The organism is Selenomonas dianae, assembly GCF_030644225.1.
In the GTDB taxonomy this organism is placed as follows: domain Bacteria; phylum Bacillota; class Negativicutes; order Selenomonadales; family Selenomonadaceae; genus Centipeda; species Centipeda dianae.
The window spans coordinates 492,549-607,891 of record NZ_CP128650.1 but is presented as its reverse complement, the minus strand read 5'-3'; the positions used below and the strand labels follow the sequence as shown (position 1 = coordinate 607,891).

102 protein-coding genes (2 of these 102 cut by a window edge) are annotated in these 115,343 nt (G+C 55.3%); 23 read left to right on the top strand and 79 right to left on the bottom strand.

From position 1 onward, the window contains the following. Both QU667_RS02950 and QU667_RS02945 read left to right on the top strand, forming a co-directional pair. Positions 1-349, top strand: partial view of a flavodoxin gene (locus QU667_RS02950; RefSeq protein WP_304987846.1) — the 3' portion only. 332 nt of this gene lie to the left of the window's left edge; only the last 349 of its 681 coding nucleotides appear in the window; the start codon falls outside the window, past its left edge; its stop codon occupies positions 347-349. Further along, positions 349-987 (top strand): hypothetical protein, encoded by a 639-nt coding sequence (locus QU667_RS02945; RefSeq protein WP_304987845.1) that lies wholly within the window; start codon positions 349-351, stop codon positions 985-987. The genes QU667_RS02950 and QU667_RS02945 overlap by 1 nt, the downstream gene beginning before the upstream one ends. A gap of 39 nt (positions 988-1,026) precedes the next feature. On the opposite strand, the gene QU667_RS02940 is transcribed toward QU667_RS02945, so the two are convergent. From QU667_RS02940 to QU667_RS02920, 5 genes are read right to left on the bottom strand one after another with little or no spacing between them, the layout of a single operon-like run. Next, positions 1,027-2,241, bottom strand: coding sequence for a type II secretion system F family protein (locus QU667_RS02940; protein ID WP_304987844.1), 1,215 nt, complete (start codon positions 2,239-2,241; stop codon positions 1,027-1,029). Next, positions 2,238-3,233, bottom strand: a complete 996-nt coding sequence (locus QU667_RS02935; protein ID WP_304987843.1) for a type IV pilus twitching motility protein PilT — start codon at positions 3,231-3,233, stop codon at positions 2,238-2,240. Before QU667_RS02935 ends, QU667_RS02940 begins: the two co-directional genes overlap by 4 nt. Beyond that, positions 3,226-4,470: a GspE/PulE family protein gene (locus QU667_RS02930; RefSeq protein ID WP_304987842.1), complete on the bottom strand. Its 1,245-nt coding sequence runs from the start codon at positions 4,468-4,470 to the stop codon at positions 3,226-3,228. Before QU667_RS02930 ends, QU667_RS02935 begins: the two co-directional genes overlap by 8 nt. Positions 4,471-4,492: 22 nt before the next feature. After that, complete coding sequence (gene truA / locus QU667_RS02925) at positions 4,493-5,260, bottom strand: tRNA pseudouridine(38-40) synthase TruA (protein ID WP_304988391.1); 768 nt, start codon at positions 5,258-5,260, stop codon at positions 4,493-4,495. Positions 5,261-5,273: 13 nt separating this feature from the next. Further along, the gene (locus QU667_RS02920; RefSeq protein WP_304987841.1) at positions 5,274-6,089 is read right to left on the bottom strand and encodes an energy-coupling factor transporter transmembrane component T family protein; all 816 of its coding nucleotides are present in this window, start codon (positions 6,087-6,089) and stop codon (positions 5,274-5,276) included. A gap of 154 nt (positions 6,090-6,243) precedes the next feature. Here QU667_RS02920 and QU667_RS02915 point away from each other — a divergent pair, with 154 nt between their 5' ends. Further along, on the top strand, positions 6,244-7,467 hold the full coding sequence (locus QU667_RS02915; RefSeq protein ID WP_304987840.1) for an EAL and HDOD domain-containing protein: 1,224 nt from the start codon (positions 6,244-6,246) through the stop codon (positions 7,465-7,467). 68 nt (positions 7,468-7,535) lie between these two features. Here QU667_RS02915 and QU667_RS02910 read toward each other — a convergent pair whose 3' ends face one another. Beyond that, positions 7,536-8,555, bottom strand: a complete 1,020-nt coding sequence (locus QU667_RS02910; protein ID WP_304988390.1) for an HD-GYP domain-containing protein — start codon at positions 8,553-8,555, stop codon at positions 7,536-7,538. A gap of 225 nt (positions 8,556-8,780) precedes the next feature. Between QU667_RS02910 and QU667_RS02905 the strand changes: the two genes are divergently transcribed. The 7 genes from QU667_RS02905 (at position 8,781) to QU667_RS02875 (ending at position 12,143) form a co-directional block, all read left to right on the top strand. Then, the gene (locus QU667_RS02905) at positions 8,781-9,590 is read left to right on the top strand and encodes an amino acid ABC transporter substrate-binding protein (RefSeq protein ID WP_304987839.1); all 810 of its coding nucleotides are present in this window, start codon (positions 8,781-8,783) and stop codon (positions 9,588-9,590) included. A 61-nt stretch (positions 9,591-9,651) separates the two neighbouring features. Next, positions 9,652-10,296: an amino acid ABC transporter permease gene (locus QU667_RS02900; RefSeq protein WP_304987838.1), complete on the top strand. Its 645-nt coding sequence runs from the start codon at positions 9,652-9,654 to the stop codon at positions 10,294-10,296. After that, positions 10,277-11,059 carry an amino acid ABC transporter ATP-binding protein gene (locus QU667_RS02895; protein ID WP_304987837.1) on the top strand — a complete coding sequence of 261 codons (783 nt, stop codon included), beginning with the start codon at positions 10,277-10,279 and terminating at the stop codon, positions 11,057-11,059. Before QU667_RS02900 ends, QU667_RS02895 begins: the two co-directional genes overlap by 20 nt. Before the next feature lie 69 nt (positions 11,060-11,128). Beyond that, positions 11,129-11,371 carry a DUF2442 domain-containing protein gene (locus QU667_RS02890; protein WP_304987836.1) on the top strand — a complete coding sequence of 81 codons (243 nt, stop codon included), beginning with the start codon at positions 11,129-11,131 and terminating at the stop codon, positions 11,369-11,371. 18 nt (positions 11,372-11,389) lie between these two features. Further along, entirely contained in the window at positions 11,390-11,566 is a 177-nt protein-coding gene (locus QU667_RS02885; protein WP_304987835.1) for a hypothetical protein, read from the top strand. A 53-nt stretch (positions 11,567-11,619) separates the two neighbouring features. Further along, positions 11,620-11,964, top strand: coding sequence for a type II toxin-antitoxin system RelE/ParE family toxin (locus QU667_RS02880; protein WP_304987834.1), 345 nt, complete (start codon positions 11,620-11,622; stop codon positions 11,962-11,964). After that, positions 11,961-12,143: an XRE family transcriptional regulator gene (locus QU667_RS02875; RefSeq protein WP_304987833.1), complete on the top strand. Its 183-nt coding sequence runs from the start codon at positions 11,961-11,963 to the stop codon at positions 12,141-12,143. The genes QU667_RS02880 and QU667_RS02875 overlap by 4 nt, the downstream gene beginning before the upstream one ends. Before the next feature lie 74 nt (positions 12,144-12,217). Here QU667_RS02875 and QU667_RS02870 read toward each other — a convergent pair whose 3' ends face one another. The 7 genes from QU667_RS02870 to QU667_RS02840 all read right to left on the bottom strand — a co-directional run bounded on the left by QU667_RS02870 (position 12,218) and on the right by QU667_RS02840 (position 20,858). Continuing rightward, on the bottom strand, positions 12,218-13,375 hold the full coding sequence (locus QU667_RS02870; protein ID WP_304987832.1) for a hypothetical protein: 1,158 nt from the start codon (positions 13,373-13,375) through the stop codon (positions 12,218-12,220). Between the two features lie 36 nt (positions 13,376-13,411). Continuing rightward, on the bottom strand, positions 13,412-15,613 hold the full coding sequence (locus QU667_RS02865) for an SEL1-like repeat protein (RefSeq protein WP_304987831.1): 2,202 nt from the start codon (positions 15,611-15,613) through the stop codon (positions 13,412-13,414). 167 nt (positions 15,614-15,780) lie between these two features. After that, on the bottom strand, positions 15,781-16,896 hold the full coding sequence (locus QU667_RS02860; protein ID WP_304987830.1) for a hypothetical protein: 1,116 nt from the start codon (positions 16,894-16,896) through the stop codon (positions 15,781-15,783). 2 nt (positions 16,897-16,898) lie between these two features. Then, entirely contained in the window at positions 16,899-18,410 is a 1,512-nt protein-coding gene (locus QU667_RS02855) for an AAA family ATPase (protein ID WP_304987829.1), read from the bottom strand. A gap of 25 nt (positions 18,411-18,435) precedes the next feature. After that, positions 18,436-18,585: a hypothetical protein gene (locus QU667_RS02850; protein ID WP_304987828.1), complete on the bottom strand. Its 150-nt coding sequence runs from the start codon at positions 18,583-18,585 to the stop codon at positions 18,436-18,438. A 171-nt stretch (positions 18,586-18,756) separates the two neighbouring features. After that, positions 18,757-20,103: an MATE family efflux transporter gene (locus QU667_RS02845; RefSeq protein ID WP_304987827.1), complete on the bottom strand. Its 1,347-nt coding sequence runs from the start codon at positions 20,101-20,103 to the stop codon at positions 18,757-18,759. Further along, positions 20,100-20,858, bottom strand: coding sequence for a YdcF family protein (locus QU667_RS02840; RefSeq protein ID WP_304987826.1), 759 nt, complete (start codon positions 20,856-20,858; stop codon positions 20,100-20,102). The genes QU667_RS02845 and QU667_RS02840 overlap by 4 nt, the downstream gene beginning before the upstream one ends. A gap of 119 nt (positions 20,859-20,977) precedes the next feature. Here QU667_RS02840 and QU667_RS02835 point away from each other — a divergent pair, with 119 nt between their 5' ends. Continuing rightward, on the top strand, positions 20,978-21,322 hold the full coding sequence (locus tag QU667_RS02835; RefSeq protein WP_304987825.1) for a cupin domain-containing protein: 345 nt from the start codon (positions 20,978-20,980) through the stop codon (positions 21,320-21,322). A 64-nt stretch (positions 21,323-21,386) separates the two neighbouring features. Here QU667_RS02835 and QU667_RS02830 read toward each other — a convergent pair whose 3' ends face one another. The 8 genes from QU667_RS02830 to ftsE all read right to left on the bottom strand — a co-directional run bounded on the left by QU667_RS02830 (position 21,387) and on the right by ftsE (position 30,124). Then, complete coding sequence (locus QU667_RS02830; RefSeq protein ID WP_304987824.1) at positions 21,387-22,601, bottom strand: ABC transporter permease; 1,215 nt, start codon at positions 22,599-22,601, stop codon at positions 21,387-21,389. Beyond that, positions 22,591-23,310 carry an ABC transporter ATP-binding protein gene (locus QU667_RS02825; RefSeq protein WP_304987823.1) on the bottom strand — a complete coding sequence of 240 codons (720 nt, stop codon included), beginning with the start codon at positions 23,308-23,310 and terminating at the stop codon, positions 22,591-22,593. Before QU667_RS02825 ends, QU667_RS02830 begins: the two co-directional genes overlap by 11 nt. Positions 23,311-23,325: 15 nt before the next feature. Then, positions 23,326-24,432, bottom strand: coding sequence for an efflux RND transporter periplasmic adaptor subunit (locus QU667_RS02820; protein ID WP_304987822.1), 1,107 nt, complete (start codon positions 24,430-24,432; stop codon positions 23,326-23,328). Further along, entirely contained in the window at positions 24,429-25,826 is a 1,398-nt protein-coding gene (locus QU667_RS02815) for a TolC family protein (RefSeq protein WP_304987821.1), read from the bottom strand. The genes QU667_RS02820 and QU667_RS02815 overlap by 4 nt, the downstream gene beginning before the upstream one ends. A 256-nt stretch (positions 25,827-26,082) precedes the next feature. Beyond that, complete coding sequence (locus QU667_RS02805) at positions 26,083-27,228, bottom strand: S41 family peptidase (RefSeq protein WP_304987820.1); 1,146 nt, start codon at positions 27,226-27,228, stop codon at positions 26,083-26,085. A 211-nt stretch (positions 27,229-27,439) separates the two neighbouring features. Further along, positions 27,440-28,558 (bottom strand): murein hydrolase activator EnvC family protein, encoded by a 1,119-nt coding sequence (locus tag QU667_RS02800; RefSeq protein ID WP_304987819.1) that lies wholly within the window; start codon positions 28,556-28,558, stop codon positions 27,440-27,442. Between the two features lie 2 nt (positions 28,559-28,560). Further along, on the bottom strand, positions 28,561-29,448 hold the full coding sequence (gene ftsX / locus QU667_RS02795) for a permease-like cell division protein FtsX (RefSeq protein WP_304987818.1): 888 nt from the start codon (positions 29,446-29,448) through the stop codon (positions 28,561-28,563). Beyond that, positions 29,438-30,124, bottom strand: a complete 687-nt coding sequence (gene ftsE, locus QU667_RS02790; RefSeq protein ID WP_304987817.1) for a cell division ATP-binding protein FtsE — start codon at positions 30,122-30,124, stop codon at positions 29,438-29,440. Before ftsE ends, ftsX begins: the two co-directional genes overlap by 11 nt. Positions 30,125-30,296: 172 nt before the next feature. On the opposite strand from ftsE, the gene QU667_RS02785 reads away from it, so the two are divergent. Next, on the top strand, positions 30,297-30,677 hold the full coding sequence (locus QU667_RS02785) for a YbaN family protein (RefSeq protein ID WP_304987816.1): 381 nt from the start codon (positions 30,297-30,299) through the stop codon (positions 30,675-30,677). A gap of 84 nt (positions 30,678-30,761) precedes the next feature. Then, the gene (locus QU667_RS02780; protein ID WP_304987815.1) at positions 30,762-31,955 is read left to right on the top strand and encodes an ATP-grasp domain-containing protein; all 1,194 of its coding nucleotides are present in this window, start codon (positions 30,762-30,764) and stop codon (positions 31,953-31,955) included. Positions 31,956-32,013: 58 nt separating this feature from the next. Here QU667_RS02780 and QU667_RS02775 read toward each other — a convergent pair whose 3' ends face one another. The 16 genes from QU667_RS02775 to QU667_RS02700 all read right to left on the bottom strand — a co-directional run bounded on the left by QU667_RS02775 (position 32,014) and on the right by QU667_RS02700 (position 55,053). After that, on the bottom strand, positions 32,014-32,379 hold the full coding sequence (locus QU667_RS02775; RefSeq protein WP_304987814.1) for a type II toxin-antitoxin system VapC family toxin: 366 nt from the start codon (positions 32,377-32,379) through the stop codon (positions 32,014-32,016). Continuing rightward, positions 32,366-32,620 (bottom strand): hypothetical protein, encoded by a 255-nt coding sequence (locus QU667_RS02770; protein ID WP_304987813.1) that lies wholly within the window; start codon positions 32,618-32,620, stop codon positions 32,366-32,368. Before QU667_RS02770 ends, QU667_RS02775 begins: the two co-directional genes overlap by 14 nt. Before the next feature lie 97 nt (positions 32,621-32,717). After that, complete coding sequence (locus tag QU667_RS02765) at positions 32,718-33,368, bottom strand: class I SAM-dependent methyltransferase (protein WP_304987812.1); 651 nt, start codon at positions 33,366-33,368, stop codon at positions 32,718-32,720. Between the two features lie 369 nt (positions 33,369-33,737). Further along, positions 33,738-34,370 carry a hypothetical protein gene (locus QU667_RS02760; RefSeq protein ID WP_304987811.1) on the bottom strand — a complete coding sequence of 211 codons (633 nt, stop codon included), beginning with the start codon at positions 34,368-34,370 and terminating at the stop codon, positions 33,738-33,740. Then, positions 34,367-37,168 (bottom strand): class I SAM-dependent DNA methyltransferase, encoded by a 2,802-nt coding sequence (locus QU667_RS02755; RefSeq protein ID WP_304987810.1) that lies wholly within the window; start codon positions 37,166-37,168, stop codon positions 34,367-34,369. Before QU667_RS02755 ends, QU667_RS02760 begins: the two co-directional genes overlap by 4 nt. A 628-nt stretch (positions 37,169-37,796) precedes the next feature. Beyond that, positions 37,797-38,285: a flavodoxin gene (locus QU667_RS02750; protein ID WP_304987809.1), complete on the bottom strand. Its 489-nt coding sequence runs from the start codon at positions 38,283-38,285 to the stop codon at positions 37,797-37,799. Position 38,286: 1 nt separating this feature from the next. Then, positions 38,287-39,915 (bottom strand): DUF4127 family protein, encoded by a 1,629-nt coding sequence (locus QU667_RS02745; RefSeq protein ID WP_304988389.1) that lies wholly within the window; start codon positions 39,913-39,915, stop codon positions 38,287-38,289. A gap of 11 nt (positions 39,916-39,926) precedes the next feature. Beyond that, a complete protein-coding gene (locus QU667_RS02740; protein ID WP_304987808.1) occupies positions 39,927-40,658 on the bottom strand; it encodes a hypothetical protein in 732 nt (243 codons plus the stop codon). Further along, entirely contained in the window at positions 40,658-41,356 is a 699-nt protein-coding gene (locus QU667_RS02735; protein WP_304987807.1) for a DUF2225 domain-containing protein, read from the bottom strand. The genes QU667_RS02740 and QU667_RS02735 overlap by 1 nt, the downstream gene beginning before the upstream one ends. 182 nt (positions 41,357-41,538) lie before the next feature. Then, complete coding sequence (gene malQ, locus QU667_RS02730) at positions 41,539-44,988, bottom strand: 4-alpha-glucanotransferase (protein WP_304987806.1); 3,450 nt, start codon at positions 44,986-44,988, stop codon at positions 41,539-41,541. A gap of 219 nt (positions 44,989-45,207) precedes the next feature. Further along, complete coding sequence (gene glgA / locus QU667_RS02725; protein ID WP_304987805.1) at positions 45,208-46,653, bottom strand: glycogen synthase GlgA; 1,446 nt, start codon at positions 46,651-46,653, stop codon at positions 45,208-45,210. A 107-nt stretch (positions 46,654-46,760) separates the two neighbouring features. Continuing rightward, on the bottom strand, positions 46,761-49,109 hold the full coding sequence (gene glgB / locus QU667_RS02720; RefSeq protein ID WP_304987804.1) for a 1,4-alpha-glucan branching protein GlgB: 2,349 nt from the start codon (positions 49,107-49,109) through the stop codon (positions 46,761-46,763). Between the two features lie 60 nt (positions 49,110-49,169). Further along, complete coding sequence (locus tag QU667_RS02715; protein WP_304987803.1) at positions 49,170-51,635, bottom strand: glycogen/starch/alpha-glucan phosphorylase; 2,466 nt, start codon at positions 51,633-51,635, stop codon at positions 49,170-49,172. Positions 51,636-51,799: 164 nt separating this feature from the next. After that, on the bottom strand, positions 51,800-52,906 hold the full coding sequence (gene glgD / locus QU667_RS02710) for a glucose-1-phosphate adenylyltransferase subunit GlgD (RefSeq protein WP_304987801.1): 1,107 nt from the start codon (positions 52,904-52,906) through the stop codon (positions 51,800-51,802). Between the two features lie 30 nt (positions 52,907-52,936). Beyond that, entirely contained in the window at positions 52,937-54,091 is a 1,155-nt protein-coding gene (locus tag QU667_RS02705) for a glucose-1-phosphate adenylyltransferase (protein WP_304987800.1), read from the bottom strand. A 383-nt stretch (positions 54,092-54,474) separates the two neighbouring features. Further along, positions 54,475-55,053, bottom strand: a complete 579-nt coding sequence (locus QU667_RS02700; protein WP_304987799.1) for a TetR/AcrR family transcriptional regulator — start codon at positions 55,051-55,053, stop codon at positions 54,475-54,477. A gap of 204 nt (positions 55,054-55,257) precedes the next feature. Here QU667_RS02700 and QU667_RS02695 point away from each other — a divergent pair, with 204 nt between their 5' ends. Together QU667_RS02695 and rpsT are read left to right on the top strand one after the other, a co-directional pair. Then, positions 55,258-56,055 (top strand): hypothetical protein, encoded by a 798-nt coding sequence (locus tag QU667_RS02695; protein WP_304987798.1) that lies wholly within the window; start codon positions 55,258-55,260, stop codon positions 56,053-56,055. Positions 56,056-56,108: 53 nt separating this feature from the next. Beyond that, positions 56,109-56,375 (top strand): 30S ribosomal protein S20, encoded by a 267-nt coding sequence (gene rpsT, locus QU667_RS02690; protein ID WP_009657256.1) that lies wholly within the window; start codon positions 56,109-56,111, stop codon positions 56,373-56,375. A gap of 49 nt (positions 56,376-56,424) precedes the next feature. Here the strand turns inward: rpsT and QU667_RS02685 are convergent, their stop codons facing one another. Both QU667_RS02685 and QU667_RS02680 read right to left on the bottom strand, forming a co-directional pair. After that, on the bottom strand, positions 56,425-57,582 hold the full coding sequence (locus QU667_RS02685; protein WP_425541866.1) for an MFS transporter: 1,158 nt from the start codon (positions 57,580-57,582) through the stop codon (positions 56,425-56,427). Positions 57,583-57,612: 30 nt separating this feature from the next. Continuing rightward, positions 57,613-59,436 carry a M48 family metalloprotease gene (locus QU667_RS02680; RefSeq protein ID WP_304987797.1) on the bottom strand — a complete coding sequence of 608 codons (1,824 nt, stop codon included), beginning with the start codon at positions 59,434-59,436 and terminating at the stop codon, positions 57,613-57,615. 132 nt (positions 59,437-59,568) lie between these two features. Between QU667_RS02680 and QU667_RS02675 the strand changes: the two genes are divergently transcribed. Further along, positions 59,569-60,081 carry a nitroreductase family protein gene (locus tag QU667_RS02675; RefSeq protein ID WP_304987796.1) on the top strand — a complete coding sequence of 171 codons (513 nt, stop codon included), beginning with the start codon at positions 59,569-59,571 and terminating at the stop codon, positions 60,079-60,081. 111 nt (positions 60,082-60,192) lie between these two features. On the opposite strand, the gene eno is transcribed toward QU667_RS02675, so the two are convergent. The 9 genes from eno to QU667_RS02630 all read right to left on the bottom strand — a co-directional run bounded on the left by eno (position 60,193) and on the right by QU667_RS02630 (position 69,248). After that, positions 60,193-61,497 (bottom strand): phosphopyruvate hydratase, encoded by a 1,305-nt coding sequence (gene eno, locus QU667_RS02670; RefSeq protein WP_304987795.1) that lies wholly within the window; start codon positions 61,495-61,497, stop codon positions 60,193-60,195. A 468-nt stretch (positions 61,498-61,965) separates the two neighbouring features. Continuing rightward, complete coding sequence (locus QU667_RS02665) at positions 61,966-62,745, bottom strand: ZIP family metal transporter (RefSeq protein WP_304987794.1); 780 nt, start codon at positions 62,743-62,745, stop codon at positions 61,966-61,968. A 111-nt stretch (positions 62,746-62,856) separates the two neighbouring features. After that, positions 62,857-63,237, bottom strand: a complete 381-nt coding sequence (locus QU667_RS02660; protein WP_304988387.1) for a hypothetical protein — start codon at positions 63,235-63,237, stop codon at positions 62,857-62,859. A gap of 2 nt (positions 63,238-63,239) precedes the next feature. Further along, entirely contained in the window at positions 63,240-63,485 is a 246-nt protein-coding gene (locus QU667_RS02655; RefSeq protein ID WP_304987793.1) for a hypothetical protein, read from the bottom strand. A 199-nt stretch (positions 63,486-63,684) separates the two neighbouring features. After that, positions 63,685-64,356, bottom strand: a complete 672-nt coding sequence (locus QU667_RS02650) for a response regulator (protein WP_304987792.1) — start codon at positions 64,354-64,356, stop codon at positions 63,685-63,687. 74 nt (positions 64,357-64,430) lie between these two features. After that, entirely contained in the window at positions 64,431-65,708 is a 1,278-nt protein-coding gene (locus tag QU667_RS02645; RefSeq protein ID WP_304987791.1) for a type II secretion system protein GspD, read from the bottom strand. Between the two features lie 4 nt (positions 65,709-65,712). Further along, positions 65,713-66,186, bottom strand: coding sequence for a hypothetical protein (locus QU667_RS02640; RefSeq protein WP_304987790.1), 474 nt, complete (start codon positions 66,184-66,186; stop codon positions 65,713-65,715). A gap of 151 nt (positions 66,187-66,337) precedes the next feature. Continuing rightward, positions 66,338-67,786: a phosphoglucose isomerase-related protein gene (locus tag QU667_RS02635; protein ID WP_304987789.1), complete on the bottom strand. Its 1,449-nt coding sequence runs from the start codon at positions 67,784-67,786 to the stop codon at positions 66,338-66,340. 106 nt (positions 67,787-67,892) lie between these two features. Next, positions 67,893-69,248, bottom strand: coding sequence for a phosphohexomutase domain-containing protein (locus tag QU667_RS02630; protein WP_304987788.1), 1,356 nt, complete (start codon positions 69,246-69,248; stop codon positions 67,893-67,895). 391 nt (positions 69,249-69,639) lie between these two features. Between QU667_RS02630 and QU667_RS02625 the strand changes: the two genes are divergently transcribed. After that, a complete protein-coding gene (locus QU667_RS02625) occupies positions 69,640-70,593 on the top strand; it encodes an AEC family transporter (protein ID WP_304987787.1) in 954 nt (317 codons plus the stop codon). Positions 70,594-70,668: 75 nt separating this feature from the next. Here QU667_RS02625 and QU667_RS02620 read toward each other — a convergent pair whose 3' ends face one another. Beyond that, positions 70,669-72,801: a methyl-accepting chemotaxis protein gene (locus tag QU667_RS02620; protein ID WP_439653978.1), complete on the bottom strand. Its 2,133-nt coding sequence runs from the start codon at positions 72,799-72,801 to the stop codon at positions 70,669-70,671. Between the two features lie 258 nt (positions 72,802-73,059). Further along, positions 73,060-73,680, bottom strand: coding sequence for a peptidase (locus tag QU667_RS02615; RefSeq protein ID WP_304987786.1), 621 nt, complete (start codon positions 73,678-73,680; stop codon positions 73,060-73,062). 192 nt (positions 73,681-73,872) lie between these two features. Between QU667_RS02615 and QU667_RS02610 the strand changes: the two genes are divergently transcribed. The 3 genes from QU667_RS02610 to QU667_RS02600 all read left to right on the top strand — a co-directional run bounded on the left by QU667_RS02610 (position 73,873) and on the right by QU667_RS02600 (position 77,671). Further along, entirely contained in the window at positions 73,873-75,363 is a 1,491-nt protein-coding gene (locus tag QU667_RS02610) for a sensor histidine kinase (protein WP_304988385.1), read from the top strand. Then, the gene (locus QU667_RS02605; protein ID WP_304987785.1) at positions 75,360-76,067 is read left to right on the top strand and encodes a response regulator transcription factor; all 708 of its coding nucleotides are present in this window, start codon (positions 75,360-75,362) and stop codon (positions 76,065-76,067) included. The genes QU667_RS02610 and QU667_RS02605 overlap by 4 nt, the downstream gene beginning before the upstream one ends. A 92-nt stretch (positions 76,068-76,159) precedes the next feature. After that, entirely contained in the window at positions 76,160-77,671 is a 1,512-nt protein-coding gene (locus QU667_RS02600) for a Na+/H+ antiporter NhaC family protein (RefSeq protein ID WP_304987784.1), read from the top strand. A gap of 49 nt (positions 77,672-77,720) precedes the next feature. Here QU667_RS02600 and QU667_RS02595 read toward each other — a convergent pair whose 3' ends face one another. The 14 genes from QU667_RS02595 to gap form a co-directional block, all read right to left on the bottom strand. Then, positions 77,721-78,392: a zinc ribbon domain-containing protein gene (locus tag QU667_RS02595; RefSeq protein ID WP_304987783.1), complete on the bottom strand. Its 672-nt coding sequence runs from the start codon at positions 78,390-78,392 to the stop codon at positions 77,721-77,723. Positions 78,393-78,518: 126 nt separating this feature from the next. Beyond that, a complete protein-coding gene (locus QU667_RS02590; RefSeq protein ID WP_304987781.1) occupies positions 78,519-79,868 on the bottom strand; it encodes an amino acid permease in 1,350 nt (449 codons plus the stop codon). Positions 79,869-79,883: 15 nt separating this feature from the next. Next, a complete protein-coding gene (gene smpB / locus QU667_RS02585; RefSeq protein ID WP_304987780.1) occupies positions 79,884-80,357 on the bottom strand; it encodes an SsrA-binding protein SmpB in 474 nt (157 codons plus the stop codon). Positions 80,358-80,366: 9 nt separating this feature from the next. After that, on the bottom strand, positions 80,367-83,081 hold the full coding sequence (rnr, locus tag QU667_RS02580; protein WP_304987779.1) for a ribonuclease R: 2,715 nt from the start codon (positions 83,079-83,081) through the stop codon (positions 80,367-80,369). A 20-nt stretch (positions 83,082-83,101) separates the two neighbouring features. Next, positions 83,102-83,860, bottom strand: coding sequence for an alpha/beta hydrolase (locus QU667_RS02575; RefSeq protein WP_304987778.1), 759 nt, complete (start codon positions 83,858-83,860; stop codon positions 83,102-83,104). 108 nt (positions 83,861-83,968) lie between these two features. After that, positions 83,969-84,181 carry a preprotein translocase subunit SecG gene (gene secG / locus QU667_RS02570; RefSeq protein WP_006693319.1) on the bottom strand — a complete coding sequence of 71 codons (213 nt, stop codon included), beginning with the start codon at positions 84,179-84,181 and terminating at the stop codon, positions 83,969-83,971. Positions 84,182-84,340: 159 nt separating this feature from the next. After that, on the bottom strand, positions 84,341-85,684 hold the full coding sequence (locus QU667_RS02565; RefSeq protein ID WP_304987777.1) for a hemolysin family protein: 1,344 nt from the start codon (positions 85,682-85,684) through the stop codon (positions 84,341-84,343). 42 nt (positions 85,685-85,726) lie between these two features. Further along, on the bottom strand, positions 85,727-86,827 hold the full coding sequence (locus QU667_RS02560; protein ID WP_304987776.1) for a DEAD/DEAH box helicase: 1,101 nt from the start codon (positions 86,825-86,827) through the stop codon (positions 85,727-85,729). A gap of 240 nt (positions 86,828-87,067) precedes the next feature. Beyond that, on the bottom strand, positions 87,068-89,212 hold the full coding sequence (locus tag QU667_RS02555) for a DNA topoisomerase III (RefSeq protein WP_304987775.1): 2,145 nt from the start codon (positions 89,210-89,212) through the stop codon (positions 87,068-87,070). Beyond that, the gene (locus tag QU667_RS02550) at positions 89,209-89,568 is read right to left on the bottom strand and encodes a YkvA family protein (protein ID WP_304987774.1); all 360 of its coding nucleotides are present in this window, start codon (positions 89,566-89,568) and stop codon (positions 89,209-89,211) included. Before QU667_RS02550 ends, QU667_RS02555 begins: the two co-directional genes overlap by 4 nt. A 117-nt stretch (positions 89,569-89,685) precedes the next feature. Beyond that, positions 89,686-91,242, bottom strand: a complete 1,557-nt coding sequence (gpmI, locus tag QU667_RS02545) for a 2,3-bisphosphoglycerate-independent phosphoglycerate mutase (RefSeq protein WP_304987773.1) — start codon at positions 91,240-91,242, stop codon at positions 89,686-89,688. A 109-nt stretch (positions 91,243-91,351) separates the two neighbouring features. Then, positions 91,352-92,101 carry a triose-phosphate isomerase gene (gene tpiA, locus QU667_RS02540; RefSeq protein WP_304987772.1) on the bottom strand — a complete coding sequence of 250 codons (750 nt, stop codon included), beginning with the start codon at positions 92,099-92,101 and terminating at the stop codon, positions 91,352-91,354. Between the two features lie 28 nt (positions 92,102-92,129). Then, entirely contained in the window at positions 92,130-93,323 is a 1,194-nt protein-coding gene (locus QU667_RS02535) for a phosphoglycerate kinase (protein WP_304987771.1), read from the bottom strand. Between the two features lie 134 nt (positions 93,324-93,457). Then, positions 93,458-94,471 carry a type I glyceraldehyde-3-phosphate dehydrogenase gene (gap, locus tag QU667_RS02530; RefSeq protein WP_304987770.1) on the bottom strand — a complete coding sequence of 338 codons (1,014 nt, stop codon included), beginning with the start codon at positions 94,469-94,471 and terminating at the stop codon, positions 93,458-93,460. A gap of 215 nt (positions 94,472-94,686) precedes the next feature. Here gap and QU667_RS02525 point away from each other — a divergent pair, with 215 nt between their 5' ends. Both QU667_RS02525 and mtnA read left to right on the top strand, forming a co-directional pair. Continuing rightward, the gene (locus QU667_RS02525) at positions 94,687-95,331 is read left to right on the top strand and encodes a class II aldolase/adducin family protein (RefSeq protein ID WP_304987769.1); all 645 of its coding nucleotides are present in this window, start codon (positions 94,687-94,689) and stop codon (positions 95,329-95,331) included. Between the two features lie 10 nt (positions 95,332-95,341). After that, on the top strand, positions 95,342-96,397 hold the full coding sequence (gene mtnA / locus QU667_RS02520; RefSeq protein ID WP_304987768.1) for an S-methyl-5-thioribose-1-phosphate isomerase: 1,056 nt from the start codon (positions 95,342-95,344) through the stop codon (positions 96,395-96,397). 109 nt (positions 96,398-96,506) lie between these two features. Here mtnA and QU667_RS02515 read toward each other — a convergent pair whose 3' ends face one another. Both QU667_RS02515 and QU667_RS02510 read right to left on the bottom strand, forming a co-directional pair. Continuing rightward, a complete protein-coding gene (locus QU667_RS02515) occupies positions 96,507-97,481 on the bottom strand; it encodes an SDR family oxidoreductase (RefSeq protein WP_304987767.1) in 975 nt (324 codons plus the stop codon). 119 nt (positions 97,482-97,600) lie between these two features. Further along, positions 97,601-97,852 (bottom strand): hypothetical protein, encoded by a 252-nt coding sequence (locus tag QU667_RS02510; protein ID WP_304987766.1) that lies wholly within the window; start codon positions 97,850-97,852, stop codon positions 97,601-97,603. Between the two features lie 357 nt (positions 97,853-98,209). Here QU667_RS02510 and QU667_RS11595 point away from each other — a divergent pair, with 357 nt between their 5' ends. Continuing rightward, complete coding sequence (locus QU667_RS11595; protein ID WP_369427609.1) at positions 98,210-98,530, top strand: IS30 family transposase; 321 nt, start codon at positions 98,210-98,212, stop codon at positions 98,528-98,530. A gap of 21 nt (positions 98,531-98,551) precedes the next feature. Here the strand turns inward: QU667_RS11595 and glf are convergent, their stop codons facing one another. The 13 genes from glf to wecC all read right to left on the bottom strand — a co-directional run. Then, the gene (gene glf, locus QU667_RS02505; protein ID WP_304987765.1) at positions 98,552-99,661 is read right to left on the bottom strand and encodes a UDP-galactopyranose mutase; all 1,110 of its coding nucleotides are present in this window, start codon (positions 99,659-99,661) and stop codon (positions 98,552-98,554) included. Between the two features lie 30 nt (positions 99,662-99,691). Next, on the bottom strand, positions 99,692-100,228 hold the full coding sequence (locus tag QU667_RS02500) for an MBOAT family O-acyltransferase (RefSeq protein WP_304987764.1): 537 nt from the start codon (positions 100,226-100,228) through the stop codon (positions 99,692-99,694). 199 nt (positions 100,229-100,427) lie between these two features. Next, entirely contained in the window at positions 100,428-102,599 is a 2,172-nt protein-coding gene (locus tag QU667_RS02495; RefSeq protein ID WP_304987763.1) for a heparinase II/III family protein, read from the bottom strand. Positions 102,600-102,670: 71 nt separating this feature from the next. Next, positions 102,671-103,525, bottom strand: coding sequence for a class I SAM-dependent methyltransferase (locus QU667_RS02490; RefSeq protein WP_304988384.1), 855 nt, complete (start codon positions 103,523-103,525; stop codon positions 102,671-102,673). Between the two features lie 56 nt (positions 103,526-103,581). Next, entirely contained in the window at positions 103,582-104,754 is a 1,173-nt protein-coding gene (locus QU667_RS02485; protein ID WP_304987762.1) for a hypothetical protein, read from the bottom strand. A 24-nt stretch (positions 104,755-104,778) separates the two neighbouring features. Next, positions 104,779-105,762, bottom strand: a complete 984-nt coding sequence (locus QU667_RS02480; RefSeq protein WP_304987761.1) for a glycosyltransferase — start codon at positions 105,760-105,762, stop codon at positions 104,779-104,781. A 24-nt stretch (positions 105,763-105,786) separates the two neighbouring features. Further along, positions 105,787-106,905, bottom strand: a complete 1,119-nt coding sequence (locus QU667_RS02475) for a GNAT family N-acetyltransferase (protein ID WP_304987760.1) — start codon at positions 106,903-106,905, stop codon at positions 105,787-105,789. Positions 106,906-106,932: 27 nt separating this feature from the next. Continuing rightward, positions 106,933-108,351, bottom strand: coding sequence for a lipopolysaccharide biosynthesis protein (locus QU667_RS02470; RefSeq protein WP_304987759.1), 1,419 nt, complete (start codon positions 108,349-108,351; stop codon positions 106,933-106,935). 302 nt (positions 108,352-108,653) lie between these two features. Then, the gene (locus QU667_RS02465; protein ID WP_304987758.1) at positions 108,654-110,009 is read right to left on the bottom strand and encodes a phenylacetate--CoA ligase family protein; all 1,356 of its coding nucleotides are present in this window, start codon (positions 110,007-110,009) and stop codon (positions 108,654-108,656) included. A gap of 119 nt (positions 110,010-110,128) precedes the next feature. Next, positions 110,129-110,656: a hypothetical protein gene (locus QU667_RS02460; protein WP_304987757.1), complete on the bottom strand. Its 528-nt coding sequence runs from the start codon at positions 110,654-110,656 to the stop codon at positions 110,129-110,131. After that, a complete protein-coding gene (locus QU667_RS02455) occupies positions 110,643-111,992 on the bottom strand; it encodes an AAA family ATPase (RefSeq protein ID WP_304987756.1) in 1,350 nt (449 codons plus the stop codon). The genes QU667_RS02460 and QU667_RS02455 overlap by 14 nt, the downstream gene beginning before the upstream one ends. A 45-nt stretch (positions 111,993-112,037) precedes the next feature. Continuing rightward, positions 112,038-114,161, bottom strand: coding sequence for a bi-domain-containing oxidoreductase (locus QU667_RS02450; RefSeq protein WP_304987755.1), 2,124 nt, complete (start codon positions 114,159-114,161; stop codon positions 112,038-112,040). Next, positions 114,158-115,343: the 3' portion of a UDP-N-acetyl-D-mannosamine dehydrogenase gene (gene wecC / locus QU667_RS02445; RefSeq protein ID WP_304987754.1), read on the bottom strand. 32 nt of this gene lie beyond the right edge of the window; only the last 1,186 of its 1,218 coding nucleotides appear in the window; its start codon lies beyond the right edge, outside the window; its stop codon occupies positions 114,158-114,160. Before wecC ends, QU667_RS02450 begins: the two co-directional genes overlap by 4 nt.

Genomic DNA, 115,343 nt, shown 5'->3' with positions numbered 1-115,343 from the left:
GGCAAAGGAGGAGCAGGAAACGACGGCACGTCCTGCCCTCGCGTCACAGTTGGAGGATATGGCGCAGTACGACATCATCTACCTTGGCTATCCGATCTGGTTTCACGATCTGCCGATGCCCGTCTATACCTTCCTTGAGAGTTATGATTTCACAGGCAAGACCATCATCCCGTTCTGCACGGGGATGGGCAACTCCATGAGCGGAATGGAGGAGGACATTCCCCACTTTGCGAGGGGAGCACAACTGTGCAAAGGCTTCGGCATTCAGGGAAAATTGGTGCATAACAGCCCGGAACAGGCAAAAATTCACGTCGCCAACTGGCTCGCCTCGCTGGGGTATACGAACTGATGCGCATTCTTCTCTATATCCTCATCTGGACATCGCTGCTGTTTCTGCCGAATCGCCTTCTGACCACCGAATATTATCACGAGTATCTGGGACTGGTCTTTCTCCTGCTCGGCGGCACACATCTGTTTCTCGTCCGCCGCTATCTGCGGGCGCTCGTGACGCTGCGGCTGAGGATCACGCCGCTCAACATCGTCAACAGCATCATGTTGGGGCTTCTCGTGATCGTCATTGTGACAGGCATCCTCATCTCGCTCTATGCCGTGCCCGTCGTCCGTCTGCGCGGAGCCGTCTCCATCTATGTACACGGCACGCATCTCGCAGCGGCGGTGCTGTTCTATCTCATCGTCGGCATCCACGCAGGGTTCCACTGGCGGAGCATCTGGAACGGCATACTGCGCCGCCTCCCGCTGCAAATACCCGCCGGCGCAGCACATATCTACGATGTGCTCGGGATCTGCCTCATCCTCGCGGGCGTGCATTCCTTTGTCACAACACATATCTACGAAAAAATTCTCTTTGAACATATGTCCTTCGGCGGCATCGTGGGCACATGGGAGTATCAGCTCGATCTGGTACTCATCTTTGCCGGCTGCATGAGCTGTTCCCTCTTCTTCGAACGACTGCGCAGACGAAAATAGGCACAAAAAAGTCCCCGTTTCGGGGACTTTTTATTTTCCTTACATCATGGCATCCATCGCGTCGAAAATGGGCAGGAGCACAGAGAGGACAACAAAGAAAATAATGCAGCCGACAAGAGAAATCATCAGCGGCTCGGCAAGCGCCTCCATCCGTGCGGCATATACATCCGCCCTGCGTCGGCAATAATCCGCCGCATGAACCAAAAGGCGCTCGGGATCCCCCGCCGCCTCCCCTGCCGAAAGCATTCCGCGCAGGAGTTCCGGCAAAGACGATTCGCGTGCGACCACCTGCGAGAACGTGCGCCCCTCAACGAGACGCTGCTCCATCCGTTCCAGCCGAAGAGAGAGCGCACGGTTGCCCGTCACGGAGGATGCAAGCCCGACGGCGCTGTCCAGTCGAATGCCGCTGCGAAGCAGAATCGTGAGCGTACGCAGGATTGTCTGCCATGCGACAAGACGCACGAACGTCCCGAGCACGGGCACGCGCAAGAGGAATGCATCCGCATAGAGGCACAGGCGCGGCACGCGACGGCAAAGCACGCCGCTCATCAAAACTGCCGCAGCAGCAACGGGAAGCGCATACGGATGTGCGGCGACGGCATCCGACAGCCCGAGCAGGATCCGTGTCGGCAGCGGCAGCTCCGCCCCGAGATCACGCAGGAGCACAGCAAAGACGGGCAGCACAAAAATAATCATGAGCAGCACCGAAACAGCCGTTGCCGCAAGCAAAAAGAAGGGATAGGCAAGTGCGCTGCGCAGCGACTCACGCAAGATATGTGCCTCAGCCGCCACCTCTGCCGCCTCATGGAGGATCGTGTCAAGCCGCCCACTCTCCTCCCCCGCACGCACCATGCCGACAAGGCTCGGTGCGAAGGCTCTCGCATCACGCAGTTCCATCGCCTGCGAGAGCGACAGTCCACGCAGGACATCCGCGTGAAGCGCACAAACAAGCCGCCCATAGACAGAATCCGATGCCACCCCCGTACGGATATGTCCCAGTGCCTCATGCACAGGCATCCCCGCACCGAGAAGGGCGGCAAGTTCATGCAAAAAGGCAATCCGATCCTCAGGGGTAATGCCCCCGTGCAAAATCGGCACAGACGGCATACGTACGGTGCGCCGCTCACGGATGTCAAGCGCAGTATTCCCCTCTGCCGCCAGCGCACGCACGGCGGCAGGAGCGGACTCCGCCGCAACCACGCCGCACCGGATCTGTCCGTCCGCCGCACACGCGCGATAGGAGAACATCTTCATGCAATCATGCCCTTCGCCCGGAGAGCGTTCTCTGCCATCTTCGCCGTCTGCATCCCCTGCGCCGCCCCGCTCATCATCACGGAGGTAAGCTGGCTGTAGTTCCCCTGCCGCAGGATGTTGCGCACAGTAGGCGTCGCGGCAAGCGTTTCGAACACCGCCGCACGCCCGCCGCCGACACGCGGCAGAAGGTACTGGGCAGCGATGACGGTCACGGCATCGGCGAACTGCGCCCGCACGGCATCGCGCACATCCTGTGAAAACATACTCTCCACGCGCATCGGAGTCTCGGCGGCGCTGCGCGTATGCAGCGTCCCGAGGACAAGTACGCCCGTCGCCGCCGCCATCAGCGCCGCCTCCACCGTCGCGCGGTCGCGCATCTCCCCCACGAGCAGGATGTCCGGATCCTCACGCAGCGCACTCCGCACCGCGTCCGAAAACGACACAAAGTCGCGCCCCGCCTCGCGTTGACTGAAAAAAGCACGCGCGGGGGGAAAGATGTACTCGATCGGATCTTCCAGTGTAACGATATGCACACTGCGCGTCCGATTGATCTCCTCGATCAGAGAGGCGAGCGTCGTCGTCTTGCCCGCCCCCGTCGCCCCACAGACGAGCCCCAGACCATGCCGCCGCTCGGCGAGAGCACGCACCACACGCGGCATACCGATCTCCTCGGGGGTCGGTATCCGCTCGGGCAGAAGGCGCAGTGCAAGACCGATGCCCTCCTGCATACGGTAGGCATTGACGCGAAAACGCCGTCCTCCATAGTTCCACGCCAAATCCACATCCTGCGCACCGAGCGCAGCACGCTGCGCCTCTCCTGCCATATTTTCCCAAATCTGCTCGACAGATGCCGCACACGGTACGAACTCCTCCGGTCGGAGCACACCGTCACACCGCATCTGTACCCGCTGCTGCGGCGCAATATGCAGATCCGATGCCTCCGCCGCGATCATACGGTGCAAGACATCCGCAAACAGCCCGCTGTCAACCATAGAGCGCCCGCCCCACTTCCGCGATGGTCGTCTCCCCCGCCAACGCCTTTGCCGCACCATCCCGCCACAGCGATTCCATCCCATCCTCCTCCGCCGCACGGCAGAGTGCCGCCCGATCCCGCGCCGCAAGAATTGCCGTGCGGATACGCTCGGTAACAGGCAGCACCTCATGAATCGCCATACGCCCGCGGTATCCGCTCCCGTGGCAATGTTCGCAGCCGCGCCCACGCACGAGTGTCAGACCGTCATGATAGCGGTCGCCGAGCTGTGCCCGCTCACGCGAATCCGCAGCGACACGGTACTCCTCACGGCAGTGCGGACAGACACGCCGCACGAGCCGCTGCGCAATCACCCCCGAGAGCGTTGCCGCGAGCAGATAGGGCGGCGTCCCCATCTCCAGCATACGAAAAATGGCGGAGACTGTATCCTCCGTATGCAGCGTCGAAAAAAGAGCGTGTCCCGTAAGAGCGATCCGCACCGCCATCTCTGCCGTTTCCAGATCGCGGATCTCACCAAGCAGGATCTTTTGCGCATCCTGCCTGAGCACTGCACGCAGCCCCGCGACAAAGGTCAGACCCGCCTCCGGATTCACCTGGAACTGACTGATGCCTGCGATCCTGCGCTCCACGGGATCCTCCAGTGTCATAATGTGACAGCTCGGATCGTTGAGCTCCGCGAGTGCCGCATAGAGCGTCGTCGTCTTGCCCGAGTTCATCGGTCCGCAAAGCAGGAGCAGCCCCGTCGGGCGGTGAATCAGCTGCTCGAACAGCTCCTGATTGCGCGGGGTAAAGCCAAGCTCCGCACAGCTGAGAAAACGCTCCGACGCATCCATGATGCGTACGACCATACGCTCACCGTCCACCACCGGCACAACGGCGACGCGCATATGAATCGTACGCCCGCCGCTGACATAGCGAATCTGCCCATCCTGCGGCCGGTTTCGTTTCGCCGTATCAATGCCCGCCATCACCTTCAGCCGTGCAATGACGACAGGAGCAAGCTCCTGCGGAAACTGGACGGGACGCTCCCGCAAAAGCCCGTCCACGCGCATACGAATGCGCAGTCTGCCGCCCATCGGCTCAAGGTGAATGTCCGTTGCCTCTGCCGCAAGCGCCGCCTCCAAAATGGCATTGACAAGCGTGACGACGTGACTGCCGCCCGTCCCCTCGTGTGAGATGCCGCGCCGAACCTCGCGCGCCGCCTCGGTCACAAGCCGCCGTGCCGCCTCCCGTTCCATGCGGATCCCTCCTTTCAACGTGTCACTGCGGCACCTCCGCATAATCCACCGAAAGCAGATAGAGCCCGCAGGCAGGTGCGGTCGGAGGCACAAGCCGCCGATCACGCGCGGCAAAGATCTCGGCGAAACGATCCGTCGAGATACGCCCGAGCCCCACACTCACCACCGCACTCATGATATTGCGTACCATGTGATAGAGAAAGCCGTTTCCATGCAGACAGCACGAGAGCCGTCCGCCTCCATCCTCATCCATCCGTATCTCATCGAGCGTGCGCACGGGCGACATCGGCGCGCCGCCCGCCGCACGAAACGAGGAGTAGTCATGCGTTCCCACGAGCAGAGCAAGCACCGCACGCATCGCATCGTGATCGAGCGGCTGAAAGATCTGCCACGCATAGCTGCGTGTAAAGGGATTCGGAACAGTACACTGCTCGATGCGGTAGACATACGCCTTCCCCGTCGCCGAGTGACGTGCGCTGAAATCACGCGCCGCCTCCCACGCCTCTGTCACCACAATATCGGGCGGCAGAAGACCGTTCACCGCACGCGGCAGACGTTTGGTTGGAATACGTCCGTCCGTAAAGAAATTGACCACCTGCCCATACGCGTGCACGCCCGCATCCGTCCGCCCTGCGGCGGCAAGCTCCACCTGCTCCCCGCAGACCTTTGCCAGAGCACGTTCAAGCACATTCTGCACCGCGATAACCGGCGCTGTCTGCCGCTGAAAGCCGTGATAGTTCGTCCCGTCATAGGCGACTTTCAACGCAATATTTCGCGCACGCGCCTTCATCGTTTCCACGTGTTCAGGGCGCAATGGGCAGACCTCCGAGGCTCACGGCGCAGATCCCCGCCGCACCGAGCACAAACACGGCAATCGCCGCATAATCGATCCGCCCCGCACGCAGCTCCTTCATCTGCGTGCGCCCCTCGCCGCCGCGATAGCAGCGCGCCTCCATCGCAAGCGCGAGCTCGTCCGCACGGCGGAACGCCGAGAGAAAGAGCGGCACGAGGATCGGCACAATCGCACGCAATCGCTGCATGATGTTCCCGCGCTCAAAATCCGCCCCGCGCGCCTTCTGCGCCTTCATGATGCGATCCAGCTCATCGAGCAGCGTCGGCACAAAGCGCAGGGCAATCGTCATCATCATCGAAAGTTCGTGCACGGGCACGCGAAAACGGCGCAGCGGTGAGAGCAACGACTCAAGGCCGTCCGTCAGGCGCAGGGGGCTCGTCGTCAGCGTCAGGAGCGTGCTCAGGAGAATGAGCAGAATAAGGCGCAGACTGATGTAGCTCCCGCGTGCCACCCCCTCCCACGTTGCGGCAAACGGTCCGACGTGAAACACCTCCGTCCCCGGTGTCATAAAGAGATGCACCCCGAAGGTGAAAATCACAATCCAGAGAATCGGCCGGATCGAGCGCAGCTGCATCCCCAGCGGCACCTCCGAGAACACCATCAGCAATGCAACGGCAAGAGAGAGTGCAAGGAATCCCGCCACGTTCTGCACAAAAAAAATGAGCAGCAGGAAAAAGAAGAGCAGCACCATCTTCACACGCGGATCCATGCGGTGCAGAAACGAATCTCCGGGCAGATAACGCCCAATCTGTATGTCATTGAGCACGAACAATCACTTCCATTTCAATTTTTTTCATTATAACATTAAATACGGGACTTTTCATTTCTTTTTCCCGAAATATATGCTATAATTTCTTCGTATATATAAAGGATAGGACATGGTATTAAAAATAAACGAGAACATATAGAAAGGCTTTGTTATGGAAGAAGCATTTATCGGACGACAGGCCATTTTGGATCAACAAAAGAACGTATACGCATACGAAATTCTCTTCCGCAGTGGCCTCAAGAACGCCTTTGACCCCAACTTGGACGGCAACGTCGCGACGCAGAGCGTCATGGTCAACGCCATGCTCGACTTCGGCATGAACAAACTCGTTTCGGACAAGCGTGCATTCATCAACTTTACGGAGCAGAACCTCCTCACGCGTGCGCCGAAACTCCTGCCATCGGAAACCGTTGTTGTCGAGATTCTGGAAAATGTGCAGCCAACGCCGGAGATTCTGGAGGCCGTAAAGGAGCTCAAGGAGGCGGGCTACAAGATCGCCCTCGACGACTTCGTCCTCCTGCCGGGCTACGAGCCGCTCATTGAGATGGCAGACATCATCAAGGTGGATTTCCGCATCACGGAGAGCCCCGAGGAGCGCAAAAAGATGCGCGAGATCCTGCCAAAGCACGTTCGTCTGCTGGCTGAAAAGATCGAAACCGAGGAGGAATTTCAACAGGCGCTCGCATACGGCTACGTCCTCTTTCAGGGATATTTCTTCTGCAAGCCCACCATTCTGCAGCAGAAACGGCTCACGAGCAACGCGCTCTCGAAAATGCGCCTTCTCCGCGAGATCAACCGACAGAATGTCGATTTCTCCGCTATTACCGGCGTCATCTCCTCGGATACGAACCTCGTTCACAAGCTGCTCACCTACATCAACTCCGCAGGAGTCGGACTCGCCAACCACGTTTCCAATCTGAAACAGGCGACTGTTCTCCTCGGAGCAAGCGGCGTGCGCCGTTGGGTGACCCTTGTCAGCCTCCAGACCTTCTCCGAGGACAAACCGCCCGAGCTCTTTACCCTGTCGCTCATGCGTGCAAAGTTCTGCGAACTCATCGCCGCCAAGCTCAAGCGTTCGGGGCTCACCGCCGACACGGGCTTCCTGCTCGGTATGTTCTCGCTGCTCGATGTCCTGCTCAACCTCCCGATGGAGGAGGTACTCAAAGAGGTCAATCTGTCTGACGAGCTCACCGATGCTCTGCTTGGCAAGGACAACGACCTGCGCCGTCTCCTCGACCTCGTCATCGCCTATGAAAAGGGTGATTGGGATACCGTTATCGCCTACTGCGAGCGGGAAAACCTCTCCCCCGAATTTCTACAGCCGACCTACGACAATGTATTGGAGTGGTACAACGCACTCCAAAGTATCAGCTGATACCGTCAACCTCCACACAAAAAGCCCATCGGATTTACTCCGATGGGCTTTTATCGTGCGTACAGCACTTATTTCGGATTGTACTCTACAATCGTAACCTTCTTGTTCACGTTGAGATCGATCACCTCGTCCTCCGAGATCGTGACAATCGGCAGCGGCACAATGCCGTGCGGATATGCCGTGATCGTTCCCTCACGATGGTTGCTGAGCAGCACGCGCGAGCCGAGGAACGCGTTCTTGATATTCGCCAACACGGGGATGCAGACCTGTGGATCGAGCTTCGTATACATCTGACGCGCGATCTCCGTCACCGCATCAAACGGTGTGCGGCGCGGGTATCCCTCGCGCTCAATCGTAATATTGTCATAGAGATCCGCCACCGCGACAATACGCGCATAGAGGTGAATATCCTCGCCCCCGATGTTGAACGGGAAGCCGCTCCCATCCATCCGCTCGTGATGCTGGAGTGCCGTCAGGCGCACGCCCTCCGTCAGCCCCGCAACATTGCGCAGGATCTGCGCCCCGTCCACCGTATGTTGGATATAGCGCTCGTAGTCCTCCCCCTTGAGCGAATCAATGTTCTTTTCGAGGAGACGCTGATCGAACTTCGACTTGCCGACATCGTGCAGGAAACCCGCCATAACAATATCCTTCGATGTCTCGCGGTCGAGCTTCATCCACTTCGCAAAAACTCCCGAAAGAATCGAAACGCGAAGCGAGTGATTGTAGATGTCGCTCGCCAGATGATTGATCTCATTCAGATAGTCGATCGTCCCGCTGCGGCGCGAGAGCGGCAGGAGATCCGTCTGCACCATCTCATTCGTCTCGGCGACGGGCACAGCGCCCGTTTTCTTGGTCTCCTCGAAGATCGACTTCGCCGTTCCGACCACATTCTCATACTGCTTGATAAAGAGATTGCTGCGCGAGAAAATCGGGGATCGCTCTTCCCTCAGCTCATTTTCGTCCTTGATGTAGACAACGGAAACCTTTAGAAACTTGAGACGCGTGATATGCGCCGCCGTCAGCTCCGTGTTCTCCGAAACAACAACCACACGTTTGGCATTGACAATCGTCCGCGCAAGTATCATTCCATTTTCAAGATCGTCCACGGATATTGCACGCAAGGTAAGCCCTCCCTCGATTTATCTTCCTGATCACATACGAAACTATTGCACCTATAAATATTTCGCCCTTTATGAAAAAAACCCTCCCGAGAAAATAAAACTTGACATTAATTTGTCCTATGACGTATAATAACCGTACGTTAACGCTTTATCTTGTTAAAGAAACGGATTTAAAAGGAGCGATGTGGGATGAATTGGAAAAATATCTTTACGGGTGCAGCGGTCATGGCACTCTCGGCGGCACTCCTCACGGGCTGCGGCGGCAGTGAAAAGAAGGTCGTTTCGACGGACAATGCGGCAGAAATGGGGAAAATCATCGTCGGGCTTGACGACAACTTCCCGCCGATGGGCTGTAAGGACGAGAAAAACGAAATCGTCGGCTTTGATGTGGATCTCGCAAAGGAGGCTTCCAAGCGTCTCGGGCGTGAGGTGGAGTTCAAGGCGATCGACTGGTCGAGCAAGGAGGCAGAACTCAAGAGCGGCCGCGTCCAGATCCTCTGGAACGGGCTCGACATCACCGAGAAACGCAAGGAGAATATGCTCTTCTCCAAGCCCTATATGGACAACCGTCAGATCATCTTCGTGAAGAAGGGCAATACCTCCGTCACGGACGAGAAGAGCCTTGCGGGCAAGACAGTCGGCACGCAGAGCGCGGGTACGGCGGAGGAGTACATCGACGCGACCCCGTTCTACAAGAACGATGTCAAGGAGGTCAAGAAGTACCCCGACTATGTCGCGGCGTTCATGGATCTTGAGAACGGCAGACTGGATGCGGTCATCGGCGATGAGATCGTCGGTCGCTACTACATGAGCAAACACCCCGAGGAAATCGAGGCACTTGATGTGGTCGTCGGACCCACGAGCGAGTTCGGCATTGCATTCGCGAAGGACAACACGGCACTGCGCGACGAGGTGCAAAAGGTGCTCGACGAGATGAAGGCGGACGGCACGATGGCGAAGATCTCAACCAAGTGGTTTGCCAAGGACATCACAAAATAAATAACGGAAGAAAGGCTGCCGTTTCGCGCGGCAGCCTTTTTTGCCTGCTAGGATGAAATCAATGGATAAAACACTGGATACGATACTGCTCATGCTCGACGGCTCGACCATCACCCTTGAGATTTTCTGTATCACACTTGCGCTCTCCCTCCCGCTCGGACTCTTTGCCGCGCTCGGGAGGCTCTCGCATTTCCGACCGCTCAGCCGTCTGCTCGAAATCTATATATGGATCATGCGCGGCACGCCGCTGATGCTGCAATTACTCTTCGTTTACTTCGCCCTGCCCATGGTCGGCATCCTGCTGCCCGACATCGCGGCGGCACTGCTTGCCTTTATCCTCAACTACGCCGCCTACTTCGCCGAGATCTTCCGCTCCGGCATACAGGCAGTTCCGCGCGGACAGTTCGAGGCGGCGCGTGCGCTCGGCATGAGTGCGCCGCTCACCATGCGGCGGATCGTCCTGCCGCAGGTGCTGCGCATCACCCTGCCCCCCGTCAGCAACGAAACCATCAACCTCGTCAAGGACACCTCCCTCGTCTACATCCTCGCCATGAACGACCTCCTGCGCGTTGCACGCACCATCGTTCAGCGCGAGTTCGACATGACCCCCTTCCTCATCGCCGGCATCTTCTACCTCGCGATGACCGCTGTACTCACCTATGGATTCAAGAAACTGGAGGCATACTATGGCAGATACGGCAGCTAACGAAATCATGCTCTCCATGCGCGGCATTCATAAATCCTTCGGCAACCTCAGCGTCCTTCGCGGCATTGACCTCAGCCTCACACGCGGCGAGGTACTCGCCATCATCGGCTCCTCCGGATCGGGCAAATCGACCCTCCTGCGCTGCATCAACAAACTCGAAACCATCGACCGTGGGGATATTACCATCCGCGGAGAAAAACTCTGCCGGACAGCGGACGGTGAAACCTCTGCAACATACGCAAACAGTGCCGACGTGCGGCGCATCCTCATGGCGACGGGCATGGTCTTTCAACAGTTCAACCTCTTTCCGCACATGACCGTCATCGAAAACCTCATCGAGGCACCCATCCACGTCAAAGGACAGTCAAAGGACGAAATTCTCCCCTACGCACGCGAACTCCTCGCCAAGGTCGGACTTTCCGACCGCGAGAACTACTACCCGAGCCAACTCTCCGGCGGGCAGCAGCAGCGCGTCGCCATCGCACGCGCACTCGCCATGAAGCCTGACATCATGCTCTTTGACGAGCCGACCTCCGCACTCGATCCCGAGCTCACGGGCGAGGTGCTGCGCACCATGCGGGCGCTTGCCGCCGAGCGCATGACCATGATCGTCGTCACGCACGAAATGGCATTCGCCCGCGAGGCGGCAACCAATGTCATCTTTATGGACAGCGGTGTCATCGTCGAGCAGGGCGAGCCGCAGACATTTTTCTCTGCGCCGAAGGAGGAACGAACACGGGAGTTCCTGCGGAATATGCTATGATATTTCTCCAATGGTATGGTATAATAGAACTATTCAAAATTCCTCCTCTGCAATAAAGGAGCACATATCATGCTACAGCCAAAAGTACTCGATGTACAGCCCCTTCCTGATTATAAATTACTGCTGCTCTTTGAGACAGGCGAGAAGAAAATTTTTGATGTAATGCCGTACATCAAAGGGTCATGGTACGAAAAGCTAAAAGTTCCCGCTGTTTTTCAAACAGTTCATGTATCAGGTGCTACAGTTACATGGGCAGATGGGCAGGACATTGCCCCACACGAACTCTATGACGATTCTGTACCTGCTGTTTGACTGAAGGGGGAAATCACCATGTCCGCACAGATTATTGACCTGAACCGCATCAAAGAGCTTGAGGTTGACGAACTCATCGACATCTTCAACGAGATGATCGAGGAGGCACCCGCACAGGGAATGCCCGAAGTTGCCGCAATGGCGCAGGAAGTCAAAAAAGATATTCTAAAGACCGTCATTAAAGGGGAATCGTAGAACAACGTTGTAGATTTGTGATAATTAAATATACTCCATATGGAGGAATACTGATGAATGTTATCTTCTATCAGAAAGAAGATGGAACAGAGCCAGCAAAAGAGTTCTTAAAAGGGCTTGATCCTAAAATGAGAGCAAAAGTTGCTCGTACTGTCAATCAGCTGATTGCAGCGGGACACAGCCTACGCCCCCCGATTTCAAAAAATCTTGGTGATGGCATAATGGAACTCAGAACAATATTCGGCAACAATATTTCTCGTGTTTTATACTTCTTTATGGTTGGTGATACTGCTGTTCTCACAAATGGGTTCATTAAGAAAACACAAAAGACACCTCCGGAAGAAATAGACCGTGCAAAAAGATACCGAGATGACTATAAAAGGAGGAATCCATCATGACTACATGGTCAGAGTTCTTGGAAGAACAGCTAAAAGATCCTGAGTTTAAGCGGGAGTATGATGAGCTTGAGGATTGGTATCAGGAAGAACTTGCGCAGCAGCGTGCATTGAATCACGATAATAAAGATTCTGCTTCCCCTTCTTCAGATCACAATGCGCCACATATAGCCTATGCCTAAAAGAAAAAATCTATTGAAATACAAAACAGGGCGGATGCAGCCGCATCTGCCCTGTTTTGTTGTGTTTCAACGAGTTATAAAAATTCTGTGATGTACTGATCATTCAGCGAATCCAGACGAACTTGACTGAGCATATACAGCTCACTCTCCGTAAACTCATATTTGGAACTTCCAAAAATACGTGCCATGACGAGGAGAAAGAGGCGCACGCCAAAGAAGCCGATACATTCATCCCACCGCCTTGCATCCTTGATTTGGTACGTTCCCCCCCATGTATCAATTTGAAAAACACTGTCCATCGAATTGGAAGCAAACAGCACACGCGTAATATCCGCATAACGTGCATGAATTAGCGGCTCATTGTAATCTGCAACATATAAGGATTGATCTGTAAAGACAAGGATCCTCGTACTGAGAAGCGAATTTCCGGCTTTCCCGTATCCTATGATGATCTCCTGTCCCTTGGCGATTCCCTCTCGAATCCCTGTATCAGGGATGGACACATAGGGATGCACCTGATAGGTAAAACCATCCTTCCAAAAAGGATTGCAATGCTCAAGGACACGCCGCCCATCTTTCAGATTTCCAAGGATCAGGACACTGCACAGCTCCGCCAAGACCTCAGGCGTCATGCGTTTTGGGATGTCGATTACTTTCGTCCGCACCTGCTCATACGTTTCATCAAAGTCCACATCGACAAAGCGAATCCCCAGTTTTTCAAAATCCACAGGTTTCCCGCTGTCAATCACGGCAACGGCTTTCCCAATCCCGTAGTAGGTACGCTGTTTTGCCACGAGAGGAATATGAAACTCGCCATCACACAAAAGAATCTCTGTCGGATTATTTTTTAGCACATCGTTCAAATCTTTTTGATCGAATGCAGCATACTCCACCATATTCAGATAACGCTCATTGCTTGTGCATTGTCGAAGTTTTTGCAGCTTTCGCTCACGCTCACGAATGGCATAACTATCAACCGTATCCGTCGCAACGCCCTCGACACCGAGGATGGTGCAAAGCTGCGTGGCGAGATCGAGGGCATCGCCGTCAAGCGCTGCGACCTGCTCCGCCATCTCCGACAAGTAGTGATCCTCAAGCCAGATTTTCAGTCTGCCGTTATGGAACTGGGCGATGATTTTTTCGAGATCAAAATGCGCACGTACCTCCTCGATATTGCTGCGTGCCAGATAGCCGTCCCTCAGTTCCAGCGGAAATTTCACCTTTCGTGCCATGTAGATACCTCCATGTTGCTTTGTTGTGTATCAGACTTACAGATAAGCAGTGATAGGGCGATTCTCCAAGGATTCGAGGGTAACGAGGCTGAGTTTCGCCATCTCCTCATCGGTGAATTCGTATTCGCAGTCACCGATAAGACGTGCCATCAACAACAAAAACAATCTGACACCGCTTAACCCGGTCTTTTCATCCCAATCATAAACAGCGCTCAACTCTGTCGTATTTCCATTTGTGAGAGTGGCTTGGAAAAACCACCTTCCCTCATTGAGGAATATCACATCCTCTATAATTTGGTATGGTGTCCATTTTGCGTTTCCGCTATCATCACGAATATAAAAACCTTTATCGGTAAAAATCATCTCCTCATCAGCGGAGAAAAGATTCACGCTTTTTGCTCCACCTATAACAGTTTCTTCTCTCTCGATAATCCCATTTTGTATCCATTCATCACTTGATACAAGGTCTGGTTCTATGCCATAAGTATATCCACCTTGTAAATATCCTCTGGCAGCCCACAGAATCTTCCCCGACTTCAAACGCCCCAGAATCATGACGGAACACAGTTCTGCCATAACATGAGCGTTGATGATATGTCCATTCATCCATTTAATTGCGGGTCTTATCCCCTCACCTGCTGCCTTGGCATACCATTTCCACGCCAAATCAAAGTTTTCCTGAACGCCGTCACCATTATCATAACAATTTGCTAAATTGGACATTCCCCATCCAAAGCCTGCTTCTGCTGACCTTTGAAACCATACAAAGGCTTTCTTTGCATCCTGTCGCACTCCTTTTCCGTTGGAATACAAAAGAGCAATCCGATTCATGGATACGCCGTCCCCCTGCTCGGCAGCCTTTTCATACCAACGCATTGCATCTTTATATTTTCCTTCGTCAGCATAATAACGCCCTATGCGCCGCTGTGCAGGAGCATAGCCTTCATCGGCAGCTTTGCGATACCATTTCTTTGCCTCCGCATCATCCTGCTCTACACCAGTACCATACTCATAATCAAGGGCTAAATAGTACATTCCTTGTACATTTCCTGCCTCGGCAGATTTACGATACCACTCTGCACCTAGAACAGGATTCTCCGGAACGCCATTCCCCGCATCGTAAAGCATCCCGAGTCTCCACATGGCATAAGAATTTTCTAATGCAGCAGATTTCTCATACCAATGAATCGCTTCCTCTATATTGTGCCCCGTTCCCTTACCGTCACGATAGCAGTCTCCTAAAAGGCACATTCCATTGGCATCTTCTGCCTTTGCCGATTTCTGAAACCATTCAAACGCTTTTTCTAAATCTCTCTCAACCCACTCACCGTCCCGATAACGAATCCCCATCCACCACATAGCATTAGCATCACCGAGTTTTGCTTTCTTTTCTGTCCACCATATCGCACTTCTATAGTCTTCAACCTCCTCAAAATGTGTTTCTAAGCGCTCCATCGCCGCAACATTGCCCTGATTCCCCGCCTTCACCAAAAGGCGAATCATATCCTCTTCGTTGCCCTGCTTTTCATAAAGCTCCGCAAGGGCAAAAATGGCATCGTCACAGCCGAGGTCGATTGCCTTTTGATAGCACTCGACGGCTTTCTTATCCTTTCCCTTTTCCTCGTACTGCTGTCCTTGCTCGAAGTATCTGCGCGGCTCGTCCGCGACGGCTTCCCGATACTTTTCATCAAAGGGCAGATCGACAAAACGAATCCCGAGCGTCTCAAAATCGACTGCCGTCTTGCTGTCGATCACAGCGACGGCATTCCCGACACCGAGATAGGTCTTGTTCTTCACGTTCAATGGGATGCGAAAATTCTCTTTACACAGAATTATCTCCTGTGCCCCCTCCTTGATGAGCCTGTCCAAATCACTCTGCTCAAACGCAGCAAACTCCGCCATGTCGCAGAGAATGGGATTCGTGGTGTACTGACTGAGCCGTTGACGTTTCTCCTCGCGTCTTTGGATAAGGTTGCTGTCCACATTCTCCGTGGCAACGCCCTCGACACCGAGGATGGCGCAGAGCTGCGCGGCAAGATCGGAGGCATCGCCGTCAATCGCTGCGACCTGCTCCGCCATCTCCGGCAAGTAGTGATCTTCGAGCCAGATTTTCAGTCTGCCGTTGTGGAACTGTGCGATGATTTTTTCGAGATCAAAATGCGCACGTACCTCCTCGATATTGCTGCGTGCAAGATAGCCGTCCCTCAGCTCCAGCGGGAATTTCACCTTTCGTGCCATGATGCTTCCTCCACATATTACAAGAAGCGCCCCTTCCACCATGCTGCGCATGATCTCCCTTCCCCGCTGCGGCGGGGCAGGCTTTTCGACTACGGCATATCAGCTTCTCCGCCGAAGCGTGGGAAGTGGCACGCGCAGCGTGACGTTAGGGGCATCCCGATTTTGTCTTAAAATCCAAGAAAGTTTGCGATAGCTTTCAGTCCGCTCTTCACGGTCTCCACGGTCTTCGTCGCGACCTTGTGCAGTCCCTCGGCGACGGTGGTTACGGCAGGTTGGATGATCTTGAAGCCGGCATGAACGGCAGCGGCGATTTTCTTGCCCGACTGACTGCTGATCGCAGAGCCGACCGCCATGCCAAGAACGGGACCGACAACGGGAATTGCAGACAGCATACGCGCACCGATGCCCTTTGAGCAGAGATCGCCGATGGCGGCGGAGGCGATGCGTCCCACACGGTCGACTGCCGCCGCAACACTGAGTTTCCCGCTGAACACCTGCGCGGCGGTGCGTACGCCCTCAACACCCCAACAGGCGATGTTCGTGAGCACGGGCAGCGGCGTCGCCTTCTTGAGGAACGGAACGATGCCGCGCTCGACAGCAACGTAGAGCGCACCCGTCGCGACCGCCTTGATGCTGCGATCGGTCTCCGATCCGGTCGGCTCCTCTCCGAGATCAATCCCCGTATTGAGCGACTCACCGTCCTGTGTCTCAGCATAGGTCAGTCCCGTATCGAGTGCCGCGCCGCCGACACCTGCAAGAACGGCTTGTTCGGCAACGCCCTGTGCAACGACCTGCGTGGGGATGGGCTGCCACGATGCGCCGCCCGCTCCATCGGGGACACGCTCCTCGACGGCGGCGGGAAGCCTTAGGTCTGCGCTTTGCTCCGCGCTGTGCAGTGCGGCATATACCTCGTTGTTGCCTGCCGCAAGTGCCACCTGCGCCTCGGCAAGATAACGCGCACGCTCCTCCTCGGTCGCGCCCGGCACAGAGAGCAATTTTTGCTGCAACCACGTTTCCTTTGTCCCACCGCTCCGATAGGTCTCCTCGATGGCGTTCATGTTCTCCGTGAACTGATCGACACCGTCCATGATGGAGGAGCTGAGTTCCTGCGCCGCCTCTGCGGTCATGCCGCCGACGCGCTGAATGAACTCCTCACCGAGCCAGACCGCTGTGCTCTTTTCCTGCGGTTTTTCCATCCACGAGGAGATCATGTCCTTTGCAAGGGAGAAAAGCCCCTTGGATTCCTCCGTCCGAAGTCCTTCCAGATGTATGTCGCGTGCCATCCCTACTCCTCCCGTGATGCGTTCGTGAATTTCTTGGACTTGTAGGTCTTGTCCATCTCCTCGATGGCATCCTTCATCGTCTCGGAGATGGGATGCGTGCGTCCGATTGCCGCCTGCAGATCCTCGGTGGTGACGTGCGACTTGCCCGCGACGAACGCCGCCTCGATGCCGTCGCGCACGACACTCTCGATGTCCGCGCCACAGTATCCCTCCATCTTGCGTGCGAGTGCAGGAACGTCGATCTTCGCGAGATCGGAATTTCGCCGTTTTCCAATATGAAGGCTGATGATCTTTTCGCGCTCGCTCTGATTTGGGAAGTCCACATAGAAGATCTCATCGAAACGCCCCTTGCGCATGAGCTCGGGCGGCAGATGCGAGATGTTATTCGCTGTGGCGACAACGAAGGCGAGGCTGTCCTTTTCCTGCATCCATGTGAGGAAGCTGCCGAAGAGGCGCGTCGTCACCTCGGAGCTGCCGCCCTGCGCTCCCGCCCCCGCAAACGCCTTTTCGAGTTCGTCGATCCAGAGGACGCACGGCGAGCTTGCCTCCGTCAGTTGGAGAGCGCGGCGCATATTCGCCTCGGACTCACCGACGTATTTGCCCATGAGCCGCCCCATGTCCATGCGCAGGAGCGGAACGGCGAACATACTCGCCGCCGCCTTTGCCGTGAGGGACTTGCCGCAGCCCGGCATCCCCGCAATGAGCACGCCCTTTGGAATGTCCACACCGAACTCCTTCGCGCGGCGCACGTCGCGGAAGATCTGTGCCTTTGTCCGCAGCCAGTCCTTCAGATTCTGAAGCCCGCCGATGTCCTCGACGGTCTCCTTCACCGTCACCATCTCAAGGATGCCCGATTTCTTGATCATCTGCTGTTTCTGACGGAGTACCATCGGCAGATCGCTCGCATCGAGCTGTCCGTCGTCGCTTACGGCGAGTGAGAGGATGTTGTCGATCTCCGTTTCACTCAGCCCGCGCAGGTGCATCGCAAAGGTGTCAAGCAGCTCCTCCACGGGGGCAGGCATATCGTTGCTCGCAAGAAAATGAAGAATGTGCTCCCGTATCTTCTCGGGGCTCAGGAAGTCCATGCTCATCAGGGTAATATACGGCTCAAGTGCACGTGGAATCGTGCCGAGCGGTGAGATAAGCACGACGGTACAATCGTCCATCGTACCGTCCGCGATGCGCTCGGCAATACAGCGCAGACGCGAAACAATCGCAGGAGATTCGAGTTCGCCCGCAACATCTTCGAGCACGAGAATCTTACGTGCGAAGTTTTTATCCAACAGAACGGTGTCAAGTGCTCCGCTCAGAGGCGACGAATAGCGAAGCCCCGCGCCCGCGTCCTCATATCCGCTGTGCAAACTCCATTTGATAATGCCGCGCCCCTTCTGCGCCGCAAGCTCAGCGAGAATATCCTGCACTTTCCCGTTCTCCAGCGTATCGACATAGAGAATGGGCAAATATGCATCCATATACTGTTCCAGTTCCCTGCGAAATATCGGCTGATCGTTCATGATGCTCCCTCATTTCTCATGCGCCTTACATCGTACGGTTGACCACCCATGAATGTGGCTGATTGCCCGGCTTGCGCGGACATTTCCCCGGCTGCGGGCGTCCCATCGTATTGTTCCGACGTTCCTTCTTCCCGCAGTGCGTACACATGAACTCAATTGTTTTCAGCGTTGCCATGATGTCCATCCTTTCTCTGATCCTTGCGCATCGACAAGTTATCCACAGATTCCTCTCGTCTTATATAATAGCACTTGTGCCCCCCCCGTAAAGACACATGATATACAAAAAATCGCCCTGCAAATGCAAGGCGATTTTTTTGATGAAATATATGTGGCAAAAAGAAAACAATTAGGACGAAGCGCATCGCAACGTCTTCTCCGTCCAAAAATAGGCAAATACGACGGGGATGCCTGCGCCGATCCACGCGAGCGGATTCGCCATGCACGCGCCGAGAAAGCCCAAAGGAGCACAGAGGAAAATCGCCGCCGCAGCACGCATGAGGAGCTCCAACGCGCCCGCGATGGTTGGAATGACGCTCTGTCCGAGCCCCTGCAGTACATTGCGATAGACGAGCAATGTCGCGAGAAATGCGTACATGGAACCGTTGACGATGAGATAGGTCTGCCCGTAGGCGATGACCTCCTCCGCCCCCGCTGCATCCGTCCCGACAAAGAGCGCGAGGACGTGCGTCCCAAACGCAATGAGGAGAATGCCGATGCCGATGGCGAATGCAATCGACATCCGAAGGCACGCACGCACGCCCATGCGGATGCGCTCATACTTCTGTGCGCCATAGTTCTGTGCCGTGTACGCCGCCATCGCATAGCCGAACGAGAGCATCGGCATGACGGCGACCGCGTCGATCTTCTGCGTCGCTGCATATGCCGCAACGGGAAGTGCGCCGAGATTGTTCAGCGCGACTTGAAGGATGATCGCACCGATGGCGATGACGGAGGACTGGAACGCCATCGGCAGCCCCATCCGCAGGTGCGCCATAAGGACGGAGGTGTTCGGCTTCCAATCCGCCCGGCGCGTATGGAGTGCGGGCACGCGTCGGCGAATATAGGCGTAAAAAATGAGTGCTCCAATCCCCTGTGATACGACCGTCGCGATTGCTGCTCCCGGAATGCCCCAATCGAGGACGAGAATAGCGACCGGTTCGAGTGTGATGTTGATCCCGAGCGTGACGGCGAGCAAAATCGTCGGCATCTTGCTGTCACCAAGCGCACGAATCAGACAGTTTTGCAGATAGAGCAGGAGAAAGATCACAAGCCCTGCAAAGACAATCGAGATGAAGTCATACGCCCCCTCCATGATCTCGGGCGGCGTTTCCATCAGCGTGAGGAGTGTCCGCGTCAGCGGCAGGACAATCGCCGTCAGCGTGAGCACCACCACCACGCCGAGCAGGATGCACGCCGCCGCACTCTGCCGTACCCCCGCCATATCCCCTGCGCCGAACCGCTGCCCCGTATAGATCGTCACACCTGTGCAAAATCCCATGATAAAACCGAGCGTCAGGAACATCAGACTGCCCGTACAACCGACCGCAGCAAGTGCCTCCACGCCGAGGAACCGCCCGACAATGAGCGTATCGACAAAGGCATAGAGCTGCTGCATCATATTGCCCGCAACGAGCGGCAGGGCGAAAAAGAAGATGAGCCGTGCCGGCTCACCCTCCGTCATATTCTTTGTCATTCGAGATACCTCGTCACGAAGATCCGCAGCTTCTCTTGGAGGAAATAGGTATTCGTAGAGAGAGCATTCACATTCGGCGCGAATTTGATAAGGTAGAGCTGCGGATTTCCGCTCACCATGAAGTCGGCGGGATACGGTGTCACCGCAATCCCTTCCTTTTCAAAATAGAGCACGGCACGCGGCAGGTGGAACGCCGAGGTCACGAGAATCGGATGTGTAAATCCCTCACGCCGCAGGATGTCCGCCGTGTAGCGTGCATTTTGCCCCGTGGTAAGACTGCGCCCCTCGACATAGATCATCTCATCGGACACGCCGAGCGAGCGCAGGACGCGCCGCCCAATCTCCGCCTCCGAGCCCGTATCGCTGAACACCTGCCCACCCGAGAGCAGAATCGGCAAATGATAGAGGCGATGCAGCCGCAGCGTCGTGAGAAGCCGCGAGGACGGGCTCTGTGCGAGCATCCCTATACCGTCCACATCCTGCACATCCGCAATCGCTCCGCCGCCGAGCATGACGATCACATCTCCTTCGGGATGCGTCGGCACTTCATACGTCTGCTCAAGGCTTCCCATCAGACGATCGGCAGCCGCTCCGATGGAGAGCAGATACAGCGCAAGCGAAAGGGCGGCGAGCAGCCCCGCCGCACGGTGTTGATGCCGTTTTTTCCAAAGATAGACGGCAATCCCGAGCATTGCGAGAATAAAAATCCCCGGCGGCAAAATCCACGCCGCACCGAATTTCAAAATATAGATCATAAAAAAGGAAAATACGCCTCCATCGCGAATATTTAGAATATAGCAAGACACGTCTTACTGCGTGCTTCGCATCCCCATTCTATCAGAATCTGTGTCGAATTACAAAGGAGAGTTCATTTATGGCAATCATCGAATCCGAGCACATCGACGCCGAGAAGCGCTTCGGCGGCAACGGTACGATCCACATTCAGAAGCTGCTCAGCCCGACCGAGCTCGATGGCAAATGTGCGATGTATGCACGCGTGACGATTCCGCCCCACGCATCGATGGGCGTACACAAGCACGAGGGCAACACGGAGACCTATCACATTCTCTCGGGGCGTGCACGTTACAACGACAACGGCACGGAGATCGAGATTGGTTCCGGCACGACGACGTTCTGCGGAGACGGCGAGGTACACGCCATCGCCAACGCCTCCGAGATCGAGGATCTCGTCTTTATGGCGCTGATTATCAATAAGTAAACCCGAACAAAAAAGTCCACAGCGGAGTATTTCCGTTGTGGGCTTTTGCATTTTTTGAGGAATCTCACTCATACCGCAGCGCGTCGATTGGATCGAGCCGCGCCGCCTTGCGGGCGGGGTAGATGCCGAAGAAAAGTCCGATGCCGACGGCAAAGGAGAACGAGACGAGGATCGGCAGGAGTTCGATGGTGGTGGTAAGCCCGCCAAACGAACCGATTGCTTTGGAGAGGGAAACGCCGAGCGTGATGCCGATCACGCCGCCGACAATGCCGATGACCATAGACTCGATCATGAACTGCATGAGCACGTTCGAGGAGGTCGCGCCGAGCGCCTTGCGGATGCCGATCTCGCGCGTGCGCTCCGTGACGGAAACCATCATGATGTTCATGATGCCGATGCCGCCGACGAGCAGCGAGATGCCCGCGATGGAGCCAAGGAGCAGCGTAATCATATTCGTGTTCTCCGTAAAGCTCTCCATGATGCTCGTCATGTTGCGAACGGTGAAATCATCCTCCGCCCCTGCGCGGATGTGATGGCGCTGACGCAGCAGATTCTCAACGTCTGCCTGCACCTGATTCATCCGCTCGGGACTCGATACCTGTATGCTGATGGCTTGGACGTATGTAATGGCAAGCATACGCTCCTGTGCCGTCGTGATTGGGATATAGATCACGTCGTCCTGATCCTGCCCGATGGACTGTCCCTTCTCCGCCGTCAGTCCGATGACCTTGAACGGCTGATTGTGGATGCGGATGTTCTTGCCGATGGGGTTCTCCGTGCCAAAGAGATTCGAGGCGACGGTCGGACCGATCACGGCGACACGGCTGCGCTTTGCCATATCGTTTGCGGTGATGAACGACCCGTTCTCGACCTTGAGTGAGCGGATCTGCATCAGCTCCGGCGTAACGCCCTCCACCGTCGTATTCCAGTTGAGATTCCCATTCACAACCTGATAGGCACCGGAGACCGAGGGGGACACGTAGTCAATCCCTTTGATCTTGCTCTCAATCGCCTTGGCATCGTCGTATTTCAGCGACTTGCGCGAGCCCGCCTTACCGCGCACACCGCCCGTGTTCGCAGAGCCGGGCATGACGATGAGCATGTTCGAACCGAGGCTCGCAAAGGAGTCCGCGACGCTCGTACGCACGCCCATGCCGATGGAGACCATGGCAATGACCGCGCCCACGCCGATGATGATGCCGAGCATGGTAAGGAGAGAGCGAAGTTTGTTCGCGAGCAGGGCGTTCACCGCCATGCCGAAACATTCCTTAAACAACATCCATCGCCACCCCCTTCCCCTCATCGCGCGTGATTCTGCCGTCGCGCACGAGGAGCTGACGGCTCGCACGCAGGGCGATCTCCGGCTCGTGCGTGACGAGGATAATCGTGTGCCCCTTCTCGTGCATCCGCTCAAAGATGTCCATGATCTCCTGCGTGGACTTCGTGTCGAGGTTGCCTGTCGGCTCGTCCGCCATGATGATGTGCGGATCGTTCACGAGGGCGCGGGCAATCGCAACGCGCTGCCGCTGTCCGCCCGAAAGCTCATTCGGCAGATGCGCCCCACGGTCAGAGAGCCCCACGGCAGCGAGCATTTCCTGCGCCCGCTCTGTGCGCTCGCGCCGCCCCACCCCCGCATAGACGAGCGGCAGGGCGACGTTGTCGAGCGCAGAGATGCGCGGGAGCAGGTTGAAATTCTGAAAGACAAAGCCGATCTTCTTGTTGCGCGTCGCAGCAAGAGCGTCATCGTCGAGCCCTGCCACCTCCGCGCCGTCGAGCAGATACGAGCCCGCACTCGGGCGGTCAAGACAGCCGAGGATATTCATGAGTGTGGATTTCCCCGAGCCCGACGGCCCCATAAGCGCGGCAAACTCACCGCGCCGAATGTCGAGGTCGATGCCGTCGAGCGCGGCAAGTGTCTCGCCGCCGATGCGGTAGAGCTTGCGGATGCCGTGCAGATGGATGGTCGAGGGCATTTCTTTTTGTTCCATCGAAATCCCCCCGTATCAGAACGGCGGCGGGCCGCCCGCGTGCATACTCATCGGGACGATCTTTGCCGTGTAGGTGCTGACGACGCGCTCGCCCTCGCTGAGCCCCGAAAGGATCTCGACATACTCATCACTGTAGATGCCCGTCTCCACGTAGCGCGTTTCCTGCGTGCCATCCTCCTGCAGGACGAGGACATAGGAGCCCGCTGCGTCCGTCTTGAGCGTGGAGAGCGGTACGACGAGCGCATCGTTCCGATCTGCCGTGTTGATAACGACGCGTGCCGTCATCGCGGGTAGGAGCAGATTCTCCGGATCGTCCACATCGAGGGTCACATAGTAGTAAATGACGCTCGTCCCCGATGAGGCGGACGAGGAGGAGGAGCTCGTGTCCCAGCTGTTCGTCACATCGGTCTGCGAGATCTTCGAGACGCGCGCCGTAAATTTCTTGTCCGTAAAGGCATCGACGGTAAACGTCGCCGTCTGCCCGAGGCGGATGCTGCCGATGTCCGTTTCGTCCACCTTCGCCTTGATCTGCTTCTTCGAGAGATCGGCGATGCGCATAATGACGGTCGGATTGTCCGAACCCTGCACCGCCATCGTCCCTGCCGTCTTCGGTTCGCCCACGACAACGCCCGAGATTGGCGCGGTGATGATCGTCTCGCTTGCGTCGGAGTTTGCCTCCTCAAGCGTCGACTGCGCCGTATCGTAGTTGTACTCCGCATCCTCAAGGTCGGATTTGGACTTCGCGCCGATGCTCTCAAGGTAGCTCATGCGGTTGTACTTCGCACGCGTATTCGTCACGCGGTACTGCGCCTGGTCGCGCTTCGCCTCGTAGTCCTTGCCGTCGAGGGTCGCTACCACCTGCCCCGCCGTAACGACATCGTTCTCCTTGACGAGAACGGAGTTGATGCGTGCTGTGATCTTGGAGCTGACCTCCACAGAGTCCACGGGGCGGATCGTCCCTGTTGCCTCAACGGTCGACTTGATGTCCATGCGCTGCACTTCCACAGTCTCAACTGCCTGTGCCATCTGTTCCGCCGCGCTCGACTCCATGTACCAATACACACCACCCGCAACCAGCACCGCCGCCAGTGCGCCGATGCCGATGATTGTCCTGCGTTTCATTCCTGCGCCTCCCCCTGCGCGGCTGCCGTTGTCCCTGCCTCTGCGTACGCCGCCTGCGCTGCCGCACGCTCCTCAGCAGTCACGGCGGGAAGCCCCTCCGCCGCTGCACGCTCGCTGTCCGTCAGTTCTGCCCCCATCAGGTTCTCAACCTGCGCACGATAGCGTGCATAGTCATAGCGCGCGCTGATCGCATTCGTCTCCGCTGCACTGAGCGCCGTCTGCGCGTCGATGATGTCGAGCAGGATGCCCTCGCCCGCACGGTAGCGTTCATTCGCGATGTGATCGTCCTCGCGCGCCTGACGCACCGCGTCTCCCGTCGCGGTAAACCGCTGCTCCGCCTCGCGCATATTGAGATACGCCTTGCGGAGGTTCAGGTCGATGGTCTCCTCCGCCTTTTTCAGCGTCAGCAGGGCAATGTCACGCTCTGCCTCCGCCGCCTCAATGGCTCCGCGCGTGACACCGCTGTCAAAGATGTTCCAGCTGACCCCCACGGAGGCGGACACGTCCGCGCTCGTATCATGACGCGGCTCAAACTGACTGGAGAGGCCCGTACCGAGCGTGAGACTGACGGTGGGTTTCTTCCCTGCCCGTGCACTCTCGACGGCAAGCTCCTTCTGCTGCACCTTCATCCGTTCCTCGGCAAGATCGAGGCGGCTGCGGTTCGCGTACGAAATGCAGTCCTCCACCGAGCTCTCAAACGGCTGATACGCGACCTCGCTCGTGAGTGTCAGCGGCTCCGTACGGCTGATATTCAACAGGTTCCGCAGCGTTGCGAGGCTCACCTCATAGGTATTCTCCGCACGAATAAGCTCCTGCCGCGCGTTCGACAGCTCCACGGAGGAGCGCAGCACGTCAATCTTCGCCTGTGCTCCCGCCTCGTAGAGTGCCGTGACATTCTTTAGGTGCGCGTCGTATTTGTTCACGGTGTCGCGCTGCACCTCGATCTTTTTGCCTGCCTCCACGGCATCCCAGTAGGCGGCAGTCACCTCGTATTTCAGATCCTCACGCGCACGCTCGGTGGCAAGACGCGCCGCACGTGCGCCGAGGTCACCCGCTGCGATATTCGCCTCATTTGCACCGCCGCTGTAGAGCGGCAGACGCGCCGAAAGTGCGAGCGCGTTGCTCGTCTGCACATCCTCATCCCGTGTCTTGCTCGTACGCAGGGTGTCGGATGCCTCCGCTGCGATGCTGTTTCTGCCGCGTGCCTGTTTCACTGCGGCATCGGCAGACCGCTCGCCCGTCTGCGTGACGCGCAGTCCCGTGTTCGCGGCGAGCGCCGTATGGATCGCCTCCGCGAGCGTAAGGCTCATCGCATCCGCAGTCATCGGCAGAGCGAGTGCCGTGCTCAGTACAAATGCGGCAAATACACGCCGCCTGTACCCCTCTTTATACATAAACGCTGCCTCCATATAGATCCATATAACAATGCGCCCATGCTAACGCAGGGGCGCTATGTCTTTCTTAAAACGCTGTTATTTTTCGCTTAGAGGAATCGCTGATAAAATGAAATCCGTCAGATTGGCGTAGATTTTTTCGTCCGAACAAGGTGGAAAACCGGACGCATAGCAAGGGCTATGTGGAGGATTTTCCACCGAAGTGCGGGCAAAAAAGATGCGTCAAGATGATGGTGTTGAATTTATCAGTGCTTCCTCAAAGCGACGGATGTTCGATGAGATACTGCTTCGCCGCCTCAAACTGCACATCCGTTGTGTCCGAGGGCGAACGCTCGACAGTGATGTCGGGGGTGATGCCCGTACCGTCAATGGATCTGCCGTTTGGCGTGAGATACTTTGCAATCGTGAGCTTCAGCCCGTCCTCGTGGAAAAGCGGCAGAACCGCCTGCACCGAGCCCTTGCCATACGAGGTCGTACCGATGATCGTACCCGCGCCCGTATCCTGAAGTGCTCCCGCGAGAATCTCCGACGCGCTCGCACTGTTCTCGTCGATGAGCACGACAATCGGGTATTTGCGTTCATCGAGCGAGGAGTAGTAGACCTCCTCGTCCCCGTCCCGATCAATCACAGAAACGATCCTGCCTTCGGGAACGACCTGCTCGGCGACGGCGGCACAGCTCGTGATGAGCCCGCCCGGATTCTCGCGCAGATCGATGATGAGCGCAGTCATGCCCTCGCCTGCGAGGCGGTTCATCTCCGCAGCGAACTCCTCACCCGTATGCTCGGCAAACGAGCCGATGCGGATGTAGCCGATGGTCGTCCCCTCGACGAGCACCCCGCGCACGGACGCAACCTGTATGATGTCGCGCGTGATCGTGTACTCCTGCTCCGCACCGTCGCGCAGGATGCGCAGCACGACCTGCGTGCCCGCCTCGCCACGGATGCGCAGGGCGACCTCCTCGTTTTGGAGTTCGCTCGTCGGCGTACCGTCCACAGCGAGAATCTCATCGCCCGCACGCAGCCCCGCCGCCTCACCGGGCGTGCCCTCAAGTACCGAGATAATCTTGACGTTGTTGTCCTTGAAGCCCATCGTCACACCGATGCCGCCGAACGAGCCCTCCGTGTGCTGGCGCAGCTCCTTGAACATCGCGGGCGGCATATAGATGGAGTGCGGATCGTCCAGCGAGGCGACCATACCATCAATCGCGCCGTCCACCAGTGCCGTCGCATCGGGTGCATTCACATAGCGTGCTTGGATGAACTTCATCACACCAAAAAGACGCAGGGCATCGTCCGCATACAGCCCCATCGAGCGCAGGAACGCGCCCGCCACAAAGACGGTCAGCACACTCCCGAGGAATGCGGACAAAAGGACGATGGAAATTAGTTTTTTTCTATTCATAGTTTCTTTCATTGAATTGTAGCTGTTGGTGTTATCGTAATGCCCCGCAGCGAACCCTAGTGGAGCAAGTGAGTAAAGTATGCGTTTCACCCCCTGCGGATTTCCACCGTTCAAGCGAAGCGCGTTTGGAATCCGCAGGTATTTAGGCGAATAAGCATACGATCACTTGCGTAACTAAGCGTTCGCAAGGGGCATTGCAATACACCGATGCCTACAAATACCCGAGCGGATTCACCGGCTCGCCGTTGACGCGCACCTCAAAGTGACAGTGCGGCCCTGTGGAGTTGCCCGTCGAGCCGCACTCGGCAACCAGCTCGCCCTGCGCGACACTCTGCCCCGTGCTCACATCGAGCGACTGACAGTGTCCATAGAGCGTCGAGATCCCGCCGCCGTGGTTGATAATCACAGCATAGCCATAGCCCGAGATCCAGCCCGCATACTCAACCGTTCCCGCCTGCGCGGCATAGATCGGGTCGCCGTAGTCGCCGCCGATGTCGATGCCGCTGTGAAACCGCTGCGCTCCCGTAATGGGATGCGTGCGCCAACCGAAATCCGACGTGATCTCCCCCGCGAGCGGCCAGATCATCGCGCCCGAGCCCTGCACGGGGAGACTCCTGAGACCGCTGCGTCGGAGCATCTGTGTGATGCGCTCCGATGCCGCACGGGATTCGTCCTGCTTGCGGTCGATCGTCTCCTTGTCGTACTTCATCTGCTCGATGAGCGCCCGCTGCGCCTCGACCTTGTCCTCCATCGCAAGTCGCGCCTCACGCGCCTTCTTCTCAAGCGGCTCCTGCGCCGCGCGATCCTTCTCAAGCTCCCCCTTGAGCGCGATCATCGCGTTGCGCTGTGCCAGCACCTCATGCACGAGATCGTAGTCCTGCTTGATGACGCGCTTCAGGAGATCCATGCGCGTGAGGAAATCCGAAAAATCCTTCGCACCGAAAAGCACATCCACATACGAGATCTGCCCGTTGATGTAAATATCGCGCACGCGCCTGCCGAGCGCCTCGCTCTTACGCGCATAGTCCCGCTCGGCGACCTCAAGCTTTTCCTCGTTCTCCTCCAGACGTTCGAGCGTCGCGTTCAGCTCGGCACGGCGCGCCCTGTGCGCGGCGATTGCCGTTTCCGCCTGCTCATCCAGAATGCGCTTCTGCTCCGAGAGCGAGTCGATCTTTCCGGCGAGCTCGTCACTCTGCCGTCCCAGTTCCTCCACCTGCGCATCGTAGCTGTCGCGCTCCTCCTCAAGCGTCGCCGCCGCCCCCTGCCCCGCTGCTGCGAGGAGCGTCACGGCCAGCACCGACGCGAGCATCCGTTTCATCCCTTGTCTCATACTCACACCTTCAGGAAACGTTTGAGCGACACCCACGCACCCGCCGCACCGATCGCCATGCCGAGCAGGATAATCGCCACACTCACATAGTTCATGAACGGATATTGTGGGATCAGCGGGAAAAACGCGAGCGTATCATAGACCTTGTTCGTCACGCCCGCATAGAAGCTGCGCAGAACAATCGCAGAAATCAGACCGCCGATGCACCCGAGCACAATCCCCTCCAACACGAACGGCCAGCGGATGAACTCATCCGTCGCACCGACGTACTTCATAATCGCAATCTCACGCCGCCGTGCAAACACCGTCAGACGGATCGTATTCGCAATGATGAACACCGTCGCACTGCCGAGCAGCAGAATGAGCAGCACGCCGAAGATACGCACAAGCCGCGTGATGTCAAAGAGGTGTTCCACCACATCCTGTCCGTACTTCGCGGACTCCACGCCGTCCATGCGCTCGATCTGCTTCGCCGCCGTCTCCACCATATCCGGCTGCCGTACCGTCACCTCATAGGCATTCGGCAGCGGATTCTTGTCGCCGAGCGCGTCCAGCAGATATTTCTGCTCCCCCAGACGCTCCGATAGGCGTTCACGCGCCTCCTCGCGGCTGACATAGGTCACGGACTCGATCCCCTGCAGTTCGCGAATCTTTGTCCCTACATCCTCCTCGGCATCCACCGTGAGATCATCCTTCATATAGACACTGATCTGCACCTGTGACTCCAGCAGCGACGCCGCGCGGTTCATATTGAGCGCGAGAATCAGGAACACGCCGAGGATAAAGAGCGAAACCGCCACCGTACCGACCGCCGCGAACGTCATCCAGTTGTTGCGGCGCAGCGAGCGAAAGACCTCCTGCACATAGTATTCTGCGGTTCTAATCTTCATAGCCGTATCCTCCGCGCTGCTCGTCGCGCACAATGTGTCCGCCCTCGATGGCGATGACGCGCCGCTGCATCGTATCGACAATGCCCTTGTCATGCGTCGCCATGACGATCGTCGTCCCGGACGCATTGATCCGCTTGAAGATGTCCATAATATCCCAGCTCGTCTCAGGATCCAGATTCCCCGTCGGCTCGTCGGCAATGAGGATCGCGGGATCGTTCACAATCGCGCGCGCGATTGCTACACGCTGCTGCTCGCCGCCCGAGAGCTGCGAGGGGAAATTGCGGTACTTGTCGCGCAGTCCGACCACATCCAGTACGGCGTTTACACGGCGCTGAATCATCTGACGCGGCGCCTCAATGACGCGCATCGCAAACGCCACATTCTCATAAACCGTCTTGTCCGAGAGCAGACGATAGTCCTGAAAGATCACACCGAGCCCGCGTCTGAGATACGGAACGTCCTGTGGATCCATATGGACGACATCGTGTCCGTTGACAAAGAGCTCCCCCTCCGTCGGCAGCTCCTCACGAAAGAGCATCTTGATGAACGTCGATTTCCCCGCGCCGCTCACACCGACAACAAAGATAAACTCCCCCTTGCCGATCTCAATGCTCACATGATCGAGCGCCACCGAACCATTATCGTATATCTTTGAGACATTTTTCATCCGAATCATACCGTCGTCTCATTCCTCTCCCATATGAATCTCCCGCATGAATCGGGAGCTCCTAAAAACCGCCTTTCATTATATCACAAATCAAAAAAACTACAAAATACTCCGTTGCCATTTTCACGCGCTCATGCTATCCTCTCTTTGGTAAATAATCTCAATTATAAGGAAAACGACCATGCTGCTAAAAAAATTTTTCTTCGTCACACTCGGCCTCATCAGTCTCGGACTGGGCATCCTCGGCGCGTTCCTCCCCATCCTGCCGACCGTCCCCTTCGTCCTGCTCGCCGCCTACTGCTTCACGCGCGGATCGCGCCGCATGGACGCATGGCTGCGCACAACGAAGATCTATCGTCAAACCATGCTGCTCATGCGAAACGGACGGCGCGGCATGACCATCATGCAGAAGCTCCGCATCATGCTCCCCGTCACCACCCTCATGGGCATCTCCTTCCTCCTGACTGCGCACCCGCACGCACGCATGGCAATCGCCCTCATGTGGGTGCTGCACATCGTCTTCTTTGTCTTTCGCGTGCCAACCCTCAAAAAAGACGCCTGACGACGCCGTATTTTGTTGACAAAATTCAGTGGATTCGCTACATTGTAAGTAAGAAGGTTGATCCAACGACAACGAGGTGTGATTATGAACTTTATCTTTGTTTCCCCACAGTTCCCGCGCGTCTATTGGAACTTCTGTGACCGTCTGAAAAAGAAAGGGGTGAACGTTCTCGGCATTGGCGACACGCCCTATGACCATCTACATCACGAAGTACGCGAATCCCTGACCGAATACTACTTCGTCCCCGCGCTCGACGACTACGATCAAATGCTGCGTGCCGTCGCATTCTTTACCTTCAAATACGGGCGCATCGACTGGATCGAGTCCAACAACGAACATTGGCTCGCGAGCGACGCACATCTGCGTACGGACTTCAACATCCGTACAGGCTGGCAGAGCGGCGACATGGAGCAGATCAAGAGCAAGGCAGCGATGAAAACTGTGTATCAAAAGATCGGTATTCCAACCGCACGTCTCAGCAAGGTAACGACGCACGCCGCCGGCAAGGCATTCGTGGCAGAGGTCGGCTATCCCGTCATTGTAAAGCCCGATGTCGGAGCCGGCGCGATGGACACCTACCGCATCGACAACGCAGATGAACTGCGTCACTTCTACGCCTCGAAGCCCGCCATCCCCTACGTCATCGAGGAGTTCGTCACGGGCGACATCTGCTCCTACGATGCCATCGTCGACGCGGATGCCAACCCGATCTTCGAGTCCATGACCGTCTGGCCGCCGTCCATCATGGACGTTGTACTCTACCAGCTCGACCTCTCCTACTACACAGCGGACAGCGTCCCCGATGCACTGAAAAAGGCAGGACGCGCCACACTCAAGGCATTCCATGTCCACAGCCGCTTCGTCCACCTCGAATTTTTCCGCCTGACCAAGGCAAAGGAAGGGCTCGGCGCAGTCGGCGACTTCGTGGGGCTTGAAGTCAATATGCGCCCCGCCGGCGGCTACACCACCGACATGATGAACTTCGCACACTCCACCGATGTCTACGACATCTGGGCGGACATGGTGACGGCGAACCGCCGCCTTCTCCCCGATCGGTGCGAACACTGTTACTGCGCGTATGCGAGCCGCCGTGACTTCCATCGCTATGTGCATACGCACGAGGACATTCTCGCACGGTATGCGGGCAAAATCGTCATGTGTGAGCGTCTGCCCGAGCGTATGTCGCCGAAGATGGGCAACCATATGTATATGGCGAAGCTGAACGGACAGACAGAGACCGACGAGTTCATCCGCTTCGTGCAGGAACAGCAGGGATAAAGGCATGAAAAAAGTTGTTGTATGAGATCAAACGACCTCGTACAACAACTTTTTTGATTCATTGCGCAGCCAACAAGCGCAGTAATTTTTTGTCAAACGTCGCTATCTCAACGCCCTTGACCTTGTTGTATGCGTACAAGATACAATCCACAAAATCAAGATTTTGGACAGCGTAAGTGTGAAGAGCCTGACGCAAAACAATATTCTCCCTACATTCAACCAATTCCAAGAACTGCATCAACTTCTCGGAAATCTCCTGGCGATCCAGATGATACACACCCTTCAGGACATAGACCACCTCGGCAGCAACTTCAAGCGTTACCCAAACATCACCGTCGATTAAATAGCGTTTCGCCGTATTCTTCATTTCATCGTTATCGCCCAACAGATAGCGAAGGATCATATTGGCATCAAATATCACCATATTTTTCCACCGCAGCCCGTTCCCATGCGCTCCCCTCCTGTGCCGCACGATCGGGGTTGGCGTATGTTGACAGAGAACCGCAGAGCTGTTCAACCTTTTGCACGCGCTCCGCTTGGGAGATTGTCGGAGTTTCCACAAAATCATCCATAATCGTTATGACAACGCGCTGATTCTGCTGTACCACTGTTTTTTCCAACGGCTGAAATGACGTTCCGTCATAGTAGCCCTGTACCGCGAGCATAGCGGACACCTCCCGTCAAATGATCCTGTCTCAGGCGCGACACTGATGTTACACCTATCGTACCACAAATGAAGGACTGCGTAAACTGACATTTCCTTTACCGTACGCCGCGCACGGCGATCCAGTATTCCCCGTCCTTGAAATGAAGGGTAACCTCCGAGAAGCCCGCCGCACGGAAAAGCCGCTCGAACTCCTCGGGGGTCGGATTCGTCAGGTCGTAGCCCGCAACCTTCGCGCGGATGCCCTCGGGCAGATCGTCCCGCCCGTAGATCTCGGCGAGCAGGAGGAACGTACCGCCCTTTTTCACCACACGCGCGACTTCCTTCAGACTTTCCTCAGGCGACGGCCAGAAGTAGAAGCTCTCCACCGTCACCACCGCATCGAAATGCGCGTCCGCGAACGGCAGAGCCTCGACCGAGCCGTGTCGAATCTCCATGCGCCCCGCCTCGATGAGCGGCGCATTGAACGCACGCGATGCCTCCACTGAGGTCTCCGCGTAGTCGATTCCTGTGAGATGCCCCTCCGTCACACGCTCCGCCATCCGTGCGAGCGTATTGCCGCCGCCGCAGCCGATGTCAAGCACGGTGTCATTCGGACGAAGATCGAGGTGCGCAAGCCCCCAGTCCACGAGCCGCGCGTGGCTCTCGTTCATGCGTGCGAGCATCGCACGTCCCGCATCCCCCTCAGGGCGGCGCGGATTCCCCTCCACCGTCGCGCGGTCAAGTTTCTGCCAATCTGCTTCTGCCATATTGAGCCTCCTATTTCAAATACTTCACAGCAAAACACTTGCTTATTCTTTCTTCTTATGCTAAAATGCCTTTGAAGTCAGTGAATGACATGCTACTACCAACAGAAAAGCCCCGGCGGGAGTGATGACCCGAAGGGGCTTTTTTGCGCACTGATGAGGTGCGTCATGCCGGTGCCACCATGCGGCTGGTTTCTACCGCCCCAGCATCTGCAAGATTAACGCTCCGAAAATACTCCCAAGAACGCTAATAAGCAGGGAAACCAGAAACTCAGTGAACAACATCTCTACTACCTCCCTCCTTGCCGAAGTAGCTTGATGAGAGCCGTGGCAAGAGAAAGTATAGCATAGAAATGAAAAAGACGAAATAGACTACTCTACCCCCATCGTCTGTTTCGAGAGATCAAAGCCGAACTGCATCGGGTCGGCGGGATCCCAGATGCGCGTCTCTGCATTGTAGCGCACGGGTACGTAGAACGTCACCGTCCCGACCGGCTCAAGCGCACGGTATGCCTCCGCTGTCGCCTCGACTGCCGTCTTGCGCAGCTCGTCAGGCGCAGCACCGAGCTTCATCCGCTGCCGCATGAGCGCGGATGCCTTCTCGCGTGCCGCATCCATATTGAACCGCGTCACCGTCACCTCGACCATCGCGTGCTCCCTGTTTTGCTCCGAGACCGCCGTCTCCACCGTCGCCGCACGCAGCGACTCCATGTAGGCATCGGCGATCTCTCCCGCCTCCTCGGGCGAGAGCACCGCCCCCGACGTTTGCAGTGCATTCGTGAACGCCGCCCGCATATTGAACGACTCCGTCGGTGCGCCGTAGGACACGAGCCGTTTCTGCGCCTCCTCATCCTGCCGCACAAACGCATCGCAGTAGAGCTTGATGCTCTCTGCCGCATCCGCCTTCTCCATGCGTCCGAACGTCGCAACGTAGAGTGCCGCGAGAATCGCTGCAACGAAGATCCCAACGAAGATGACAGGGAATCGAATCTTGGATGAAATCACTGTTTTATCACATCTCCTTGATTTTCGCTCTGTATGAGCTGTTCGTAACGCTTCATCAGCGCCGCCACGCACGCGGACTCCGTGAGCTTCGTCGAGAATCCGTACGCCCGCATCACGGCGCGATCGTTTGCGCGGTGCGCCTCGCGCAGGTCGGGCGGCATCGTCACATCATCGTACAGATCGGCAAGACTGCTCTCGGGATAACGCGCCCGCGCATCCAGAATCCCCTGCGCCGTCTGCGCGATGGCAGCTCGCTGCTCATCGGTGGGGGCGCACCACGGGAAGTTGTTGTAGACGATACTTTTTGAATAACGATAGTCGCTTTTCATACGCCCGCAGACGGCGCGCATCCATGCCATATGGACGTTGCTCGTCAGTACACCAAAATGATAACGCGTCGCATTCGGAATGATGAACAGCAAATTACTTGCAATCACATCCGCATCTTGAAAGCCCATCGGCACATAGCGTCGTCGCTCAGAAGAAACCTCTGGAACAATGACAAAATGTTCGGGGTTCTTCGTCTCTCGAAACAGAGCGGGTGTATCGGCGAGTTTTTGGCGGTCGGGGGCGCCGCCTAAACGCGCCTGACGACATGCCTCGACACGCGCTAAAACACGCGGCATAGAACGCAGGACATTCGGCGGCATACCGACGAGCCATAGACAGTAACGAGGCTTGTTATTGATGAACTCCAGCGCGCCCATGAAACGCTTGACATAGGGGGCGGCATTTGGTTCGTCGCGCAGGAACTGCTCATAGTCGTCTGCCTCAATGATGAGATGCCCGCCATCTGCGGGGCGGTTCCCCGTTGTAATCGCGGGCACATCGCAGAGAGGCTTTGCCCTGCTTTCAACAAAGGTAGTAGGAGCATTGATCAGATAGAAATTGATATTGCCGCAGAAGGTCGGTATATTGCTCTCATAGAGACGGCGCGGTTCATGGTGCGGGACGGTCGAGAACCCGACAATAACACAATGCACCGCAGCCTTGTCAAGTGACTCGCTGTTCCATGTGAACGTCCGCCATGCAAAGTCAATCTGCACGCCAAAACGCTCCGTAAGCGGCTTCCAAATCAGCGCAACCTGCTCGCCCTGCGTGATGGAGTTCGTCGAGACGAACGCCGTCCGCACCGTTGTCCCCTGCATGTAGTCCGCCGCCTTGAAGTGCCAGCACGCAACGTAGTCGATCTTTCCAATCGACGGATAGGGCTTCCCCTTGTCGTCCCGCCAAATCGCCGCCATATCTTCCTTTTGTCCCGCCGTCTGATAAGTATAGCCCACAAACGGCGGATTCCCCATCACGCGTACATTGCCGCTCGGCGGCAGCACCTCCCGCCAATCCATGCGGAGCGCATTGCCCTCGTGGATGTGGTCGTACGTTCGGAGCGGGAGGAAGTCGAGCGTCATGTGGACGATGCTCTCCGTCTCCTTCATCATCTGGCTCTCGGCAATCCAGAGTGCCGTCCGCGCGACCGTCACGGCGAAATCATTGATCTCGATGCCGTAGAACTGTGCAATGGATACCTTGATCGGGTTGTCGAGCGCACCGAGTACAATCTCCCTGCCGTACAGCTCGCGCAGCACCTCGTTCTCAAGACGGCGCAGTGAGATGTAGGTCTCGGTGAGGAAGTTTCCACTGCCCGCCGCAGGGTCGAAATACCGCCCCGCCGCGAGTTTGTCCTGAAAGTCGAGGAGTGCCTTCCTGCGTGCCGTCTCGGTCTTCAGTGCCTTTGCCCGTGCGAGTTCGTCGCGCAGGGCATCGAGAAAGAGCGGGTCGATGACCTTGTGGATGTTCTCGATGCTCGTGTAGTGCATCCCGCCCGCACGCCGCGTTGCAGGGTTGAGCGTGGATTCAAAGACCGCGCCGAAGATGGTCGGGCTGATCGCGCTCCAGTCGAATCCCGCACTTGCATCATCGAGCAGGATATCGACGATCTCCTGCGTGAACTGCGGGATCTCGATGTTTTTCTCTGCGAACAGACCTCCGTTGACGTAGGGGAATGCGGCGAGCGCATCATTCAGATACGGGTCGCGCTCTGCGATCGGGGTGTCGAGCACACAAAAGAGTTGGATGAGTGTCTGACGAAAGTACGGGAGCGGTACGTCCCGTAGGTAGTCGTGGAACATGGCGTGCCGCCCAAACAGTCCCGCATCCTCGGCATAGAGTGCAAAGACAAGGCGGACGCAGAGGATATTGAGGCTCTGCTGACTGTGCGGGTCACTCATGTCGCGGTATTCCTTCGCGAGCGCGTCATACAGTCTGCCGACGAGCTCCCCCGCCTGGATGGAAACCTCCATCTCCTTTGCAATGTGTTCATCGTCCGCATCCACGAGGAAGTTCAGACGGTATGCCTCGCGTTCGAGGTTTTTGAGCAGGATCTCCTGCGGCTCTGCATTCGGTGTTTCCATGTCATAGACGAGGAACTGCGCGAAGTTCGAGCTGACGATCCAGCGCGGACGTGCGGAGTACGGGAGTGCCGCCGCATAGCGACGCGCCTGCTCGATGGGCTTCAGCAGGGTACCGTCACTCTGGCGGATCGGGTCGGTGAGGCTCTTGCCGAGGCTCTTCTGCTCGATCATGACGTGTGTCGCAGGGATCATCACGTCGATAAAGCTCGTGTGATCGAGCATGACCTGCTGCTCGAATACAAGCAGATCGGCAGGATTCGCCACGCCATAGACGGTGTGCAGGAGCTCCATCCAGAACTTCTGGCTCTCCCCCTTCTCGTAGCCGCGCCCCTTCCACTTCGCCGCGAACGCCTTCGCCGCCGCAGCCTGTGCCGCACGCTGTATCACACGGACACCTCCTCTGTTTTCTTCCTATAGTATTTTATCGAAAAAAACGCCGCGCTGATTAGCACAGCGTTTTCTTTTATGTTATAATCTGTGTAGGTGCTATCGATTCGGTAGGCGGTCAATCTGAGCCCCTGAAAGGGGGCGAAGCCGATGGAACTATACGACTTTTTGGCGTTTGTGTTCATGGTGACGATTTGCGTCGTTGCATTTAAGGCATAGGAAAACCCGCCTAGTCCCAGCAAGTTTAGGCGGGTTTCCAAAATCCAATATCCTAAATGGGGCTGACCGTTTACACGATAGCACCTTTTCTGTGTCTATTATACTTCACATTCTTTTGGGTTTCAAGTATAATATTTACGGTGCTATCAATTCGGTAGGCGGTCAATCTGAGGCCCGGAAGGGCAGGTGGTTGGCGATGAACGAAACAAATATCACACTTTTGTTGCTCGTCGTTCTCGTATTGCTTCTAAAAAAGTAATCCGCCCCGTAGCAGCCAACTATAGGTGAGCGGATAACTTTTCGTAAAACTTGTATGTGGGCTGACCGTTTACACGATGGCACCTTTTCTGTGTCTATTATACGACGTAATGCAAAAATTAGCAAGCAGTGCCGCGCATTTTATGCCCGCTCAGATCCCGAGCGCGGCGATCCACGAGTTGATCGCCATCGGTGTTTCCCCCATCTCAAAGCGGCGGCCTTCCTTCATCAATGCGCCCTCTGCCGAGGGTCGCAGGTGGGCGGTCGTCTGCCCCATGGAGCTGCCGCCCGATGTCGCAAACGGAACGACGGTCTTGCCCGTCAGATCATAGCTTTCAAGGAACGTATTGATAATATGGGGCGCGACATACCACCAGATCGGAAACCCGACGAAGATCACGGGATATTGCGTCAGGTCAAGCGGCTCGCCCGCAATCGCGGGACGGCTGTGCGGGTCGCGCATCTCCACACTGGAACGGCTCTGATCATCATTCCAGTTGAGATCCTCCTGCGTATAGGGGACGGCGGGCGCGATCTCATAGAGATCCGCACGGATCACATCGGCAATCTTGTGTGCGATCTGCTCCGTCCGCCGTGAGGGTGATGCGGAAAAGTAGGCAATCAGTATTTTCCCATACATGCTATTTCCTCCTCGCTAGATATTCCTCCGCAAAGCCCGGATCCTCGGGCAGGATGTCCGACTCAAACATCCGATTCCACGGGAATGTCACGGTCACGGTGTCAATCTCCGCAATCGGCGGCAGATTTTCCTCGATAAATCGGTTCATCATCCGCGTGGAGCGCATGGCGACCGCATCCATCTTCGAGCCGAGGCTGCCATAGAATCCATCCCCGCGCAGCCATGTGAGCTGGCGTGCGATGATATTGCGCACATTTGCTTGATACGCCCAGTCGTCGAGATAACGTGTGGTGAGGAGATGATCGACGGCATCCCCGTCCATATGCTGCACGAGCATCCCCTCGCCGAGGGCAAAGCCCGAGCTGTTCGTCGGCGTGTTCCACCCCGCATAGGCGTGAATTTTATAGAGCAGTCCGCGCCGCTGCAGCTCCGCCATTAGGGCATTGTCCGCACCGTTGGCAAAGGCGATGTCGGCGATGGCGACGGGGTATCCCTTCGCCACATAGTCCGCGACCGTGTCCGCGAAGTACATCGTCCCCTCGCGCTGCGCACCATCGTTGAGCGGCGCATTTGCCTCGTAGGTGCGCCCATCCGGATTCGTATTCACCGCGAGCACAACATCCGCCTTCTCCGGCGCACGCACCATCATCCCGCCCGCAGCAAGCACGGCATCCGAGATCGACGTGCTGATCTTCTCATCCGAATACGCAGGAACGGTATCAGGCCCGCTCCCCCAGTTGTAGCGGACAAAGACAAACGGGATCTCGTGCCGCTGCTCGTTCACCGCACGCGTGAGCATGAGCAGGGCGATCTCGTCGATGCCCGCCATCGTCTGAAACCGCGCCTTGCCGAGATCCGCCCCCGCCTCCGTCAGGTGACGGCTCTCCAGATGCGTCTGCGAGAACGGCGCATTGTCGTCGCGTCCGAGTGTCAGGTAGCGGAACGTGTTGTGCGTTCGCATGAGTTCGATCAGATACTCATTGACTGCATAGTTCGTCTCCCGTCTGCCCATCCAGTCGGACAGCGCCTCCTTCGGAATCAGTCGCCCGAGGAAATCGTATTCCTTGCGCTCACGGCGCGTGAGCCCCTCGATCTCCTCTTTGTCCCGCAGAACCGTGTAGCGAAAAATATCCGCACCGTAGCGGCGGTAGTACTCGGGCTCCTCGTGCCCCGATGCCTCGCCCGTGCGCGGCGTGCGCATGATCGAACCGAATACGTAGAGCGGTACTTTGGGGCAGGTGCGCTGCAGCCCATCAAAACGCTGTGCGCGTGTGAGCACCTGACTGCGGGTATAGGCGTGCTTGCGCGAACCGACGAGGCTGCCGTAGATCATGGCATCCGAGGAGATGACCGCCGCCTTTACCCCCGGCTGTGCGAGGTTTTCCTCCACCCATGTCCAGAGTTCCTCGGGATGTCCCCAGTCGTCCCTGCTGCCCAGCAGCTCCGTCGGCGGAACGACGACCTCATAGCCCGTGCGCTGCACGACATCCGCCGTCTGCTTGCTTGAGATCGGACGGCTGTCATGCGGGATGAACACGATTTTCTCCGTGACCGGCTCCTTCTTTGCCGCGTCCGCCCACTGCGGCACGAGAAACACCGTCAGCACCGCAAAACAAAGAATACGAATCATCAATCCCCTTGTCAATGTTCTCCTCCCTCTGCCGAACCCGTCTGCGCTTCAGACGGGCTTTTCTCATGCAGCATCGTCCGAAGCGCCTCCCGCACATCGGCGGGCACATTCAGCTTCGTATCGAACAGGATGCCGCCCTCCTGTACCGTCGCTCCCTCAATCTCGATCAGATCCGTCAGCTTATGCCCCTGAAACTCCGTCTGACCGAGCCGGGAGGCGGCGAGCACCTCATGAAAATCCACATGGATCTTGTTGCCGTGGATGTCCACCGGCAGCCGGTCGGACACATCAAAATGCCCCATCAGCCGCTCGACCATCGAGATTGAGATACGCGAGAACACCCATGAAACGAATCCATGATCGGGGATGTTCTTCTCCCGCACACGGTAGACCGCATAGGACTTTGCCCCATCGTGCACAAACTCCTCGATTGTGCCGGAAAGTTCGACCTTCTTATATTTTTTATTCGTTGTGCAGATGAGATCCAGCCGTCCGTTCGCATGGGAGCGCAGCACAACGCTGCGGAGTGTCCCATCCGTCCCGATATTCTTTGCGATTGCCTCATTGAGGATCGCGTCGCGCACAAAGAGATGTCCCTCGGCGATCTGCGCCAGCGTCTCGCGATCCCACGTATCACGCAGCACCGTGAGCACAGGACCGTAGTCCTTCACCGCCCCGCGGATGCCGCTCCAATCAATATTTTTGACCTGCTCGATGAAATTTGCAGGAATGTCTATCACCATCAGCTGCCCGCCTTCTCCGCTTCCGCCTTCTTCTCACGCAGTTCAAGCCAGAGGTTCTGCGTACGCTCAAAGAGTTTCACATCGTTCTTGCGTACCTCTTGGTCGCTCATGATCTGCGAGAGCATCTGTGTCGCCTTCTCATAGTCCTCCAGGCGATAGTACGCCGCACCCGCAATATAGAGCGCCATGCTGTCGCTCATCCCATGGATCGGGTACTTCTCGGTCATCACCGATTCCTCATAGAGCTCGGCGGCACGGCGCAGGATCTCCGCTTCTTTCTCATGCTCCCCCGCATCGCGGTAGACCCAAGCCATGCCCATACAGTAGCCCGCCTTCTTTTGCAGCGTCCATCCAAGACGCTCGACAAAGTAGATGCCGAGCCGATAGGCGCGGATCGCCTCCTCCACCGTACGCTCCTCGTGGTAGGGGAGGTTGATCGTACGTCCCTCAAGAAGTTCCTGTATCTTCGCCTTGTCGCGCGGACTCAGCGGCTCCTCGGTGAACTGCTTCTCATCGGCGGCAAAACCGCAGTGCTCACACAGCCAGACGCGATAGCGATAGGGACACACCCCTTCGTAATGGACACAAAAATCCTCATCCGTCCCCAGCGTGATAAGACGCGCCTTCATCTTCGTTGCATGGGTCTTTTGCCCACAGACCGGACATGGCTTCTCCACCGAATACGTATACTCCGCCATCGTACTTCCTCCCTACCAAAAGACCTTCTTAGCATAGCACAAACCGAGGAAAAAAGAAAGTTCGTGCACCACCATAAAAATCTGTCAACGCACAGTGCGGCGCCATATGCGACGATAATAAAAGGAACTGCGGTACGAAGGTATCCGGTCTTCGTACCGCAGTTTTTTTGTTCAGAGAAATGTCACCGATGGTATCGCACGCAAAGTGCCTTGAGCTTTTTCGAATCGAGTTCGAGGAGGTAGTCTTTCTTGAGGCTCCAACGCCAGTTGATGCCGACCGTGCCGGGCGTATTCATACGGGCACGCTCGTCGAGTGCGAGGAGATCCTGCATGGGAATGATCGCCATGCGTGCGTTTGACGCGTATGCCATCTTGATGAGCCGCCTGCAGATGGTCTTCGGACGGTCGGAGGTCGTCCCTGTCATATTCGCCAATGTCTCACGCAGCACCTCGTCGATGTCGCGTGTGAACCATCCGACGGTGGTGTTGTTGTCGTGCGTTCCCGTATAGACGATGCTGTTCTCGGGGGTAACGAAGCCGACGCGCCCCGACTCGTTCGGTTCGAGCATAAAATGCACGATCTTCATCCCGGGGAAGCCGCAGTCGTCGCGCAGACGCTCCACCTCGCTCGTGATGATGCCGAGATCCTCGGCGACGATGTCGAGTGTGCCGAGTTCGCGTTCGATCTCGTCGAAGAACGGCTTGCCGGGTCCCTTGATCCAGTGCCCGTTGATCGCCGTCTCCGCCTTGCCGTCCACCGACCAGTACGCCTCAAAGGCGCGGAAGTGGTCGATGCGCAGAATATCCACCTGTTCGTGCAGCTTGCGGAAACGGCGTTTCCACCACGCATAGTTCTCCGCCTTCATCGCGTCCCAGTTGTACTGTGGGTTGCCCCAGAGCTGCCCGCTGGCAGAAAAGTAGTCGGGCGGTACGCCCGCGACGGTGCGCGGCGTGCCGTCCTCGCTCAGGTCAAAGAGATGCTGATGCGCCCATGCGTCCGCGCTGTCCTGTGCGATGAAGATGGGCATATCGCCGAGGATCTTGATGCCCTTCTTCGTTGCGTACGCGTGCAGGCGATCCCACTGCGTGTGGAATACATACTGCTTGAACCGATCCAGCTCCACCTCGTCCTTCTGCCGCTCGGCAAGTGCCTTGAGTGCTGCGGGGTCGCGGCGTTTGATCTCCGCCGGCCACTCCGTCCATGCTGTGCGCCCATACTCCTTCTTTGCCGCGTGAAAGAGCGCGTAGTCGTCGAGCCAGTACGCCTCTTTCTCACAGAATGCGAGGTAATCCTTGTCCTGCGCGTGCTTCTTACGGAAGGCGCGGAATGCCTTTTCGAGCAGTTCCTTCTTGAACGCCTTCACGCGCTCGAAGTCGATAAAGGCGGTATTCGCCTCGTACGGCAGGTAGACGTCCTTCTCCGTCAGCCATCCGCGCCCAACGAGATCCTCGGGGTCAATCATCATGATGTTGCCCGCAAATGCGGAGATGGACTGATAGGGCGAGTAACTGACCCCTACGGGGCTGAGCGGTAGGATCTGCCATACCTTTTGCCCCGCCTCCGCGAGGAAGTCGAGGAAGCGGTATGCCTCCCTGCCGAAGTCGCCCACACCGTATTTCGACGGCAGCGACGTCGGATGGAGGAGAACGCCCGCCTTGCGCTCGTAGCGGCGCGGTTCTTTGCGCTCACGCAGGAGCAGCCCGAAGAGCGGCGGGATCTTGATGCGCAGCCGCCCGCGCTCCACTTCATAGGTACGCGAGGGCTTGAACGCATCCTCAAAGATACCGCAGGCGAAGTCGCTCACATCCACCTCGATTGTCAGCGTCTCCGTCAGGTTGCGGTTGAATGCGGCGATAAAGACGCCGTCCTCCTTCTCGTTGTTGAACACGTCGTAGCCCGAACGGATCGTACGCGCATAGGCGATGACATCGCCCGCACCATAGAGCGGCAGGATGTCGCCGGTACGCAGCGCATCGTTCTCGTTGCGCAGCGCGATAAAACGCTCGAACCAACGGCGAATGTCCTTGTTGCCGTGCTCCCAGTCATAGGGACGGCGGTTGAACGGATCCTTGAATCCCTGCATTCCGATTTCGTCACCGTAGTAGACGCTCGGAACACCCGGATAGGTCATCTGCCAGAGGGTCGCCATGAGAAGACGGCGCGAGCCGAGGTCGAACTGCTCATCGGTCATGCGCAGACGCGACTGCTCGATGGCGGGCATCCCCTCGTAGTATGGCACGCCCGCAAGCACCGTGATCGCACGCTGCACGTCATGACTGCCGATGAGGTTCATCATCGCGTAGAGATTTTCCTTCGGATAGTTCTCGATCTGGCTTGCAAGCCGCCGTGCGGTCTGCCGTCCGTCCACCACACCCGTGAGGAAGTCAAACATCATCGTGCGCAGCGGGTAGTTCATCGCCGAGTCCATCTCGTTGCCCGACAGATATTCGCGCGGCGTGCCATAGGCGACCTTGTTCGAGGCATCCTCCCAGACTTCGCCGATCATGACGGCATCGGGGTTGTGCTTTTTGAGCTCCGCGAAGAACTTCTTAGAGAACGTCGGCGGCAGTTCGTCGATCACGTCGAGCCGCCATCCCGCGATTCCCTCGTTCATCCAGTGGTGCAGAACGCTGTCCTTGCCCGTGATGACAAAATCCATGTAGGCGGGATCCGTTTCGTTGACGTTCGGCAGGGTATCGAAGTTCCACCAGCAGTCATACTCGTTCGGGTAGCTGCGGAAATGGTACCACGAGTAGTACGGCGACTCCTTTGACTGGTACGCACCGATGGATGCGTACTGATGCTGGCGGTTGAAATAGATGCTGTTGCTGCCCGTATGACTGAATACACCGTCGAGGATGATGCGGATGCCGCGCTGTGCTGCCGCCGTGACGAGCGCACGAAAGTCCTCGATGTCGCCGAGCACGGGGTCGATCTTGTGATAGTCCCCCGTGTCGTAGTGATGGTTGCTCTCGGACTCAAAGACGGGATTGAAATAGATGCACGAGATGCCAAGATCCTTCAGATAGTCGAGCTTTTCCATGACCCCGCGCAGATTCCCACCGAAGAAGTCATAGGCGATGATCTCCTTCGTGTCGGGATCCTTGAGGTACATGGGGTCGTCCGTCCAATCCGTACGGATGACCGCCCCCTTCTTGCGTATGATCATATCGCCCGAACGCGCGAAGCGATCCGGGAAGATCTGGTACATGACGACGTTCTTGAACCAGTCCGGCGTACGTGCGCCCTTGTTGTAGATCGTGATCTGATAGGACGCAGGCGCTGCGGTGCTCAGCGCACCGACACCTCCGAGCATCTCCGGATTATTCCCGTAGAAATAGGTGCCGCTCTCCATTGTGATGATGAAGTAGTACCACACAAGACAGCCATAGTCCGGCAGCTCGAACCACGCCGTATAAAATTTCTGCTCTCCCTGTGTATCCCGTGTTTCCAAGGGAATCAGACGCTCCCCCGTCTGATCCTGCCAGAGGCGCACGAGCACCTGATGAATCGGCTCATATGTTCGGATGCGAATGCCAAGACGCAGTCGGCTTCCCGCCTCTGCCGCCCCGACAATGGAGCGGAAATAAATATTCTGCGAGTTGTGCTCCACCTGATAGGATTCCAGCATACCACCCTCTCCTTTCCTAACGGATCACGGATAAATGCAGCACCGTCACTGACGGACTTCATTTCATCGGTGATTCCTAAAACTAAACGCACAGAAACCACTGATGAATCAAACGTTCTTATTTGAACTGAATTCATCAGCGGTTTCACAATGGGTACGTCGTGAACTGCCAAACTACAGCGAATTCACGTACAAATCGGATGTGTGCCGGGAGCGATCTCAGCTTTCGAACAGCAGTCGCTCATAGAGTTTTTCATATTCCTTCGCCGAGCGTTTCCAGCTGAAGTCGCTGTGCATCGCCGTAAAGATGAGCTGCCGCCACTCACGCAGGTTTCCGTAGGCAGCGAGCGCACGCTTGAGGGCGTACATCATCTCATGCGCATTGTACTCGTAGAACAGGAAGCCGTTCCCCTTGTCCACGTCCGAGCGATCGAACTGGACGACAGTATCCTTGAGACCGCCCGTCTCACGCACGACGGGAATTGTGCCGTAGCGCATGGCGATGAGCTGTCCAAGTCCGCAGGGCTCGAACATGGACGGCATGAGGAAGATGTCCGATGCTGCATAGATGCGCTGCGCCAGCTCATTCGAGAAACGGATGTTGACGGACGCCTTGTTTGGGAAACGCCATGCCAGTTCCTTGAACCAATCCTCATAGCTGCGGTCGCCCGTGCCGAGGATGACAAACTGTACGTTCTCATGCTGAAGGATCTCGTCGAGTACACGCACGACAAGATCCAGCCCCTTGTTTGCCACAAGGCGCGTGACCATCGCAATCATCGGCGTACGACGGTTCTCCGGAAGCCCGAGATCACGCTGCAGAGCGACCTTGTTATCGCTCTTTCCCTCGACTGCCTTCTTGACACCGTAGTTGACATAGAGGTTTTTGTCCGTCTCCGGGTTGTAGACATCATAGTCAATGCCGTTTACGATCCCGAAGAGTTCCTCGCGGCGCTTGCGCAGCAGACCCTCCAGATGCTCGCCGTAGTAGTCGTACTGGATCTCCTCGGCGTAGGTCTTGCTGACGGTCGATACATAGTCGGCGTAGATGATGCCCGCCTTCATAAAGTTGACCGCATCAAAGAACTCAAAGTCTCCGTTGTTGAAGTACTTCCAGTCGAGCCCCAGCACATCCGTCATGACATCCTTCGGGAATACGCCCTGATACTTGAGGTTGTGGATGGTAAAGAGCGACTTGATGCCGGCATAGCGTGCATCGTCCATATGCTCAAGCTTGAGGAATACGGGCACGAGCGCAGAGTGCCAGTCATTCGCGTGGATGATGTCCGGCCAGAAGTCGAGCGCGGGCAGGAGGTTGAGCACGGCGCGGCTGAAGAACGAGAAGCGTTCCGCATCGTCCGGGTAGCCGTAGAACCCCTCGCGGTTGAAATACTCCTCGTTGTCCACAAAGTAGTAGGTCACGCCGTCGAGCACATACTTGTCAATGCCGACGAACTTGTCCCGCCATGCGACATTCAGGATGCCGTCATAGACATGCTCCATCGCGTTGCGGATCTCCTCGGAAATCGCGCCGTACTTCGGCAGAATGACACGGCAATCCACCCCGTCCTTGACGAGTGCCGCAGGAAGTGAGCCCGCCACATCCGCAAGCCCGCCGGTCTTTACAAACGGAACTGCCTCCGATGCTACATATAGTACCTTCATCCCAATATCCTCCTTATTCTCATGGACAGTGCCGTAATCTACCGTGCCATAAGTTAATCATTCTGTCGTTCGCAGCGTTCGGCATTCTCCTGTTCAATGCGTGGCGCTTACTTCGCCGCACGCGTTTTCTTCGGCTTGTCACCGGATTCCGCCGACGACTTACGTACGGACGTTTTCTTTGCTGCTGTCATGGAAGCTGTTTTCGATGTTTTTTCTGCGGTTTTGGCGGCCGCCTTGACGGACTTGGACGATGCCTTCTTCGCAGCAGCCTTCTTTACGGGTTTTTCCTCCGCCTTCTGCGCCGTACGCGTGCGCGTCGTTTTTTTCGCGGCGGATTTTGCGGGGGCTTTGCCGGCAGAAACTTTTGCCGCCGGCGTGCGCTCCTTCGACGCAGGTGTCCTTGGTGCTGCGGTTTGCCCCCCGTCTTCCTGTTTCGGTGCTTCGGGCGTTTCCGCCTTTACTGCCGCAGCAGCCGCAACCTTAGGGATTACTGCTTTTTTTTTTGCAACAACCTCTGCCGCTTCGGCTATTTCGTGGTCGGGTGTCCCCGCTCCGCTCTGCCGCTTCAGGCGGTAGAACGTGCTCGCCAGAGGCGGCACGGTAATGACGACGGACTGCTCGCGTCCATGGAAAGCGTAGTCCTCGCTCACAATATCGCCCGCATTGCGCACGCCGCTGCCGCCGTACGCCTCCTCGTCGGAGTTGAATACCTCGACATACGTCCCCTTGGTCGGTACGCCGATGCGGTAGCCGTGACGCACCTCGGGGGTGAAGTTGTGGACACAGATGATGAAGTCGTTTCGATCCTCGGCGCGGCGGACGAGCGCGATGATGCTGTTCTCGTTGTCGTTGCAGTCGATCCACTGGAAGCCGTTCCAGTCAAAGTCCACCTGCCAGAATGCCTTGTTGTCCACATAGAACTTGTTGAGAGCCTTGGAGTAGGCGAGCATCTTCGTGTGCATCGGATACTGCTCGACGAGATGCCAGTCCATGCTGTCGTCGAAGTTCCACTCGATGAAGTGTCCGAACTCGCCGCCCATGAAGAGCAGCTTCTTGCCGGGATGCGCGATCCAGTAGCCGAAGAAGGCTCTGAGACCCGCGAACTTCTGCCAGTAGTCGCCCGGCATCTTGCTGATGAGCGAGCACTTGCCGTGCACGACCTCGTCATGCGAGAGCGGCAGGACAAAGTTCTCGGAGAACGCGTACATGAGGGAGAACGTGATCTTGTCCTGATTCCACTTGCGGTAGATCGGGTCAAGGCTCATGTAGGAGAGCATATCGTTCATCCAGCCCATGTTCCACTTGTAGTTGAATCCCATACCGCCCATATAAACGGGCTTCGAGATGAGCGGCCATGCAGTTGACTCCTCGGCGATCATGAGCGCATTCGGATGATACTTGAAGATGGTCTCATTGAGCTTCTTGAGGAAGTCCATCGCCTCAAGGTTGCCCGTGTCGCCGTACTTGTTCGGCTGCCATTCGCCGTCCTTGCGCCCGTAGTTGAGATAGAGCATATTCGCGACCGCATCGATGCGCAGACCGTCGATGTGGAACTCCTCGAACCAGAACAGTGCGTTCGAGATGAGGAAGCTCTGCACCTCCGTGCGCCCATAGTCAAAATTGGTCGTACCCCACTCCCAGTTCTCCGCACGCGTCTCGTTGTCGGACTCGTAGAGGTTCTTGCCGTCGAAATGGCGCAGCCCCTGCTCGTCCTTGCAGAAATGCCCCGGCACCCAGTCCATAATGATGCCGATGCCGTTCCGGTGCGCGGTATCGACCAGATAGCGGAAGTCGTCCGGCGTTCCGTAGCGGCTTGTCACGGCGAAGTACCCCGTCGCCTGATACCCCCACGAGCCGTCGTAGGGATGCTCGCACAGAGGCATGAACTCAATGTGTGTGTAGTTCATGTCCTTTACGTAGCTGATGAGCTGATCCGCCAGTTCCCGATAGGAGAGGTAATCGCCCTCAAGCGTGCGCCGCCACGATCCCGCATGTACCTCGTAGGTGAGCATGGGACGTTCGTAGGAGGACTCCTCCGCCTTGCGTTTCTGCCACGCCGCATCCTGCCACTCATAGTGGTTCATATCGTAGGTACGGGATGCCGTATGCGGTTTCTTCTCCGCATAGAATCCGTAGGGGTCTGCCTTCATGATGCGGGGACCGCCCCACTGTGGTTCGATCGCGTACTTGTAGATCTCGCCCTCGCCAAGCCCCTCGACGAACGCCTCCCAGATTTCGCCGTCGTCGATGCGGTTCATCGGATGGATGAACACGTTCCAGTCATTGAATTCGCCAACGACACTGACCGACTTCGCATTCGGTGCCCATACCGTAAATCGGACGCCCTTTTTGCCGTCCTGCTCCACAAAATGCGCACCGAGCATTTCCTGTGCGTGATAATTCGTGCCCTGGTGAAAGAGGTACAGATCAAACTCGCTGAGCGTTGATGTTTTCATACGATCCCCTCCTGTATGTTCCTCGGGATATGCGTTTCCTCGGCGCATATCCCCTCGTCACTACGAGATGATAACGGGATGGATGTCCCAAATCTCCCGTGCATATTCGTCAATCGTGCGGTCGGACGAGAACCCGCCGGAGTGCGCGACGTTCATTGCCGCCGAACGCGCCCAGCCGTCCTTGTCCTTGAACCGCCGCATGACCTCAATGCGTGCGTTGTCGTACGCATTGAAATCCTTCAAGATAAAGAATTCATCGTTCGCGTGCAGCAGATAGTCATACAGCGAACGGAAATCCCCATAAGTGCCGTCAACGAGCTGGTTCATCACCGTACGCACCTTCTCGTTCGTGTGGTACTCATCCCACGCCGAGTACGCGCCCGTCGCGTAGTAGTTCATGACCTCCTCCGCCTTCAGCCCGAAGATGACGCAGTGCTCATTGCCGACCGCATCGCGGATCTCGACGTTCGCGCCGTCGAGCGTGCCGAGCGTGATCGCACCGTTCATCATGAACTTCATGTTGCCCGTCCCCGAGGCTTCCTTCGACGCTGTCGAGATCTGCTCGCTGACATCCGCCGCAGGATAGACCAGCTCGCCGATGGAAACGCCGAAGTTCTCGATGAAGATGACCTTCATGAAGTCATTGACGCGCTTATCCTTGTTGATGCGATCCGCAACCACATTGATGAGACGGATTGTCTCTTTCGCGATGTAGTATCCGGGCGCCGCCTTGCCGCCGAAGAAGTAGGTCACAGGCTGCGTGAGAAATCCCGGCTCACTAAGCGCGCGCTGGTAGCGGTACATGATGTGCAAAATGTTCATCAGCTGCCGCTTGTAGGAGTGAATGCGCTTAACCTGAATGTCGAACATCGAATCCGGATCGAGCTTTACGCCGTTGTGGTGCTCGATGTAGCGCGCAAGCCCCTCGCGGCGCAGACGCTTGATCTTCATGAGCTGTTCAAGGAAGTTCTTGTCGCCGACGTGATCGTGCAGACCGTCCATCTTCTCGGGATGACGATGCCACGTGCGGTTGCCGAGCATCGTGTCGATGAGAGCCGCAAGCTCCGGATTCGCCCCCATGAGCCAGCGACGGTGCGTGATGCCGTTGGTCTTGTTGTTGAACTTGCGCGGGGTGTAGTCATAGAAATCCTTCAGCGTCGTGGATTTCAGGATGCCCGTGTGGATCTTCGCCACACCGTTGACGCTGTGTCCGCCGACGATGGAGAGGCGCGCCATATGGATCACGCCGTCCTGAATGATGGAGAGCGCACGCACCTTGTCCTCATTGTTCGGATAGCGGCGGCGCACCTCCTCCATGTGACGACGGTTGATCTCGTCGATGATCATGTAGATGCGCGGAAGCAGCGGGCGGAACATATCAATGCCCCACGTTTCAAGCGCCTCCGGCATGATCGTGTGATTCGTATAGGCGATGGTATCGCGCGTGATCGCCCACGCATCCTCCCATGTCAGCTGCTCCTCATCGACGAGGATGCGCATGAGCTCCGCAACGCAGAGCGCGGGATGCGTGTCGTTGATGTGAATGCCGATTTTCTTGCCGAAGTCGTAGATGCTCATGCCCGTCTTCTTGTAGTGGCGGACAATGCTCTGCACGCCTGCCGATACGAAGAAATACTCTTGGATGAGGCGCATACGCCGTCCCTCGAACGTACTGTCGTCCGGGTAGAGATAGCGCGTGATGGACTCGACGAACGTACGGTAGTCATTACGCTGCTGGATCTGTTCCTGCGTCAGCATACCGTAGTCGGAGAAGTCCCGATTGACCTCGGCGTTCCACATACGCAGCGTGTTGACCGTCGCGTTGTGGTAGCCGACAATCGGCATATCGTACGGTACCGCCATGACGATCATCGGGTTCTCATGGACAAGCTCAAGTCTGCCATTTCCCATGTCACGCATATAGGCGTTGCCGCCGAACTTGACATCGACCGACTTGTCCGGCTTGCGATACTCCCACGCGAAGCCGTCGCGCAGCCAGTTGTCGGGAATCTCGACTTGGTTGCCGCCGACGATCTTCTGCTCGAAAAGTCCATACTGATAGCGGATCGTGCAGCCATGCCCCGGGAGGCGGTGCGCCGCAAGCGAGTCGATAAAGCACGCCGCAAGACGACCGAGACCGCCGTTGCCGAGACCTGCATCCGGCTCCACTTCGTACGCATCCGAGAGGTTCAGCTTGAAGTCGCCGAGGACTTCCTTCAGCGCCTCTTCGATGCCGAGGTTGATAAGGTTGGATTTCAGGAGGCGACCGAGCAGGAACTCAATGGAAAAGTAGTAGATCTGCTTCTCCTTGCGCTCGGCGTACTGCTTGTTCGTCTTGATCCAATTATCCGAAATGGACTGTTTGGCGGTCGCCGCGATCGTCTTATAGATCTCAACTTCCGTCAGTTCCTCCACCTCGCGGCCAAACATAACATGCGCGGTTGTGATAAAACGGCTCTTGAGGATCTTTTTCATCGTTTCAAGAGCTTTCCCTGTCGGTCGGTTGACCTGATCCTTCTGTGCCAAATCGTCCACTCCTTTTCCAAACGCTCCTGCTTCTCCCCCGCTCTTCTTTCTCCTGTGTGTCACAGGACTCCCCGTAAGAAGTATCAGAAACAAGAAGCCGTTATAGTCTCTCCCGCTCCGTCAGACGAAGCGGGAGAGACCGCTAACGGCAAAACAAACAAAATTCAGATGGTGATATTCTTCTTGATCACGAGCGGATACTCCGCAGCCCCCTTGAGCCACTTTTCCGCCGTAATGGTGACATTCTTGTCGCAAATGACATTTTCGACAAGCGCGCCATCCTGAATGTCACATTTCTGCATGATAATCGAATTTCGGATCTTCACGCCCTTGCCCACCTTGACCCCGCGGAACAGGATGCTGTTCTCCACCTCGCCGCGCACAATGCAGCCGTTTGCGACGAGAGAGTTTTCAACCTTTGCCGTCTCCTTGTACTGTACGGGTACGCCGTCTTTGATCTTCGTATAGATGGGACGCTCGCCCATAAAGAGGTTCTGCCAAACCTCGGGGTCGAGGATCTCCATATTCGCCCGATAGTAGGTTGACATGGAGTCCACATGTGCCATGTAGCCGTCGTGCTCGTATGCGAACATCGTGTAGTCGGCGGCGCGGCGGATGATCCCGTCCAGTATGAAGTCGAGGCCGCCGCGCTCGTAAGCATGGCGGACAATCTCGACGAATGCACGCTTATCCATGAGATAGATGCCCATGGAAACCTTCATTCCCTGATAGGCGACGGGCTTTTCCGCAATGTCGAGGATAAGTCCGTTCTCCGCCGTATCGAGAACGATGTTGTTCCCCGTATTCTCATCAACCGTCGTATGTGAAACGAGGGTGATGTCTGCGCCCGTATTCTGGTGGAAGCGGAGCACCTTGCCAAAGTCCACGTTGTAGACGAAGCTGCCGTTCGCAAGGAGGATGTAGCGCGCAGAGGCGTGTTCAATAAAATCCAGATTCTGATAGAAATTCTTGAGGTCGCCCTTATGCCGCTGGGCATCGTCCTGCGCCGCCGGCAGGTAGAACAGTCCGTCGTGCCGACGCGCCAGATCCCAGTCCTTGCCGGAGCGCAGATGATCGAGCACGGAGCGCGGTTCGTCGGGGAGCATAATGCCCACCTTGTTGATGCCGGAGTTGACCATGCTCGAAAGCGCAAAGTCGATCAGGCGATAGCGTCCGGCAAAGGGAATGGATTCAACGGCACGCCGGTCGGCAAGTTCTCGAATGAGGCTGCCATCCTCCTGCAGGTTGATGAGACCCATCACGCTGTTCATTCTATTTTCACTCCATTCTCTTTCGATCGTTCAGCCGACACGCTGCTCGGTTGATGCCGCCGTCACGGTCTCCCCCTCGGGGATGACGGTGATCTGCGACTCCGCGCCGATGACCTGCGCACCTTCTTCAATAACAGCACGCTGCGCGAGAATCGCATAGTCAACGACTGCGCCGTCATGGACGACAGCGGAGGGCAGGAGAACGGAGTTGCGTACGACGGCACCCTTGCCGACGCGCACCCCGGGGAAGATCACGGAGTTCTCGACCGTGCCGAGAATCATCGATCCCTCGCTGATCATCGAGCGCGTGATCTTTGCCTCCTTGCCGACGAACTGCGGAGGCATGGACGGATTGAACGAGTAGATGCGCCATTTGCCCGAGAGTTCGAACGGCGGCTCATCCTGCAGGAGATCCATGTTCGCCTGCCAGAGGCTCTCGATCGTTCCGACATCCTTCCAGTAGCCGTTAAAGGCGTAGGAGTAAAGACGGCCTTCGTCCGCGAGCATCTTCGGAATGATGTCCTTGCCGAAGTCATGGCTCGATGTCTCGCTCTTTGCGTCTGCCGTAAGGTATTCCTCAAGATAGTCGCGGTTGAAGATATAGATGCCCATGGAGGCAAGGTTGCTCTTCGGTTTTGCCGGTTTTTCCTCAAACTCGACAATGCGTCCGCTCTCGTCCGTATTCATGATGCCGAAGCGCGGCGCCTCGTCCCACGGCACTTCAAAGACGCCGATGGTCGCCTGCGCCTTGTTCTTCTTGTGGGATTCGAGCATCCACGCATAGTCCATCGTGTAGATGTGATCCCCCGAGAGGATGAGAACATAGTCGGGATCGGTCATGTCGATGAAGTTGAGGTTCTGGTAGATCGCATCTGCCGTGCCGCGATACCATTCCGCTCCCTTCTCACGCGCATAGGGCGGCAGGACAAAGAGTCCGCCGTCACGTTTGTCGAGATCCCATGCGCTGCCCGAACCGAGATACTGATTCAGCTCCAGCGGACGGTACTGGGTCAGGACACCGACCTTTTCGATGCCGGAGTTGACACAGTTGCTGAGCGGAAAGTCAATGATGCGGTATTTCCCCCCAAACGGAACCGCCGGCTTTGCGACACGCTTGGTCAGTGCACCCAGACGGCTGCCCTGTCCGCCCGCCAAAATCATTGCCAAGCACTCTGTTTTTCTCATAGGTATTTCTCCCCTCACGGATACCGGGTGGTATCCCCAACATATATGCAATGGCAAATCGGTCGGGCTCGCCATACACCCGGCCGCTTCGCCTTTTTCCTGCCGATTTCAATGAGGTAGAACTCATTTTATCGTATTTATCCTCCCTTTTCGCGTTTTATGATACTCTATGATACATATTTAATTCGATAAACAGCGCCGTTTTCCTGCAAATTTTCGCCGTATTTTCAGGCTTTTTTCAAATTATATCACAAAACGGGAGGGACTTTTGAACCTTCCATGTTTCGTATTTATCATACAATTATTTTACCCTATGTTCATGCACGAATCAAGAAGAAATGCAAAGAAAATTTATTCTGAAATCTCGTTGATTTTCGGGGATTCTATCGTTTTTTCCCATCTTCGGAGCGGAAGATGGGGACAATGAGTGCAGTGTACATCTCCGTCATTTCCTCGGGGGATCTGCGGCAGCCGCCCTGCATCCACCACTCCACCATGAGCATAAAACTGCCGGTGATGTGGTTGATGAGAAAGTCGTCGGGCAACGCGTGTTCGTGCAGGAGGGCATGTCCGCGTGCGGTCAGTGTCTCGCTCAGTTTCTCGCGGAAGTAGCGGAGAAAGATGTCCCTGCTCTCACACGTCAGGAGGCTGCGGATGTTCTTCTGCTGATCCTGCATATGGTAGAGCATATGCGAGATGATGACCGCCGGGTTGTCAGGATCATGGGAGAAGTCGTGACTGCCCTCGTCCGTCACATCCACAAGGACGTGCGAAAACATATCCTCGCACATCGCACGCAGCAGCATATCCTTCGTCTCGAAATGTGTGTAAAAGGTGCTGCGCCCAACGTTTGCTGCTTCGATGATGTCCTGCACGATGATATGCTCATAGCGCTTCTGCGCGAGCAGTTCCTGAAATGCAGTGAGAATTGCCTGTCTGGTTTTTTGGCGGCGTCGCTCCATACGATCCCTCGATCTCGTTTATTTGAACATATTGCGTATTTTGTCCGATAACGGACATTCCGGACGAACTGTTTCTTACGGTTTTTTCAGTTTTATTGTACTATATGTTCAAAAGTGAAACAAGTTCGTTTTCAAGAAATCGCTGATAAAGTGAAGTCCGTCCGATTGGCGTAGATTTTTTCGTCCGGACAAGGAGGGGTACACATGACACATACGGGACAAAAGGGAATTCCCCAAACGGCGGTCATCTATCTGCTGCTGCTTGGTATCGCCGCGCTCATTTATCAGAGCACGGGCGATGTGATACGTGCCGTGACGGCGGTCATCGCATTCACGCCCTGTGCCTATATCCTCGCGGGTTCGGCAGCTGCGGCAGGAGCGGAGCTCAGTCTGGCGCGGCGCGGCATTTTCATCCGTACGGGCGATGTTCTCACAGATCTCGGACGCGCGGAAGTGATCGCGTTTGACACTGCCCTGCTGTGCCGTACGGGCAGCCTCGACCCGGCGTTCCCGCAGACCGTCAGTGTGCTGCGCCGCATGGGACTGCATCCCGTCCTGCGCGTAGACAAGGATCGCGAGACAGCAGCACACATCGGCGCGGCGGCAGGTATTTCAGATCTGCGCACCGACGCAGAGCTAACGCACGCAGCAGGATCTTCCACGCCCGCCGCACACGTCCGTTCTCACCAATGCGCGGTGCATGGAAGCACCCTTCTCCTCACGCTGAGCGGCAGCAATGCCTCCGCCGACGCCATGATTCGGGGCGGTGCTCTGCACAAGCTCCCGATACTTGTCCGCATGGCGCGGCGCACGCGCGAAAAAATCGAACAGAACGAAATCTTTGGAAATACATTGGGGTTCATCGGGGTCGGTCTTGCGGCGGCAGGCATCCTAAGTCCGGTTTCGGCCGTGCTCTGGCATCTGGCGACCGCACTCATACTCCTCCTGAACGCCGCAGGCCTCTGCGCCGTCGGTGCGCGCGAAAAAAAATTTGCATTTTAGAGAGCCGTGTGATAGAATGACCCAGTACATTTTTCGTTGAGGAGGTGAACAATTTGCCAAACATCAAGGCATCCATTCTGAGTGTAAAGTCTGACGCCAAGCGCCATGCACGCAATGTTGCGGAAAAGACGCGCGTCCGCCGCGCCATCCGCAGCGTCAACGACGCGGTTGCTGCCGGCAATGCAGACGAGGCGAAAAATCTCCTCGTTGCAGCATACAAGTCCATCGATCAGGCGGCTGCAAACAACGTCTATCACAAGAACGCTGCTGCCCGTAAGAAGTCGCGTCTTGCCAAGAAGGTCAATGCGTTGGCACAGTAAGCATAAAAAAACACCATTCCGTACGGAATGGTGTTTTTTTATGCCCGCATCAGACGCCCCTGCGAAAGACATAGAAGCCGACTGCCGCCTGCACGACGCTGAGCGCGGCAAGCATACCGAACGCAGCGGTAAGGCTTGTCACCGAGGAGACGAATCCGATGGCGGCAGGACCCGCGAGAATACCGAGATACCCCATCGTACTCACGGCAGAGACCGCCGTACCGACGGGCATAACCGTCTGCCGCCCCATGAGCGAGAAAAAGACAGGAACGATATTCGCACTGCCGATGCCGATGGAAAAAAATCCGAGATAAAGAAGTATATCCACAGGTGCGAACATGACGAGCAGAATGCCGGCAAAGGTGAGAAGTGCACCACCGACGGCGACGGAACACTGCCCGAAATGCTGCACCGTACGATCACCGAGGAAGCGCATGAGAAGCATTGCCGCGGAGAACACAGAGAACCCCATGCCGGCAAGCGAGAGATCCATCCCGCGCACCGTCGTCAGATAGACGCCGCCCCAATCCATCACCGCACCTTCGCTGAGAAATGCGATGAAGGTCGCCGCACCAATAAAGACGACAATACCACGTGGGGTGGCGATGAGCGTCCCGCCGCCCCCGCCGTAGGGAATGAGGTTCTTTCCAAAAATGGCGGTGAGCACGAGCATGAGCAGCGCAGCGATCACGGTGGACTGAAGCGCCGTCAGCCCGAGAAGGGCGACCCACACGCCGTAGAGCCCTGCGCCAACGAACCCGCCCAGACTCCAAAATGCGTGCATCCCGCTCATGATGCGCCGCCCGACCCCCTGCTCGACCACAACCGCCGCGATGTTCATGACGACATCCACGCAGCCCATCAGACCACCGAAGAAAAAGATCACCGGCACAGCGATCCAAAACGAATCCACAAAGCAGATCGAGAGCAGCCCCGCCGCATAGAGGACAGCCGCCGCGATGAGCACGCGCCGACAGCCGACACGCGCGGCGAGCACGCCCGCAAGCGGCATCACCACGAGCGAGCCGATCCCGATGCAAAGGAGCAGAATCCCGAGCAGATCATCCCCGACAGCCAACCGCTCACGCAGCACCGGAACAAGCGGTGCCCACGATGCCGCACCAAACCCGCTGACAAAGAAGATCGCACGCGTCGCATTCGCCTCACGCGCTCCGATCTCCTGTGCCTTTTCCCCCATCTTCGTCATTCCCCATTCCTCCCAACGCATTCGGCGTTGTCAATCCGCATCGCCCTCCTCTGCGGAACGATGTTTCTCGTTCCGTTTTTCGCGGATGTTCTTCTCGCGCTCCGCACGCGCCTTCTCCTTTTCCTTCATCCTCTTTGTATAGGCACGCCGATCCACGGCTTCGAGGTATTCGTCCGGGATGCGCCCGAGTGCCTTCGGCTCGACGTCGTAGAGCTTCTTAAAATACGCCTGCGCCTCCTCGGTGTTCCCCATCTCATCGGAGAGTTCTGCCGCAATCAGATAGCCGTACGGATTCTTCGCATCCGTCTCGATTGCCTTGCGTGCATCGGAAAGCGCTCCCGCACGGTCGCCCATCATGCGCCGCACATCGCTGCGGTTCAGCCATGTGAGCACATCCTTCGGATCGTCCGCAACACCCCGATCCGCATCCGCACGTGCGCGTTCCCAATCGCCCTGCACGGCGTAGGCACGCGCACGTATGACGTAACTCTGCGCACGGTGCTCGTCATGCGGTGCGGCAAAGACGCGTTCCATCAGCATGAGCGCACGCACACTGTCGCCGTAGTCGCTGTAGGCATCGCTGTTCTCACGCATCTTTTGGATCGCCTTCGCATCGGCGTTCTCCACCTCCGCACGCGCCGCCTCCTGCGCCTGCGCACGCTTTTCTTCCACGGCACGCAGCTGTTCCCGTGCGCCGCTTTCCGCCTCACCTGTATAGGCATCGCGAACAAGCGTAAGCAGCCTCTCCCCCGCCTTCTCCCGTGCGAGGAAATGTACAAGAAGCTCATTCACACGCGGGTCGCCGTCCATGGTCACACTGCCATCATCGGTGAGACCGATGTGCCAGTCCTCCGCACGATCATAGTCATGAAAGGCGCGGGCAAGCGCACCTGCCACGAGATACGCATTCTCGGGGCTGTTGTCGTAGTCCTCATCCGTCCATGTCACCGTCAGGAGCGGTGTCCCGTCGATGCAGACCGTCCTGCGGTCGCGCACGGTGACATGACCCGCGCTGTAGTCCGTCATATAACCCACGAGCTTTGCCTCGCGCCGCTCCGTCGCGGGATGATCGGAGAAGTCGTCCTGCGGCAGATCCTTCTCCTTCGGATCTTGATACTCCGCAAGTTCCTGCGTCACATAGGTCAGATAGTAGCCCATGCGTGCCATCGCTGCCGCTCCGCCGCCCGGGTTGAAGCCCGCGCTCGTCATGATATAAAACCCGCCCTCATCCGCCTCGTACTCTGTAGGCAGCGTGACATTCTTCGCAACGGAGTAGCCCACAAGCGCATTGAGCTTGTTCCAGTCCATCAGCCCGAAATTCATGTTGAGAAAGCTCATCCCGTAGAACTGCGCCGCTGCCTGCGCGTAGTTGTGTGCGCTGTGCTGACGGATGCCGTGCGTCATCTCGTGCCCGAGCACGGCGGCAAGCTCATCCACGTTCCCGTTCAACCCACGCACGAGCCCGCGGTTGATCGTCACGTAGTCCGTCGGATAGCAGGCGGCATTAAAGACAGGGCTGTCCGTGAGCGCCCATGTGAAGGGCAGCGAGTTCACACGGAGCACATAGCCGCCATCGCGCACGAGCCGTTCCATGATCCCATCTACGAGCTGAATATCCCGCACGTTGCGTGCGCGTCCATTTTCTGCAAGATCCTGCCGCCGGCTCTCCACCTGTGCATGGACATCGTTGCCGAGCGCGAGCACTGCACCAAGTGCGGAGTGATATGCCCCCAGCACGCCGAGTGCCTGCGCCGCAATCCCCCATGCGTCGATTGCCTCGGCACGCGCAGACGGAAAGAAAAGCCCCAGTACCATCACGAACAGCGCGAGCAGCGCGCTTCCCGTTTTCCGCATCATCCACCTCACATCCAATCCAATATGATATTGGTTCAGTATAGCACAAATTTCCTAAAAGGGACTGAAAATCGCCCCCGTCCGCACCGATCTGTGCTATACTTGTGGTGAATCATCAAAGGAGGTACTGCCATGGAATTTAACGAGCTCATTCAGGAGCGCTTCTCCTGCCGCTCACTCTCGGACAGCGAGATCCCGCACGAGGCGCTCGGACGCATCTTCGAGGCGGCACGTCTTGCACCGACCGCCGTCAACAAGCAGCCGTTCAAGGTCTGGGCGGTTGAAAGTCCCGATGCACGCGCAAAGCTCGCCGAGACGACGAACTACACCTTCGGCGCGGGCGTTTTCCTTGTCGTCGGCGGAAAGAACGAGGACGCGTGGGTACGGCAGTATGACGAGCGCAATTTTGCCGATGTGGATGCCGCGATCGTCGCAACCTACATCATGCTCGCCATTCACAACGAGGGGCTGCGCTCGACATGGGTCGGACATTTCGATGTAAACAAGATGAAAGAATCATTTCCGCAGATGGCGGACTACGATCTCATCGCCATCTTCCCCATCGGCTATGCCACGGAGAAGGGCGTTCCGTCCGCACGTCACACACAGCGCAAGGCTGCGGTGGAGATTGTAGAGGTGCTCTAGCGACGTGGTATGTCCGACGTGAACGCTTAGGAACATGACCACAGCACCATATACCAAAACACAAAAATCCCCCACCGTTGGTGGGGGATTTTGCATCCGTAACGGGAGATCTTACTTCATGAAGCTGAACGCACGCTTGCCCGGATAGACCGCGCTCGCACCGAGCTGTTCCTCGATGCGGAGCAGCTGGTTGTACTTCGCAACGCGCTCGGAACGGGACGGCGCACCCGTCTTGATCTGCGCCGTGTTGAGCGCAACCGCGAGATCCGCGATCGTCGTATCCTCGGTCTCGCCCGAGCGGTGCGACGTGACCGCCGTGTAGCCCGCCTTGTGCGCCATCTTGATCGCCTCAAGCGTCTCGGAAACCGAGCCGATCTGGTTCAGTTTGATGAGGATGGAGTTGCCTGCGCCGAGGTCGATGCCCTTCTTCAGACGCTCCGTGTTCGTGACGAAGAGATCGTCGCCGACGAGCTGAACCTTGTGACCGAGCGCCTTCGTCATCGCCTTCCAGCCGTCCCAGTCCTCCTCATCGAGACCATCCTCGATGGAGTAGATCGGATACTTGTCAACGAGGGACTCCCAATGCTTGATGAGATCGTCGGACGTGAACTTCTTGCCGGACTTCGGCTGATGGTAGAAGCCCTTGCCCTTCTCCTTATCCTTCCACTCGGAGGATGCCGCATCCATCGCAAGAACGAAGTCCCGACCGGGCTCGTAGCCGGCGTTCTTAATCGCCTTGAGGATGTGCTCGATCGTATCCTCATCGGAGTCAAGATCCGGCGCAAAGCCGCCCTCGTCGCCGACCGCCGTCGTCTTTCCTTCCTTCTTGAGGAGGGACTGAAGGGCGTGGAACACCTCGGTCGACCAACGCAGAGCCTCGCGGAACGTCGGTGCGCCTGCGGGCATAATCATGAACTCCTGCGTATCGACGGAGTTCGTCGCATGTGCGCCGCCGTTCAGAATGTTCATCATCGGGACGGGCAGAACGTTCGCCTGCAGACCGCCAAAGAAGCGGTAGAGCGGAATATCCTCCGACTTTGCCGCCGCATCCGAGGCCGCAATCGAAACCGCAAGAATCGCGTTCGCACCGAGCTTCGACTTGTCCTTCGTGCCGTCCACATCGAACATCGCCTGATCGACCGCATAGATGTCACTCGCCTCGATGCCGACGAGTGCGGGGGCAATCTTCGCGTTCACATTCTCGACCGCCTTGGACACGCCCTTGCCGCCGAACTTCGACTTGTCGTTGTCGCGCAGTTCCAACGCCTCGAACTCACCCGTAGACGCACCCGAAGGAGATGCACCGCGGCCGATCGTGCCGTCCTCAAGAACGACCTCCGCCTCAACCGTCGGATTGCCGCGCGAATCAATGATCTCACGGCCAATAACCTGAGCAATTCTTAAGTAATCACGCATGTATATTCCTCCTCATCCTAACAAAGGGAGCATCCCTTCCGAATACGCAAAACCCATCTGCGTACTCTCCTTCTCAATATTATACGTTTTTTCTCAGAAAAAAGCAATGCGGCAGGTACGGGCAAACGCAATTATATTCTATGATTTTTTTCAGGCATCTTTGTTCACGAAAAAATCGGCAAAAATCATTATTACTGCATCTTTTTTTCTATTGTGTGACTTGGGTTACAAAATTTTCAAACAAAATATGATATAATACAAACATCAACGGGGAACAAGAAACGTCCTCCCCGACATTTTCCCCCGTTGATCATCCCTCTAAAGGAACGTCTCCCTGCGTTCCTCTTGTAAGGCAAATAACCCTTACATCCCATTTCTCAAGCCGCAGGTTTTTCCCGGCCTGCGCGCATCCCTTTCCAGGAAAAAGAGCCGCTCGGCATATACCGGCGGCTCTTTTTCCGTATTCTTTTACCCGAGCGCAACATCGAGCATCATCATGAGCGTGAAGCCCGCCCCAAACGAAACAACCCCTACATCCGAATGTTCGCCCTCACTCATCTCCGGAATCAGTTCCTCCACCACGACGTAGAGCATTGCACCCGCTGCAAACGCAAGCGCATACGGCAGCATCGGCACAATAAATGCCGTCGCAGCAATCGTGAGTGCGCCGCCGATCGGCTCAACTGCGCCCGAGAGCACCCCGCCGCCAAACGCACGCCACTTCCCCATCCCCGCCGCACGCAGCGGCATGGAGATGATCGCGCCCTCGGGGAAGTTCTGAATCGCAATGCCGAGCGAGAGTGCGAGTGCCGCGCCCAGGGTAATGCTCTCGCTGCCACTCAGCCAGCCCGCATAGATCGCGCCGACCGCCATTCCCTCGGGGATGTTGTGCAGCGTCACAGCAAGCACGAGCATCGTCGTCCGTGAGAGGCGGCTGTGCGGTCCTTCCGCCTTTTGTGCATTCATATGCAGATGCGGGATGATGTGATCCAACAGCAGCAGAAAGAGCGTCCCCGCCCAAAAGCCGACGACCGCAGGGACAAAGGCGTACTGCCCCATGTCAGCCGCGCCCTCCATCGCAGGGATCAAAAGACTCCAAATGGATGCCGCCACCATCACACCGGCGGCGAAGCCCGTCAGACTGCGCTGTACGTTGCGATTCAGCGCACCTTTGAGAAAGAATACGCAACCCGCACCGAGTGTTGTGCCGATGAACGGTATCATCAGCCCTTGAAATATATCCGACATAAAATTCACCTCATGCCGAATATTATAGCACGTTCCGTTTTTATCAACAAATAATAATTTTTATTACTATATCTTTCGAGTATGAGGATTTTTTTGCTGTGAACAACCTGTTTATGCGAACGGCTCCAGTTTTGATAGCGTTACCTTGTCATATGCCCCGTTTTTCTTATCCTCGGGATGAGGCTCCAATCCGATGATGGTAATATCTTTCTGTTCAGGTCCATACACCCAATACATTCGCATGGCGCGACTGGTTCGATTCTCCAAATAAGACTGCCAAACCTTTTGTCCGTATCGTCTGGTTAAATCCGGGATTTCATGTGTGTGAAGACTTGGGTAGAACGGATCGGCAGAAAGAAGTTTTAATGCTTTGCCCCATTTTTTGTAGAGAGCGGCATCCGCTTTTGAAATACTTCCATCCATACTCTCTTGATGCAGACGCATCCATAGTTCAAGGATTTCAGGAATCCCCATACGAATCAAAAAGTCCATATTCAAAAGCCGGAGAGATCAATCGGTGCAGAAACTTTTCCCGCATCCAGATTGCGAATTGATTCATCCATCATCTGCAGGGTTCGCCTCGATATTTCCGTCGGACATGTTAATTCACGGGGCTCTAAAAGAATGATTCCATTATCATATTCCCGAACTTCATAATAATCATATTTTGCACCACGCAACGTCAGACGCTTCTTTGCATCCAAATGAGCTTGATAGCGACCTTTGATTACAGCTTGCATCATTTACCTCCGTTTCAAAAGTGGGATTTCCCACGTCTCTTATGACTAGTATAGATGAAATGCGGATATTGTGCAAGGAAATCGCTGATAAAATGAAGTCCGTCATTTCCATCAGTTCGCACATATTTCAATGTCTCCCGCATCCTATCTCAATACAGAAAGGGCTCGCACCATCATTGTGTGCGAGCCGTATTCCGTCTTATTCCAACGTTACAATCTTGTTCTTGAGCACATAGACGAGTGCCTGTGTGCGGTCGTTGACCTTGAGCTTGTGGAAGATGCTCGTGAGGTGGTTCTTGACGGTCTTTTCACTCAGACCGAGCGCCTTGCCGATGTCCTGATTCGAGAGCCCCTTTGCGATGCAGCCGAGCACGTCCATCTCACGCGGGGTGAGGCGTTCACCGCGGCTCTCGTCCCAGATCTCCTTTGCCATGCGGCTGACATCACCGCAGACGGCAGAACTTCCAAAAAGCCGCTCCGCGAGTTTCGGATAAACGAACGGGTTGCCCTCGTTGACCATGTGGATCGCCTTGATGAGGACGTTCGGCTCAACGTCTTTGAGCAGGTAGCCGAGTGCGCCATTCTTGAGGAGTTCGAGGACGTAGTTGTCGCTGTCGTGGATCGTGAGCGCGATAATCTTCGTACGCGAACGCGCCTGTTTGAGCTGCTTCGTGACCTCCAGCCCTGTAAGTCCCGGCATGTTGATGTCGAGGAGCAGGATGTCCGGCTTGAGCATGAGCGTCCGCGCAAGGGCTTCCTGTCCGTCCTCTGCTTCGCCGACAACTTCGAGGTCGTCCTCGAAGTTCAGCACACGCTTGATGCCCTGCCGCAGCAGTGCGTGATCGTCTGCAAGTAATATCCTGATTGCCACTGACATCTCCTCTTTTCCATTGCATCCTGCAATTTCAGGAATCACGGAGAGTGCATCACTGATCCGTTTTTCCTTTATCCTTCATCCAACACATGAGCTGTGAGAAAAATCATGAGCTCCGTCTCGGTCTTGCTCGTCCGTACGGAGCGAAAAAAAGCCCCAAGGACAGGTATATCTCCGAGAAACGGGATTTTCGCCAGAGAACGCGACTCGTCGCTGTCAATAAGTCCGCCGATCACCATGGTCTCACCGTCCCTGAGGTGAACGGTGGTGTCCGCACTTCTCTTTTGAAACCGGTACGCCTTCATATCCTCGACAAATACGGGGGTACTGACCTCCGTATGTACACGGGCGGCAATGCCGCCGTCCGCCGTGATACGCGGCGTATAACGCAGAATGATCCCCGCCTCACGGTACTCGATCCCCGTCGTCGTGACACTGTTGGAATTTACAACACGCGGCACAGGAACTTCGGCGCCGATGTTGATGACCGCCTCATGTCCCTGTACCGTGGTAATGTTCGGACGGGCAAGCATCTTTGCCCGCCCGTCCGTGATGAGGGCGCGAATCGCAGCAGAGTAACGGAACTCGTAAGGAACGCCCCCCGGTCCTCTGCCAAAGCGGATGAGCCCGCCCAAACGTGCATCTGCATCGTTTCCACCGGTGTTATGACGCTCCGCCGCATCGCGCTCCATCTTGGAATACTGCGGCAGGGACGACCATGACCAGTCCACGCCGAGTTCCTTTGCCGCCTGTTTTGAAACAGCAACCACATGCGCCTCAAGCGATACCTGCCTGGGGGCAGCATCAAGCGCGGAAAGTATTTCGCGAACGGCAAGAGCCTCCGATTCCGTCCCATAAAAAAGAAGGGTATTCGTGGCGCGATCCACAAGAACACGCCGCTGTACGTCAGAATCAGAGTCCTCATTCCATCTCTCTTCATTACTTTTCGACACAACTGCCCGTTTTCCTTCACCGATCAAGGATAAATTTGCAGCGTGTGCGAGTTCCTCGGGATCACCATAGCGTACGATATACGAATGTACACCGCGACTTTCTGCGCGTGTATCTGTGGCAAGTGCGATAAAAACATCACCGTGCTGCTCCACATGGATGCCGCGTGCAGCGGCGACAAGGCGCAGCACTTCCTCCCCTTCCCCCGTCAAATGCGCCGTCACCGTCCCCGTCACGCTGTCGTCGACGACAAGGGGAATCTCGCCCATACGTGCCACGGCGAGCAGAACACTGCGCACATCGCCGCCCATCACGTCAATCGTCACGGGTGCGGCGGCGGTGTGTTTCGTGGCAAGCAGCAGACAGATAAGAAGCGCCGTCATCATCCATCGTCTCATACCGTCACTCCCTTGTCAGTGTGCTCGTCCCTGCGGCCGAATCCAATATTGCCGTACGCTCCGTCAGTGTGCGGAGGGTATAGCCGTGCCACGTCTCGCCCGCAGCGAGTGCCGCCCCGTCCGCCCCCTGTGCCAGTATGGCGATGCGCGTACCGTCTGCCCCCGTCACCACACCGCGCAGAACGAGAGGAGCAGGAGGCGGCGCGGACGAAGCGGCGACAGCTTGCTGTACGGGCGATACAGGAACAGACAGGGACGGCGGCGCCGCCGCTGTTCCCTTGACGGGCTCCGGCACAGCGGCGGGAGGGGACTCCCCCATGCGTTCATGCGCCTCCGAGAACGGATTTCGCAGCGCCGTGCGCTTTGCCGCAGCCGCAAGCCCTGTGATCTCCAACGAGGGCGGCGGCGTTGTTTCGCTGTGCTGCACGATGACGACAGGCGCATCGGCATCCGCCCCTAAGAGATACGCACCGCACACAGCGCACAATAACAAAACGCCGATGAGTACCCATTGGCGTCGGGACAGGGTGCTCAAATGCGCACGCAATGTTTCGAGCACAAGAACCTCCTCCCAAAACGCAGAAAGGGACTGCCGCAGCAGCCCCTCTCCGCATGGAGATAACAAGAAATCATCCCTTGAGTGCCCGGAGTTTCGGTCCCATGATGCGTTTGTACGCCTCCACACCCGGCTGATCGAACGCGTCCACATCCGCGAGTTCGCCCTCGTAGGCAATCGACATCGCGAGCAGATAGAGCAGTTCGCCGAGGTGATACGGGGTCAGCTCCGGCAGTGCAAAAACGGCACTGTAGCGCTTGTTCGATGCGAGTGCGTCCGCATTCGACTGACGCGCAACCTCAAGTGCCGCGCCCATCGTCACGCCCGCGATGTCCGCGAGCTTTTGAACCTCGGGGAACGCATTCGGGATCACGAGATCATCCGCCCATTTGTCGATGCGGATGAACTGCACCACCTTGTTGAGCTTGCCCTCCTGATGCTGCTGCGTCTGCGCGTGCATATCGGTCGTACCGACGGCGACGACCGGTGTGCGCCCGTAGCAGACCTCCTTGCCCTCCTTGTTGAACTGCTTGCCGAGAGATTCGGCGAGCAGCTGGATGTACCACTCGGAAACGGATTTCAAATAGTCGCCGTACGGCATCATGATCTCGATGTCGCGCCCGTGCTTCTCCGATGCCGCAAATTTCAGCGCCGCATTGAGCATGGCAGGGTTCTGCCAGAGATCATCATTCTGACATGCCGCATCCATATCGCGCGCGCCCGCGAGGAAGCTCTCGATGTCAAAGCCGATGCACGCGGCGAGCGTGAGCCCAACCTCGGTGAACACGGTGAAGCGTCCGCCAACGCCGTCCGGCACAGCGAACTGTTTCCACCCCTTGTCGATTGCAAGCTTCTTGAGCAGGGTCGGCTTCTCCTCGTTCGGGTCGGTGACAGCGACGACCTCGATCTCGATGTTATCCGCCTTCGTAAAGGCATCGTACATCACCATGAAGTTCGACATCGTGTCGAGCGTACCGCCCGACTTTGAGATGACGAGGAGCATGATGCGCAGCGGTCCTGCGCCGTTCTTCTTCTTGATCTGTGCAACATCCTTCAGATGGTTAATGATGTCGCCCGTGCGGCGCGGGTCGATGTTGTTGCCGCTGAAATAGATGCGCGGATAGTTATCGCGCTGTTCATTCGAGAGCGAATTCCAGAGCTCACCACAATGCACATCGAACAGCACCTTGTTCCCGAGGAACGAGCCGCCGATGCCAAGCGAGATCACGACATCCGTGTTCTCCTGCGCGTGTTTGCCGAGCTCCTTCAGACGCGCAATCGACGCGGGCGAGTTGATATGTCCCTCCGCGATGTACGGGGTCTGCGAGAAGAGCACCTTCTCCGGCTCGCCGTCCTTCGAGAGGTGGCCGCGGATGAACCCCTTTTCGCGCATGACCTTCATCGCCTCATGCGCTTTCTTGAGATCGTCCTGATATGCAGCGAGGTCGGCATCCGTCACCTTGCCCTCGCCATAGAGATTGTCATAATCAAATGTAAAACCGGATTTCAGTACAAGACTCATCAAAAAACTCCTTCCCTGTACTTGGAAAATGAAGGAAGCACCGATCAAAACGCCCCATCGACGGGCTTCATTTTGTCAGCGATTCCTTCATTTTATCTGTAATTTCTCAGGCACGAATCTCTGCGAGCAGTTCCTCCGTCTTTTCCTTCAGCAGTGCCTTATCCTGCCGTGTTTCGACGTTCAGACGGATGACCGGCTCCGTGTTGGACATACGCAGGTTGAACCGCCATTTGTCAAACTCGATTGAGAGACCATCCACCTTCGTCACCTTGCCCGCTGCGCCGTACTTCGCCTCGATGCGATCCATGACCGCCTTTGCATCCGTGACCTTACTGTTGATCTCGCCCGAGGTCGGATAGCGATCCATGCGCGCCTGCATCAGCGCGGAGAGGGTCTTGCCACCCGATGCGCTCATCAGCTCCGCCACAAGCAGCCACGGAATCTGACCACTGTCGCAGTAGGAGAAGTCGCGGAAATAGTGATGTGCGCTCATCTCGCCACCGTAGATTGCGTTGACCTGACGCATCTTGTCCTTGATGAATGCGTGACCGCTCTTGCACATGACAGGCTTGCCGCCGAGGCTCTCGGCAATCTCAATCGTGTTCCAGATGAGGCGCGGATCGTAGATGACGCTCGCCCCCTTGTTCTTCTTCAGGAACGCCTCGGAGAGGAAGCCCACCATATAGTAGCCCTCGATGAAGCCTCCCTTTTCGTCAAAGAGGAAACAGCGGTCGAAGTCGCCGTCCCACGCCACGCCGAAGTCTGCGCCCGTCTCGCGCACGACCTTCGCCGTCGCCTCACGGTTCTCCTGCAGGATCGGGTTCGGCACCCCGTTCGGGAAATTGCCGTCCGGCTCGTTGTAGACCTTGACCAGCTCGAACGGGAGATGCTTCTCCATCGCATTGATGATGGGACCTGCCGCACCGTTGCCCGTGTTGACGACGATCTTGTAGGGCTTCAACTTGCTCACATCGACGTAGGTAAGGATGTGCTTGACATATTCATCGAGAATATCCACCTGCTCGATTTTTCCGGGAACGGCTGCGGGCGCAGGATAGGTCTCACCGACCGCCATTGCCGCAATGTCCTTGAGCCCCGTATCGCTTGAGATCGGACGCGACTCCTCACGTACAAACTTCATGCCGTTGTACTGCTTCGGATTGTGGCTTGCCGTAATCATAATACCGCCGCCGAGCCCGAGGTGTGCCGTCGCGAAGTAGATCATCTCCGTGCCGCACTGCCCGATGTCCACAACGTCGCAGCCCGCCTCCGTGAGCCCCTTCGCGAGCGCATCGCGGATCGCGGGACCCGAGAGGCGGATGTCATGACCGATGGCGACCTTCTTCGCGCCGAACAGTGTGGGGAAACTGCGTCCGACACGATAGGCAAGCTCCTCGTTCACCTCGTCGGGATAGATACCGCGTACATCGTATGCGCCAAAACCCTTGTCTGTCACTGCCATGTAACGTCCCCTCCTCCATGGGTACGCCGTCCGGCGTCCCATATACACCCATCCGCTCCCGTGAGCCTCCGGGTCATAACAAAACACTAAACAATATAAATAACTATTCGCCGTCTGACAGGATTTTTCCTCTTTGTCACTTCAAAATCTTACGAACTTTTCTTTGAAAAGATGGATAAACGTTATAACAACGGATCCTTAAGGAATCGTACTCCCAAATGTTCAAGCATTATCAAAGGTTCTTTCTTGGGCGACATTTGAAGGCACTTCTTCCCCCCTATACAAAGACTCAAAGACATGAATCAATCTTTCTTGCAATTTACAATCCCAAAGACTTGTGCTAGGATGAACGCAGTATTTTCGCAAATCCGTATAGAAAGGGGCGTTTCCCATGGATAGTTCCGATTTTCGCATCATCTACCTTTTCACCGATCTTCTCGCGCCGCTCATCGTCGGCTATCTGCTCTATCGGCACGGGAAAATCTCAGACGCGCTCATCAGCCGCATCCTGCGTCTGAACGTCATCATCATCTACACGACGCTCGCCCTCATGAGCTGTTGGACACTCCCGATCTCGTGGGATCTCGCGCTCATCCCGATCTACGGCGTGCTTATCGTCCTCGTTCCGGGGCTTGTCGGATGGGCGTTCTTCATCCGTAAATATCGGAGTCCGCTCGATCGCGGCGCATACCTCGCAAACGCAATGATGTCCAACATCACCACCCTCGGCGGGGTCTGCGCCTACATCATCTACGGGGAGCAGGGCTTTGCCTACGCGCAGATCATGGGCATATTCCAAACCCTCATGCTCGTACTCGCCGTATTCCCCATGGCACAGTATTACTATTTGCAGCACAAGAATCACGGGCGCGGCGGCAAGATCCATATGCGCTTCCTCGATATTTTTCTCTCGTGGAATCAGCTCAGCATCCTCGGCATGGCGGCAGGGCTCGCACTCAATGCGGCGGGCATCGAACGCCCTGCCGCCGTCGGTACGGCGTTTGAGGGGCTGATCCACTTCGGCGCGTGGTTCGGTATGCTGCCCGTCGGCGCACTCGTCAACCTGCATCGTGCACGCCGCTACGCACCGTACACCCTCGACCTCTTTGCCTTGCGTTTTCTCATCCTGCCTGTGTTTATGATGGCGATTTCCTATCCGTTCGTCCGTGACCCCGTCCTTCTCGGTGCAATCCTCGTCTTCTCCGTCACACCGGGTGCGATCAACTCCGTTACGGCGGCGAAACTCTACCATCTCAACGTGGACTACACCATTTCGGGCTTCCTCACCACGAGCATCGCCTTCTTCTTTCTCGTCTATCCCGCACTGTTCTTCCTGCTGCGGTAAGACCGTCCGTATGCAAAAGCCCTGCCGCATTCCTGCGGCAGGGCTTTTCAATGTCAATATACCGGTAACCGACGATCAGACGCGGAAGCGCTCGATCTCGTTCTGGAGATCCGTTGCGATCTGCGCGAGGCTCTCGCTCGCCTCGGCGATGTCGCCGAGTGCCTGCGTCTGCGTGTCGACGGCGGCTTCTGCCTCGTCCGTCGTCACATCGTTCTCGTTCGCCATATCCATCAGCTTGTTGGCGACGGCAGCGATCGCCTTGTTCTTCTCCGTCAGCTTCTCGGCGGATTCGTTCAGCTTCGTAACAACGCTGTTCGCGCCCTCGACTGCCTCGGCAATCATGTCAAAGCGACGCTGCGTGCGTCCGAGATTGACGTTGCTCTCCTCGACCAGCTTCTTGGAGACCTCCATCGTATCGACTGCCTGCTGCGACTTCGTCTTGAGCTCGCCGATGATGCCGTTGATCTCATCCGTAAAGCCGCGCGACTGCTCGGCAAGCTTGCGGATCTCCTCAGCGACGACAGCGAATCCGCGCCCTGCCTCGCCCGCGCGCGCTGCCTCGATGGCAGCGTTAAGTGCGAGGAGGTTCGTCTGCTCGGAGATGGACTGGATCATCGCGCTCGCTTCTTCAATGCGCTCCGCACGCTCATTCGTCTCCTCGACCACGCGCGAAACTTCCTGTGTGGCATCAGCGGTCTCGGCGGACTTCTTCATAAGGTCGGCGAGGATCTCCGCGCCCTCGGTCTGGCGCTTCTGGATGTTCGCCGTTGCCTCGTTCATCTCCTCCATGACCTTGCGGTTGTTGTCAAGCATCCCGAGAATCTGCTCTGTATGATCGACCGCATCCTGCGTGTCCTTCACCTGCACACGCGCACTGTCGGCGATGTCGTGGATGCCCTTGCGCACGGTCTCCGCCGAGTGTGCTGTATTCTGCGCCGTCGCGGTCAGCTCCTCGCTCGTCGCGGCGACCGACTGGGATGCCCCGTTGATCTTGCCGATCATATCACGCATACTGTTCGCCATGCGGGTGAGAGATCCGACCATCGAGCCGATCTCGTCCGTACGTGCCGCATGTGCACGCACCTTCTCCCCCTTCGTCGGATCCATGTCGAGATCCGCAAAGCGCGCGAGCGTATCGGACACATCGCCGATCGGGACGATGAGGCGGCGCTGAACGAACATCGCAAGCGCGACCACGAGTGCCACCGTACAAATCACTGCCAGCACAACGGAGAAGATGACCATCTCGCGCGCGGTTCCGACGAATTTATCCTTGTCCGTGATGGAGAACACCGCCCACGACGTGTTCATCTCGTCGTACTTGATCTCGTGGTAGATGTAGACCGAGTCCTTCCCCGTCGTCGGCGAAACCTGCGTCTTGCTGTAAAGCCCCTCCGAGTAGATGCTCTGCTTCTCCGCCGCATCCAGGTGCATCAACTGGAACGCGTCCTTCATAACCGTATCCCGGCTCGTACCGTGTGCGATGACCTGCCCGGTATTGTCCATCATGATATAGATGTTGTCGGGCGTACTGAGCTTCTCGAACATCTCCTGAACCTTGTCCATATCGAAGTCGAGCGTGATCGCACCGACAAAGCGGCCGTCGACAAGGATCGGCAGACCGATGGAGGCCATGAGTGTTTTCTTGCCGCCGACTTCATCATAGTATGCCGGCGTGAGCGTCGGCTTCGAGGTCTTTGCCGGCTCCGTGTACCACGAGTCCGTATCGTAACCGGTCGTCGGCTCGAACTCAAGCACACCGCCCTCGCGTCCCAAATACGGAATCACACGCCCCGTCCCGTCGGAGAGCGGGTCGGCCGCATGCGCCGCATCCTGCCCGTCGAACGCATTCGGCTCGAATACCACGCCCACCCCGACGAGGTTCGGATTGGACTCCATGACATCCGAGAGCAGGACGTTCAGCGCATCACGGCTGCGTGCCTCCGGCGGCGCCGTCATCAGCGCGTAGATGTGCTGCCGCAGATCCAGTCCCGACTGCTTGACCGACTCATAGCTGCCAATCACGGGACGTGCCTTGTCGCCCAGTTCGTTGTACTGCGCCTGCGACCCCATGTTGAGAAGCTCCTCGTAGGCACGATAGCCGACGAACGAGATAAGGATCGTCACCATGACAACCACGCCGATGAGCGTGATTGCATTCAGCTGAAAGCCGATCCCCCTTCCCTGCTTTTGCCCTTGTTCCTGCAAAATATTCTCTCCTTTCCCATACGCACGATTGTCCCATGCAGAAAGGGCATCCATCCCCCACATATCGTGCGCATAAAGACGACGATCATGCCGCCGCCCGAAAATGATACTTCATACACTGCTTTAATTCGTCATGCCCCTGTTTTTTCCTTCAGAAAAATTTTATTTATTTCCATGCGTCAACCGTCTTTTATCCATGACAAAGGACTGCCGTACGAAACTATCATCCCCGCACAGCAGTCCCATCGTATTTCTTGTTTAGAAGTGATCGTCGTCCATCTCCGCCTTGCTTGAGAGCACGGCTCCCGTTACCGCGTCAATGCGGAGCTTGTACTCCATATTCCCCACATAGCACTTCACCTTGTAGACGGGGTGGAATCCCGGCTGTCCCGTCATTGGGGCGGACTGTGCAGGCGATGCCGTCGGTGCGGACGCTCCCGCATCTGCAGGTATCTCCGCCGGAGGGGGCGACATCATTTCGCGGTGATCGCGGTCATGTTCCCGCAATCCGTCACAGTCATGTCTGCGATCATCTTTGTGTTTCTTCTCATGTTTTCCATTGCGGTCATCATGATCCTTCATCGTCAGATAGACCTTGCGGAAGTCCAGCTCTGTTACGTCCTTTCCGATCGCGTCCGACGCAATCATCCGCACATGATCCTCGTCGATGAGGACAATGCCGCGCTGCTCTGCCTGCGCCGCGATCATCTCGGAGCGTGCCTGTTTCTCCTGCGCAGAACGCGCCTCCGCCCGCTGATTGTAATAGTACGTACCGCCCGCACTGACGACGCAGGCGAGTACGGCAAGCACCGCCGCCTTCTTCAAACGGGCGGGAGTGAATACGCTCTTGACCTGATCCTTGACATTCTTCATTTCCATGATGATTTCCTCCTCTGCCTTTCGGCGTTCACATATGTTGTATCATTGCTGATGGGTACATCATAGGGGGAAATATTAAACAATGTGTAAACAGCAAAATAACTTTCTTGAAATTCTTTCATGGACAAAGATTTTTTGCTGTGCTTCGGTTATAATGACAGGGATCATTGCTCACGAAAGCGAGGTATGCCCATGCATCTGCGCGATCTGTCGCTCAGGACAAAGCTGCTAGCAGCAAATACGTTGATGGTTGTCATACCGATTGCGGTGCTCATCGCCGTCGGCGCGGCACTGTTCGGTGGGCTGCGTCATGCGGGAACGCTCCAGTATCAGGTGCTCGCGATGCTCTGGCCGGAGCAGGGCAGTACGCTCTCCGTGCAGTTTGCCCTGAGCTCGCTGCGCACCGAGGTGGAGAAGAAAAAGTTCAAGCTGCACAATATCGAGAGCGACATCCATCTGCTCGAAGGTGCGGGAGTCCGCCTCTGCGCCGACCAAAAGGACACACACTACCTGACCGAGGGCGCAGATGCGGAGGAGATCCGCCGCATGGTCACGCTCAAATGCGGCGCACGCGGCTCCGCGCTCACATGGGATCGGGACGGTTTCTTCTTCCGCTATGAAGGACTGCGCAGTGGAGCTGTTCTCATGGGTGCGGGTGCTGTCCCCATGATGCGCGGTGCGGAGGAGCCACCGCTCCCGCACGATGTACGCGAACGCATCGTGGATACGGTGCTCATCCTGCTCATCGGCACGGCATCCGTTGGGATTCTCCTCCTCGGTCGCTTCCTCGCGCGTCTTCTCTCGGCGCAAATTCTCGCGCCGCTCGCAGAGCTGCGCACAGCCGCCGCAGCCATCCGCCATGGCGATCTGGAGCACGCGCTCCCGCCAATGGGCAGCGATGAGGTGGGCGAGACCTGCCGCGCATTCGACGAGATGCGGCAGGAGTTGGCACGTGCCCGCGCACGCGAGGCGGCGGAGGAGGAGCGCCGCCGTACACTCTTCATCGGCATCCTCCACGATATTGCAACGCCGCTGACCGCGATCAAGGGCTATGCAAGCGGCATTCTCGACGGCATCGCCTCCACCCCCGAGAAGCAGCGCACCTATGCAGAGCGCATCCATCGCTCTGCTGCGACGATGGCGCGTCTGACCTCACGTCTGCGCGAGTTCCTGCAGCTCGGAAGCGATCAGCTTCCACTCGCATGGGAAACGGTTCGTGCACGGGACTTCCTCGGCGCAGTCATCGCAGAATATACGCCCGATTGCAATGCGCAAGGAATTCACCTCACACTGGAGGACGGGGATACGAATCCCGCCGTCTGCATCGACTGCGACGAGTTCACCCGCGTGCTCAAAAACCTGTGGGAAAACAGCGGCAAATATCGGCGCAATGCGGACGTGGACGTTCATCTGTCACTTGCCACAGTGAACGGCTTCCTCGCCATCCGCTGTGACGACAACGGGATCGGCGTTCGCGCCGAGGATCTGCCGAAGCTCTTTGACAGCTTTTACCGCACGGATGCGGCACGCACGAATGTCGCGGGCGGCAGCGGTCTCGGGCTCGCCATTGTACGTCAGATCGTGACGGCATTCGGCGGGAGCGTACACGCCGAGCCGTCGCCCATGAACGGCCTTCGCGTTGTACTGATGCTGCCCATTGTAAATGAGGGAGATGCAGAATGAAGAAGATCCTACTGGTTGAGGATGACAGTGACATCGCGGAACTGGAACGCGACTATCTTGAGGCGGACGGCTTTGCCGTGGATATATGCACCGACGGAGACGAGGGGAAAAGCCGCGCGCTCTCGGGCGGGTACAGCCTGATACTGCTCGATGTCATGCTGCCGGGTGCGGACGGCTTTGCGATCTGCCGTGCGGTGCGCAAGGAGCTCGACATCCCCATCCTCATGGTTTCGGCGCGTCTTGAGGATGTGGACAAGATCCGTGCGCTCGGACTCGGTGCGGACGACTACGTCGTGAAGCCGTTCAGCCCGAGCGAGCTCGCCGCACGCGTCAAGGCACACATCGCCCGCTATGAACGTCTGAAGGGAAGCGCACAGGAAATGCCTTCGGCGCTGCATTTCGGCGATCTTGAGATCCAGCCGCAGACGCACCGCGTCTTTGTCGCAGGATGTGAGGTGCGCCTCGCAACGCGCGAGTTTGAGCTGCTGCTCTTTCTCGCGGAACACCCGCAGATCGTATTCAGCAAGGAGGCACTCTATGACCGCGTCTGGGATCTGGACGCTATGGGGAGCACCTCTACCGTCGCTGTCCATATCAACCGTCTGCGTGAGAAGATCGAGCCCGATCCCGCACATCCGCAGTGGATTCAGACGGTCTGGGGCGCAGGCTACCGCTTCAACAACGAGGCAGTGGGAGAGACGTGAATTTTTTCCTGTGAACATTTTGCTAAATCACGTTTTTTTGTTATAATGAAAAGCGGTTTTGCAGAATACTATTTAGGGAGTGTATCTAACTCATGACAGCAACCGCATGGTCGATCCTGCCACCGATTATTACCATCGTCCTCGCGCTCTGGACGAAGGAAGTCTATATGTCGCTCATCATCGGCATCTTCGCGGGCGCAATGCTTTTCGCGGGCGGGAACTTTCTCCAGGCGACGCTGACGATGTTTCAGGTGATGGCGGACAAGGTCGGCAGCAATGTCAACATTCTGGTCTTTCTCGTCATCCTCGGCATTCTCGTCGCCGCCATCACGCGCTCCGGAGCAATGAATGCCTACGGCGACTGGGCGTCGCGGACGATCCGGGGCAAGCGCAGCGCGTCCCTCGTCACGGTGCTGCTCGGCATCGTCATCTTCATTGACGACTATTTCAACTGCCTCACGGTCGGTACGGTCATGCGTCCCGTCACGGACAAGTTCCGCATCGCGCGGACGAAGCTCGCCTACATCATCGACGCGACGGCGGCACCGATCTGCATCATCGCTCCCGTTTCGAGCTGGGCGGCAGCAGTCGGCTCGTCACTGCCCGAGAATTCGCAGATCGACGGCTTCATGCTCTTTTTGCAGACGATCCCCTTCAATCTCTACGCATGGCTGACCCTCATCTTCATGATGTTCATTATCTGTACGGGACGCGATTTTGGCGCGATGCGCAGGAGTGTCCGCAGGTCGAACGCGGAGTTCGAGATTCCAAAGGAGTATCAGGACACGGCGGAGGCATCGGCGAGTGCGGCGAGCGAGGGGCGTGGCAAGATGCTCGATCTCATGCTCCCCCTCCTCGTCCTCATCGGCGCGTGCATCTACGGGATGCTGTATACGGGCGGCATCCACGAGGGCAAGGGGATTGCAGATGCGTTCGCGGACTGCGACTCGTCGAAATCCCTCGTCCTCGGCTCGTTCATCGCATTCGTCTTTACCGGGCTGCTCTACCTCCCACGCCGCGTGGTGTCGTTCAATGTGTTCTGTGACAGCTTCGGCTGGGGATTCAAGGCGATGACCCCCGCCATCTTCATTCTCTGCCTCGCGTGGACGCTCTCGGGGATCTGCAGCAAGGAATACCTCGACCTCGGCGGCTTCGTCGGCGCAGTTGTGCAGGCAAATGCAGGGGTTGTCATGTTCCTGCCGCCGCTCTTCTTCCTCGTTGCAGCGGGGCTTGCGTTCGCCACGGGCACGAGCTGGGGCACGTTCGGCATCCTCATCCCGATTGCGATTGCCGTCCTCGGTCAGACCGCCCCTGACATTCTCGTCGTCTCCGTCGCCGCCATCCTCTCGGGCGCGGTCTGCGGCGACCACGCCTCGCCCATCTCCGACACCACCATCCTCGCCTCGGCAGGTGCACAGTGCCACCACCTCGACCACGTTGCGACACAGCTGCCCTATGTCGCCGTCGTCGCCGGCTGCTCCCTCCTCGGCTACATTACCGACGGGTTCACAGGGAACGGCTACATCGGGCTTGGAGTTGGCATCGCCGCCCTCGCCCTCACGATGACGTTTGTTTTCTCGCGCGTGAGCTCGGCAGAAGAATAAAAACGGCATCGGTACGTTGTGTTCGTACCGATGCCGTTTTTTTATTGTTCTACGCCGCGATCCGTCTGCCCGTGCCCGGCTCATTTTTCAGCATATATTCACCGACGGAGGAAAACTCCCCCGACCGGAGTGCATCGAGCATACGGTTGATCTGCGGCGGCGGGGTCCATGCCAGAGGAAGGAAACAGCCCTCGCAGCGGTTGTACATCGCGTGCAGATCATTCTCCGCATGGCGGCGCAGCAGCGCATACTCCGCCTTGCTCCGCTCGTAGCGCCGACCGGAGCGCAGATAGCCCGCCGTCGTGACTACACCCCAGAGGACAAAGTAGTATGCCCAGATGAAATGCGGCAGGAAGGGCGAGAGCGGTAAATAGACGAGTGCCGCGACAAGTCCGCCGACGAGCAGCCAAAGGGGCAGGGACGGGCGGCTCATTCCCTCCTCGATGTAGTCCAAATCCGCAACGACCTGATAGAGGTTGCTGTGTCGGACGAAGTAGTCCTTCAGCCGGTACAGCTCCTCGATCTGTACTGCCCGTCCCGTCGGTATTGCCTTCGGCTCATTCAGAGCGATCTCCGGCGGCATTTCCCTTTTGTGATCCGCTGCCGTATCCGCAAGAAAGCTCCATGTTTCCAGTTCGTCGTCAATGAGGGCACGCTTGCCGCAATGCGGGCAAACACGCGTAAGTCCCTCTATTTTCTCTCCGCATTCGTTGCAAATCATATCGTTTCCTCCTTACTGTCAAAATTTTATTTCATATCTTAACACAAATGATTTTATTTGTCTAATGAAAGCAGCGGTATACATGAAAAAGCCTCCCCCGTTTCCGAGAGAGGTATGTATGTGGTCTTATCCCTTCTTCTGCTTCGCCCGATAGCCGAGCCGGAGGACGAGCAGCCACACGGGCAGGATCGGCACGGCGAGCTGCATTCCCGGGATCTGTGCCATCATGACGACGACACCGACGAGGAATACGAGGCAGATATAGTTGATCCACGGATACAGCGGTGCACGGAATTTGACAGGCTTCCCCTCGCACGTCATCTTCCGACGAAATTTCAGATGCGTTACGACAATCGTCACCCAGCTGATGACGGCGGCGCACGTTGCAATCGAGATGAGATAGAGGAATGCGTCGCCCGGGAAGAAGTAGTTCAGAAGCACGACAATAAGCGTGATGCCCGAGGAGATAAGGATGCCAAGCACGGGCACACCGCGCACGGAGAGGCTTTTGAGCACCTGCGGCGCATCCCCGCGCTGCGCGAGGCCGTAGAGCATACGGCTGTTGCTGTAGATCGCGGAGTTGTAGACGGAGATCGCAGCGGTGAGCACGACGAAGTTCAGGATGTGCGCGGCGGCAGGGATGCCGATGTTTTGAAAGATCTGCACGAAGGGGCTCGCCTCCATGCCGACCTCGTTCCACGGCCAGAGTGCCATGAGCACCGCCATTGTGCCGACGTAGAAGATCAGGATGCGCCAGATAACCTGATTGATCGCCTGTGGGATTGTGCGGTCGGGATCCTCCGCCTCGCCCGCCGTGATGCCGATGAGCTCGATGCCGCCGAACGAGAACATGACGACCGCCGTCCCGAGCAGGAACCCCCACCAACCGTTTGGCAGAAAGCCGCCGTGTGTCCAAAGGTTGCTGACGTTCGCGGGAAACGGTGCGCCCGTGACGAGAAGCCAGCCGCCGAGCCCGATCATGAGGACAATCGCCGTGATCTTCACGAGCGCCATCCAGAACTCCATCTCACCGTACGCACGCACATTGATGAGATTGAGCACGGTGATAACGGTAAGACAGATGAGTGCCGAGAGCCACTGCGGGAGATCGGGCAGCCAGAAATTCATATAGATGCCGACCGCCGCGAGCTCCGCCATGGAAACAATGATGTAGTTGAACCAGTAGTTCCAACCGGAGAGGAAGCCCGGAAAGTCGCCCCAATATTTGCCCGCATAGTAACTGAACGAGCCGGAAACCGGCTCATCGACCGCCATCTCGCCGAGCATCCGCATGATAAAGAAGATCATGATGCCGCCGAGAAGATAGGCAAGCATGACCGCAGGTCCTGCGAGTGCAATGGTGGATGCCGAGCCGTAGAAAAGCCCTGTCCCGATCGCCCCGCCGAGCGCGATCATCTGGAGATGTCTGTTCTTCAGCCCGCGCCGGAGGGCGGGCGATGCTTCCTGTTCCTGCATAAAAACTCCTTATTCTTAGCCGCGCTGCCGTGCCTTTAACGCCTGTTCGACCTCACGTTTGGCATCCTTTGCACGCAGACTTTGCCGCTTGTCGTAGTTGTGCTTGCCACTGGCAAGTGCGAGTTCGAGCTTTGCCCGTCCGCGCTTAAAGTACACCTTGAGCGGAACGAGGGTCATGCCCTTCTCTCGCGTCTTGCCGAAGAGTTTCAGAATCTCCGCCTTGTGCATGAGCAGACGGCGGACGCGCAGCGGGTCGTGGTTGAACCGATTGCCCTGATCGTACGGGCTGATGTGCATGTGATCGAGAAAGATCTCCCCGTTCTTGATGTAGGCATAGCTGTCGCGCAGATTTGCTTTGCCCGCACGCAGGGACTTGACCTCCGTCCCGACGAGCTCCAGCCCCGCCTCGTATGTTTCATGGATGAAATAGTCATGACGCGCCTTACGGTTCTCACAGGCGATCTTGATGCTCTCGTTCTTCTTTCCCATCGAAATTCCTCACTCGGCGTTTCCCGTTCCGCCCTCGGTCTTGCGATTCATGCGGCGTGTGGGACGCGGCGCACGGCGCGGCTTCTCTGCGGTATCCGTCTCCGGCTTCTGCGAACGGTAGCCCGGCGGATCCGGCCAGACGGCGCTGTTGAGCCCCGTCACCTTGACGCGATGGTAGTCGCGCGACCCGCGATCCGCGCCATCGTCGGATCTGCCGCGCCCACGTATGCGGTCGCGACGGTCGCCGCCCTGCGCGGCGCGTGTGGGACGCTGTCCGCGCCCGTCGTCCACCTTAGATGTTGCGGCACGCGGCTTCGTGGGGACGCTCGCGGCTGCCTTGCGTGCCGCACGCTCCCCCTCCTGCGCCCGTTTGCCGCGCGAGCCGTGTGCGCCGCGCGTTTTCTTGCGCCGCTCGGCGGGCGTTGCCGTGACATCGGCGAGGATCGGCTCTGCCTTCTTCTCGCCCTTCTTTTTGCGTGAGCGACGGCTGCGCCCGCCCGAGGAGGCGGATTTTTCGCCGCTTTCCTTGGGTTTCGCGGATGTTTTCACGTTTTTCACCATATTCGGCTCGTAGACACCGTTATCCTTCAACACGAAGTCAAGCGTCCGCGCCTGTACATCGGCACGCGTGATGATGATGGTCACGGGATCGCCGAGGCGGTAGCGCGTTCCTGTGCGCTCGCCGACCATCGCGTACTGCTCCTCGACGTAGGCATAGTAGTCGTTTACCATGGTCGAGACGTGTACAAGCCCCTCCACGCCATTCTCAAGCTCGACGAAGATGCCAAATGCCGTGACCCCGCTGACCACACCCTCGAAGGTCTCTCCGACGAACTGCGCCATGTACTCGATCTTCTTCATATCCGTGGTCTCACGCTCCGCCTCAATGGCGATGCGCTCACGCGCGGAGGAGTGCTCCGCAGCCTCGGGCAGTGTGGCACGCAGACGCTCCCGCTTCTCTGCGGGGATGTGACCCGTGGCAAAGGTCTCGCGCAGCAGCCTGTGTACCAGAAGATCGGGATAGCGGCGAATGGGCGAGGTGAAATGCGTATAGTAGCGTGCGGCAAGCCCAAAATGCCCGAGGCTCTGCGTCGAGTAGCGTGCCTGCTGCATGGAGCGCAGCGCGACCGCACCGATGATGCGCTCCTCGGGTGCGCCCTTCACACGGTCGAGCACCGCCTGGATGTCGCGCGGCTGCACCTTGCCGTCCTCACCCACGTTCAGGCGCAGCCCGAGTGCGGCGAGGAGACGTTGGAAGCGCTCGACCTTCTCACTGTTCGGTGTTTCGTGCACGCGGTAGACGAAGGGCTCTTCTTTCAGCTCCATGTGACGTGCAACGGTCTCGTTGGCGATGAGCATACACTCCTCGATGATGGACTCACCAATCGAGCCCGTCCGCTTTACGAGTGCGATGGGATGTCCCTCGGCATCGAGCTTCACCTTAATCTCGGGCAGTTCAAAGTCAATCGAGCCGCGCCGATGGCGCTTTGCCCGCAGCACCTCGCGCAGACGGCGCAGGGTCTCCATCATGGGGCGGATGTCCTCGTTGTCCGAAACAAACGGCTCCTCGCCCGCGAGAATTTTATTCACAAGCGTATAGGTGAGACGGCGTGCGACATGAATCACACAGGGTACGATCTCATAGTTTTTGACTTCACCGTCCGCACCGATCTCCATCTCGCACGCCATCGAGAGACGGTCAACGCCCTCATTGAGGCTGCAAATACCATTCGAGAGTTCACGCGGCAGCATCGGAATCACACGATCGACGAGGTAGACGCTCGTCCCGCGCTGCGCCGCCTCCACGTCGAGCGGTTCGCCCGCACGGACATAGTGGCTGACATCGGCGATGTAGACCCCGAGGAAGAAGCCGCCATCCTTCTCGTAGGCATAGATGCCATCGTCGATGTCCTTCGTGTCCTCGCCGTCGATCGTGACGACGGGGAAGTCGCGGCGGTCATGCCGCCCTGAATACTCTTCGGGCAGTGGGTTCTCGGGGCAGCGTGCGGCGGCTGCCGCCACCTCTGGTGGGAAGTGCTCGTCCAGATGGTACGCACGCATGACGGCGAGCACATCCACGCCGGGATCGCCCGCCCTGCCGAGCACCTCGACGACGCGCCCCTCCGCGCTGCGTCGTTCCTCGGGCCACTTCGTGATCTCTACGACGACCTTGCTGCCCGTCTTTGCGCCGCCAAAGTCTTTTTTCAAAATAAAAATGTCCCGCCCGATCTTCGTGCTGTCGGGTGTGACAAAGCCGAATGCCTTGCTGCGCTCAAACGTGCCGACAATATGCGTATTCGCACGATCGAGAATGCGAATGATCTCGCCCTCACGCGCACGTCCCTCTGTCTCGGACGGTGTGACACGCGCCACGACGCGGTCGCCGTGCATGGCGCTCGCGAGCAGGGAGCCCGGTACGAATACATCCGATTCGTCCTCTGTCGCACGCACATCGGGGATGATGAAGCCGAACCCCTTCGGCGACATGGAGAGCCGCCCGACGACGAGGTTCATGCGGCTCGGCAGCCCGTAGAGGCCGCTGCGGTTGCGGATGATCGCCCCCTCTGCCTCAAGTGCCGCCAGCGCAGACGAAAGCAGCGGCTCGCCCGCCTCAGGCAGTCCAAGCCCCGTGCGCACCTCTGCCTCGGGCAGCGGGCGATAGGCGTCCTCCCGCATAAAGGCTTGTACGCGCGCTTTCAGCGTATCCAGTTGTTCTTGTTCCATAATTCCCTCTTTTTTCCGTTCTATTCTTCTCTTTCCGATCCATCCCGAAGAAATTCCACCGTGCGCGCAAAAACGTGTTCCCTGACCCCCGTATCGAGCGGCAGCAGATGCCCCGCATCGGGCAGGATGAACTTCTCGCGCCGAGAGCTTCGAACATTCTCATAGAGATAGTCCGCGCTCCTCGGATCTGCCGTATGGTCGCGCGCCCCATGCACGATCAGGAGCGGCGCATCCACATCCTCGATCTGTGCGCAGAGAACGGCAATGACATCCATCATCTCATGGATGGATACGAGCGGCATCCGCCGATAGGTGTTGTTCGCCCCCGGGGGGACGTTCGTGAGTTTGCGGCGAGCCTTCGGCACATAGCGGTCGATGCACGCCTCACGCGTCGGCAGGTGCTCGATGCCCTGCTCGGGCGCAATCATGATCGGTGCGCCGAGACTGACGACGTGGGCGATCTCCGCCTCCATGGAGAGCAGCAGGGCAAAGACCGCGCCCATCGAGTGCCCGACCACAGAGATGCGCTCACATGCGCCGCTGAGGATGGAAAAACCGTCACGCACGGAGTCCATCCAGTCCTCGTGCTCCATGCGGCTCAGATCTTCAACCGTCGTGCCGTGCCCCGCAAGCCGTATCGCGAGCACGGTAAAGCCACGCTCGTTCAAATATTCGCCCATGAGGCGCAGTTCCGCCGGCAGTCCCGTAAATCCGTGAATGAGGAGGACACCATGCCGCCCGCCCGGCAGAAAAAACGGCTCTGCTCCCTCAAGGTGCATAATAACTCCTCCTTTTTTCGACGCAGTTCGGTCGGATACGCCCAATGATTCCTCCATCTGAAAAATCCCTGCACCGACGCAGCGGCAGCAGGGATTTTCCCGTGTCGATCAGCTCGACATCCGCGCAATCACAATGGTGATCACACCGAACAGAATCGCAAACACAATGGTCACACGTGCGAGCAGTGCGTCCATCCCGCGTGCCTTGCCCGAGAACACCGTATCCCCGCCGCCGTCAAGACCGCCCATGCCGGCGGACTTCGCCTCCTGCCCGAGTACGGACGCGATGAGGATGATCGCGACGATTGCATCAAGTACCATTAAAAGTGTGAGCAAGAAAAAGCCCCTTCCTTCACTAATATTTATATTTTGTTATCATAGCACAGAGAGCGCAGGAGTGGCAAGATTTTTTAGTGCAGCGTGCGATGCTGCCGAGCAAACGCCGATGGAATACACGCATATGCCACAGCACCAAAGGTACTATTCCTCCTCATGGGAGGCAGGTGCTTCCTGCGCCTCCAACACGCTGTGCGGCAGATGAACGAGAACGCGCGTGATGCGCATACCGTCCACCTCCTCGACGTAGAGCAGCGTACCTGTATGTGCAGCCATCTGCCCTACACGCGGGGTCTCGCCGAGCTGATCGTAGAGCCAGCCGCCGACACTGTCCACATTCTCGTCGTCGATGCGGACACCGAGCAGGTCGTCCAACTCCTCCAGCAGGAGTTTCGCATCAACAGAGCAGAGATCGCCCGCACGCCACTCCACGCGCTCGCGCTCCTCGTCGAACTCGTCGCGGATGTCTCCAACGATCTGCTCGACAATATCCTCGACTGTGACCATGCCCGCCGTACCGCCGTACTCATCGACCACAATGGCGAGCTGCGATCCCTGCTCCTGCATTGTGCGCAGGAGGACGCTGCCGTCCATGCTCTCGGGCACGACGAGCGCCTTGCGGATGTAGCGGCGCAGGTTCAGCCGCTCCCCGCGCACGAGCGGCGGCAGGAGATCCTTGACATGGATAAAACCGATGATGTGATCCTTGTCCTCATAGCAGACGGGATAGCGCGTCTGCTGCTCCTCAAGGATGGTCTTGATACGCTCGGCGGGCGTGTCGTCGAGATAAAGACAGATCATATCCGTCCGCGGCACCATGATTTCGCGTGCATTCAGCTCCGTGAATGAAAAGACATTGTCGACGAAGTCCGCCTCCGTGCTGTTGATCAGTCCCTGTCGATAGCTCTCCTTCATCAGAAGCCGGATCTCCTCCTCCGTGTGCGCGTCCTCGTTCTCGCCCTTCACATCGTAGCCGAATTTACGGCTGATCGTGTTCGCAACCGTGTTCAAGATCCAGACAAAGGGACGCATGACGCGGCCGAACAGCACCATCGGGAACGCAATCGCAAGCATGATGGCCTCGACGTTCGCAATCGCCATCGACTTTGGCGTGAGTTCGCCGAGCACGATGTGCATTGAGGTGATGATCGTAAAGGCGACCGCGAGCGCAATCGTGTGCCCGACCTCGTCGGGCAGACCAAACATATGCGTCACAGGCAGGATGAGTGTCGCAATCGCAGGCTCGCCCACCCAGCCGAGACCGAGCGAGGCGAGCGTAATGCCGAACTGTGTCACAGAGAGCGAGTAGTCCAGGTGCTCCGTGAGCTGCTTGGCGTATCCGGCGCGGCTGCTCCCCTCCGCGATCAGCGTCTCAAGGCGCGAGGTGCGGATCTTCACACAGCAGAACTCCGCCGCGACAAAGAAGCCGTTCATGAAGATCAAAAAGGCAACAAGCAGTATGTCGAGCAATGTGGGCAATATGTCCACGAACAAATTCCTCCTTTGGAAATGCGTGGGAACGCGAGGGGATCAGGCACGCGGCAGACGCGCGAGTTCGATCTCCATGCGTGCGGCGAGCGTTCTCAGTTTGCCCTGTTCTTTCTCGTCCACGAGCGAGATGACCGCGCCCGCCTTGCCCGCACGTGCCGTACGCCCCGCGCGATGGCGGTAGGTACGCACATCCTCGGGCAGGTCGAGATGGATCACATAGTCCACGTCCTCGATGTCGAGCCCGCGCGCAGCAAGATCGGTGGAGATGAGGAGCTCGGCGCGTCCCGCGCGAATGGCGTCCAGTGCCGCACGCCGCTGATCGCGCCGCTCCTGCCCGATGAGGGCAACGGCCTTGATCCCCTCGAAACGCAGCTTTTCAAGCGCATGAGCTGCATCGAAGCCGCGCCCGACAAAGACGAGCCCGCGTTTGATGGGCAGACGGCGCGTCAGCTTTTGTACCGCTTTTATTTTATCACGAAACGGTACAATATGATAGTAGTTTTCATAGGCTGCGTCCGTTCCCTCCATGCGGATGAGGCGCGGCGCACAGAGTTCCTCCGCCATACGGACAGCTGATGCTCCCGCCGTCGCCGAGAGCAGGAGCGTCTGACGTTCGGCGGGCAGGAGACGGAGAAGCGCACGCACCTCATCCAGATGCTGCTTTCCGAGCAGACGGTCGAACTCGTCCAGAACGAGCAGTTTTACACCCGCGAGTTTCAGCTTGCCGAAACGGTGGAGCTCCTGCACACGCGGCGCAGAGCCGACGATGAGCGCGGGCTTTTTCTTGAGCGATTCGATCTGCCGCTTGATGTTCGCCCCACCGATGAGTGCCTGCACCCCGATGGGAAGCCCTGCCGCCTGTGCCAGCTCACGCGCGACCGTCGCAATCTGCATCGCAAGCTCGTGCGTCGGCGCGAGGACAAGTGCCTGTGCCGCGCGTACGGTGGGGTCGATGCGCCTCATGATGGGCAGGAGGTAGGCGAGCGTCTTGCCTGTCCCCGTCGGTGCCTCGCCGATGAGGTTCTCCCCCGCGTGCGCGGCGGGGATAAACGCCGCCTGAATCTCCGTCGGCGCAGTGATGCCACGCTTTGCGAGGGCGGCGATGAAATGCTCGGGCACACCGAGCGATGTAAAATCCATAGTTTCCTCCTGCGGAATTATTAATAATTTGGCAGATTCGTACAAGGGCAACAGCGCAATGCTCCTAAGCGAACCCTAGTGAAGCAAGCGAGTAAAATGTGCGTTTCGCCCCCGGCGTACTTCTTTCGTCCAAGCGCAGCGCGTTTAAGAAGTGCGCCGGTATTTAGGCGAATAAGCACATGATCGCTTGCGTAACGAGGTGTTCGCGTGGAGCACGCACTGCATACAGAATTATAGACATCAGTCACCAAAAAACAGCGCATCCATCTCTGCCTGTTCGTCCGCCGTCGGCGTATAACTGCCGCGCGGGGTGTATGTGGGCGCAGGAGACGCAGACGGACGCGCTCCCGATGCCACCCCTGCGCTGCGCGGCATCCGCTTCCCTGTAAAGTCCGGCTTTCCGCCCGCATCGTTCGCCGTCATGCGGCACTGCGGGAACGCCGAGCAGCCCCAAAAGTCGCCGTGCTTCCCCTTTCGCTTCAGCATCACGCCACGTCCGCACGCGGGACAGGGCACGCCCCCACCACCCGCGATGGCCGCGGTCTGCGCCGCTGCACAGAGATCACGCGCAAACGCCGCCTGTCCCGCAAGGAACTCCTCGGGCGTGCCATCGCCCTGTGCCATCGAGTGCAGCCGATCCTCCCAGACCGCTGTCGCATCGGGGTACGTCATCGTATCGGGGAGCGCGTCGATGAGGAGGTACGCCGCATCCGTCGGCGTGAGAATCTTCTTCTTGCCCGCCGCATTTAGGAATCTGCGCCGAATCAGATCCTCGATGATGCTCGCACGCGTCGCCTCCGTGCCGATGCCGGAGACATCGCGCAGCATCTTCTTCGCCGTCTCGTCCTTCACGTATTTGTGAATCTCCTTCATGCCCTGCAACAGTGTCGCGGGCGTAAAGCGCGTGGGCGGCTTTGTCCGGCGCGTGCCGAGTTCTGCGGACACATAGTCCGCCGCATCGCCCTTTTTCATCGGCGGCAGGACAGCACTCTCCTCGTCCTCCTTCTCCGCATCCTCCTCGTTTTTCGCCGTACGGTACATCGCACGCCACCCCGCCGTACGCTCCGTACGTCCGCTCGCAGCAAACAGCTCGCCGTGGTAGGTAACATCCACCTTCGTCTGATCGTAGACATAGTTCGGGTAAAACTGCGCGATGTAGGCGCGTGCAATCAGCTCGTAGATGTTTCGCTCCACCGCACTGAGCCGCGCGAGGTTCACGGGGACGGTCGTCGGGATGATCGCATGGTGCGCCGCGATCTTCGTGTCGTTCCACGCACGGGATTTTTTCTTCGCATCCGCCGCCCGCGCCCACGTGCCGAGCTCCGAGCCGTCCAGTGCGGCGAGATTACCGAGGATCTTCACTGCATCCTTGTGCTGATTCATGGGCAGATACTCCGCGTCCGAGCGCGGATAGCTCGTCAGCTTCTCCTCGTACAGCTTCTGCGCCGTGTCGAGCACCTGCTGCGGCTCGTAGCCGTACCGCTTGCCCGCAAGCACCTGAAGTGCGGACAGGGAGAACGGGAGCGGCGGCGGCTCTTCCTTCTTCTTGCGCTCGTAGCGCGTCACCTTTGCGTCCTGCGGTTCTTCGCCAAATGCCGCAAGTGCCGCGCGTGCGGCATTTTCATCCACAAGCCGCCCCTCGGGGTCGAGCGGCGTGCGCTCCTCCGACGGCTTCCACCGTGCGCGGAACGATTCACCCGACTTCTCGTGACGAAACATCGCGTCGAGCAAATAATATGTCGCGGGCTTAAAGTTCTCAATCTCGCGCTCCCGCCGTACAACAAGCGCAAGCGTCGGGGTCTTGACACGCCCGATGGGCAGCACGAGCCTGTCATGCCCCGCACGGCGTGCCGCAAGCGTATAGGCACGCGAGAGATTCATCCCGATGAGCCAGTCCGCACGCGCCCGCGCCAGTGCCGAGCGTTTCAGCGGCAAAAAATCCCGATTATCGCGCAGATCGCCGAGCGCATCATGAATACTTTTATCATCCAATGCGTTGATGAGGATGCGCCGCACGGGCTTTTCGTTGCCGAGGAAGTCGAGCACCTCGTCCACGAGTAGCTGCCCCTCGCGGTCGGGGTCGCCGCCGTGCACGATCTCATCGGCACGCTCGATCAGCCCCTTTACGACAGCGAACTGCTGCGCCGCACTCTCATTCACGACGAGCCGCCACTCGGCGGGCAGGATCGGCAGGTCCTCCGCACGCCATCGTTTCAGCTTCGGATCGTATTCCTCCGGCTCCGCCTGCCGGAGAACGTGACCGAAGAGCCATGTCACCACGCCGCCGCCCGTCTCGATCCACCCCTGCCCCTTGCGGTGCGGCTGCGGCAGACACGCGGCGAGCGCACGCCCGACACTGGGTTTTTCCGCAATGTAGAGCCTCATGCAAACACCTTCGAGAGTGCCCAGACAAGGAGCACGAGCCAGAGAATCAGCACAACGGATGCCACAACGAGTACAAGCGTCCCGTAACGCGCCACGCTGCGCTCTCCCTCCTCACGCGCCTCGGGAGGAAGCATACGCACGAGCAACTCCGTCGCCGCCGGCAGGATCACCATATCGTCCACCGCACCGAACAGTGGAATCGTATCGGGAATAATGTCAATCGGGCTGACGAGATAGAGCAGCGTCAGAGGAAAGAGATATTTCACCGCGCGCGGCGTATCGCGCCGCACCATTGCAAAGAGCAGCACGGCGATGTCGCGCCGCAGCGCACGCAGCAGCACCAAGAATCGCAGCATAAAAACCTCCGATCATGTTACGTCATTATGCACAGTATACCATTCTGCCCACGCTCTTTCAAATGCAAATAAAAAGGACAGCCGCACAATGGCAGCTGCCCTCCGCTGTAGAAAAAGTTACGCAAGGGTAACGAGCGGTTTGCCCGTCATTTCCTTCGGAATCGGGATGCCTGCGAGCGTGAGGAGCGTCGGCGCGATGTCGCAGAGTGCGCCCGTGTGGACTTCCTTCACGCGGTCGGATACCACGATGAACGGCACGGGATTTGTCGTGTGCTTCGTGAACGGCTGGTTCGTCTCGTAGTCCCACATCTTGTCCGCGTTGCCGTGATCCGCCGTGATGCAGACCTCGCCGCCCACCTCACGGATGGCATCGACAAAGCGTCCGACGCAGGTATCCACCGTCTCGACCGCTTTCACGACTGCCGGCACAACGCCCGTGTGTCCGACCATGTCGCAGTTCGCATAGTTGAGGATGATGAAGTCGTACTTCTCCGACTTGATCGCCTCGACCACCTTGTCCGTGACCTCGATTGCACTCATCTCGGGCTGCAGATCGTAGGTCGCGACCTTCGGGGAGTGCACGAGAATGCGATCCTCGCCCTTGTATGGCTCCTCGACACCACCGTTGAAGAAGAAGGTGACGTGTGCGTACTTCTCCGTCTCGGCGATGCGCAGCTGCGTGTACCCGAGATCCTGTACATACTGACCGAAGGTGTTGTCGATCTCCTCGGGCGGAAATGCCACGAGCGCATTCATGCCCGCCTCGTACTGCGAGAACGTCGCAAACGGGATCTTCAGCGACTCGTCACGCGCGAACCCGTCGAATTTCTCATCCACAAATGCGTGCGTGAGCTGACGTGCGCGGTCGGGGCGGAAGTTGTAGAAGATCGCGCCGTCGCCGTTCTTCATCCCGGGGTAACCTTCGACCACAAACGGGACGACGAACTCATCCGTCACGCCCTCGGGCTTCTCGCTCGTATCGGCGTAGGAAGCGAGCACGCCGTCCACCGCCGTCTTTGCCACGGTCTTTGCCTTGGCGTGTGCAATCGCCTCGTAGGCAAGCTGCTCGCGCTCCCAGCGATGGTCGCGATCCATTGCATAGTAGCGGCCGCTGACCGTTGCAATCCTGCCGACACCGATCTCCGCCGCCTTTTTCTCCACTGCCTCAAGATACTCCGTCGCGCTCTTGGGCGGCACGTCGCGTCCGTCGAGGAATGCGTGAATCCAAACCTCGGTCAGTCCCTCGCGCTTGGCGAGTTCGAGCACGCCGAAGAGATGATCGTCATGGCTGTGCACGCCGCCCGGCGAGACCAGTCCCATGACGTGCAGGGTGCCGCTGCGCTCCTTCACACCGCGCACAATCGTGAGCAGCGCCTTATTCTTGAAGAAATCGCCATTCTTGATGTCGCGCGTGATGCGTGTAAGCTGCTGATAGACAATGCGTCCCGCGCCGATGTTCGTGTGACCGACCTCGGAGTTGCCCATCTGCCCATCCGGCAGCCCGACGTACTCACCCGAGGCAAAGATCTGATTGTATTTGTATTTTTTCTTCAGCCCGTCAAGGACCGGTGTATTCGCCATGGCGATGGCGTTGTACTTCATATCGTTCGGGTCGCCGTTGCCGAAGCCGTCCATGATGATAAGGGCGACCGGCGCATTCTTAAGTTTTGCCATAATATTTGATTCTTTCTAAGAGCTTTCGCTCAATACTCAGGAGGCGCAGACTCTTCACCTCTGCGAAGAATCCGCGCCAACCCAAGCATGTATTGAACTTTTGCGTAAATCAGAAGTTGACAATCGCCGCGAAGTCCTTCGCCTTGAGCGCCGCACCACCGACGAGTGCGCCGTCGACGTTCGGCTTCTCCATGAGCCCCGCAATCGTCGCGGGCTTCACGCTGCCGCCGTACTGGATGCGCACGCCCTCGGCTGCCGCCGCACCGTACTTCGCCTCGATGGTCTTGCGGATGTGGGCGCAGACCTCCTCCGCCTGATCGAACGTCGCCGTCTTACCCGTGCCGATCGCCCAGATCGGCTCATAGGCGATGACGAGCTTCGCTACGTCTGCCGCCGCAAATCCCGCAAGTGCCGCCTCGATCTGGTACGCGACATAGGCAAGGTACGTGCCCGCCTCGCGGATCTCAAGCGACTCGCCGCAGCAGATGATCGGCGTAATACCCGCCACGTACGCTGCATGAGCACGCTTGTTCACACCCTCGTTCGTCTCACCGAAGTAGTCGCGGCGCTCGCTGTGACCGAGCACACAGTAGGAAACGCCCAGCTCCGTGAGCATATCCGTCGAGATCTCGCCCGTATAGGCGCCGCTCTTCTCCCAGTGCACGTTCTGTGCGCCGACCGCGATGTTCGAGCCCTTGACCGCCTCGGTCACACCTGCAAGTGCCGTCGCCGTCGGGCAGACCACAACCGTCGCCTTCGCATCCTTGACGAGCGGAGCGAGTTCCTTCACGAGCGCAACACCCGCCGCGACCGTGTTGTTCATCTTCCAATTTCCTGCAATAATCGGTGTTCTTGCCATATATATGTTCTCCTCTACTCTACACGCTTTACTCGTCCGCGAGTGCCGCGATGCCCGGCAGCACCTTGCCCTCAAGCAACTCCAGCGTCGCGCCGCCGCCCGTCGAGATGTGCGAAATCTTCTCGGACAGCCCCGTCTTTTTCAGCGCCGCAATGGAGTCACCGCCGCCGACAATCGAAACTGCACCTTCCTTCGTCGCCTGTGCCACCGCACGCGCGACTGCCTCCGTACCCTTTGCGAACGCATCGAACTCGAACACGCCCATCGGTCCGTTCCAGATCACCGTCTTTGCGCCCTTCAGCGCGTTGACGTACTCCTCGGAAGTCTTGGCACCGCTGTCGAGTGCCTGCCAACCGTCGGGAATCTTGTCCACGTCGACCGTCTTCGTGTTCGCGTCCGCCGCGAACTTGTCCGCGATAACGACATCCACGGGCAGGACAACCTTCACGCCCTTCTTCTCTGCCTTTTCGAGCAGTTCCTTCGCAAGCTCGATCTTGTCGCGCTCCACGAGGGAATCGCCGACGGGGTAACCCTTCGATGCGTCAAAGGTGTGTGCCATACCGCCGCCGATGATGATGGTGTCCACCTTGTCGATCATGTTCTCGATCACGCCGATCTTATCCGAGACCTTCGCGCCGCCGATGATGGCGACGAACGGACGCTTCGGATTCTCAAGCGTCTTGCCGATGTAGTTGATCTCCTTCTCCATGAGGAAGCCCGCTACCGTCTCAAGATATGCCGTGATGCCGACGTTCGAGGCGTGTGCGCGGTGCGCCACACCGAACGCATCATCCACCGCAATGTCCGCGAGTGACGCGAGCTGCTTTGCGAACTCGGGATCGTTCTTCTTCTCCGCCTTGTGATAGCGCAGATTCTCAAGGAGCAGCACCTCGCCCGGCTTCAGATCGGCGGCAGCCTTCTCCGCCTCGGGGCCGACGCAATCCGGTGCCCATTTCACCGTCTGCCCGAGACACTCCTCCAGACGTGCCACAATCGGACGCGTCGAGAACTGCGGCTCACGCGCCTCCGTCGGACGACCGACGTGGCAGGCAAGAATGACCGCCGCGCCCGCATTCAGCAGGTGCTGAATCGTCGGGAGGGTCGCGCGGATACGCGTGTCGTTCGTGATGTGCTGATGCTCGTCCATAGGCACATTGAAGTCCACGCGGACAAATACCTTTTTCCCGTGCGGATCAATGTGCATCATTGTCTTTTTATTCATATTGTCCCCTCCATAAAGAAACGAGATCCGGCCCAAACGTCGGCCGGACCTCGTGAAAGATCGTATGCACACGGTAACTCGATCAGAACGCTAGCAATCCTGAATCGTGTCCCGCATATCTCTGTTTACTTGTCTCAGCCGAGCTCCGCGAAATACTTGATCGTGCGAACCATCTGGCTCGTGTAGCTGTTCTCGTTGTCATACCAGGAAACCACCTGAACGAGCGTGTTGCCGTCGCCCGTGTCGCTGACCATCGTCTGCGTCGCATCGAAGATCGAGCCGTACGTCGTTCCAATGATGTCGCTGGAAACGATCTCGTCCGTGTTGTACGCGAACGACTCCGTCGCTTCCTTCTTCATCTGTGCGTTGACCTGCTCAACCGTCACCTTGCCCTCGACCACAGCGTAGAGGAGCGTCGTCGAACCCGTCGGCGTCGGAACGCGCTGTGCCGAGCCGATCAGCTTGCCGTTGAGTTCGGGGATGACGAGACCGATCGCCTTCGCTGCGCCCGTGGAGTTCGGAACGATGTTGATCGCTGCGGCACGGCTGCGGCGGAGATCCCCCTTGCGCTGCGGACCGTCAAGCGGCATCTGGTCGCCCGTGTAGGCATGGATCGTGGACATGATGCCGCTCTTGATCGGAGCGAGATCATTGAGTGCCTTTGCCATCGGCGCAAGGCAGTTCGTCGTGCAGGATGCCGCCGAAATAACCTTGTCGTCCTTCGTCAGTTTCTTGTGGTTGACATTGTAGACAATCGTCGGGAGATCATTGCCCGCAGGAGCAGAGATGACGACCTTCTTCGCACCGGCTTTCAGATGTGCCTCTGCCTTTGCCTTTGCCGTGTAGAAGCCCGTGCACTCAAGCACGACATCGACATCATGCTTGCCCCAAGGAATCTGGGAAGCATCCGCCTGTGCATAGATGTTGATCTGCTTGCCGTTGACCTTGATGAAACCATCGCCGTCTTCGACCGAATCCGCATACTTATAACGCCCCTGCGTGGAGTCATACTTCAGGAGATGGGCGAGCATCTTCGGGCTCGTCAGATCGTTGATCGCAACGACCTCATAGCCGGGAGCATCGAACATCTGACGGAATGCGAGACGACCGATACGGCCAAAACCATTGATAGCAACTTTTACTGCCATTGAAATACCCCCTGTTAAGTCCATTATTCTCGGCGCTGCGTACCTTTTCCGCCGCACCCTTCATACGATTTATATTATAAACCATTCCCAATAAAAGTCAAACCTTTTATCCTTAATGAAACACTTTTCCTACAATATTTTGTGCAGATGTAAAAATCACTTGCCATAACGCGCAAATTTTCGCTAAAATATAGAAAATTGACAGGAGGACAATGATGCTCGAACAAATCAAGGAGGATGTGCGCCGCTATGCACTCGAAGCCGACCGTGCGGGGCTGTGCCGACACCGCTCAGGGAACTTCAGTGTGCGCGATACGGCGAGCGGACTCATCTGCATCACGCCGACGGGTATGGATCGTGAGGAAATGACCGCAAGCGACATCGTCGTCATCAATATGGACGGTCATACAATTGAATCGTTGAATGGACGCAAACCGACCAGCGAGCTGATGATGCACACGGCAATCTATCAAAGCCGCAGCGACGTACACGCAGTTGCGCACACACACTCACGCACGGCGACCGCATTCGCCGTCATGAACAAGAACATCCCTGCCATCGTCTACGAACTCTCCATCCTCGGCTGCAGGGAGGGCTATGTCCCCGTCGCCCCCTACGGCCGCCCCGGCACACGCGCGGCGGCAGAGAACGTCCTCGCCCCGCTCGCTATCTCCGATGTCGCGCTCATGCAGGCGCACGGTGTCGTCGCCGTCGCCGAAAATCTCAAAGAAGCCCTGCTCAAGGCAAGCTACGTCGAAGAACTCGCCGACATCTACTACCGATGCCTCACCGTCCTCGGACACGAACCTGCGACCATTCCGGCGGACGAACTGGCAAAGTGGAAATATCCAACGGTTTAGGAGGAATACAATGAACACCAACATCCTCGACATGGAAACCCTCGCCCTCGACGAAGAGGAGCGAGCCCTCGTCATCATCGACCAGACCAAACTCCCGAACCGCGCCGAATACCTCCACCTCAAAACACAGGGCGAAATCTGGACAGCAATCCGCGAGCTCCAAGTGCGCGGTGCGCCCGCCATCGGCGATGCCGCCGCCATCGGCATCTACCTCGCCGCACTTGAGATCGACACCGACGACTACGCCGAATTTGCACGGCGTTTCCACGAAGCAGCCGACTACCTAAACTCCTCCCGCCCCACCGCCGTCAACCTCTCGTGGGCGCTGAACCGCATGGACGCTGTCGTCAAAAATGCAGCGGGCAAATCCATCCCCGAAATCCGAACACTCCTGCGTGACGAAGCCCTCCGCATCAAGCAGGAGGACATCGACATCTGCAAAAAAATAGGCGAGCACGCACTCACCCTCGTAAAGCCGGGATACGGCCTCCTCACCCACTGCAATGCCGGACAGCTTGCCACCGCAAAATACGGCACTGCAACCGCCGTCATGTACCTTGGGCACCAAAAAGGCTACCACTTCAAAATCTACGCCGACGAAACGCGCCCCCTCCTCCAGGGCGCACGCCTCACCGCCTACGAACTCAGTGCCGCCGGCATGGATGTCACCCTCATCTGCGACAGCATGGCAGCCACCGTCATGAAAAACGGCTGGATCGATGCCGTCTTCGTCGGCTGTGACCGTGTCGCCGCCAACGGCGATGTCGCCAACAAGATCGGCACATCAGGTGTCGCCATCCTCGCCAAACACTTTCGAATCCCCTTCTACGTCTGCGCTCCCACCTCCACCATCGACATGAACACCCCCACAGGCGCCGACATCCACATCGAACAGCGCCCCGCCGCCGAAGTCACCGATATGTGGTACAAAGAACGCATGGCACCGGAGGGCATCAGCGTCTACAATCCTGCGTTCGATGTCACCGATCATGAGCTAATTACCGCGATTGTGACGGAGGATGGTATTATCACAGACTTCGCACATGGTCTTACACGTAAACAATAGAATTTTTCCAATATCAAAGCCCGTCAGCAAACGAAGTTGACGGGCTTTATACAAAAAGGCAATATCGTATTCCACACTATCACGGAACACGATACTGCCTTTTTTATTCCTACAGATTCTCTTTATACCACTGAATCGCCTCTTTGATTCCCTTCTCGAAATCATACTCCGGCGCATAGCCGAGATTTTTTCGGATCTTCGAGATGTCCGCCCCGCTGTGGCGAATATCTCCCTTGCGCTCAGGACCAAAAATAGGCTTCAAGTCCTTCTCGAACAGTGCACTGAGCACCGCATACATCTCATTGAGACTTGAACGCTTGCCCGCCGCGACGTTGTACGCCTGCCCTGCCGCCTCATGCGACGCGACGCACGCAAGGAGATTCGCCTGCACGACATCCTCGACATAGACGAAGTCACGCGACTGCTCCCCATCGCCGTTGATTGTCGGCGGCTCATCGTGGAGCAGACACTCGATGAACTTCGGAATCACCGCCGCATATGCGCCATTCGGATCCTGCCGCCGACCGTACACATTGAAGTACCGCATCCCATAGCAATCCAGTCCATAGTGCATTGTATACTGATAGGCGTACTCCTCTGCGACAAACTTCGTCACCGCATACGTTGAAAGCCGATTGCCGACAATCTCCTCCCGCTTCGGCATCGTCTCGTCATCGCCATAGACCGCAGCACTCGATGCATAGGTGAACTTCTTCACCCCGTTTTTCGCCGCCGCCTCCATCATGTTGACCGTACCGACGATGTTCGTCAGCGTGTACTCCACTGGCTGCTCGATACTCTCGGGTACACTCACCGCCGCCGCCTGATGCAGCACATAGTCCACGCCCTCACAGACGCGATGGCAGAGTGCCGCATCCCGAATATCCCCCTCGACAAACTCGAAGTTCGGATTCTCCCGAAATCCCACAATATTCTTCGCATACCCCGTCGACAGATTGTCCAGCACACGAACCCTGTGCCCCATCGCGAGAACCGCCTCAGCCAGATTCGATCCAATGAAACCCGCCCCGCCGGTGACGAGAAAAAGACTGTTCTTTGAGAATGTAATCGTATAGTAGTTCATAATACAAGTACTCCTTATGATTACATACAATACTCAAGCTTTATCTGCATACTTTGAGAAATAAAGCAAAAACGACTACTTCCAGTATTATTACCTAAAACTGAAAGTAGTCACCCAAATCAATCTCTCCATTTTGATATGAAGTCTGTCCTCTTAAACACGCCTTCTGACCCTGCAAACTCAACTTCGTCCCAACCATGGGCTTTACCTGTTTGTATAATCCACTCCCGAACTTTAGCTGTTACATTCTGCATGTCCTCTTCATCTGGATGAGCCTGATTATAAAGACCTATTACTTGACGATTCTCTAATGTTATAAGTGGGTTATTGGGAGACCTATCATCAGGATCAGGAAAAGAAAATTTAGGCATAAATCACACACTCCTCACATCAAAAAATTTACTCTTTTATAATATTACAATCAAGCAAGTTTGTCAATATATTCGATCGGTAAATCAGAGGGGTAGATTGTAAAATTAAGTTGCACATAAAAAAGTCCATAGCGGAAGCCTTGTGGTAAAACAGAGTTGAACAGACCAGTCTACCAAGAAACCGACCTCATGCTTGGTGGATGCAGGGGGAAGGAAGTGCTTCTCGTCATTGCAGAGTGCAAGAGCCGGTTTCCATGTTTACGCAAGGTGAAGGACAAAAAGAGCAGTTCTATCATGGAGGCACTGCATTCCATCTAAGAAGAGTTCGATTGCTCTTTCGAAGAACTTTTTGAGACGATTACGACGGATAACGGGACGGAGTTTTCGCGGCTTCGGGAACTTGAGGAAGGTCGTAATCTTCGCATCTACTACGCGCATCCATATGATCCGAGTGACAAAGGGATGATCGAGAACACGAATCGAATCATACGGCGTTTTATCCCAAAGGGAAGGCATTTGGAGGATTGCACGGAAGATGAGATCATTGCGATACAAGAATGGCTCAGAGGTCTGTCACACAAAAAACTCGGTTACCACACTGCACAGGAATGTTTCCTGAATGAGTGTCGTAAGGCTTCGATCTGCTTGTCTTTTTTACCATGCAACTTATTCTTGTAATCTACCTTTTGATATTGCAATTTAGAATTCGTTTTCCAACCGAACAGCTTCCAATGCCTGCTCCACAATCTGATCCATATTGTAGTAACGATACGTGCCGAGTCGACCTCCCAAGATCAAGTGAGGACACATCTCTTCTGCACGCTTTCGATACTTTTCATAACGATGCATATTATCTTCGTCATTGACCGGATAATAGGGCTCACGCCCCTCTGTCCAATCCTCCGGATATTCACGTGTGATAATCGTATGCTTCGTCTCCACAGGTGAAAAATGCTTGTGTTCTATGATGCGCGTATACGGAGTTTCTGCGTCTGTATAGTTGACAACAGCGACTCCCTGATAGTTCTCCACAGATAGTCTCTCATTTTCAAAGCGAAGGCTACGATATTCCAAGCTTCCATAGCAAGAATCAAAGTACTGGTCAATGCGTCCCGTAAAAACAATTTTTTGTGCCATTTTTTCAAGCTCATCTCGATCATGAAAGAACTCTACATCCAAGCGTACATCTATTCCCTCAAGCATGCGCGCGACAAGAGCAGTATATCCCTCACTCGGAATCCCCTGAAACGTGTCATTAAAATAGTTATTGTCAAATGTGAGTCGAACCGGAATGCGCTTAATGATAAAAGCTGGAAGCTCCTCAGCCTTACGGCCCCATTGTTTCTCCGTATAGCCACGAATCAACTTCTCATAAATGTCGCGTCCCACGAGTTTACACGCCTGTTCCGCAAGATTCTTCGGCTCAATATCCGCAAACTCAGCCCGTTGCACCGCAAGCTTCTCCACAGCCTCTTGCGGTGTTCGCACCTTCCACAGAGCATAGAATGTATTCATATTAAAGGGCAAAGAGTAGAGCTCTCCCCGATAGTTCGCAACAGGAGAGTTGACAAACGGCTTCATAAAGACGAATTGATTCACATAATCCCAAACAGTCTTTTGGTTCGTATGAAAGATATGTGCTCCATAGACGTGAACTTCAATGCCATCCATATTTTCCGTATAGACATTACCGCCAATATGGCTACGCTTCTCAATAACAAGAACACGTTTCCCACGCGCTTTCATCTCATGTGCAAAAATAGCACCAAAGAGACCTGCACCAACAACCAAATAATCATACTGCGGCATCAGAACATACCTCCCGTTGTATTCAGTGAATTATAGGCAGCGATCCCCCCATACAACACAGATAACATTCTCTTTAATTTCCTTACCCGCATGATAGGGATCCCCATATAAAGCATAGTTTCCCGCAAGAGAATCTGCAATCAAAACTTTTTTGCAGAGTCCCAAGGAGAAAAGAAACAAGCCACGAACCACATTATCATAATTGATCTTTTGCAAAGAGCGGTCAAGAAACTGCGGCATCATATTTTCATAATGAATAATGGGACCCGCCAACAGATGCGGAAAATAGGTCACAAACAGGATATAGCTGAGAAAATGATGTTGAAAAACCTTCCCGCGATATGTCTCCACAAGATACGCTATCTGTGTAAATGTAAAGAAGGAAATTCCGAGTGGAAGCACTAGGTGATAAAGCGCATAGTCTGCATGAAAAAGCACATTGATATTTTCAATAAAGAAATCCGTATATTTATAATAACCAAGCAAAGCCAGGTTGAGCGCAACACCTGCAGCAAGCCAACGACGCTCTCCAACCTGAATGCAATATTTCCCCAATGTAAAGTTCATACATACGGAAAACAAAATCAGAGCCAAATAATTTGGATTCCACCATCCATAAAAAAACAGACTCGCAAAGACAAGAACTATATGCCCCTGCACTCTCCCATAGGAGGAAAAAATAAAGTAACAGCATAATACGATCGGTAAAAACAAAAAGATAAACTCGTAAGAATTGAAGAGCACAAGAATCCTCCTCTTGCAAACGCTATTCTGCGATTATTTTTCCATACCCATTGGAAATTGCTGCGGATGACAACCATCGTGTAATCCCATCACCATAATCTCGTATCCACACCTCATCCTCCAAGATTTCTACCACACGATAAACCTTATCGCCAAATCCGCTGTGCTCCATAACAATAGCGTTTGGTGTCAGCAGCAGAACTTTAGCAGAGGTAGCCTCATGCATCATCGAGAAAAGCCCTTCGCTCCCCGGATGCCACGGATTCTGCTCTGCACCATCTTTCTGTACGGTGAAATGTACCATTGTTGAGCGAAATTCATTGCGCCGCTCGGGCAGAGGTGTATAAAGATATGTTCCGGGATCGACAATAATATCCTTCCCATCAATCCGAAGAGTAATGGAGAGCTGGTCGTTATGCGCATGTCCGCCATTCCCCTTCTGACCAATCTCACCACAACGCACGGTCATGTAAAGATGGGGGGATTTGAAGATATATAGCCCCATCCCCTCATATGGATAGCAACGTAAAGCCGAAACCTGCTCTTTCGGCTTTGGAAAATGATATTCCTGCATATCAAGGTCTGCCACAGGCAACGCATCAACAAAATCTTTCACACGCACAGAGTCATCCGATAACAAAACATTATCCGCAAGGTGACCTGTGGGTATTTTTTTTGCCAGAGATCGAAGGAGTACCATTTCAAAATCGATCGGTGAATTATTGCCAAGACCACACAAAACACGATATGCACCTTTCAGATGCTCATGGTTGAGGATGTTCTCGTCATAGTATAAAACATCTTGCATCGCGGGAAAACCTTTGAGGTTTCCATATTTCGCAACTGCATCGTCTTCCGTCAGCACATCATAGACAGGGTTCAGTTTCAAAAAACGACCGCTGTCATTATCTCCGACCTGTGGGATCGTCCCATCTTCATGCATGAGATCAGAGGTAAACCGCAGAGCCTTTGCCAACCGCTCCCAAAACCATGCGGGGAAAATTTCATTACCATCCAGATCGAATGCCTGCTCCTCTATCGGCTTTAATGGGGGCTGAGCATGATGAAGAGAACACTTATAATCCTTCACTCGATTGCGTCGCGCCGGATCCATCTGCACAGCAAAAAGGGCACTATACAGCATCAGCTCCGTTGAGAGACGATGATAACTGGTTGACCCCTCAAAATTGCTGCCATCCTCATGAAATTCGTGCGCCATCTCCGAGATAAGCTCTTGGAGTGCAAAAGCAAGCCAACCATCCGTCTCATCGGAGGTTGGCAGATGAAGCGCAGCAAACAGAAGCCCTGCAATATCTGAAAGGTAATGATTAGAACGAAACGCCGGGCTATACTCCAAATTGCGGATGATGTGTCTGCCATGATCATATACAGATGCGGCGAGAACACGCTCAAAAACCTCATCAAATGAAGCCCCGAATGTCTTGAAAAGATCATAGGAAACGAGCCAGTTGGCTACGCGAATCCCCACATCCATCGTGCAGTGCCAGTTCACACCAAACTGTGGCGGGTTCGTTGCAATAAAGTCCAGAATCTCATTACGAAACTCTCGCACATACACATTCCGTTCCGATGCCTCCGCCACGCGAAAAGCCCGTGCAAGCATCGGCAAATGCTGCATACGGGCGAGCTCCCACGGCACCTTCACATCAACACCCGGCAAATGTCCGTAAGCAATCTCCGTATACCACGTCTCAGCAGACCATGTATAGCCGGACTTAAAATCCATCTGCCAAGGAATCGGCTCATAGTCCGCATCAATCAGCGTCCACACTTTTTTTGCATAATGAAGATTGACAGACGGAATCTTACCCGAAAGCCAGTCCCCAGCACGATCAGCGATGACAGCCTCGTGCGGCGGGTACACATTTCCTTCGACGCCGAGAGCGATCATGCCATAATATACTCTGCGCCAACCACTGCCAAGAAGATCAAATTTATGCACTCGAAAGAGATTTGCTAACGCAGTTACCTGAGCACCATTCTCCTCAAATGAGTCATTAGAAAAGCGCACCGGTACTTCAAGACATGGATCTTCACGCGTGGCATAGGTCGATTGAAATTCGGCTTTCCATTTGTTCAGTTTACTCAAAGCTCTATGCTGTATCATGCGAGAACCACGGCGCAGGACTTCATCCAAAGGAAGCGTTCGGATCTTATTCCAATAACGGCTCATCAGTCACCCCTCATGATTTCAAGATCCAATGAAACAATCCTACACTCCTCAGATCACAATATACTCATTTACTACTTTCTTCGTAAATACAAGTACAAATGATCAAAAACAGGCCTCTGATTTGTAAATCGGGTAATATCCCACACCCACATGAGCCTACTACCAACCCTTGATAGCAGTGGAATTCCTCGGAGCGGATTCACCATCCCCCCCGTTGTATACTTATAGTGTAGCAGTTCAAAATCAGAAGATAAGTATTCTGCCAGCCATTCTTTTGTATAGAAATTCAGATGTTCTGGCGGGCTGTACATGTGCCAGCGTTCATTTTCATTTTTCCATATCTTATGTTGCTTCCATGTATCAAAAGCAGGAACCAATATGACCAATATTCCGCCTTGATTACACATTCTGGAGAATGTATCCAAGACCAGCTTGGGTTGTTCCAGATGTTCTAATAAAGCATAGCAAGACACGACATCGAAAGGGTGGTCAAACGATGCATTTTCAACAAAGTCACGCACAACGTGAATTCCACGCTGTTGAGCAACACCGGAAGCATACTCCGACAGCTCTACCCCAACACGCTCTACCCGATTTGGCCAATGCAGTAAAAAGTCACCGGTACGACACCCAATATCACAAACGCTATGAATCCCCCCCCCCGAATGAAGCGCCGTAATTTCCTTGACCTCATTTTTCCAATATTTTGAGGTCGTAAATTCAAGACCATATATGTTTTTGTTTTTCTCAGCTTGGCCATCATAAAGTTTTTTATATATATCTCGAGAGTTTTCCCTTTCGTCCATCCGAAAAAACCGTTGCTTACAATCCCGACATTCATATAACGTATATTTCTCTTCACTATACGGACTTTGAATCTTACGCAGGTCGTCCACATGCTCCGATTCACAAAATTTACACACCATAGACACAAAAGATCCTCCTCATCGGGCAAAAGAAGCTATTACCGTAATTATCTATTTCAGAGTTCCTCATATAGCCCTGGTTCCACATGATTAAAGACCCACTTTCCCATACGATATACGCCATGAATGACTTTATCGTTGCTATGATTTCTGAGATGAGGGTGCGTAGAGCAAATCGTCAGGAACATATCATCCCAACTTCCATGATAAGACAGATCCCATAGGCCGTCCTCTCTTCGTACCAATCGACTATGATCATAACTCTCAATATAGTGCGCGAGTTCTCCGCAGGTTGTATGCCATACATCCATTCCTCTCAACAGTGCATATATCCTGGCAACAGAGAATACGTCATCATAGATATTGGGGGTTTGGCGTTTCCCATCGGTACGAAGGTTTACAAAATGCTCTTGTACAGAGATAATCAATCGTTTTTCATAGAGATAACTAATATATGCCTCTGCCCGTAAGTCCTGATACAAACACCATAGGGATCGTATCAGGGGCATCTTTTTCTTCACCTTTGCTTTCCATTTGTCCCGAGCCAAAGATGTGCTATTTCTAAAAAATATACTGCCGGAAACATTCGTCGGTATCAAGACGACTTTATCCCCCTCATAGTAAGCGCGGCGATTTTTTTCACATTTTCGATCAATCATATCCGAATCGGCAGCCCACCAACGAAACCCCAATGATTCTACCACAGTATGAGCGCATTTATTTTTGGCATACCCGGGGTATTTCCCCCCTGTCATGTGTATATCGTACAACTCCTCAATTTTATCTATCATGCTCCGAATACGTGGCACATCATCCAATGTAACATAAGAAAATTCCTGATCCCAATTATCGAACAACGCACAGTTGCTCTGATCCCGATAACGCCCATGATCTGTTCCGTGATATGCAACCTCAAAAAATTGACCTGAAATCTCAAAAAACTTCCGTTGTGCAGTGGCATCTCGGTTGTAGTAAAGCTCATAATTTGAGTTAGGATTCATCAGTCCATGATCTGCTATCGGAAAAAAGAATGTACCGCGAATTTCAGGAAACCATGTCAACAGCGTATCAGCAACATAACGATAAATACTTCCGGAAGCGGTCAGACCTCCTCCCCAGTCAGACTGCGGAACAATTTTCCCATTCTGCATGATCGAAACAAAGGACGGATCGTCAATCATCAGTATTGCTGCAGTTTGATGATCATTATAGTACAGACATTTTTCCATATGTTAAATCCCCCACAGATTCTGTCACAATAGCGGAAAATCCTTGCGACTCAATATCTCGCTCGCCTTTTCATAGAAATCATCCATATCGCGGCTATTAAAAAGGATCGTCCCCTCTGGTCGCACACACACATCACTGGCTATTGCCGGACAATCAAAATACAATGCCTCTGCAATACTGATACCATACCCATCTGTACAGGTCGGACGCACCATTAAATCTGCTTTCCGAAACAGAGGCCATAGCTCCCGTTGCCCTGTCATAAAATAAATATGTTCATTGAGTTTATCTGTTAAAATCCGTTCTTTGACCTTGGCAAAATAGTCCGGCTCACTGCTATCATCAGCCAAGGCAAAGACCAACCCAATCTGTGGATATTGCGATTTGAGTCTGTGAACGAGTTCCACGCACATATCCAAACCGTATAACTCAGTTCCATCGTTCCAGAAAACAATCTTGAAAGCATTTGCAACCAAGAGTGGTGAGCTATTCGTTATGAAATGATGCAGTTCTTTTGGATAGGTGCCAAGGATAGCAGCTTCATCCTCAAGAGGAGGTGGTAAAAATGGGCTCTGAACACAAAAGCACGACAGGAGCTCTGGAAACATCTCCCCCATTCTCTCTTTTAATTTTTGATTCACGAATTGAATCGACTGCGCTCTTTGTAACGATTTGCGCAAGAGATACCATGAAATTACATTTTTTCTTTGAAATACCCCCTCCCCATGCAACACAACGGTATATTTAAGCCCCAAAAAGAGTGACGCAAAATACAACGCAGTAAGTTTCTTCATGTTATATCCATGAAGAACGAGTTCTTCCTTTTTTTTGCATAATAATCTTAAAAAGCCAATTTTCCCCAATGTATTACTGTTTATATATCGATCATTGGGTTTTAGGTGTTTCAGACGATATAGATACACAGATATACCACCAAGTGGAGGCGGAAGAGGACCTATATGACATTTTCTCATAACAATCTTCTGCACTACTTTCTTATGCCTCATTCCTAGTCATAGCTGCATCATTTTCTAAGCGTCTAGAATCGTTAAGGAATATTTTTCCTTTAACATCAAAAGTTCATTCTTAAAGGCATTCTCCTGTTTCCTCATACGGTGAAGTTTAATGGGAAAAAGCAACCGTCCTTTCCATGTGTTTCCTGGTTCAGATAATACGTAAATCGGAATTACCGTCTTCAAGCATTCCAGTTTATAGGTATCAACCCCCGTCCCTTCACAATGGCACGTCTGTCCTAATTCAAACGTATCCCTTAAACTAGCATCAAGCGACATTATACCAACTCCGTATTTACTGAATTCCCGATTATATGAAGCATCAACACAATACTTTTTCTTACCAACGAAAAAATTTAACCGATACGCAACTGGTTCCTCACCACATTTCACCACAACAACGTTCCCCAAATGATACTTGAGCAAACACTTAATAAACCGTTCTTTTGTCGAATCAAGATAAATTGAATGCTTCCCACTGGCTAATTTCGATATTGACAATGATTTCAACGTACAAAAGTCAACATCTGAAAAGCATTTACTCTGAAAAGTCAATTCACGTCCGTCATTTATTGCATGTCTCTTTCGCGCACGAATATTTCGTTGCAACTTTTTAGAATATATCTTATGTAAAAATTGATCATAGTCATCGTAATCTACTAAGGAAATTGTCGGACACGCAGATAAAAGAATCTGATTGGGTATGACCTGCATTAGTGGTGAAGCAGCGGGTATATGCGAAAATATCAGCTGATCGTACGAAATTGAGCGTCGGACAAAATTCATGAGTTCTTGAGTCTCTTCAACACTTAAATCTCCAAGGATGCCTTCAAATGTTGCGCCCCATACATCACCACAAATGCCCAATGTCGTGTAGGAAACTAGCCCCATGCTTTTCCTGACGACTTTTTTATACCTCATCAGTGCAAGCATGGCACAAGGTACACTTTCGCGAAGAACACGAATGAGATAGATTTGTTTATCATATCCAAAAACTGTATGATCACGAAATACATCCCACCATGTTTTCGTCCATATATAGGAAGTATTGAGAAGATGTTCTCCCTCTCGTTCTAATATTGCATAGGTTTCTCGAACCGCAGGGTGTTCGAAATCATTGTATACTTCAAAAGACAACAATATCTTTCCTCCTCATATTTCACATCAGCGCTTCAAAAGATCGATAAGGTTAACATGTCCAACATAAATGGCCCCCCACAATATTCCTACCAGCTCCGCCATACAAACAACAATACGCCAGCTAAACGTACTCGGTTGTATCATCAGATTAAAAAAGCAGATGGCAACACCGCTGATGACAAACACTCCTCCATAGAAAAGAGGTACGGCCGTTTTAGGAAAACTGTGATTTGCGACAACAAGGTATAGCATCAAGCGAATCCCATAGCAGGCAGTAATCACAGTCACGAGCTCTGTCAACCCGCCATCTAAAAGGACGAGGACAGTGAAACAGAGACCGCAATTTAAAAATCCACTAAAAAGCTCAATCGCAGTGTCATATTGACTTTTCTGTGCTAAATGTATGTTGACGGCTACAATTCTCGCTAAAAAAGAAAATATCGCAATGCCCATGAAGAAATATAAATAGTAGTAATAAGCAACATACTTTTCGCCTAAAATAACCCAGACAATCTCACGAGCAAAGCAGCCTGTCACAATAGCAACCATGAGCATCAACAAGGCAATTCCACCTACAGTTTGTAAGTAAAAATGGCGATAGCTGTTCTCTTTATAGCGCGCAAAATACATTGGCGACACTGCCATGTAGATGGGCTCCATCACAAGTTGAAAGGTATTTGCAACCTTGTTGTTTCCCTCGTAAATACCGACCTCACGAATCATATTCGCGCGACCAAGAAAATATTTGCCGGAGAGAAGAGAAAAATATGCCCCTATGCTTGATGGAATCAGCCAAACCGAGAACCGTGCACACTCTCTAATTTTTTCCCACCGAAACGTTGGTCTCCATGTACAGAAATCTTTATAACGGAGTATAACTATAAACACATTTTGACCAACAAACGCCCCCATAAGAGCAGCCAGTTTACTGAACCCCAATTGCCATAGCAGAAAAAACGTACCGATATAACCAAGAGACTGCACCAACATAACCCAAGCCACATTCGTGGCTCGTTGTAGGAGACGCATCTTCGTCTGGTAAATGCTGACGACAGCGTTACCAAATGGTATAAGAAGGATAAAGCCCAATGCCCATGCATCTTGCGGCAGAACAGCGAAGATCTGTGGGAAAGCCGCATATATAACAATGAGCCCCCCTACAAGTATGGCATTGACAATCAATAGGAAGTTGATAATCGAGTTCTCAAAAACTTCCCGTTCATCCAACGCCTGATCGAGATAATACCTATTGAAACCACTCGGCATCTCTAGTAACATCAACAGCGATAGGATTGTCACTGCCATATTCAACAGCGAAAACTCCCCCATCTCCTCAATGGAGAGGAGCCGGCTCAGCCATGCAAAAAACAAAAAATTCAAAGCTTTTGCAAAAAGATTTGCACCAAAATACACCGAGATTGTTTTTAATAATCTAGCAAACATAGCAATCTGCTTCGCATTCTTGCACTATAGTCATATTCAGGCATCCGCCCCTCTTATAAATTAAGGCTTTATTAATAAAATAAAGTCCGACCAATTGGCGTAGATTTTCCATCCGAATAAGGAGATAACCCGAACACATAACAAAGGCTATGATGGAGGATTCTAGGACACAGTACGAGCAAAAAAGATATGCTTAAGATAGCCGTGCTGAATTTATCAACGCTCAATTGATTTTCCTGTAACACTTCTCGCTCACAAAAAATGCCCCCTTAAAAGTGTAGCTCCTAAAAATGGTACAACAGCTACAACTTCGATATAATATACCGATATTTCCCATTCTTCGACTGTTCAACTGCGTCCACATAGGAAAAGTCAAAATGCAGGAACTCTCCCAGTTTTTCCTCCATGGCGTGACGTATTGCAGTCTCATCCATTTGAGTATATCCATCATTCTTGACAATACGCATCGTAACTTTACCGGGAGTATCTTGATAGAACTGATAAAACTTCACACGATCAAAAATATCAGAGTGAAAATTAATCGCCGTCATCGAGATTTTATTTCCTTTCGATGTAACAAGCATCTCCTGCAGCCAACGACCTTCCACATCCTGCAAAATTCTCCCAGAGTAATGACATTTCGAATTATGTTCAGCATATGCAGCATAATCCGCAGTACGGTAGCGAATCAAGGGAAGCACATAGTTGTTAAATCCCGTTGCCGTGATTTCTCCCATTTGTCCCGGTTGCATAATAACCTTCTGTTCCTCATCCAAAAGTTCTGTATAACCATAAATCTCTTCCAGATGGTAGTGATTTTCTTCAATGCACCATGACGCTACGCAACACATCTCAGAATGTCCATAGTGAAGCAACATAGGACAGCCGAATGCGGCTTCTACAATCTCACGCTGTCCTTTATAAAGATTCTCCGAACTTGCAAATACAGCTTTCGGAGTATACCTTAACCGATGATCTGTCCTGTTGATATAGTCGGCAAGCATCAACGCAGATGATGGGTACACATGGAAAAACGGAATTTGCACCTCATTTAGCGTTTCCATAATTCTGGCACAGTTATCATCAGTCAGATGATAGGGATCTAATATCAGACTTTTATCTCGATGATTGTATTGCCACAATGCACCTTTTGTTAATACATTATTTCGCAATACCACTTTTTCTGATGTCCCGGCAGTGTAGCCGACCTTCGACCAAAGATGATCAAAAAAAGCCTTTTCTCTCGCTATTGTAAATCGTTTTTGCGCATAAAAAACAAGCTGGCGTCCCGTAGTACCACCGGTAGTCATTCGAATGCGTTGCTTGGATGAAAACGCATTCGACAGCATATCCTGCATGTTTTCCTGAACGGTTTGTTTCGTGATGGATGGAATACGCTGAAGATCAGAAACATCTCGAAACGACTCTGGATGAAAGCCGGCATCGTCAAATATGCGCCGATAGAATACGGTAGTGCTATAAGCATGCTGAAGTAGTTTCTTTATTGCAACATTTTGCCAAGCATGAATTTGATCCTGTGTCCATGAATCTGACGCAGACAAAAGTTTACGCATATCGCCATATGCCGTACCTAGCTTGATGTTCGGCGGAATCGCACTCCACAACTCATCGATACCACGCTGAAGAAAGGGCGGCAAGTTATGATATATTTCCCGAAGCACGTCTACACCTCAAATCTGTTCTTCTACTGCATAAGCAATCTGCATTGCCTGCAACTGCTGCCGAACATGATTCAAATATACGCAATATCCACGAATCATATCAGAAAACAGCTACTGGATTCTTCAAAAGGAGATTTCTCCACTTTCAAGTCACCTCTATGCTGCAAAAATCTTCGACGAAGTTTTAGTATATCAGGATCTGCATCCATTTTTGGAGCTTTTTTTGTGCGCCAAACGATTCTTCCATGAATACTATGAAACAATGTCAGTGCATCAGACAAATTGTCTAGTGTCTTGTTCAGTTGGTGAATCGCATGCTGATAATCCTTCCCTTTTAATTCAACAAGGACAACTTCCGACGTGTCCTTTGTTTTCATAATTACCATGTAATCACATTTCAATTCCGGTGATGTAATCATATGGCTATCCACATGAATCTTGGCTATCTCCAATTCGCTTGGCAGATGGTTTTGAATATAATACTCGATTCCTTTCTCTTCACATTTAACAAGTGATCTCGAATCACAGAATTCGAGACATTTTTCCGATTTTGTGCAATTCAAAGTAGTTGTATTAGATTTTAACACTTCTTCCATACACTGTTTTGCATTATTGCAAATCATATTGTACCTCTTTTTCAAGCAGCTTTTCCATATCTTGCTCTATAATATCCGAAAGTCTGTCGATCTTGTGAGATTGGATTAAGCCTTCATTTTTATCCATAATAGATACAAGAGATGATGTTCCCGCACGTTGCAAAAGAAGGTACGCTTCAAGCTGCCCCGGAAGAATTCTATAACCTCTAGGCACGACAGCATTCTTGATATTCGCATCCTTGCCTTCAATCTTTCCAGAGTATGCCAACACATTTAAGGAGTTTAACACATAGGGACTATGAGTGGTAATAAACACCTCGCTTCCCGTAGCATACATCAATAATCCCACCATCTCCATCATATGCCTCTGTGCAATAGGAAATAAATGTGCTTCGGGTTCTTCTACAATCAAAAAAGTTTTTTGCTGTAATAAAAGGCGCTGAAAAATCAGCAGCAAAATCCATAGGGATTCCTGCTGACCGGACGAGGCATACATGAGTTTTACCCAATTTTCATTATCATAATAGAGTTTTTCTGTATCTTGTTCATTGATATAGCTTGCCTTTAAAATTTTTCTGATTGTATCTATGGCAAGCTGAACATCATGTCTACGAATATTCCTCCCTTCCATTTTTGTATACTGCTCAACGATATATTCCAGCTGCGTTCCAAATCGTTTTTTCAACTTTTGGATAAGTGCAATAAACTCCTTCAACGGTAAATCCATCTGAGACGTATCTGTTGTATCAATCTCCTGCAGCTGCTCAGACAGTGTGGCCAAAATACTTCGACCTGCCGGAATATACAAAACATCTCCCTGTATATCAAACATTGCATTGACCGTCTGCCGCAAATGTTGACGTATCAACAGGCTGGCCTGTAAATCTTGAATCACATCATCATAGACACCTATATGTTGTACTAAATCTCGTTGCCCATACAATTCTTCTGCACGTTGAAACAAAGCCTGAATGTCATTTTGTAGAACACGTGAAAATTTAATGTCCACAAAGCCATCTTTCAACGTCAGTATAAGTTGTTTCGTTCCTTTTGGCGTTGAACCGCACGCATAGTCGAACTCTATCTTGAAGGGACGCATATGCTTCGTTGTTCCAAAACACCCCATAAAGCATCGTCTTACATAGAACAAAAAACGAGCGTATCGTGTTTCTCCCGGGTGAAGCTCTGACAAATCAGACAAGCATTCCAATAGGTAATCTCGTATTTTTAACGAAAAGTATATCGTTTTAGCTAGTGTACTCTTACCTATGGCTTGTTCCCCAATGATGAGGTTGCACGATTTATCCAAGTCAAGGTCAATATGATCTAACGGACCAAAGCCTTTTATCTTTAATTTTCGCATCAATGTTCTCCTTATATCTTCGAATATCCTCCTGCCGAAAAGCAATCAAATCTGCTCTTCCACCGCAAAGGCAATCTGCATTGCCTGCACCTGCTGCCAAAGGGAAATCGGAGCTTCACGCCCTTCTTTGATTGACTTACCAAATGCCTCAAGTTCTTCGAGCTGCCCCTTTTCGCTGCCCTTCGTCTCAATCGAGGCAAGCTTTACACCGTATCCCTTCATCGACTTGTAATCATTGAGCGTAATCATCTTCCCGTCAAAGAACACTTCCATCGTTTCCTTGGGAAATTCTTTACTGCCCACAGCCGTATAGATGAGATTGGCTACAGAACCATCGTCGTAAGTAACCGTGGCAATAAAATTGTCTTTGGCACTATAATATGCCCCATTCGGCTGAATGGAGGATGCACTGACAGAAACAGCCTTTGCTCCCGTGAGGAAGTTGAATACATCATAGATATGGCACGCCTCTCCAATGTTGCGCCCCGCCCCCTCTTCAGTATGCACCCAATGATCAAGCGGAATGTAGCCTGCATTCATCGTATAGTGAATGATCATAGGATTTTGGCGTGCAGTCGTGTGCTTCGCGATCTCCTGCAGATAGCGTGAATGGCGACGATTGAATCCGGTCAAAAGAAAAGGTGCATCATGATGTTCCCGATAGAACAGCTCGATCCTTGCCAGTTCCTCGGCATTGATGGCAAGAGGCTTTTCAACAAGGACATGTTTGCCCGATTTGAGTGCTGCCAAGACCATATCGGCATGAAGGTTGTGACGTGTTGCGATAAGCACCATGTCAACGGCATCATCCGCAAGCACCTTTTCGTAATTCGTTGTCGCATAGTCAGCTCCGAACTGCTTTGCGACCGCTTCGGCATTGGTTCCCGTGCGACTCATCACGCCGCGCAATTGGTAGAGATTGCCGAGCTGTTTGATATTCGGCAGGTGCATCCCTTTGGCAAAGCCGCCCGCACCGATCAGAGCAACCTGTATCTTTTCCTTATGTGTTGGATGTGCAGCAACGGTTACAACATCCGCTTCTTCCTGGTCCTCTTGAGGGTAGGAGAGAAGCACCATGAGAGGCTTCGGTGATGCAGTTTTCAGTGATTCGTATGCGGCGTCCGCTTCCTCCACGGGATAGATTTTCGACACCATATCCATAACGGAGAGTTTTTTCGCTGCAATCAGATTCAGCACTTCCTGCAGATTGCGGTTCTCTGTCCAGCGTACATAGCTAACGGGGTATTCCAGTCCCTTTTCCTCGTAAATACTATCATAGCGCCCCGGTCCATAGGAAGTGGAGATGAAGAAATCAATCTCCTTCTCATAGAAGTCTGCACGGTTCAGATGCAGACCGACATCACCGACAAGAACAACGCGCCCCTTGCGACGACACATCTTAAATGCGGTTGAAACAATGGCATCGGACTTTGCCGCTGCCGTAATGATAACGCCGTCTGCACCAATCCCATCCGTCAGACGCGCTACCTGCTCGGCATCCGTCGTGCCATCCGGCTGAATGGCATAGTCCGCCCCATGTTTCAGTGCAATCTCGATGCGTCCCGCATCCAAATCACTGACGATCACCTTGCAGCCGCTTGCTTTGAGCATTTGTACAACAAACTGTCCGATGACGCCAAGGCCGATCACAACGAAACATTCTCCGAGTGTTGTATGGGCACGGCGTACGCCCTGCATGGCAATCGAGCCAAGTGTAACCGTACTTGCCTCTTCAAAAGAAACGGATTCTGGAATCTTCACGAGCAAGTTACGAGGTACATTGATAATCTCTGCGTGATGTGCGCACTGCGCGCCGGCACAGGCGACACGCTCACCGATCTTCACGTCACGCACATTTGCACCGACACCAATGACGACACCCGCCGCTGAGTACCCGACAAGTGCCCCCGCTTCGAGTTTCCCTTTGACAATTTCACGTGTCTGTGCAACACCTTTTTCAGCAACCATATCAAGGACTCTCTTGACCTTGTCACGTTCCTTGAGGGCACGCTTCCATAGAGGAACGGAACTCGCACGCACACCGCTCATCTCGGTACCGATGGAAATGCACGAATTTGCCACATGCACCAAAATCTTGTCAGCCTCTATCTGCGGGATAGGAATATCCTCTGCAACAGCGCATCCACGTTTAATCAGTACCTGCTTCATGCAAAAATCCCCCGTGTATCGATGACCGTCTTCCCATTAAGAAAACTCCGATCCATTGCCTTAAACTCCTTGTGATCGACGAGCAGCAGAATGATATTCGCATCCCGCATGGCTTCCTCTACCGATACAAGGCGTACATTTTTTTTATCTGCAAGGCAAGCAGGAAGTGTATGGATATTCGGCTCTACAACGAGCAGCTCATCAAGCGTCCCTGCTGCGAGTTTCTCCGCAATCTGCAGCGACGGACTCTCGCGCAGATCATCAATGTCTGGCTTAAACGCAAGACCGAGACATGCAACCTTCGGATTCTCAGTCGTGCGAACTGCTTCATATACCTTCTCCATAACAACGTGCGGTTTGCTGTCATTGACCTCACGCGCAACACGAATCAGTCGTGCATCACGCGGTGCCGAGTCTACGATAAACCATGGATCCACAGCAATGCAGTGTCCACCGACTCCGGGGCCCGGCTGAAGGATATTGACGCGCGGATGGCGATTTGCAAGACGAATCAGCTCCCAGACATCAATGCCGAGCTTGTCGCAGATAATCGAGAGTTCATTTGCAAATGCAATATTCACATCACGGAAGGAGTTCTCCGTGAGTTTTGCCATCTCTGCGGTTCTCGCATCCGTAGGGAGAAGCGCCCCTGTGACAAAACGGCTATAAAAGTCGATGGTTTTCTTCGTCGATTCCTCATCAATACCGCCGATAATGCGATCATTATGTGGCAGTTCCTCAACGATCTTGCCGGGCAGGACACGTTCCGGACAATGGGCAAAGTAAACAGACTGCCCCACAAGATCCATTCGCTCCTCAAATAGCCAGTCTCGAACTTTCTCCGTCGTTCCAACAGGACTGGTCGACTCAAGGATAATCAGATTTTCCTCTTTGACATATGGAGCAATTTCACATGTCGCCGATTCTACGAAAGACAAATCTGGTTCCTTATCCCCCTTAAATGGTGTAGGGACCGCGAGGATAAACACATCCGCTTCATGCGGCTTTACATCCGCATGGAGATTTCCCGAGGAGACTGCCTTCTTCACATACGTCGCAAGTTCCGGTTCCACAATGTGAATCTCCCCGCGATTGACCGTCTCCACGACACACTCCACCGGATCCATTCCATAGACCTTGAAGCCGTTGTTGGCAATCAGCGTCGCCGTTGGAAGACCGATG

Bases quoted from the DNA above. Each gene is read 5' to 3' on its own strand.
- QU667_RS02945 (WP_304987845.1), top strand. From the start codon at position 349: ATGCGCATTCTTCTCTATATCCTCATCTGGACATCGCTGCTGTTTCTG.
- QU667_RS02940 (WP_304987844.1), bottom strand. From the start codon at position 2,241: ATGAAGATGTTCTCCTATCGCGCGTGTGCGGCGGACGGACAGATCCGG.
- QU667_RS02935 (WP_304987843.1), bottom strand. From the start codon at position 3,233: ATGGTTGACAGCGGGCTGTTTGCGGATGTCTTGCACCGTATGATCGCG.
- QU667_RS02930 (WP_304987842.1), bottom strand. From the start codon at position 4,470: ATGGAACGGGAGGCGGCACGGCGGCTTGTGACCGAGGCGGCGCGCGAG.
- truA (WP_304988391.1), bottom strand. From the start codon at position 5,260: ATGAAGGCGCGTGCGCGAAATATTGCGTTGAAAGTCGCCTATGACGGG.
- QU667_RS02915 (WP_304987840.1), top strand. From the start codon at position 6,244: ATGGAAGAAGCATTTATCGGACGACAGGCCATTTTGGATCAACAAAAG.
- QU667_RS02910 (WP_304988390.1), bottom strand. From the start codon at position 8,555: ATGATACTTGCGCGGACGATTGTCAATGCCAAACGTGTGGTTGTTGTT.
- QU667_RS02905 (WP_304987839.1), top strand. From the start codon at position 8,781: ATGAATTGGAAAAATATCTTTACGGGTGCAGCGGTCATGGCACTCTCG.
- QU667_RS02900 (WP_304987838.1), top strand. From the start codon at position 9,652: ATGGATAAAACACTGGATACGATACTGCTCATGCTCGACGGCTCGACC.
- QU667_RS02895 (WP_304987837.1), top strand. From the start codon at position 10,277: ATGGCAGATACGGCAGCTAACGAAATCATGCTCTCCATGCGCGGCATT.
- QU667_RS02890 (WP_304987836.1), top strand. From the start codon at position 11,129: ATGCTACAGCCAAAAGTACTCGATGTACAGCCCCTTCCTGATTATAAA.
- QU667_RS02885 (WP_304987835.1), top strand. From the start codon at position 11,390: ATGTCCGCACAGATTATTGACCTGAACCGCATCAAAGAGCTTGAGGTT.
- QU667_RS02880 (WP_304987834.1), top strand. From the start codon at position 11,620: ATGAATGTTATCTTCTATCAGAAAGAAGATGGAACAGAGCCAGCAAAA.
- QU667_RS02875 (WP_304987833.1), top strand. From the start codon at position 11,961: ATGACTACATGGTCAGAGTTCTTGGAAGAACAGCTAAAAGATCCTGAG.
- QU667_RS02870 (WP_304987832.1), bottom strand. From the start codon at position 13,375: ATGGCACGAAAGGTGAAATTTCCGCTGGAACTGAGGGACGGCTATCTG.
- QU667_RS02865 (WP_304987831.1), bottom strand. From the start codon at position 15,613: ATGGCACGAAAGGTGAAATTCCCGCTGGAGCTGAGGGACGGCTATCTT.
- QU667_RS02860 (WP_304987830.1), bottom strand. From the start codon at position 16,896: ATGGCACGCGACATACATCTGGAAGGACTTCGGACGGAGGAATCCAAG.
- QU667_RS02855 (WP_304987829.1), bottom strand. From the start codon at position 18,410: ATGAACGATCAGCCGATATTTCGCAGGGAACTGGAACAGTATATGGAT.
- QU667_RS02850 (WP_304987828.1), bottom strand. From the start codon at position 18,585: ATGGCAACGCTGAAAACAATTGAGTTCATGTGTACGCACTGCGGGAAG.
- QU667_RS02845 (WP_304987827.1), bottom strand. From the start codon at position 20,103: ATGACAAAGAATATGACGGAGGGTGAGCCGGCACGGCTCATCTTCTTT.
- QU667_RS02840 (WP_304987826.1), bottom strand. From the start codon at position 20,858: ATGATCTATATTTTGAAATTCGGTGCGGCGTGGATTTTGCCGCCGGGG.
- QU667_RS02835 (WP_304987825.1), top strand. From the start codon at position 20,978: ATGGCAATCATCGAATCCGAGCACATCGACGCCGAGAAGCGCTTCGGC.
- QU667_RS02830 (WP_304987824.1), bottom strand. From the start codon at position 22,601: ATGTTGTTTAAGGAATGTTTCGGCATGGCGGTGAACGCCCTGCTCGCG.
- QU667_RS02825 (WP_304987823.1), bottom strand. From the start codon at position 23,310: ATGGAACAAAAAGAAATGCCCTCGACCATCCATCTGCACGGCATCCGC.
- QU667_RS02820 (WP_304987822.1), bottom strand. From the start codon at position 24,432: ATGAAACGCAGGACAATCATCGGCATCGGCGCACTGGCGGCGGTGCTG.
- QU667_RS02815 (WP_304987821.1), bottom strand. From the start codon at position 25,826: ATGTATAAAGAGGGGTACAGGCGGCGTGTATTTGCCGCATTTGTACTG.
- QU667_RS02805 (WP_304987820.1), bottom strand. From the start codon at position 27,228: ATGAATAGAAAAAAACTAATTTCCATCGTCCTTTTGTCCGCATTCCTC.
- QU667_RS02800 (WP_304987819.1), bottom strand. From the start codon at position 28,558: ATGAGACAAGGGATGAAACGGATGCTCGCGTCGGTGCTGGCCGTGACG.
- ftsX (WP_304987818.1), bottom strand. From the start codon at position 29,448: ATGAAGATTAGAACCGCAGAATACTATGTGCAGGAGGTCTTTCGCTCG.
- ftsE (WP_304987817.1), bottom strand. From the start codon at position 30,124: ATGATTCGGATGAAAAATGTCTCAAAGATATACGATAATGGTTCGGTG.
- QU667_RS02785 (WP_304987816.1), top strand. From the start codon at position 30,297: ATGCTGCTAAAAAAATTTTTCTTCGTCACACTCGGCCTCATCAGTCTC.
- QU667_RS02780 (WP_304987815.1), top strand. From the start codon at position 30,762: ATGAACTTTATCTTTGTTTCCCCACAGTTCCCGCGCGTCTATTGGAAC.
- QU667_RS02775 (WP_304987814.1), bottom strand. From the start codon at position 32,379: ATGGTGATATTTGATGCCAATATGATCCTTCGCTATCTGTTGGGCGAT.
- QU667_RS02770 (WP_304987813.1), bottom strand. From the start codon at position 32,620: ATGCTCGCGGTACAGGGCTACTATGACGGAACGTCATTTCAGCCGTTG.
- QU667_RS02765 (WP_304987812.1), bottom strand. From the start codon at position 33,368: ATGGCAGAAGCAGATTGGCAGAAACTTGACCGCGCGACGGTGGAGGGG.
- QU667_RS02750 (WP_304987809.1), bottom strand. From the start codon at position 38,285: ATGTATGGGAAAATACTGATTGCCTACTTTTCCGCATCACCCTCACGG.
- QU667_RS02745 (WP_304988389.1), bottom strand. From the start codon at position 39,915: ATGATTCGTATTCTTTGTTTTGCGGTGCTGACGGTGTTTCTCGTGCCG.
- QU667_RS02740 (WP_304987808.1), bottom strand. From the start codon at position 40,658: ATGGTGATAGACATTCCTGCAAATTTCATCGAGCAGGTCAAAAATATT.
- QU667_RS02735 (WP_304987807.1), bottom strand. From the start codon at position 41,356: ATGGCGGAGTATACGTATTCGGTGGAGAAGCCATGTCCGGTCTGTGGG.
- malQ (WP_304987806.1), bottom strand. From the start codon at position 44,988: ATGCTGGAATCCTATCAGGTGGAGCACAACTCGCAGAATATTTATTTC.
- glgA (WP_304987805.1), bottom strand. From the start codon at position 46,653: ATGAAGGTACTATATGTAGCATCGGAGGCAGTTCCGTTTGTAAAGACC.
- glgB (WP_304987804.1), bottom strand. From the start codon at position 49,109: ATGAAAACATCAACGCTCAGCGAGTTTGATCTGTACCTCTTTCACCAG.
- glgD (WP_304987801.1), bottom strand. From the start codon at position 52,906: ATGAACAGCGTGATGGGTCTCATCAACCTGCAGGAGGATGGCAGCCTC.
- QU667_RS02705 (WP_304987800.1), bottom strand. From the start codon at position 54,091: ATGAGAAAAACAGAGTGCTTGGCAATGATTTTGGCGGGCGGACAGGGC.
- QU667_RS02700 (WP_304987799.1), bottom strand. From the start codon at position 55,053: ATGGAGCGACGCCGCCAAAAAACCAGACAGGCAATTCTCACTGCATTT.
- QU667_RS02695 (WP_304987798.1), top strand. From the start codon at position 55,258: ATGACACATACGGGACAAAAGGGAATTCCCCAAACGGCGGTCATCTAT.
- QU667_RS02685 (WP_425541866.1), bottom strand. From the start codon at position 57,582: ATGACGAAGATGGGGGAAAAGGCACAGGAGATCGGAGCGCGTGAGGCG.
- QU667_RS02680 (WP_304987797.1), bottom strand. From the start codon at position 59,436: ATGCGGAAAACGGGAAGCGCGCTGCTCGCGCTGTTCGTGATGGTACTG.
- QU667_RS02675 (WP_304987796.1), top strand. From the start codon at position 59,569: ATGGAATTTAACGAGCTCATTCAGGAGCGCTTCTCCTGCCGCTCACTC.
- eno (WP_304987795.1), bottom strand. From the start codon at position 61,497: ATGCGTGATTACTTAAGAATTGCTCAGGTTATTGGCCGTGAGATCATT.
- QU667_RS02665 (WP_304987794.1), bottom strand. From the start codon at position 62,745: ATGTCGGATATATTTCAAGGGCTGATGATACCGTTCATCGGCACAACA.
- QU667_RS02660 (WP_304988387.1), bottom strand. From the start codon at position 63,237: ATGGACTTTTTGATTCGTATGGGGATTCCTGAAATCCTTGAACTATGG.
- QU667_RS02655 (WP_304987793.1), bottom strand. From the start codon at position 63,485: ATGCAAGCTGTAATCAAAGGTCGCTATCAAGCTCATTTGGATGCAAAG.
- QU667_RS02645 (WP_304987791.1), bottom strand. From the start codon at position 65,708: ATGAGACGATGGATGATGACGGCGCTTCTTATCTGTCTGCTGCTTGCC.
- QU667_RS02635 (WP_304987789.1), bottom strand. From the start codon at position 67,786: ATGAGTCTTGTACTGAAATCCGGTTTTACATTTGATTATGACAATCTC.
- QU667_RS02630 (WP_304987788.1), bottom strand. From the start codon at position 69,248: ATGGCAGTGACAGACAAGGGTTTTGGCGCATACGATGTACGCGGTATC.
- QU667_RS02625 (WP_304987787.1), top strand. From the start codon at position 69,640: ATGGATAGTTCCGATTTTCGCATCATCTACCTTTTCACCGATCTTCTC.
- QU667_RS02615 (WP_304987786.1), bottom strand. From the start codon at position 73,680: ATGGAAATGAAGAATGTCAAGGATCAGGTCAAGAGCGTATTCACTCCC.
- QU667_RS02610 (WP_304988385.1), top strand. From the start codon at position 73,873: ATGCATCTGCGCGATCTGTCGCTCAGGACAAAGCTGCTAGCAGCAAAT.
- QU667_RS02605 (WP_304987785.1), top strand. From the start codon at position 75,360: ATGAAGAAGATCCTACTGGTTGAGGATGACAGTGACATCGCGGAACTG.
- QU667_RS02600 (WP_304987784.1), top strand. From the start codon at position 76,160: ATGACAGCAACCGCATGGTCGATCCTGCCACCGATTATTACCATCGTC.
- QU667_RS02595 (WP_304987783.1), bottom strand. From the start codon at position 78,392: ATGATTTGCAACGAATGCGGAGAGAAAATAGAGGGACTTACGCGTGTT.
- QU667_RS02590 (WP_304987781.1), bottom strand. From the start codon at position 79,868: ATGCAGGAACAGGAAGCATCGCCCGCCCTCCGGCGCGGGCTGAAGAAC.
- smpB (WP_304987780.1), bottom strand. From the start codon at position 80,357: ATGGGAAAGAAGAACGAGAGCATCAAGATCGCCTGTGAGAACCGTAAG.
- rnr (WP_304987779.1), bottom strand. From the start codon at position 83,081: ATGGAACAAGAACAACTGGATACGCTGAAAGCGCGCGTACAAGCCTTT.
- QU667_RS02575 (WP_304987778.1), bottom strand. From the start codon at position 83,860: ATGCACCTTGAGGGAGCAGAGCCGTTTTTTCTGCCGGGCGGGCGGCAT.
- secG (WP_006693319.1), bottom strand. From the start codon at position 84,181: ATGGTACTTGATGCAATCGTCGCGATCATCCTCATCGCGTCCGTACTC.
- QU667_RS02560 (WP_304987776.1), bottom strand. From the start codon at position 86,827: ATGGATTTTACATCGCTCGGTGTGCCCGAGCATTTCATCGCCGCCCTC.
- QU667_RS02555 (WP_304987775.1), bottom strand. From the start codon at position 89,212: ATGAGGCTCTACATTGCGGAAAAACCCAGTGTCGGGCGTGCGCTCGCC.
- QU667_RS02550 (WP_304987774.1), bottom strand. From the start codon at position 89,568: ATGCTGCGATTCTTGGTGCTGCTGCGTGCGCTGCGGCGCGACATCGCC.
- gpmI (WP_304987773.1), bottom strand. From the start codon at position 91,242: ATGGCAAAACTTAAGAATGCGCCGGTCGCCCTTATCATCATGGACGGC.
- tpiA (WP_304987772.1), bottom strand. From the start codon at position 92,101: ATGGCAAGAACACCGATTATTGCAGGAAATTGGAAGATGAACAACACG.
- QU667_RS02535 (WP_304987771.1), bottom strand. From the start codon at position 93,323: ATGAATAAAAAGACAATGATGCACATTGATCCGCACGGGAAAAAGGTA.
- gap (WP_304987770.1), bottom strand. From the start codon at position 94,471: ATGGCAGTAAAAGTTGCTATCAATGGTTTTGGCCGTATCGGTCGTCTC.
- QU667_RS02525 (WP_304987769.1), top strand. From the start codon at position 94,687: ATGCTCGAACAAATCAAGGAGGATGTGCGCCGCTATGCACTCGAAGCC.
- mtnA (WP_304987768.1), top strand. From the start codon at position 95,342: ATGAACACCAACATCCTCGACATGGAAACCCTCGCCCTCGACGAAGAG.
- QU667_RS02515 (WP_304987767.1), bottom strand. From the start codon at position 97,481: ATGAACTACTATACGATTACATTCTCAAAGAACAGTCTTTTTCTCGTC.
- QU667_RS02510 (WP_304987766.1), bottom strand. From the start codon at position 97,852: ATGCCTAAATTTTCTTTTCCTGATCCTGATGATAGGTCTCCCAATAAC.
- glf (WP_304987765.1), bottom strand. From the start codon at position 99,661: ATGCCGCAGTATGATTATTTGGTTGTTGGTGCAGGTCTCTTTGGTGCT.
- QU667_RS02500 (WP_304987764.1), bottom strand. From the start codon at position 100,228: ATGAACTTTACATTGGGGAAATATTGCATTCAGGTTGGAGAGCGTCGT.
- QU667_RS02495 (WP_304987763.1), bottom strand. From the start codon at position 102,599: ATGAGCCGTTATTGGAATAAGATCCGAACGCTTCCTTTGGATGAAGTC.
- QU667_RS02490 (WP_304988384.1), bottom strand. From the start codon at position 103,525: ATGGTGTGTAAATTTTGTGAATCGGAGCATGTGGACGACCTGCGTAAG.
- QU667_RS02485 (WP_304987762.1), bottom strand. From the start codon at position 104,754: ATGGAAAAATGTCTGTACTATAATGATCATCAAACTGCAGCAATACTG.
- QU667_RS02480 (WP_304987761.1), bottom strand. From the start codon at position 105,762: ATGAGGCATAAGAAAGTAGTGCAGAAGATTGTTATGAGAAAATGTCAT.
- QU667_RS02470 (WP_304987759.1), bottom strand. From the start codon at position 108,351: ATGTTTGCTAGATTATTAAAAACAATCTCGGTGTATTTTGGTGCAAAT.
- QU667_RS02460 (WP_304987757.1), bottom strand. From the start codon at position 110,656: ATGATTTGCAATAATGCAAAACAGTGTATGGAAGAAGTGTTAAAATCT.
- QU667_RS02455 (WP_304987756.1), bottom strand. From the start codon at position 111,992: ATGCGAAAATTAAAGATAAAAGGCTTTGGTCCGTTAGATCATATTGAC.
- QU667_RS02450 (WP_304987755.1), bottom strand. From the start codon at position 114,161: ATGAAGCAGGTACTGATTAAACGTGGATGCGCTGTTGCAGAGGATATT.